Annotated in this window: 106 protein-coding genes and 1 tRNA gene; 71 read left to right on the forward strand and 36 right to left on the reverse strand. The window is 63.6% G+C overall.

Features of this window, described 5'->3' with window-relative positions:
* Positions 1-210: 210 nt before the first annotated feature.
* From AC0L3P_RS07490 to AC0L3P_RS07510, 5 genes are all read left to right on the forward strand, one after another.
* The gene (locus tag AC0L3P_RS07490; protein ID WP_473301460.1) at positions 211-2,109 is read left to right on the forward strand and encodes a potassium transporter Kup; all 1,899 of its coding nucleotides are present in this window, start codon (positions 211-213) and stop codon (positions 2,107-2,109) included.
* A 141-nt stretch (positions 2,110-2,250) separates the two neighbouring features.
* Positions 2,251-4,179: a potassium transporter Kup gene (locus tag AC0L3P_RS07495; protein WP_473301461.1), complete on the forward strand. Its 1,929-nt coding sequence runs from the start codon at positions 2,251-2,253 to the stop codon at positions 4,177-4,179.
* A gap of 303 nt (positions 4,180-4,482) precedes the next feature.
* The gene (locus AC0L3P_RS07500; RefSeq protein WP_063996571.1) at positions 4,483-4,809 is read left to right on the forward strand and encodes a rhodanese-like domain-containing protein; all 327 of its coding nucleotides are present in this window, start codon (positions 4,483-4,485) and stop codon (positions 4,807-4,809) included.
* A gap of 7 nt (positions 4,810-4,816) precedes the next feature.
* On the forward strand, positions 4,817-5,995 hold the full coding sequence (locus AC0L3P_RS07505) for an aminotransferase (protein WP_275167422.1): 1,179 nt from the start codon (positions 4,817-4,819) through the stop codon (positions 5,993-5,995).
* Positions 5,996-5,998: 3 nt separating this feature from the next.
* Positions 5,999-7,105, forward strand: coding sequence for a polyamine ABC transporter substrate-binding protein (locus AC0L3P_RS07510; RefSeq protein WP_473301462.1), 1,107 nt, complete (start codon positions 5,999-6,001; stop codon positions 7,103-7,105).
* 132 nt (positions 7,106-7,237) lie between these two features.
* Here the strand turns inward: AC0L3P_RS07510 and AC0L3P_RS07515 are convergent, their stop codons facing one another.
* From AC0L3P_RS07515 to AC0L3P_RS07540, 6 genes are all read right to left on the reverse strand, one after another.
* A complete protein-coding gene (locus AC0L3P_RS07515) occupies positions 7,238-8,170 on the reverse strand; it encodes a lipid A biosynthesis lauroyl acyltransferase (protein WP_473301463.1) in 933 nt (310 codons plus the stop codon).
* Positions 8,171-8,178: 8 nt separating this feature from the next.
* Positions 8,179-9,456: a beta-ketoacyl-ACP synthase gene (locus tag AC0L3P_RS07520; RefSeq protein ID WP_354055608.1), complete on the reverse strand. Its 1,278-nt coding sequence runs from the start codon at positions 9,454-9,456 to the stop codon at positions 8,179-8,181.
* A gap of 100 nt (positions 9,457-9,556) precedes the next feature.
* Positions 9,557-10,762 carry a beta-ketoacyl-ACP synthase gene (locus tag AC0L3P_RS07525; RefSeq protein WP_007592478.1) on the reverse strand — a complete coding sequence of 402 codons (1,206 nt, stop codon included), beginning with the start codon at positions 10,760-10,762 and terminating at the stop codon, positions 9,557-9,559.
* The gene (locus AC0L3P_RS07530) at positions 10,759-11,229 is read right to left on the reverse strand and encodes a 3-hydroxyacyl-ACP dehydratase FabZ family protein (protein WP_007608856.1); all 471 of its coding nucleotides are present in this window, start codon (positions 11,227-11,229) and stop codon (positions 10,759-10,761) included. The genes AC0L3P_RS07525 and AC0L3P_RS07530 overlap by 4 nt, the downstream gene beginning before the upstream one ends.
* Before the next feature lie 10 nt (positions 11,230-11,239).
* Entirely contained in the window at positions 11,240-11,527 is a 288-nt protein-coding gene (locus tag AC0L3P_RS07535) for an acyl carrier protein (RefSeq protein WP_007592476.1), read from the reverse strand.
* Positions 11,528-11,739: 212 nt separating this feature from the next.
* Complete coding sequence (locus AC0L3P_RS07540) at positions 11,740-12,081, reverse strand: hypothetical protein (RefSeq protein WP_354204287.1); 342 nt, start codon at positions 12,079-12,081, stop codon at positions 11,740-11,742.
* Positions 12,082-12,349: 268 nt separating this feature from the next.
* Between AC0L3P_RS07540 and AC0L3P_RS07545 the strand changes: the two genes are divergently transcribed.
* The 3 genes from AC0L3P_RS07545 to AC0L3P_RS07555 all read left to right on the forward strand — a co-directional run bounded on the left by AC0L3P_RS07545 (position 12,350) and on the right by AC0L3P_RS07555 (position 13,657).
* Entirely contained in the window at positions 12,350-12,973 is a 624-nt protein-coding gene (locus tag AC0L3P_RS07545) for a ParB-like protein (RefSeq protein ID WP_473301464.1), read from the forward strand.
* A 151-nt stretch (positions 12,974-13,124) separates the two neighbouring features.
* Positions 13,125-13,268: a hypothetical protein gene (locus AC0L3P_RS07550; RefSeq protein WP_007608861.1), complete on the forward strand. Its 144-nt coding sequence runs from the start codon at positions 13,125-13,127 to the stop codon at positions 13,266-13,268.
* A 149-nt stretch (positions 13,269-13,417) separates the two neighbouring features.
* The gene (locus tag AC0L3P_RS07555) at positions 13,418-13,657 is read left to right on the forward strand and encodes a hypothetical protein (protein WP_275167416.1); all 240 of its coding nucleotides are present in this window, start codon (positions 13,418-13,420) and stop codon (positions 13,655-13,657) included.
* Between the two features lie 9 nt (positions 13,658-13,666).
* Here AC0L3P_RS07555 and AC0L3P_RS07560 read toward each other — a convergent pair whose 3' ends face one another.
* From AC0L3P_RS07560 to AC0L3P_RS07570, 3 genes are all read right to left on the reverse strand, one after another.
* Positions 13,667-14,608 (reverse strand): hypothetical protein, encoded by a 942-nt coding sequence (locus tag AC0L3P_RS07560; RefSeq protein WP_473301465.1) that lies wholly within the window; start codon positions 14,606-14,608, stop codon positions 13,667-13,669.
* A 200-nt stretch (positions 14,609-14,808) separates the two neighbouring features.
* On the reverse strand, positions 14,809-15,387 hold the full coding sequence (locus AC0L3P_RS07565) for a peroxidase-related enzyme (protein WP_473301466.1): 579 nt from the start codon (positions 15,385-15,387) through the stop codon (positions 14,809-14,811).
* Between the two features lie 103 nt (positions 15,388-15,490).
* Positions 15,491-17,230 carry an ATP-binding protein gene (locus AC0L3P_RS07570; protein WP_007592463.1) on the reverse strand — a complete coding sequence of 580 codons (1,740 nt, stop codon included), beginning with the start codon at positions 17,228-17,230 and terminating at the stop codon, positions 15,491-15,493.
* A 437-nt stretch (positions 17,231-17,667) separates the two neighbouring features.
* On the opposite strand from AC0L3P_RS07570, the gene AC0L3P_RS07575 reads away from it, so the two are divergent.
* Positions 17,668-18,630 (forward strand): catechol 2,3-dioxygenase, encoded by a 963-nt coding sequence (locus AC0L3P_RS07575; protein WP_473301467.1) that lies wholly within the window; start codon positions 17,668-17,670, stop codon positions 18,628-18,630.
* A gap of 3 nt (positions 18,631-18,633) precedes the next feature.
* Here the strand turns inward: AC0L3P_RS07575 and AC0L3P_RS07580 are convergent, their stop codons facing one another.
* Both AC0L3P_RS07580 and AC0L3P_RS07585 read right to left on the reverse strand, forming a co-directional pair.
* Entirely contained in the window at positions 18,634-22,164 is a 3,531-nt protein-coding gene (locus tag AC0L3P_RS07580) for a molybdopterin cofactor-binding domain-containing protein (RefSeq protein ID WP_473301468.1), read from the reverse strand.
* Positions 22,164-22,646 carry a (2Fe-2S)-binding protein gene (locus AC0L3P_RS07585; RefSeq protein WP_473301469.1) on the reverse strand — a complete coding sequence of 161 codons (483 nt, stop codon included), beginning with the start codon at positions 22,644-22,646 and terminating at the stop codon, positions 22,164-22,166. Before AC0L3P_RS07585 ends, AC0L3P_RS07580 begins: the two co-directional genes overlap by 1 nt.
* 280 nt (positions 22,647-22,926) lie before the next feature.
* Here AC0L3P_RS07585 and AC0L3P_RS07590 point away from each other — a divergent pair, with 280 nt between their 5' ends.
* The 9 genes from AC0L3P_RS07590 to AC0L3P_RS07630 all read left to right on the forward strand — a co-directional run bounded on the left by AC0L3P_RS07590 (position 22,927) and on the right by AC0L3P_RS07630 (position 31,566).
* Positions 22,927-24,384 carry a 6-hydroxynicotinate reductase gene (locus AC0L3P_RS07590; protein ID WP_473301470.1) on the forward strand — a complete coding sequence of 486 codons (1,458 nt, stop codon included), beginning with the start codon at positions 22,927-22,929 and terminating at the stop codon, positions 24,382-24,384.
* Positions 24,381-25,277 carry a UPF0280 family protein gene (locus tag AC0L3P_RS07595; RefSeq protein WP_473301471.1) on the forward strand — a complete coding sequence of 299 codons (897 nt, stop codon included), beginning with the start codon at positions 24,381-24,383 and terminating at the stop codon, positions 25,275-25,277. The genes AC0L3P_RS07590 and AC0L3P_RS07595 overlap by 4 nt, the downstream gene beginning before the upstream one ends.
* A gap of 27 nt (positions 25,278-25,304) precedes the next feature.
* Positions 25,305-25,889 carry an amino acid synthesis family protein gene (locus AC0L3P_RS07600; RefSeq protein WP_211399699.1) on the forward strand — a complete coding sequence of 195 codons (585 nt, stop codon included), beginning with the start codon at positions 25,305-25,307 and terminating at the stop codon, positions 25,887-25,889.
* Between the two features lie 25 nt (positions 25,890-25,914).
* Positions 25,915-27,117: an ABC transporter substrate-binding protein gene (locus AC0L3P_RS07605; protein WP_473301472.1), complete on the forward strand. Its 1,203-nt coding sequence runs from the start codon at positions 25,915-25,917 to the stop codon at positions 27,115-27,117.
* Positions 27,118-27,274: 157 nt separating this feature from the next.
* A complete protein-coding gene (locus AC0L3P_RS07610; RefSeq protein ID WP_275167803.1) occupies positions 27,275-29,164 on the forward strand; it encodes an ABC transporter permease in 1,890 nt (629 codons plus the stop codon).
* Positions 29,161-29,952 carry an ABC transporter ATP-binding protein gene (locus AC0L3P_RS07615; protein WP_473301473.1) on the forward strand — a complete coding sequence of 264 codons (792 nt, stop codon included), beginning with the start codon at positions 29,161-29,163 and terminating at the stop codon, positions 29,950-29,952. Before AC0L3P_RS07610 ends, AC0L3P_RS07615 begins: the two co-directional genes overlap by 4 nt.
* Positions 29,949-30,653 carry an ABC transporter ATP-binding protein gene (locus AC0L3P_RS07620; protein WP_027569464.1) on the forward strand — a complete coding sequence of 235 codons (705 nt, stop codon included), beginning with the start codon at positions 29,949-29,951 and terminating at the stop codon, positions 30,651-30,653. The genes AC0L3P_RS07615 and AC0L3P_RS07620 overlap by 4 nt, the downstream gene beginning before the upstream one ends.
* Positions 30,654-30,679: 26 nt before the next feature.
* Positions 30,680-31,135: a MarR family winged helix-turn-helix transcriptional regulator gene (locus tag AC0L3P_RS07625; RefSeq protein ID WP_007592445.1), complete on the forward strand. Its 456-nt coding sequence runs from the start codon at positions 30,680-30,682 to the stop codon at positions 31,133-31,135.
* Positions 31,136-31,176: 41 nt separating this feature from the next.
* Positions 31,177-31,566, forward strand: a complete 390-nt coding sequence (locus tag AC0L3P_RS07630; RefSeq protein ID WP_473301474.1) for a hypothetical protein — start codon at positions 31,177-31,179, stop codon at positions 31,564-31,566.
* Between the two features lie 5 nt (positions 31,567-31,571).
* On the opposite strand, the gene AC0L3P_RS07635 is transcribed toward AC0L3P_RS07630, so the two are convergent.
* Both AC0L3P_RS07635 and AC0L3P_RS07640 read right to left on the reverse strand, forming a co-directional pair.
* Complete coding sequence (locus AC0L3P_RS07635) at positions 31,572-32,261, reverse strand: hypothetical protein (protein WP_473301475.1); 690 nt, start codon at positions 32,259-32,261, stop codon at positions 31,572-31,574.
* A 108-nt stretch (positions 32,262-32,369) separates the two neighbouring features.
* Entirely contained in the window at positions 32,370-33,566 is a 1,197-nt protein-coding gene (locus tag AC0L3P_RS07640; RefSeq protein WP_354204255.1) for an amidohydrolase family protein, read from the reverse strand.
* A 156-nt stretch (positions 33,567-33,722) separates the two neighbouring features.
* Here AC0L3P_RS07640 and AC0L3P_RS07645 point away from each other — a divergent pair, with 156 nt between their 5' ends.
* The 8 genes from AC0L3P_RS07645 to AC0L3P_RS07680 all read left to right on the forward strand — a co-directional run bounded on the left by AC0L3P_RS07645 (position 33,723) and on the right by AC0L3P_RS07680 (position 37,633).
* A complete protein-coding gene (locus tag AC0L3P_RS07645) occupies positions 33,723-34,496 on the forward strand; it encodes a ferredoxin--NADP reductase (RefSeq protein ID WP_473301476.1) in 774 nt (257 codons plus the stop codon).
* Positions 34,497-34,602: 106 nt separating this feature from the next.
* On the forward strand, positions 34,603-34,929 hold the full coding sequence (locus tag AC0L3P_RS07650; RefSeq protein ID WP_354055575.1) for a hypothetical protein: 327 nt from the start codon (positions 34,603-34,605) through the stop codon (positions 34,927-34,929).
* Positions 34,930-35,039: 110 nt separating this feature from the next.
* On the forward strand, positions 35,040-36,311 hold the full coding sequence (locus AC0L3P_RS07655) for a cytochrome P450 (protein ID WP_473301477.1): 1,272 nt from the start codon (positions 35,040-35,042) through the stop codon (positions 36,309-36,311).
* 138 nt (positions 36,312-36,449) lie between these two features.
* Positions 36,450-36,632, forward strand: a complete 183-nt coding sequence (locus AC0L3P_RS07660; RefSeq protein ID WP_275167399.1) for a hypothetical protein — start codon at positions 36,450-36,452, stop codon at positions 36,630-36,632.
* A gap of 13 nt (positions 36,633-36,645) precedes the next feature.
* The gene (locus tag AC0L3P_RS07665; protein ID WP_354055569.1) at positions 36,646-36,846 is read left to right on the forward strand and encodes a hypothetical protein; all 201 of its coding nucleotides are present in this window, start codon (positions 36,646-36,648) and stop codon (positions 36,844-36,846) included.
* A 3-nt stretch (positions 36,847-36,849) separates the two neighbouring features.
* On the forward strand, positions 36,850-37,077 hold the full coding sequence (locus AC0L3P_RS07670) for a hypothetical protein (RefSeq protein WP_473301478.1): 228 nt from the start codon (positions 36,850-36,852) through the stop codon (positions 37,075-37,077).
* A 15-nt stretch (positions 37,078-37,092) separates the two neighbouring features.
* On the forward strand, positions 37,093-37,356 hold the full coding sequence (locus tag AC0L3P_RS07675) for a hypothetical protein (RefSeq protein WP_275167396.1): 264 nt from the start codon (positions 37,093-37,095) through the stop codon (positions 37,354-37,356).
* 34 nt (positions 37,357-37,390) lie between these two features.
* Positions 37,391-37,633, forward strand: coding sequence for a hypothetical protein (locus AC0L3P_RS07680; RefSeq protein ID WP_275167395.1), 243 nt, complete (start codon positions 37,391-37,393; stop codon positions 37,631-37,633).
* Positions 37,634-37,670: 37 nt separating this feature from the next.
* Here the strand turns inward: AC0L3P_RS07680 and AC0L3P_RS07685 are convergent, their stop codons facing one another.
* Positions 37,671-38,921 (reverse strand): DUF763 domain-containing protein, encoded by a 1,251-nt coding sequence (locus tag AC0L3P_RS07685; protein WP_275167394.1) that lies wholly within the window; start codon positions 38,919-38,921, stop codon positions 37,671-37,673.
* A 125-nt stretch (positions 38,922-39,046) separates the two neighbouring features.
* Here AC0L3P_RS07685 and AC0L3P_RS07690 point away from each other — a divergent pair, with 125 nt between their 5' ends.
* The gene (locus AC0L3P_RS07690) at positions 39,047-40,195 is read left to right on the forward strand and encodes a mechanosensitive ion channel family protein (protein WP_473301479.1); all 1,149 of its coding nucleotides are present in this window, start codon (positions 39,047-39,049) and stop codon (positions 40,193-40,195) included.
* An 86-nt stretch (positions 40,196-40,281) separates the two neighbouring features.
* Here the strand turns inward: AC0L3P_RS07690 and AC0L3P_RS07695 are convergent, their stop codons facing one another.
* Entirely contained in the window at positions 40,282-41,262 is a 981-nt protein-coding gene (locus tag AC0L3P_RS07695) for a tripartite tricarboxylate transporter substrate binding protein (RefSeq protein WP_473301480.1), read from the reverse strand.
* Positions 41,263-41,373: 111 nt separating this feature from the next.
* On the opposite strand from AC0L3P_RS07695, the gene AC0L3P_RS07700 reads away from it, so the two are divergent.
* From AC0L3P_RS07700 to AC0L3P_RS07725, 6 genes are read left to right on the forward strand one after another with little or no spacing between them, the layout of a single operon-like run.
* Entirely contained in the window at positions 41,374-42,084 is a 711-nt protein-coding gene (locus AC0L3P_RS07700; protein ID WP_473301481.1) for a TetR/AcrR family transcriptional regulator, read from the forward strand.
* Positions 42,085-42,113: 29 nt separating this feature from the next.
* Entirely contained in the window at positions 42,114-42,998 is an 885-nt protein-coding gene (locus tag AC0L3P_RS07705) for an amidohydrolase family protein (protein ID WP_473301524.1), read from the forward strand.
* A 51-nt stretch (positions 42,999-43,049) separates the two neighbouring features.
* Positions 43,050-43,763 carry a PIG-L deacetylase family protein gene (locus tag AC0L3P_RS07710; protein WP_354204235.1) on the forward strand — a complete coding sequence of 238 codons (714 nt, stop codon included), beginning with the start codon at positions 43,050-43,052 and terminating at the stop codon, positions 43,761-43,763.
* Positions 43,760-44,443 (forward strand): 4-carboxy-4-hydroxy-2-oxoadipate aldolase/oxaloacetate decarboxylase, encoded by a 684-nt coding sequence (locus AC0L3P_RS07715; RefSeq protein WP_473301482.1) that lies wholly within the window; start codon positions 43,760-43,762, stop codon positions 44,441-44,443. The genes AC0L3P_RS07710 and AC0L3P_RS07715 overlap by 4 nt, the downstream gene beginning before the upstream one ends.
* Positions 44,444-44,462: 19 nt before the next feature.
* Positions 44,463-45,332, forward strand: coding sequence for a substrate-binding domain-containing protein (locus tag AC0L3P_RS07720; RefSeq protein ID WP_473301483.1), 870 nt, complete (start codon positions 44,463-44,465; stop codon positions 45,330-45,332).
* Positions 45,332-46,255 (forward strand): DUF1932 domain-containing protein, encoded by a 924-nt coding sequence (locus AC0L3P_RS07725; protein WP_354204229.1) that lies wholly within the window; start codon positions 45,332-45,334, stop codon positions 46,253-46,255. Before AC0L3P_RS07720 ends, AC0L3P_RS07725 begins: the two co-directional genes overlap by 1 nt.
* 12 nt (positions 46,256-46,267) lie before the next feature.
* Here the strand turns inward: AC0L3P_RS07725 and AC0L3P_RS07730 are convergent, their stop codons facing one another.
* Together AC0L3P_RS07730 and AC0L3P_RS07735 are read right to left on the reverse strand one after the other, a co-directional pair.
* Positions 46,268-46,579: a hypothetical protein gene (locus AC0L3P_RS07730; RefSeq protein WP_275167386.1), complete on the reverse strand. Its 312-nt coding sequence runs from the start codon at positions 46,577-46,579 to the stop codon at positions 46,268-46,270.
* A gap of 212 nt (positions 46,580-46,791) precedes the next feature.
* Entirely contained in the window at positions 46,792-48,033 is a 1,242-nt protein-coding gene (locus AC0L3P_RS07735; protein ID WP_275167385.1) for an amidohydrolase family protein, read from the reverse strand.
* 147 nt (positions 48,034-48,180) lie between these two features.
* Here AC0L3P_RS07735 and AC0L3P_RS07740 point away from each other — a divergent pair, with 147 nt between their 5' ends.
* Entirely contained in the window at positions 48,181-48,597 is a 417-nt protein-coding gene (locus tag AC0L3P_RS07740; protein ID WP_275167384.1) for a nuclear transport factor 2 family protein, read from the forward strand.
* Here AC0L3P_RS07740 and AC0L3P_RS07745 read toward each other — a convergent pair.
* Positions 48,594-49,352 (reverse strand): GntR family transcriptional regulator, encoded by a 759-nt coding sequence (locus AC0L3P_RS07745; RefSeq protein ID WP_275167383.1) that lies wholly within the window; start codon positions 49,350-49,352, stop codon positions 48,594-48,596. The two genes, AC0L3P_RS07740 and AC0L3P_RS07745, sit on opposite strands and share 4 nt — an antisense overlap.
* A 194-nt stretch (positions 49,353-49,546) precedes the next feature.
* On the opposite strand from AC0L3P_RS07745, the gene AC0L3P_RS07750 reads away from it, so the two are divergent.
* From AC0L3P_RS07750 to AC0L3P_RS07770, 5 genes are all read left to right on the forward strand, one after another.
* A complete protein-coding gene (locus AC0L3P_RS07750) occupies positions 49,547-50,404 on the forward strand; it encodes an ABC transporter ATP-binding protein (protein WP_275167382.1) in 858 nt (285 codons plus the stop codon).
* Between the two features lies 1 nt (position 50,405).
* Complete coding sequence (locus AC0L3P_RS07755) at positions 50,406-51,182, forward strand: ABC transporter permease (protein ID WP_275167381.1); 777 nt, start codon at positions 50,406-50,408, stop codon at positions 51,180-51,182.
* Positions 51,183-51,221: 39 nt separating this feature from the next.
* A complete protein-coding gene (locus AC0L3P_RS07760) occupies positions 51,222-52,247 on the forward strand; it encodes an ABC transporter substrate-binding protein (protein ID WP_275167380.1) in 1,026 nt (341 codons plus the stop codon).
* 15 nt (positions 52,248-52,262) lie between these two features.
* Positions 52,263-53,702, forward strand: a complete 1,440-nt coding sequence (locus AC0L3P_RS07765) for an amidohydrolase family protein (RefSeq protein ID WP_473301485.1) — start codon at positions 52,263-52,265, stop codon at positions 53,700-53,702.
* 145 nt (positions 53,703-53,847) lie between these two features.
* Positions 53,848-54,756 (forward strand): amino acid ABC transporter substrate-binding protein, encoded by a 909-nt coding sequence (locus tag AC0L3P_RS07770; RefSeq protein ID WP_275167378.1) that lies wholly within the window; start codon positions 53,848-53,850, stop codon positions 54,754-54,756.
* A 212-nt stretch (positions 54,757-54,968) separates the two neighbouring features.
* Here AC0L3P_RS07770 and AC0L3P_RS07775 read toward each other — a convergent pair whose 3' ends face one another.
* Positions 54,969-56,180, reverse strand: coding sequence for an acyl-CoA dehydrogenase family protein (locus AC0L3P_RS07775; protein ID WP_473301486.1), 1,212 nt, complete (start codon positions 56,178-56,180; stop codon positions 54,969-54,971).
* Positions 56,181-56,223: 43 nt separating this feature from the next.
* Complete coding sequence (locus AC0L3P_RS07780) at positions 56,224-57,849, reverse strand: long-chain fatty acid--CoA ligase (RefSeq protein ID WP_473301488.1); 1,626 nt, start codon at positions 57,847-57,849, stop codon at positions 56,224-56,226.
* Between the two features lie 178 nt (positions 57,850-58,027).
* On the opposite strand from AC0L3P_RS07780, the gene AC0L3P_RS07785 reads away from it, so the two are divergent.
* The 14 genes from AC0L3P_RS07785 to AC0L3P_RS07850 all read left to right on the forward strand — a co-directional run bounded on the left by AC0L3P_RS07785 (position 58,028) and on the right by AC0L3P_RS07850 (position 69,851).
* Positions 58,028-59,881 (forward strand): flavin-containing monooxygenase, encoded by a 1,854-nt coding sequence (locus AC0L3P_RS07785; RefSeq protein WP_473301489.1) that lies wholly within the window; start codon positions 58,028-58,030, stop codon positions 59,879-59,881.
* A 39-nt stretch (positions 59,882-59,920) separates the two neighbouring features.
* Positions 59,921-60,739, forward strand: a complete 819-nt coding sequence (locus AC0L3P_RS07790) for a lytic murein transglycosylase (RefSeq protein ID WP_354254202.1) — start codon at positions 59,921-59,923, stop codon at positions 60,737-60,739.
* A gap of 108 nt (positions 60,740-60,847) precedes the next feature.
* Complete coding sequence (locus tag AC0L3P_RS07795; RefSeq protein ID WP_106943097.1) at positions 60,848-61,069, forward strand: hypothetical protein; 222 nt, start codon at positions 60,848-60,850, stop codon at positions 61,067-61,069.
* A 12-nt stretch (positions 61,070-61,081) separates the two neighbouring features.
* Positions 61,082-61,504 carry a hypothetical protein gene (locus AC0L3P_RS07800; protein WP_354055523.1) on the forward strand — a complete coding sequence of 141 codons (423 nt, stop codon included), beginning with the start codon at positions 61,082-61,084 and terminating at the stop codon, positions 61,502-61,504.
* A 384-nt stretch (positions 61,505-61,888) separates the two neighbouring features.
* On the forward strand, positions 61,889-62,335 hold the full coding sequence (locus AC0L3P_RS07805) for a MaoC family dehydratase (protein WP_473301490.1): 447 nt from the start codon (positions 61,889-61,891) through the stop codon (positions 62,333-62,335).
* 94 nt (positions 62,336-62,429) lie between these two features.
* Entirely contained in the window at positions 62,430-62,942 is a 513-nt protein-coding gene (locus tag AC0L3P_RS07810; protein ID WP_473301491.1) for a hypothetical protein, read from the forward strand.
* Between the two features lie 320 nt (positions 62,943-63,262).
* Entirely contained in the window at positions 63,263-64,420 is a 1,158-nt protein-coding gene (locus AC0L3P_RS07815) for a helix-turn-helix transcriptional regulator (RefSeq protein WP_473301492.1), read from the forward strand.
* A 229-nt stretch (positions 64,421-64,649) separates the two neighbouring features.
* Positions 64,650-65,621, forward strand: a complete 972-nt coding sequence (locus tag AC0L3P_RS07820; RefSeq protein WP_354204209.1) for a helix-turn-helix transcriptional regulator — start codon at positions 64,650-64,652, stop codon at positions 65,619-65,621.
* A 77-nt stretch (positions 65,622-65,698) separates the two neighbouring features.
* Positions 65,699-65,947: a DUF6894 family protein gene (locus AC0L3P_RS07825; protein ID WP_007608973.1), complete on the forward strand. Its 249-nt coding sequence runs from the start codon at positions 65,699-65,701 to the stop codon at positions 65,945-65,947.
* Positions 65,948-66,098: 151 nt separating this feature from the next.
* Positions 66,099-67,217 (forward strand): helix-turn-helix transcriptional regulator, encoded by a 1,119-nt coding sequence (locus tag AC0L3P_RS07830; protein ID WP_473301493.1) that lies wholly within the window; start codon positions 66,099-66,101, stop codon positions 67,215-67,217.
* A 112-nt stretch (positions 67,218-67,329) separates the two neighbouring features.
* On the forward strand, positions 67,330-68,448 hold the full coding sequence (locus AC0L3P_RS07835) for a helix-turn-helix transcriptional regulator (RefSeq protein ID WP_473301494.1): 1,119 nt from the start codon (positions 67,330-67,332) through the stop codon (positions 68,446-68,448).
* Between the two features lie 230 nt (positions 68,449-68,678).
* The gene (locus AC0L3P_RS07840; protein ID WP_354204203.1) at positions 68,679-68,936 is read left to right on the forward strand and encodes a hypothetical protein; all 258 of its coding nucleotides are present in this window, start codon (positions 68,679-68,681) and stop codon (positions 68,934-68,936) included.
* Entirely contained in the window at positions 68,929-69,108 is a 180-nt protein-coding gene (locus AC0L3P_RS07845; RefSeq protein WP_473301495.1) for a hypothetical protein, read from the forward strand. The genes AC0L3P_RS07840 and AC0L3P_RS07845 overlap by 8 nt, the downstream gene beginning before the upstream one ends.
* 14 nt (positions 69,109-69,122) lie before the next feature.
* Positions 69,123-69,851: a sulfite exporter TauE/SafE family protein gene (locus AC0L3P_RS07850; protein ID WP_473301496.1), complete on the forward strand. Its 729-nt coding sequence runs from the start codon at positions 69,123-69,125 to the stop codon at positions 69,849-69,851.
* Here the strand turns inward: AC0L3P_RS07850 and AC0L3P_RS07855 are convergent.
* Together AC0L3P_RS07855 and AC0L3P_RS07860 are read right to left on the reverse strand one after the other, a co-directional pair.
* A complete protein-coding gene (locus tag AC0L3P_RS07855; protein ID WP_473301497.1) occupies positions 69,848-73,036 on the reverse strand; it encodes an efflux RND transporter permease subunit in 3,189 nt (1,062 codons plus the stop codon). The two genes, AC0L3P_RS07850 and AC0L3P_RS07855, sit on opposite strands and share 4 nt — an antisense overlap.
* A 150-nt stretch (positions 73,037-73,186) precedes the next feature.
* Positions 73,187-74,443 carry an efflux RND transporter periplasmic adaptor subunit gene (locus AC0L3P_RS07860; protein WP_473301498.1) on the reverse strand — a complete coding sequence of 419 codons (1,257 nt, stop codon included), beginning with the start codon at positions 74,441-74,443 and terminating at the stop codon, positions 73,187-73,189.
* Between the two features lie 201 nt (positions 74,444-74,644).
* On the opposite strand from AC0L3P_RS07860, the gene AC0L3P_RS07865 reads away from it, so the two are divergent.
* A complete protein-coding gene (locus AC0L3P_RS07865) occupies positions 74,645-75,250 on the forward strand; it encodes a TetR/AcrR family transcriptional regulator (protein WP_354204193.1) in 606 nt (201 codons plus the stop codon).
* A gap of 21 nt (positions 75,251-75,271) precedes the next feature.
* Here AC0L3P_RS07865 and AC0L3P_RS07870 read toward each other — a convergent pair whose 3' ends face one another.
* Positions 75,272-76,762, reverse strand: coding sequence for an amidase (locus tag AC0L3P_RS07870; RefSeq protein ID WP_473301499.1), 1,491 nt, complete (start codon positions 76,760-76,762; stop codon positions 75,272-75,274).
* Between the two features lie 265 nt (positions 76,763-77,027).
* Here AC0L3P_RS07870 and rnz point away from each other — a divergent pair, with 265 nt between their 5' ends.
* Positions 77,028-77,930: a ribonuclease Z gene (gene rnz / locus AC0L3P_RS07875; RefSeq protein WP_473301500.1), complete on the forward strand. Its 903-nt coding sequence runs from the start codon at positions 77,028-77,030 to the stop codon at positions 77,928-77,930.
* A 60-nt stretch (positions 77,931-77,990) separates the two neighbouring features.
* Here rnz and AC0L3P_RS07880 read toward each other — a convergent pair.
* Positions 77,991-78,064, reverse strand: a tRNA-Gln gene (locus tag AC0L3P_RS07880).
* A gap of 298 nt (positions 78,065-78,362) precedes the next feature.
* Here AC0L3P_RS07880 and AC0L3P_RS07885 point away from each other — a divergent pair.
* From AC0L3P_RS07885 to AC0L3P_RS07915, 7 genes are all read left to right on the forward strand, one after another.
* Complete coding sequence (locus AC0L3P_RS07885; protein WP_473301501.1) at positions 78,363-78,725, forward strand: DUF1428 domain-containing protein; 363 nt, start codon at positions 78,363-78,365, stop codon at positions 78,723-78,725.
* 146 nt (positions 78,726-78,871) lie between these two features.
* Positions 78,872-80,125 (forward strand): ABC transporter substrate-binding protein, encoded by a 1,254-nt coding sequence (locus AC0L3P_RS07890; RefSeq protein ID WP_473301502.1) that lies wholly within the window; start codon positions 78,872-78,874, stop codon positions 80,123-80,125.
* 65 nt (positions 80,126-80,190) lie between these two features.
* Positions 80,191-81,054 (forward strand): branched-chain amino acid ABC transporter permease, encoded by an 864-nt coding sequence (locus tag AC0L3P_RS07895; RefSeq protein ID WP_007608999.1) that lies wholly within the window; start codon positions 80,191-80,193, stop codon positions 81,052-81,054.
* 27 nt (positions 81,055-81,081) lie between these two features.
* Complete coding sequence (locus tag AC0L3P_RS07900) at positions 81,082-82,053, forward strand: branched-chain amino acid ABC transporter permease (RefSeq protein WP_063992810.1); 972 nt, start codon at positions 81,082-81,084, stop codon at positions 82,051-82,053.
* Positions 82,043-82,810: an ABC transporter ATP-binding protein gene (locus AC0L3P_RS07905; RefSeq protein WP_275167356.1), complete on the forward strand. Its 768-nt coding sequence runs from the start codon at positions 82,043-82,045 to the stop codon at positions 82,808-82,810. The genes AC0L3P_RS07900 and AC0L3P_RS07905 overlap by 11 nt, the downstream gene beginning before the upstream one ends.
* A complete protein-coding gene (locus tag AC0L3P_RS07910; RefSeq protein ID WP_473301503.1) occupies positions 82,807-83,526 on the forward strand; it encodes an ABC transporter ATP-binding protein in 720 nt (239 codons plus the stop codon). Before AC0L3P_RS07905 ends, AC0L3P_RS07910 begins: the two co-directional genes overlap by 4 nt.
* Positions 83,527-83,611: 85 nt before the next feature.
* Positions 83,612-84,097, forward strand: coding sequence for a hypothetical protein (locus AC0L3P_RS07915; RefSeq protein ID WP_473301504.1), 486 nt, complete (start codon positions 83,612-83,614; stop codon positions 84,095-84,097).
* Here the strand turns inward: AC0L3P_RS07915 and AC0L3P_RS07920 are convergent.
* Entirely contained in the window at positions 84,092-84,760 is a 669-nt protein-coding gene (locus AC0L3P_RS07920; RefSeq protein ID WP_473301505.1) for a TetR/AcrR family transcriptional regulator, read from the reverse strand. The genes AC0L3P_RS07915 and AC0L3P_RS07920 overlap by 6 nt on opposite strands.
* Positions 84,761-84,867: 107 nt before the next feature.
* Between AC0L3P_RS07920 and AC0L3P_RS07925 the strand changes: the two genes are divergently transcribed.
* Positions 84,868-87,150, forward strand: coding sequence for an arylsulfatase (locus AC0L3P_RS07925; protein ID WP_473301507.1), 2,283 nt, complete (start codon positions 84,868-84,870; stop codon positions 87,148-87,150).
* A gap of 13 nt (positions 87,151-87,163) precedes the next feature.
* Here the strand turns inward: AC0L3P_RS07925 and AC0L3P_RS07930 are convergent, their stop codons facing one another.
* From AC0L3P_RS07930 to AC0L3P_RS07940, 3 genes are all read right to left on the reverse strand, one after another.
* Positions 87,164-87,736: an invasion associated locus B family protein gene (locus AC0L3P_RS07930; protein ID WP_473301508.1), complete on the reverse strand. Its 573-nt coding sequence runs from the start codon at positions 87,734-87,736 to the stop codon at positions 87,164-87,166.
* Positions 87,737-87,802: 66 nt separating this feature from the next.
* A complete protein-coding gene (locus tag AC0L3P_RS07935; RefSeq protein WP_473301509.1) occupies positions 87,803-90,949 on the reverse strand; it encodes an efflux RND transporter permease subunit in 3,147 nt (1,048 codons plus the stop codon).
* Positions 90,946-92,118 carry an efflux RND transporter periplasmic adaptor subunit gene (locus AC0L3P_RS07940; RefSeq protein ID WP_473301510.1) on the reverse strand — a complete coding sequence of 391 codons (1,173 nt, stop codon included), beginning with the start codon at positions 92,116-92,118 and terminating at the stop codon, positions 90,946-90,948. Before AC0L3P_RS07940 ends, AC0L3P_RS07935 begins: the two co-directional genes overlap by 4 nt.
* Positions 92,119-92,494: 376 nt before the next feature.
* Here AC0L3P_RS07940 and AC0L3P_RS07945 point away from each other — a divergent pair, with 376 nt between their 5' ends.
* The 6 genes from AC0L3P_RS07945 to AC0L3P_RS07970 all read left to right on the forward strand — a co-directional run bounded on the left by AC0L3P_RS07945 (position 92,495) and on the right by AC0L3P_RS07970 (position 98,229).
* Complete coding sequence (locus AC0L3P_RS07945; RefSeq protein ID WP_275167347.1) at positions 92,495-92,734, forward strand: hypothetical protein; 240 nt, start codon at positions 92,495-92,497, stop codon at positions 92,732-92,734.
* A gap of 218 nt (positions 92,735-92,952) precedes the next feature.
* The gene (locus AC0L3P_RS07950; protein ID WP_473301511.1) at positions 92,953-95,343 is read left to right on the forward strand and encodes a TonB-dependent receptor; all 2,391 of its coding nucleotides are present in this window, start codon (positions 92,953-92,955) and stop codon (positions 95,341-95,343) included.
* A gap of 2 nt (positions 95,344-95,345) precedes the next feature.
* A complete protein-coding gene (locus AC0L3P_RS07955; RefSeq protein WP_473301512.1) occupies positions 95,346-96,035 on the forward strand; it encodes a Fe2+-dependent dioxygenase in 690 nt (229 codons plus the stop codon).
* A complete protein-coding gene (gene exbB, locus AC0L3P_RS07960; protein ID WP_473301513.1) occupies positions 96,032-96,946 on the forward strand; it encodes a tonB-system energizer ExbB in 915 nt (304 codons plus the stop codon). The genes AC0L3P_RS07955 and exbB overlap by 4 nt, the downstream gene beginning before the upstream one ends.
* Before the next feature lie 3 nt (positions 96,947-96,949).
* The gene (exbD, locus tag AC0L3P_RS07965; protein ID WP_018459254.1) at positions 96,950-97,405 is read left to right on the forward strand and encodes a TonB system transport protein ExbD; all 456 of its coding nucleotides are present in this window, start codon (positions 96,950-96,952) and stop codon (positions 97,403-97,405) included.
* Between the two features lie 8 nt (positions 97,406-97,413).
* The gene (locus AC0L3P_RS07970; protein ID WP_275167343.1) at positions 97,414-98,229 is read left to right on the forward strand and encodes a TonB family protein; all 816 of its coding nucleotides are present in this window, start codon (positions 97,414-97,416) and stop codon (positions 98,227-98,229) included.
* Here the strand turns inward: AC0L3P_RS07970 and AC0L3P_RS07975 are convergent.
* From AC0L3P_RS07975 to gntR, 8 genes are all read right to left on the reverse strand, one after another.
* A complete protein-coding gene (locus tag AC0L3P_RS07975; protein WP_275167801.1) occupies positions 98,217-98,639 on the reverse strand; it encodes a hypothetical protein in 423 nt (140 codons plus the stop codon). The two genes, AC0L3P_RS07970 and AC0L3P_RS07975, sit on opposite strands and share 13 nt — an antisense overlap.
* A gap of 65 nt (positions 98,640-98,704) precedes the next feature.
* Positions 98,705-99,385: a site-2 protease family protein gene (locus AC0L3P_RS07980; RefSeq protein ID WP_354204174.1), complete on the reverse strand. Its 681-nt coding sequence runs from the start codon at positions 99,383-99,385 to the stop codon at positions 98,705-98,707.
* Positions 99,386-99,546: 161 nt separating this feature from the next.
* On the reverse strand, positions 99,547-99,939 hold the full coding sequence (locus AC0L3P_RS07985; RefSeq protein WP_354204172.1) for a GFA family protein: 393 nt from the start codon (positions 99,937-99,939) through the stop codon (positions 99,547-99,549).
* Complete coding sequence (locus AC0L3P_RS07990; protein WP_473301514.1) at positions 99,936-100,919, reverse strand: serine hydrolase domain-containing protein; 984 nt, start codon at positions 100,917-100,919, stop codon at positions 99,936-99,938. The genes AC0L3P_RS07985 and AC0L3P_RS07990 overlap by 4 nt, the downstream gene beginning before the upstream one ends.
* A 196-nt stretch (positions 100,920-101,115) precedes the next feature.
* Positions 101,116-101,862 (reverse strand): SDR family NAD(P)-dependent oxidoreductase, encoded by a 747-nt coding sequence (locus AC0L3P_RS07995; protein WP_354204168.1) that lies wholly within the window; start codon positions 101,860-101,862, stop codon positions 101,116-101,118.
* 27 nt (positions 101,863-101,889) lie between these two features.
* The gene (locus tag AC0L3P_RS08000; RefSeq protein ID WP_354055461.1) at positions 101,890-102,621 is read right to left on the reverse strand and encodes an SDR family oxidoreductase; all 732 of its coding nucleotides are present in this window, start codon (positions 102,619-102,621) and stop codon (positions 101,890-101,892) included.
* Positions 102,622-102,745: 124 nt separating this feature from the next.
* Positions 102,746-104,575, reverse strand: coding sequence for an IlvD/Edd family dehydratase (locus AC0L3P_RS08005; protein ID WP_473301515.1), 1,830 nt, complete (start codon positions 104,573-104,575; stop codon positions 102,746-102,748).
* 122 nt (positions 104,576-104,697) lie between these two features.
* Positions 104,698-105,798: an HTH-type transcriptional regulator GntR gene (gntR, locus tag AC0L3P_RS08010; RefSeq protein WP_473301516.1), complete on the reverse strand. Its 1,101-nt coding sequence runs from the start codon at positions 105,796-105,798 to the stop codon at positions 104,698-104,700.
* Positions 105,799-106,000: 202 nt separating this feature from the next.
* Here gntR and AC0L3P_RS08015 point away from each other — a divergent pair, with 202 nt between their 5' ends.
* Both AC0L3P_RS08015 and AC0L3P_RS08020 read left to right on the forward strand, forming a co-directional pair.
* Positions 106,001-107,062, forward strand: coding sequence for an ABC transporter ATP-binding protein (locus AC0L3P_RS08015; protein ID WP_275167336.1), 1,062 nt, complete (start codon positions 106,001-106,003; stop codon positions 107,060-107,062).
* A gap of 78 nt (positions 107,063-107,140) precedes the next feature.
* The gene (locus tag AC0L3P_RS08020) at positions 107,141-108,454 is read left to right on the forward strand and encodes an ABC transporter substrate-binding protein (RefSeq protein ID WP_106943144.1); all 1,314 of its coding nucleotides are present in this window, start codon (positions 107,141-107,143) and stop codon (positions 108,452-108,454) included.
* The last annotated feature ends 75 nt before the right edge of the window (positions 108,455-108,529 follow it).

A 108,529-nucleotide genomic window follows, 5' to 3' on the forward strand; every position in this document is an offset into this window, starting at 1 on the left:
GAGCCCGTTACGCTTCAATCGGGACGGAAAGGCTCAGGGCTCTTGTGCCACCATCGTACCTGAGGCATGTCGTCGCGTGGGCGACGACCGTTGCTGCGGCGTCACAGCATCTGCCCCGGCGCCTGCTATGGTGATGTGCCGATTGACAGGGGCGCCGGAACCGTCAAAAGGCGCCGGATCAATTCTCGGGCAGAAGCGTTCCAGTTTCATATGACGGCGAGCATCACATCGACCGAAGCTCAGGACGGGCCGGTCACCTCTGGTTTCTGGGGCCTGACGCTCGGGAGCATCGGCGTCGTCTTCGGCGACATCGGCACGTCGCCACTCTACGCATTCCACGAGGCGGTCAGGGGCGCGGCCCATGGCCAGCCGGTCTCGCGGGTCATGGTGCTCGGCGTGCTCTCGCTGATCCTCTGGGCGCTGCTGATCGTCGTCACCGCCAAATACGTTCTGCTGCTGCTGCGCGCCGACAACAACGGGGAGGGCGGCACGCTTTCCCTCATGGCGCTCGGCCAGCGCGCGCTCGGGCGGCGGAGCTGGTTCCTGACAGCGCTCGGCGTCGTCGGCGCCTCCATGTTCATCGGCGATTCCATGATCACGCCGGCGATCTCGGTGCTGTCGGCGGTCGAGGGTCTAAAACTCGCAACTCCTGCCTTCGAGCACTATGTCGTTCCCCTGACCGTTCTCATCCTGGCGCTGCTGTTCGCGGTCCAGAGCAAGGGGACGGCGCTGGTGGCCTCGGCCTTCGGGCCGGTGATGGTCGTCTGGTTCACCGTTCTTGCCGTGCTGGGCGCCATTCACATCGCCGACGATCCGTCGGTACTCGCTGCGATCAATCCCTATTACGCGCTGCAATTCCTGCTGTCGCACGGCACGATCGGCCTGGTGACACTGGGCGCGGTGTTCCTGGCGGTGACCGGCGGCGAGGCGCTTTACGCAGATCTTGGCCATTTCGGCCGCAAGCCGATCCAGTCGGCCTGGATGTTCTTCGTGCTGCCCTCGCTCCTGATCAACTATTTCGGGCAGGGCGCGCTGGTGCTGTCCGATCCCAGCGCGATCGAACATTCCTTTTACCGCATGGTGCCCGAGCACTTCGTGCTGCCGCTGGTCGGGCTTGCGACCGCCGCGACCGTGATCGCGAGCCAGGCGGTGATCACGGGGGCCTATTCGCTGGTCTATCAGGCCGTGCAGCTCGGCCTCCTGCCACGCTTCGAGGTGCGCTTCACCTCGGAAACCCACGCCGGCCAGATCTATCTGCCGCGGGTAAACCGCCTGCTCCTGATCGGTGTGATGCTGCTGGTGCTGTTGTTCCACACCCCCAGCAACCTGGCATCTGCCTACGGCATCGCGGTCTCCACCACCATGGTTGCCGACGGCGTCATGGGCTTCATCGTGATCTGGAAATTGTGGAACTGGCGCGCCGCGACGGCCGCAGCCGTGATCCTGCCCTTCGTCGTGGTCGACATCAGCTTCTTCAGCGCGAATCTTCTGAAGCTGCTGGAAGGCGCCTGGGTGCCGCTGCTGTTCGGCGTGATCATGGCCGGGACAATCTGGACCTGGCGGCGAGGGTCCGGGATCTTGATTCAGAAAACGCGCCGCATCGAGGTGCCGCTGGACGATCTGATCCGGAGCCTGGAGAAGCGGCCGCCGCATATCGTCAAGGGCACCGCGGTGTTCCTGACCAGCGATCCTTCCTTCGTGCCGACCGCGCTGCTGCACAATCTCAAGCACAACAAGGTGCTGCACGAGCACAACGTGGTCCTGACCATCGAGACCGCGCATACGCCGCGGGTTGATCTGTCGGAGCGTTTCCGGATGGAGAAGATCAGCGACAAGTTCTTCAAGGTCCGCCTGCGCTTCGGTTACATGGAGCAGCCGAATGTGCCCAAGGCGCTTGCAATCGCGCGCAAGCAGGGCTGGCAGTTCGACATCATGTCGACGTCGTTCTTCGTGTCCCGGCGCTCACTGAAGGCGTCGGCGCAGTCCGGCATGCCGCTTTGGCAGGACCATTTGTTCATCGCACTGAGCCGGTCCGCCAACGACGCCACCGACTATTTCCAGATTCCCACCGGACGGGTGGTTGAAGTCGGAACCCAGGTCACCATCTAAGACGCGGTCGGCGAAGCTATGCAAAATTGCATGCCTAAGCCCCGAAATCGGGCTAGGCTATGCCGGTAGCGCAGGCCTATAAGCCCCGCGCCCTTCTGCCGTTGTGCAGTGAAGCATTTTTAGAGGCCATCAGGCTCTCCCATGACAAGTGATGTAGCGATTTCCGCCCCGGAAACGGCGGCGGCCAATGGGCATGGCGATGCCCACACCACCGCCCGTTTCGGTGCGCTGACACTCGGCAGCATCGGCGTCGTCTATGGCGATATCGGCACCAGCCCGCTCTACGCGTTCCGCGAAGCCGTCATGGCGGCCTCTGGCGCGGAGGGGGTGCCGACGCCGGCAGCCGTGCTCGGCGTGCTCTCCCTGATCCTGTGGGCGCTCATCGTCGTGGTGACGCTCAAATACGTCGTGATCCTGCTCCGTGCCGACAACAACGGCGAGGGCGGCACGTTGGCGCTGATGGCGCTGGCCCAGCGCGCAGTCGGCACCCGCGGAACAACCATCGTCATGCTCGGCATCATTTCCGGCGCCCTGTTCTACGGCGACGCCGTGATCACGCCGGCGCTCTCGGTGCTGTCGGCGATCGAAGGCATGAAGGACATCACGCTGCACTTCGAGCCCTACATCGTACCGCTGACCGTGATCATCCTGGTCGGTCTGTTTGCCGTGCAGTCCCGCGGCACCGCTCGCGTCGCTGCCTTCTTCGGGCCGATCATGTGCGTCTGGTTCGCTGTGATCGCGATTGCGGCGATCCATCCGATCATCGAGCAGCCGCAGGTGCTGTTCGCGCTGAACCCGCTCTACGCCGTGTCCTTCATGATCCACCACGGCATCATAGGCTTTGTGACGCTCGGCGCGGTGTTCCTGGCGGTCACCGGTGCCGAGGCGCTCTATGCCGACCTCGGCCATTTCGGTAAGCGGCCGATCCAGACCGCTTGGCTGTTCATCGTGGTGCCGTCGCTGGCATTGAACTATCTGGGGCAGGGCGCCCTCGTGCTCGGCGACCCCGGCGCGATCGTGAGCCCGTTCTTCCAGCTCTTTCCGCAAGGTTTTTTCCGCGGCTGCATGGTCGTGCTGGCGACCGCCGCAACCGTCATCGCGAGCCAAGCGGTCATCACCGGTGCCTATTCGCTGACGCGTCAGGCGATCCAGCTCGGTCTGTTGCCCCGCTTTGAAATTCGCCATACGTCTGAAGCCCATTCGGGTCAGATCTTCATCCCGCGCATCAACCAACTCCTGCTGGTCGCGGTGGTCCTGCTGGTGCTCTTGTTCCGCTCCTCCAGTGCGCTGGCCTCGGCCTACGGCATCTCCGTCACCGGGACCATGGTGGTCACGGCGATGATGGGCTTCGTGGTGATCTGGAAGGTCTGGCGGTGGTCGCCGTTCACGGCTGCCGCCCTGATCGCGCCGTTCTTGTTCCTTGACCTCACCTTCCTGGCCGCCAATCTGCTCAAGGTATTCGAGGGCGGCTGGGTGCCGCTGGCGCTCGGCGCGCTCATGATCATCCTGATGTACACGTGGCGGCGCGGCAGCCGGCTGCTGTTCGAGAAGTCGCGCAAGCTCGAATTCCCGCTCGCCGACCTCGTGGCGATGCTGGAAAAGCGGCCGCCGCAGCGCGTGCCCGGCACCGCCGTGTTCCTGACCAGCGATCCCCTCAGCGCCCCGACCGCGCTGATGCACAGTCTGAAGCACTACAAGGTGCTGCACGAGAAGAACGTCATTCTCACCATCGAGACCGCACAGACCCCGCGCATCGATCCGGCCGAGCGGGTGAAGCTGGAGCAGATCTCGCCGACCTTCTCCAAGGTGACGCTGAAGTTCGGCTTCATGGAATCGCCCAACGTGCCGAAGGCGCTGGCGATCGCCCGCAAGCTCGGCTGGCAGTTCGACATCATGTCGACCTCGTTCTTCCTATCGCGGAGGGCGCTCAAGCCGGCCGCCCATTCCGGCATGCCGCGCTGGCAGGACCGGCTGTTCATCTCGCTCAGCCGTTCCGCCAACGACGCCACCGACTATTTCCAGATCCCCTCCGGTCGCGTCGTCGAGGTCGGCACCCAGGTCACCATTTAGCTCCGCCGCTGTCATCGCCCGGCTTGACCGGGCGATCCAGTATCCAGAGACCGTGCGTAGATACGGGGAGGCCGCGGCGTACTGGATTCCCCGCTTTCGCGGGGAATGACACCGAGTTAGCGGTGAGGGTGTGAAGCAGGAGCTTCAGGCATCCTGAAGGTCGCGCTTCAAGTCGCTGCGATTTAGCTTTAACTTGCGCAAGGCAGCTCAAGCCTTTGTAGCGCTTGATTTTCACCGGCCGAGAGGCGAGGTTGCCGGCCGCCGGGATCGCCCCGGCAGCGGCCCGCGACGTTGGAGGATGATGTGGCAAATCAAGTACAGGATCTGACCCCGGACGAGGTCTCCAAGGGTGTCGCGGAAGGGCGCTATCTCCTCGTCGACGTGCGCGAGCCGAACGAGGTCGAGGCCGAGGCTTATCCCTACGGCGTGGTCGTGCCGCTCTCGACCTTCGATCCCAAAGCGATCCCCGATCCCGAGGGTAAGGAGGTCGTGTTCGCCTGCCGCTCGGGCAAGCGTTCGGTGACGGCCTCGCTGGCGGCGCAGGCCGCGGGCCTGCCTTACGACAAGCATCTGGCCGGCGGCATGCTTGGCTGGAAGGCGGCGGGTCTTCCCAGCAAGGTCGGCGGCTGACCCGCCGATGTCCAAGAGCTCGTCCCTCAACAAGGTCTTCGCGGACCTTCCCGTCACCATCTTCGAGGCGATGTCGCAGGCCGCGCGCGACAATGCCGCCATCAATCTTGGCCAGGGCTTTCCCGATGATCCCGGCCCCGAGGACATCCGCCGCGCCGCGGCCGATGCCTCCCTGAACGGCTACAACCAGTACCCGTCGATGATGGGCCTGCCGGAACTGCGCCAGGCGATCGCGACCCATTACGGCCACTGGCACGGCCTCAAGCTCGATCCGATGAGCGAGGTGATGGTGACCTCCGGCGGCACCGAGGCCCTGACCTCGGCCATCCTCGCCGTGGTCCAGCCCGGTGACGAAGTGGTCTGCTTCCAGCCGGTGTACGATTCCTATCTGCCGATCATTCGCCAGGCCGGCGGCATTCCGCGCCTGGTCCGGCTTGAGCCGCCGCATTGGCGGCTGAATGAGGACATGCTGAAAAGCGTCTTCAATTCAAAGACCAAGGCGGTGCTCTTCAACAACCCCCTGAATCCGTCCGCGGTGGTGTTTCCGCGCGAGGATCTCGAGCTGCTGGCGCGCTACTGCCAGGAGTTCGACGTCATCGCGATCTGCGACGAGGTCTGGGAGCACGTCACCTTCGACGAGCACAAGCACATCCCGCTGATCACCATCCCCGGCATGCGCGACCGCACCATCAAGGTCGGTTCGGCCGGCAAGATCTTTTCGCTGACGGGCTGGAAGATCGGCTTCGTCTGCGCCGCGCCGCCGCTGCTGCGCGTTGCCGCCAAGGTGCACCAGTTCCTGACCTTCACCACCGCGCCGAACCTCCAGGCCGCCGTCGCCTACGGCCTCGGCAAGCCGGACGAGTATTTCCTGTCGATGCGCAAGGACCTGGCGCGGAGCAGGGACCGTCTCGCCAAGGGACTGGAGAGCCTCGGCTTCCCGGTGCTGAAGTCGCAGGGCACCTACTTCCTCACCGTCGACCTGTCGCCGCTGGGGCTGAACGAGAGCGACACCGAGTTCTGCTGGCGGATCGTGAAGGACTACAAGGTCGCCGCAATCCCGGTGTCGGCCTTCTACGAGCAGGATCCTGTGACCTCGGTGGTGCGCTTCTGCTTTGCCAAGAAGGACGAGACGCTCGATACCGCGCTGGAGCGGCTGTCGGACGCGGTGCGCGGGCGCAAGAGGTAGGAGATGACGATCGTCAGCCGCTTTGGTTTTGGCCTCGCGATCGCCGCCGCGCTGACGTTGCTCTCCGCCCCCGCAGGGGCCGAGGAGCGGGTCGTCAACTTCTACAACTGGTCGAACTACGTGGCCCCCGACGTCCTCGAGGCCTTCACCAAGGAGACCGGCATCAAGGTGGTCTACGACACTTTTGACGCCAACGAGACCCTGGAGACGCGTTTGATGGCCGGCAAGTCCGGCTATGACGTCGTGGTGCCCACCGCCTATTTCCTCCAGCGCCAGATCAAGGCCAACATCTTCCAGAAGCTCGACAAGTCGAAGCTGCCGAACCTGGCCAATGCCTGGCCGGTAGTGACCGAACGTCTCGCGATCTACGACCCCGGCAATATCTACGCCGCCAATTACATGTGGGGCACGACGGGCATCGGCTACAACGTCGCCAAGCTGAAGCAGATTCTCGGAGCGGATGCGAAGATCGATAGCTGGGACATCGTGTTCAAGCCGGAGAACCTCGCGAGATTCAAAGACTGCGGCGTGCACATGCTTGACTCCGCCGACGACATCTTTCCGGCGGCTTTGAACTATCTCGGGCTCGATCCGAACTCGACCAAGCAGGCCGACCTCGACAAGGCCGCCGACGTCGTCGCCAAGGTGCGGCCCGCCGTGCGCAAATTCCACTCCTCCGAATATCTGAGTGCGCTCGCCACCGGCGAGATCTGCTTCGTGGTCGGCTGGTCCGGCGACATCATGCAGGCCCGCGCCCGCGCTGCCGAAGTCAAGAGCGGCATCGAGATCGGCTACGCCATCCCGAAGGAGGGCGCGCAGATGTTCTTCGACAATCTCGCGATCCCCGCGGACGCCAGGAACGTCAAGGAAGCCTACGAGCTGATCAACTATCTTTACCGTCCGGACGTGGCCGCCAAGAATACGGACTTCCTGTCCTACGCCAACGGCAACCTCGCCAGCCAGAAACTGGTCGATCCGAAAATCTTGAACGACAAGAATATCTATCCGGACGAGGCAACGCTCTCAAAGCTGTTCGTCATCACGGCCCGCGAGCCGGCGACCCAGCGGATCATCAATAGGCTCTGGACCAGGGTGAAGACGGGACGGTAATCGCGCGCGTCATTGCGAGGAGCGAAGCGACGAAGCAATCCAGAATCTTTCCGCAGAGGGTGTCTGGAGCTTCGCTTCCGCCTTCGCTCTTCGAGCTACGGCGGACAAGTCGCTCGCAATGACGAAACAAGATCACCGCCACCGTCGGTGTAGCCACAGCCACTGCTCGGGATGCTCGCGGACCCAGCCTTCCACCACGCTGGTGATCGCCTGGGTGGTGCCCTGGATGTCGATCCTGCCGTCGGCGTCGCGCACCGGCTGGACTTCTTCGGTGATCTCGGCGGTGAAGCGGCCGCCGGGAAGGCGGATGACGCGGACGCCGTGGATCGGGCATTCGACCTGGCGCAACAGGCGCGCCAGCATCGGATTGGCGCGAGTCTTGCGGTCGAAGAAGGTGACCTCGACGCCGCCGGTCAGATACTGGTCGATCAGCATCGCGACGTGCTTGCCGTCCTTGAGCGCCTGCGCAAGCCGCAGCGGCGCGTCGCGCCCCGCCGGGATCAGCGTGCCCATGTTGACCTGGCGCATCTCCTGGATGATGCGGTCGGCGGAGGCGATATTCGGGCGGCGGTAGAGGATTGCCGCATCGAGCCCGTGTGCGACCGCGGCGAGCGCCGGCAATTCCCAATTGGCCAGATGCGCGGCGAAGATCAGCGCCGGCTTGCCGTCGTCGCGGATTTGATCGAACAGCTCGATGCTGCGGCTGGGCAGTTCGATCCGACTGTTTTCCGGATGATCGCGGTCATAATCCCAGACGTGGTCCATATGGGCGAATTCGGCGCCGACGCGACCGAGATTGTCCCAGACGCCCATCAGGATGGATTCGATTTCCTCGGGCGACTTGTCCGGAAACGCCGCGGTGAGATTGGCGCGGCCGATGCGGTGCTCGCGCAGGCGCGGCCCGATCAGCTTGGTGACGCGTGCGAAAAAGTCCGAGGTCTTGGCCGGATCGAAATAACGCGTGGTGCGGAGCATGCCGACGGTGGCAGCGCCGATCAGGCCTCCACCGATCGATTTGGCCGTCTCCCGCGCGCGGGCCTTCGTCCTCGCAGGAAGCCGCGCCATGCGTCCGGTCAGGCCGGTTCGCGGGTCAGGATCAGCGAGGCGTTCTGGCCGCCGAAGCCAAACGAGTTCGACATCACAGCGGTGACGCGGGCATCGCGTGCCTTGTTGCCGACGACGTCGAACAGGATCGTGGGATCCGGATTGTCGTAGTTGATCGTCGGCGGGATGCGCTGATGCTCCAGCGTCAGCAGCGAGAAGATCGCCTCGACCGCGCCGGCGGCCGAGATGGTGTGGCCGACCATCGACTTGTTGGAGGTGACCGGAATCTTCGAGACGAGATCGCCGAACACGGCCGATGTCGTATTGTACTCCATCTTGTCGTTCTCGGGCGTCGCGGTGCCGTGCGCGTTGATGTGGTCGATCTGGTCCGGCGTCATGCCGGCGTCGGCCAGCGTCTTGTTCATGCAGCCGATGATCGGCTTGCCGTCGGGCGACGAGCGGGTGCGATGGAAGGAATCGGTGAGTTCGCCGCAGCCGGCGATCACGCCGAGGATTTTTGCGCCGCGCGCGGTGGCCGCTTCATAGCTTTCGAGCACCAGCGCACCGGCGCCTTCGGCCATGACAAAACCGTCGCGGTTCTTGGAGAAGGGACGGGAGGCCGCCTGCGGCGGATCGTTCTGGGTCGACAGCGCCGAGAGCAGCGAGAAGCGCACCAGCGCCTCCGGATTCACGGTGCCGTCGGTCGCCACGCACAGGGCGGCATCGGTTTCGCCGCGGCGGATCGCCTCGACACCGAGCTGGATCGAGGTCGCGCCCGAAGCGCACGCCGTCGACAACGAGATCGGCGAGCCCTTGGTGCCGAAGGTCTCCGCGAGGTAGGCCGCGACCGAGCCGAACATGAAGCGGTGGTGATAGGCGCTGTACTTGCCGCCGCCAGAGATGCGCAGCAGATCGTCATAATTGAAGTCGAGCTTACCGACGGCGCGGCCGAGTTCGCGGCGCTGCGGCCATTCGACTTCGACAGGTGCGACCGCAAGGAAGAGAGGACCCGGGAAATCCGCCTTGGCGCCGATGCCGGCCTGCTCCAGCGCCTCCTGCGTCACCAGTTCGGCCATCCGTTCGGACAGCCCGGTGGAGGAGAACGGATCGACGCTGACGAAATCCACCGTGCCGGCCATCGTGGTTTTCAGGCCGTCGACCGGAAAGCGCGTGATGGTGCGGATGCCGGATTCGCCGGCGACGAGCTTCGCCCAATTGTCGGTCTTGCCGTTGCCCAGCGAGGTCATGATGCCCATGCCGGTGACGACGACGACGGGGCGCCCGAGTTTGTCGCGTGGTGCAGTCATGTCGATCCCCGCTTGAGCTGGAGCATGATCCGAAAAAGCGTGACGTGGTTTTCCGAGAAGATCATGCCCAAACAATAACCTGCCAAAAGCGCAACGCGCTTTAGCTTACTGCCTCGACCAGCGCCATGCCTTCGCCGCGCCAGTGTCCGGCCCCCACCACCACAATCTGGGTGGGCGCTCCCTGCATTTCAATCTCGGTGCCCGTGGAATCGTTCGGCGGAAACAGCGCGCCGCGAGAGATCGAGAGCGCAGCGAGCGCGATGCCGAGCGGGAATTGCGTCTCCATGGTGTGGCCGAACATCGTGCCGGTCGAGCGCACCGGGAACTCGGCGTGGCCCTTCAGGAAGCCGCGCTCTTCTGATGTCGCCGGCTCAGCGCCGGTCGCACCGGATATGATCGCGCCCTTGCCGTCGCGCTTCGGCAACTTTGCCCAAAGCTTCTCCAGCGTCGCGGCCATGTCGCCGGGAGTCTTGCGCCGGGCAAGGTCGGCAACGACGCTCGACAGTTTCGCGAATGGCTTTGCGCCGCGCGCTTCCGCATGCGCCTTCGATTCCAGCACCAGAAACGCGCCAGCCGAGCCGAGCGCGAAGCCGGCGTGGTCCTTGCGCGCCCACACGGGTGCGAACTTGTCCTTGAGATTGAAGTCGCCGAATTCGTAGAGGACCATCAGGTCCTTGCGCTCGCCATTGTGCGAGCCGCCGATCAGCGCGATGTCGCTCTCGCCGGAGGCGATGCGCGACAATGCAATACGGGCGGCATCGGCGCCGGCAACCTCTTCACCCATGAAGGTGCGCGAGGTGCCGCCAATGCCGTGCACGATGGCGATGTTGCCGGCGAGCAGGTTGGAGAGCTGGGCCAGGAACAGCGTCGGCCTGAGATCGCTCATCAGCCGCTCGTTGAGGAAGCCGGGCGCATTGGCGCCCTTGGCCTCGGCCGTGAGCACGCCGGTGTCGACGTTGAGATCGCGCTCGCCGCCGCCGGCGGCGACCACCATGTCGATCTTCGACAGGATGTCCTTGTTGCCCTTGATTCCGGCGGAGTCGAGCGCAAGCCCGGCCGCATAGGTGCCGATGCGCTGCCAGGCTTCCATCTGGCGCTGGTCGCCCTTCTTCGGGATCTGGCTGTCGAAGGTCACAGGCATCAGGGGGTGCACGATATAGGGTGCAAAGCCCTTCTCATCGACATTGATGCGCTTCTCCTGAAGCGCGGCCCAGTTGGCGTCCAGGCCCTCGCCGAGCGAGGTGGCCAGGCCAATGCCGGTGATCCAGACTTCCGTCTGGGCGGGCTTCGAAGCAGTCTCGGTCATGGCGATACGGCCTGTTGCGGAAAGCCGACGCGTTTGGCGACCGCGTCCATGTGGGCGCGCATATCCGCATGGGGAAAGGGAATCTGCGTGAAGGTCAGCGTCGAATTCGCGCGCAGCTTGCCGCCGACCTTGATCTTGGCTTCGGTCACGGCGTAGCCCGAGCCCTGATGGGCAAGGCTCGCCTCGATGCTCATGAGATCGCCGGGGAAGACCGAGCCGCGCACCTTGGCCTCCTTGACGGCGGCCAGGATCGGCATGCGCTCGAATTTGAGCACGCCAAGCTGAAGCCAGCCCGAGGCCTGCGCCATCGATTCGATCAGGAGCACGCCGGGCATCAGGGGATAGCCCGGGAAGTGCCCCTCGAAGATGGTGCTCTCCATCGGGACCTGAGCCTCGACGACAATCGTCTTCGCGTCGACGTTGAGGTCGACGACGCGATCTATCATGTGGAAGTATTCGAGTTGCATGACCGCGCGCTTAGGCGCTCGCGCCCTTGGCCGCAACCAGTTCGTCGATGCGGGCGCACAGGTTTTTCAGCACGAAATACTGCTCGGTGGTCGCTTTGCCGTCGTTGACCTCCTGGGTCCACTTTTCCAGCGGCAGCTTGATACCGAACTGCTTGTCGATCGCGAACGCGATGTCCAGGAAATCGAGGCTGTCGATGCCGAGGTCATCGATGGCGTGGCTATCCGGCGTGATCGTGTCGCGCGGGATGTCGCAGGTTTCAGCGATGATCGTAGCGACCTGATCGAATGTGGAGGACATCACTAAGCCTTTGATATATTGCAGATATTTGTCAGATTGTCCAGAGTGGAACGGTGGGTGGGCATCGCGCCCCGATGACGCCCTCAACCCCCCTCTGGCCGGGTCGAAAGCCCGTATATCGGAGCGCCGCCCTGAGTTCAATGGAGCCGGACGGGTGTGGGGACTGGACTGGGGACGCCCCGGCTGAGCCGCTCCGGCCTAAGGACCGTCGCCTAGATGTGCGGCGTCGTGATCTTGACGCAGTCGCGGCGGCCCATCAGCACGCAATCCTGAGTCCGGCGCAGGTCGGCGATGCTGACCGCAAGCCAGATCCCGATCGCGGTCAGTGCGATGGTGAAAGCCAGCGCCGCGATGTTGGCGAGCATGCGATGGCGGAAATCGTCCGGTCCAGGGCGGGGCTGCTCGTAGCGCGACAGGTCGAGCGGCTCGGGCGCGACGCGCAATTTCTGCACGGTAGCATTGCCGCGGTAGCCCGTCGGGGAAGGCGAGGTGCGCGGCCTGAACTGGAGCACCCGGTGCTCGTCATCCGAGCTTATGGGCCGCTGGGTTGTCATGGTGCAGGGATCACTCCGAAGCAGCGATTTTTAGATAGCATAGGTGGTGAACGCGTTGCAGAAAATCTTCTCAACGCGCACGTGCATTGCGCGTTCGCACTATCCTGCGGGGCTGCGAACGAATGACCGCGGAACCGTCGTCCCCGACATGCAGAGGGTGCGATGCAAAAACCTCCACCCAGCCGAATGCATTTGCCGGCGCGAGGGCCATGCCATAGTTCAGGGAACCTGATCACGCAGCTGCAACCATGTTAAGGGCCTTTCGACCATGAGCAATACGCGCGAACCGAGAGTACATCCGGTGTCGATCCTGTCGCTGCGGCCGACGCAGATGACGGTCGGGATGCGCGAGGTCAAGGAGAAGCGCAAGCGCTGGCGCGAGCACGACAAGAAGAAGCAGGCCGATCTGCTCGGCAAGCATATGATCCCCGTCGTGCACGGCCCCGACGAGCGCTATTACGTGATCGACCATCATCATCTCGGTCGCGCGCTGCACGATGAGGGCGTCAAGGAGGTGCTGGTTACCATCATCGGCGACCTCAGGATGGTCGAGCGCGAAGCGTTCTGGGGCGTGATGGACAATAAGCGCTGGGTCTATCCCTACGACGCCAAGGGCGAACGGCGGCCGTTCCGCGATTTGCCGAAATCCGTCGTCGATCTCAAGGACGATCCCTTCCGGAGCCTTGCCGGCGAGCTGCGCCGCATGGGCGGCTTCGCCAAGGACACCACGCCGTTCTCCGAATTCCTGTGGGCCGATTATCTGCGCAGAAAGCTGTCGCGCAAGGCTGTGGACGCCAATTTTGACAAGGCGCTCGAGAAGGCGATGTCCTCAGCCAAGAGCAAGGATGCGATCTATCTGCCCGGCTGGTGCGGACCGGCGGAGGATGATTAGGCGCAACGCTCACATCGGTACGGCATGCGGCGCCACAGACCGGATCCGATCACAGTCTCTTGAGCGAAACCATCCCTCTGTCCGCGCGAAGCGGTGCTGAAACAAAGCCGTGTCATCTGTTGGTGTCGTCGAGGTCATACAGGAGGCCGAAATGCGCCGTCTGGTTTTCGCCGTTGCCCTGCTCGTGGTCGCTTCAGCCGGGATCTCGGCATCGTTTGCCGCAGTACACCATGCCAAGACGTTGACATTTTCCGAGCGCTTTGCCCCGGCGCTCGAGTTGATGGCGAAGCGCTAGTCCAGCGCCCAGTGCTGCGCAGCCGCAGGCAGCGCAGTTGCGATGCCGCCACAGCGTGCGAGGGGCGGTCCGAGCCCGCTTGCGTAGCGGCGAAGCGCGCTTGACGTATCGCAAACAGGCTTTGATGCCGGCCGGTAAGGTCCGCCGGCATGACCGCCGAACCAGCCTTGCGCATCCGCGTCGCCGGGTGGCTCCGGATCATGCCGTCTGGAGACATGATGATGAGTCTGATTCTTCGCATTCTGTTTGTGTTTGCCGGAGCCGTCACCGCGCTGTTCGTCGCGCGTGACGCCCTGAACTTCACGATCATCCAAACCTTCGTCGCCATCCTGCTCATGACCGCCGTCGTGGCTCTCGGGAGCCTTTGGAGCCTGCGGCGAAAGGCCTGAGCGAGGCCTTCAACCAGCAGCGTCGCGATCGATTTTGCGCAAGCGGACAAAGGCGGCCCAGGCCCGCGGATAATCCTTGTCCGTGGGATCAATCGCAAGTAGCGCGCGGCATGCTTCCTTGATCTCCTCAGTCGAAGGACGCTTGGCCAGAACCCCGGAGGATTTGGCTTCCTCCCAGCGAGCCTCGATATCTTTCGCGAAAGCCAGGACCTCGGCGCCCGTCCGCTTCTGCACCGATTTCGCCAGCGGATGGTCCGAGGGGAAGGTCGGCCATGCGGCCGGCGGCCGATCGACACGCCACGTCAATTCATCTGCTTGTCGCCCCTCCACGCCCGAACTTGAATGCTGTGCTACTGGCGCCCGTCCTGCCCCTGCAAACGCTGCCGAACCCGATGAGCCGGCCGATCTCTGCGGGGCCGCCAAACCTGGCGCGACCGCCGCTGTCTGTCCGGCCAGCTGGCCAAGCTGTTGTTCCATCGTTCCGCCGTTGGACTTGGGGATGATTTTTTCGACGGTCTTGATCATCGACAGCGCGCCTGGCGATATCAGCGTGTTCTGGTCGGCAATTTTGTCATCGGCCGCGGCTGGGCAGGGCTTGTAAGCAGAGCGCTGCGACGTCATCCGCCCGTCGTCGTCGATACGGGCAAAATCGATCGCGACGGTGTAAACGAACGCGACCTCGACATACTGCCTCTCTTTATCCATCGCCTTTACGGAGCCGCATACGTATCTTCCCCTGTCTGCATCGATCGTTCGCAGGCCGTTGAAGTGAGCTGAATTCGGCGCAATGAGGACGCGTAAGACGGCAGCCCGCGCCCTGCCATGCTCCGATTCGAACATGCTCCATATCTCGCTCGCGTCGATGAAGTCGGGCTGATAGTTCCATGCGTATCCGGCCGCGAAGAATGCCGTGCCAATACAGGTCGCGATAACAAATGCCCGCACGTTCATGAGAAGCCCCTCAACAGGCACGACTCATCCGCGTCTCCGGTGACGGAAACTGCGCAAGTTGTGCCAAAGCGTTTGTGCTAGTTGAGGGTGAGATTCTTAATTAAACGTGTGCGATTGCGAAAACGCAGAGTTCCCGTCACACGGGAACTCATCCGCTGCATTTGTCGTCGACGCGTTCCTTCCGCGCTCGTGGCGGGCGCTCATCTCTTCGGCAGCCGTCCCATCAAATAGAATTCGTCATTCGGCCGCATGCCGGTGAAATTCGCCAGCCGGTTCGATAACGCAAAGAAGGCGGAGATTGCGGCGATATCCCAGATGTCGTCGTCGCTAAAGCCATGCGGCGCGAGCGCGGTGAAATCATCCTCGGAAATCCGCTGCGCATCGGCCGAGACCTTCATCGCGAAGTCGAGCATCGCCTTTTGCCGCGGCGTGATGTCGGCCTTGCGGTAGTTCGTGGCGATCTGGTCGGCGATCAGCGGGTTCTTGGCGCGGATACGCAGGATCGCGCCATGGGCGATCACACAATATTGGCACTGATTCGCCGCCGAGGTCGCGACCACGATCATCTCGCGTTCGGCTTTGGTGACGCCGCCGTCCTTCTCCATCAGTGCGTCGTGGTAGGCGAAGAAGGCGCGGAACTCGTCCGGGCGGTAGGCCAGCGTCAAGAACACGTTCGGCACGAAGCCGCTCTTCTCCTGCACGCCGAGGAGACGCGTGCGGATGTCGTCAGGCAGCGCATCGAGGGCGGGAGCGGAGAAGCGTTGCGCGGGCTTTGTCATGGGCATGGATTCCGGCTTGGGGCCGGCAACCATAGTCGATGCCGGCGCTATGCTCAACGTGACGCCAGGCTCGCAATGCCGGAGCTGGAAAACGAGCGTTGCTTTACCGCAGCGGCTTCTTCAGCAGCGAGAAGCGGTCCGGATCCAGCCCCATCGACGGTTGCAGCATCGGGGCTTCGACGTTGGAGAGCGTCTTCGCGGGCGGCGCCGAGAACACCGGATCGTTCGGCACGTCGCGCTGCGAGGTGGCACCGCGCCAGCGCTCGAGCACGGCGCCGACGAAATGCATGTCGTGACCGGAGGTGACGGATGGTACGCTGCTGATGGTGGCTTCGCCGCGCGGCAATTGATGCGGCGGCACCTCCTTGAAGCGCAGCCGCGTCGGCAGCGCGACACCTTCGCCGAATGCCAGCACTTCGCGGGTGCCGAGCGACGGCACGAACGAAAGCAGGTTGGCGGCGGCATCCGACACCGCGGCGCGCAGCAGCGCCTGGTCGCGCTCGTTGGCAAGACGCATCGTGAACAGCGTGTTGCACTGGGAGATGATAGTGGCGTCGAGCTCGGCCGGACGCTGGGTGATGAGGCCGAGATAAACGCCGTATTTGCGGCCTTCCTTGGCGATGCGCGACACCGCCTTGCGGGTCGGCCCGAAGCCCACATTACGATCGGCGGAGGCGTAGCGGTGAGCCTCTTCGCAGACGAACAGCATCGGCGAAACGCCGTCGCTCCACAGGCCGAAGTCGAAGGCCATGCGGCAAAGCACCGAGACGACGGAATCGATGACTTCGGCCGGGAAGCCGGCGAGCTGCATCACGGTCATCGGCTTGCCGTTCGCCGGCAGGCGAAACAGATGACTGATCACCTCGGCCATGGTGTCACCGCCGACGTTGGCGTTGTCGAACATGAAGGCGTAGCGCGGGTCGTTGCGGACCGCCTCGATGCGGGAGATCAGCTTGTGATAGATGATGCGCGAGGAGCGGTTCTCGAGTTTGCCCATGCGCTCATCGATCAGCGACATCAGATCGACCAGGCGATAGGGCACCGGCGTATCGACGGTGTAGCCGATCTGCTTGGGATCGATGCGCTTCAGGCCAATGCGATCGGCGTTCTGGTACTGGGTATAGACGCCCTTGGCGAGCGGAATGACTTCTGCGAGGACGTCGAGCTCCTCGGGCACGCCGGCGCGGCCGCCGAACAGCACGTCGACGATTTCCTCGAAATTGAACAGCCAGAATGGCAGTTTCAAATTGCGCGGATTGAGCACCAGCGCGCGGTCCCCGAAGCAGCGGCCATATTCGTTGTGCACATCGAGCAGGAAGATGCGCAGGTTCGGGCGCGCCTTAAGGATCTCGTTGAGCAACAGCGACACACCGGTCGATTTGCCGACGCCGGTCGATCCCAGCACTGCAAAGTGCTTGGAGAGCATTTCCTCGATGTCGACATAGGCGACGACGGAGCTGTCCTGCTGGAGGAAGCCGACATTGATCTGGTCGGAGCCGGTCGGCGCGTAGATCGTGCGCAGCTCCTGGCTCGTGATCAGATCGACGGAATCGCCGATTGTCGGATAGTTGGTGACGCCGCGCTGGAATTTGGCCTTGCCGGTCGCGTTGAGGATTTCGCCCAGCAGGTCGACCGAGGCGATGGCGATCAAATTGTCGTTGCTCGACAGGTTTTCGCAGGACACCTCGGTGATCATCGCGACGATGACCGAGCTGGCGCAGCGGATACTGACGAACCGGCCGACAGTGGCCCGCACTTCCGAGACCGGCATGCGGCTTTCGGCCAGCAGCCCGACCCGGGCGAGCGATCCGCGAACCGAAATCACGCGTCCAAAAGATGTCACAATGAATGAACCTGGCAAGAGCAACGGGTTGACCCGGACTATGCACGGCCGTCGCTGGACAAACGGTTAAGCGGCAGGGGCCGGCGCTTCGTTAAATCCGCGACAATTCGGGTGCGAGGTTTGTTCCCAATGCATACTTCCTGGCAGAAGCGGCCGAGAAATGCTGCTTTTTCCCGGCCGTCGACACCGACAGGGTTTAAGGAAGATTTTACCATTCGGGCAGTCGGTCGCCTTGGGGGACGGGTCGTCATCTTGGATGGGCCGTCATTCGCTCGCAGTGACGACTTTTGATTTGTTGACGGGACCTAATCATTTGTACATTGGTGCAAATGAACCGGCAGCCTCAGTGCCGCCCACCGGCGCATGAGCGGATTGCCGCCGGCGCCAGCTCGAGGGATCCGATCCAGCGGATCGCAAGCCACGCCTTGGAGGACATCATGCAGCCCGAACCGATCCTCGATCTCGCTCATCTCGGCCACATGGAGCTGCTGACACCGAAGCCGGACGAGAGCCTGAAATTCTTCGTCGACGTGATGGGCATGACCGTCAGCGGGCAAAAGGGCGAGTCGGTCTATTTGCGCGGCTGGGACGACTATGAGCGCTATTCGCTCAAACTGACGGCGTCGAAGACATCGGGCATGGAGCACATGGCGTTACGCGCGCGCAGCCAGCAGGCGCTGGAGCGCCGAGTCGCGGCGCTGAAAGGGTCCGGGTTCGACATCGGCTGGATCGACGGCGACATGGGGCAGGGGCCGACCTTCCGCTGCCGCGATCCCGATGGACACATCGTCGAGCTGTATTACGAGACCGAATGGTATCAAGCGCCGCCCGAGCTGAAACCCGCACTGAAGAACCAGGCGCAGCGCTTTCCCGCTCGCGGCGTCAACGTCCGGCGCCTCGACCATCTGAATTGCCTCGCCACCGACATCAAGGCGAACCGCGAGTTCTTCGAGAATTATCTCGGCTGCCGCCTCACCGAGCAGATCGTGCTGAACGACGGCCGCGAAGCGGCGATGTGGCTGACGATGTCGAACAAGAGCTACGATTTCGCCTATTCGCTCGACCACTCCGGCACGCCCGGCCGCTTCCACCACGTCACCTACGCGCTCGACAGCCGCGAAGAGATCTTGCGCGCCGCCGACATCTTCCTGGAGAACGGCGTCCACATCGAGACCGGCCCGCACAAGCACGCGATCCAGCAGACCTTCTTCCTCTACGTCTACGAGCCCGGCGGCAATCGCGTCGAAGTCGCCAATGCCGGCGCGCGCCTCATCCTCGCGCCCGACTGGAGGCCAATCGTGTGGACGGAGGAGGAGCGCAAGAAGGGGCAGGCGTGGGGCCTGAAGACGATCGAGTCGTTCCATACGCACGGCACGCCGCCTGTGGAGCACAAGGAGTAGCGCTTAGTTCGCGGCGGCTCTCACACGCGCAATCGTCTCCTTCACGCCGGTCCACGCCGGCCTGTCCGGTGCAAACTGCTTGCGCAGAAAGGTGACCAGTTCCTCGACCTGCGTATCGCTCATGCTGTTCTTGAATGCCGGCATGTAGCCGAGATCGCTCGACACCGGCTCGGCGATGCCGTGCAGGATGATTTGCACGAGATTGTCCGATGCGGCGCTGTACAGATTGCTGTTGAGTGCCAGCGAGGGCCGGCTGCCGAACAGCGGCAGGCCGCCGACCTCATGACAGACGGCGCAGGCGCCCTGATAGAGCCGCGCGCCTGTGGAGGGAGCAACCGTGACTTCCGTTGACGCTTCAAGCCTGGTTGCGAGTGCGTCCTGCGTCGGCGTCCCGGTCGCGGTGTCATTGAACGAGTTCAGATAGACGGCCATGGCGCGGATGTCATGGTCGGGCAGGGCTTTGAGGTCCCTGACAACAGGCGCCATCGGTCCGGCGGCGACGCCATGATATCGCGATTGGCCCGTGCGCAAATAAGCGAAAAGCTCGTCCTCGCTCCATGGGATCGGCGCGTGCGAGAGCGAGGTCAGCGGCGGCGCCTCCCAGCCCTCGGCAAAGCCGCCGGCGAGATAGGCGCCACGCTGCTCGGCGCCGAGCGCGTTGCGCGGCGAATGGCAGGCGCTGCAATGGCCGAGACCTTCAACGAGATAAGCGCCGCGATTCCAGACCTCGGATTTGGCAGGATCGGGCTTGAACTCGCGGGTCTGGTGGAACAGCGCATTCCATCCGGCAAGTAGCGGGCGGAGATTGAACGGGAAGGCGAGCGTATTCGCAGGCTGCGTCGCGCGCACCGCCGGCTGCGCCATCAGGTAGGCGTAGAGCGCCTGCATGTCGGCATCGCCGGTCTTCGAAAAGTGCGTATAGGGGAAGGCGGGATAGAGCTGCCGTCCGTCGCGATGCAGCCCGTCGCGCATCGCGCGCTCGAACGCGGGATAGGACCAAGCGCCGATTCCGGTCTCGACATCTGGCGTGATGTTGGTCGCGTAGATCGTGCCGAACGGCGTCTCCAGGGCGCGGCCGCCGGCGTTGAGCGCACCGCCGATCGTGGTGTGGCACTCCGCGCAATTGCCGAGTGCGGCCAGTTGTTGCCCGCGCGCGATCGTCGCTGCGGAATAGACCGATGGGTCGGGCCGCGCGATCGGCGCGATGGCGCGGCCGGGCAAAACAGCCGCACCGATGCCGATCGCCGCGGTGCAGACCGCCGCGATCGTCGCGAAGATGCCGGCGCGTTTGGCGAACGGATTCTCCCAGATACGGGATGGCTGTGGCGTAGCGGGAGCTGGCAGCGCCTGCGGCGTGGCTGGGGCGCCGCCGTGCAGCCCGTTGAGGATACGTTCAGGCGTGAACGGCGGCTCGCGAAAGCGCACGCCGGTGGCATCGAAGATCGCGTTCGCAATCGCGGCCGCACTCGGGACCGAGGCGGATTCGCCGACGCCGAGCGGCGGCTGGTCCGGCCGCGGCAGCAGCAACACGTCGATCTTGGGCACGTCAGGGAAGGGGATGATCGGATAGGCGCCCCATTCCCGCGCCGCGACTGCGCCGCGCTCGAACGAGACCTCCTCCATCAGCGCGCGGCTGGTGGACTGGATGACGTTGCCATGGATCTGGTGGCGCACACCGTCCGGGTTGATCATCAATCCGGAGTCCTGCCCCGCGACGACTCGCGTGACGCTGACCTCGCCGGTCGACTTGTTGACGGCAACGTCGGTGACCCAGGCCGACCACGCCGCGCCATAGCCGGGAAATTTGCTGTGGACGTAGAGCGCATAGGCAAAGCCGCGCCCATGCACGATCTCGCCGTCTTTCTCTTCGCGCACCGGCCGCGGCGTCCAGCCCGCGCGCTCGGCGACCGCATGGACGAGATCGACGGCGCGCTGGTCCTTCAGGTAACGCAGGCGATATTCGATCGGGTCGACGCCGGCCTCGGTCGCGGCTTCGTCGATATAGGATTCATGCGCAAAGGTGTTCGGCAGGGCCGAGACGCCGCGAAACCAGGACGCGCGCACAATCGGCGCCATGTCGTGGGCGACGACGCGCATATTGTCGTAATCGTAAGGCGGGATCGCGGTGCGGTCGCCCATCTGGAGAACGTCCGGCTTTGGCGATATCCGCCCCGTCAGCAACAGCGCCAACGTCGGCGCGGCATTCGAGGGATAGCGCGTGGCGAGATCGTAAGCAGCGACGTCACCCTCCGCGTTCAGGCCGCCATTGACGTCGATGAGCTGCGCGGCGCCTTTGGGCTCCCAGGCGTGTTCCTGCTCGCGCGTCAGCTGCACGCGCACGGGCCGGCCGACCGCGCGCGAGAGCAACAGCGCGTCCGCGGTGACGTCGTCGGCGCAGTTGCGGCCGTAGCAGCCGGCGGCCTCCAACCTGATGACCTCGATCTCGCTCTCGGGACGCTCGATCAGCAGCGACAGGTCGCCGCGCAGCACGTGCGGGTTCTGCGTGCCCGACCAGACGCGGATGTTGCCGTCCTGGAAGTCGGCGACCGCGCAGGACGGGCCGATCGAGGCATGCATCTGATATGGCCAGACGTAAGTGCGCCGTATCGGCTTGGCCGCGCCGGCAATGGCAGCATCGACGTCGCCCTTGTCGATCAGCGTGCGCGGCGTCGATGGATTGGCGCGCAGCGCGGTCTCGACGTCGGCGAGATCGGTCAGTTCAGGCGTCGGTCGCCAGCTCACCGCAAGCTGCTCGGCCGCACGGATCGCGTTCTCCTCGCGCTCCGTGACGACGCCGACGAAATCGCCGATCCGCACGACGGCTATGATGCCGGGAATGTCGCGCACCGAGGATTCGTCGACCGAAATCAGGCTGGTGCCGACGAACGGGCCGGCGTCGACGCCGGCATAGGGCGGGCGCACCACGCGGCCGTGCAGCATGCCTGATACACGGATGTCGTGCACGAAGGTCAGCTCGCCCGTGGCCTTGGCCGGCAGGTCGACGCGGGGCATCGATTGGCCGACAATGGCGTAATCGCCGACCGGCTTGACCGCGACGTCGTCGGCAAGCTCGAGACGAATGGTCTCTCCGCCGATCAACTCGCCATAGCTGACGCTGCGATTGTCGTGCCCGCGCACAAGGCCGTCTTCGATCCTGAGATCGGCTGCCGGCAGCTCCAGGCGCTCGGCCGCACGTGCGATCAGAAAGTGTCGCGCCTGCGCGGCGGCCTTGCGCAGGGGAACCGCGGTGATCTGGATGGTCTCGCTCGCGATCGTGGCGCCCTGGTTCGGCACCATAGCGGTGTCGCCGAGCACCACGACGACGCGGGCAACGGAGACGTCGAGCTCTTCAGCCACGATCTGGCCAAGCGCCGTGCGGATGCCGGTACCGAGATCGACATGACCATTGTAGGCTGTGACCGAACCGTCCGCTGTGATGCGGACGAAGGTCTCGGAGGTGCACTCGTCCACGGTGCGGACGACGACGAGCGAGCCGGATTGCAGCTCAGCTCCGTTCGGATGCGGGGAGGCCATCAATCACCGGCCTCGGCGAACTGGCCGGACGCACGCATCACTGCGCGAAGGATCTCGATATGCGTTCCGCAGCGACAGAGATTGTAGCGCAGCGCCGCCAGCGCCTCCTGCTCGGTAGGCCTCGGGTTGATCGCAAGCAGCGCCTTGGTGGTCATGATCATGCCGTTGAGACAGTAGCCGCATTGCGCGGCCTGTTCGTCGATGAAGGCCTGCTGCACCACATCCGGCTTGTCGCGCGTACCGAGCCCTTCGAGCGTCACGATGTCGCGGCCGGCGCAGCCACTGATCGGAATCACGCAGGAGCGCGCCGCCGCGCCATCGATCAGGACAGTGCAGGTGCCGCATTCACCGAGGCCGCAACCGTATTTCGGACCGTTGAGCGCGAGATCGTTGCGCAGCACGTAGAGCAGCGGCGTGTCTCGCGCCGCAGTGATCTCGTGGATTCTGCCGTTCACGGTGATGCGGATCGATGTCTGCGTCATCCTCGTTCCCAAGTCGACTCGTTGAGCGCCGCGGCCAAAGCTTCGCGATTCCAAGTCCGCTCAAAATCTACGTTGCGACGATACCGTTTGTACACAAACGTGCAAGCCGTGCATGCCGCAGTGCAGCGCGAGTGCCTTCTTTGTGGACAGGGCGGATAGGCAAATGAGGTTTTATGCGGCAGGCGTATGTTTTGCGCCGCTCCGCCGCTTGACAGCCATCGGGAGGGCGCGCAACATCGTTCGTGTACAAATGATAACTGCACTGTCGGCTGGCTTTGACATGGTGACTGAACCTACGAGCGCCGCCATCGACAAGATCCGCTGCGATGCGTGTCCGGTGATGTGCTATATCAAGCCGGGCGCGGCGGGCGCCTGCGACCGCTATGCCAATCACGAGGGCAAGCTCGTCCGCGTCGATCCGCATGTGATCCTGGAGCGCACCGTGTCGCATGGCGGCAAGCTCGTTCCGTTCAGCCGCACCGAAGATTGGGACGGCAAGATCGTCCACGAGCCGTCCACCTTTGTAACGGCGATCGGCGCGGGTACGACCTATCCCGACTACAAGCCGGCGCCGTTCATCGTCTCGGCGGAGGTCGACGGCGTCGATATGGTGACTGTCGTCACCGAGGGCATCTTCTCCTATTGCGGCATCAAGGTGAAGATCGACACCGACCGCTATCTCGGGCCGGAGACCGCGACCGTCCGTGCCCAAGGCGAGGCGGTCGGTCATGTCACCACCAGCGAATACGGTTCGCAGATGCTGTCGCTCGGCGGCGTGCATCATCTGACCGGCGGCTCCAAGAAGGAAGGTCGCGTCACCTGCGACACACTGATGGATCTGGCGAATTGCAAGGCGGTCGAGCTCACCATCGACGGCGGCGCGAGCGTGGTGGTGCAGGCCGGCCAGCCGCCGATCGTCAACGGCATGAAAGAAGAGCGCATGCGCGTCGGCTGCGGCTCGGCGACGATCGGCATGTTCGCCAAGCAATGGCACGGCAAGGTCGACGAGGTCGTCGTGGTCGACGACCATATCACCGGCGTGCTTAGCGAGCACCAGGCCGGCAAGCTGCTCGACATCGCCGACACCGGCATCAAGATGAGAGGGCGCCGCTCGACGCCCGGCCGCTATTTCCAGGTCGCCGATCCCGGCACGGGTTGGGGTGGCACCAATATCTCCGATCCTCTCGCAATCCTGGGACCGTTTGATGCGAAGGAGGCCAAGCCTGGCCTCTCCATGCTGATGGTCTCCACGACGGGCGAACATTCCTCTTATTATGTGCTCGACGAGGCCCTGAAGCCGGTCGAGACCGAGATGCCTGATAATTTGAAGTTCTCGGTCGAGCGCATTCAGGAGAATTGCGAACCGGCGTTGTGTACGGTGCTGTTCATGGCGGGCGCCGGTGGTTCCTTGCGAGCGGGCGTGACCGACAATCCGGTGCGGCTGACGCGCTCGGTGAAGGACGCGCTGACGCGCGTGACCAGTGGCGGCGCGCCTGTTTACGTTTGGCCGGGCGGCGGCATCACCTACATGGTCGACGTGACGCAGATGCCCACGGGGGCATTCGGTTACGTGCCGACGCCCGCGCTGGTCGCGCCGATCGAATTCACGATGAAGCTGTCGGACTATGCAGCGCTCGGCGGGCACATGGATTATGTGAAACCGCTCGCCGAAGTTCAGGGCGGCGACGATGTCCGCCAATTGCCCTGGCAAAACCCGATTCCGGGACCTCGGGCATGACAAGGCTCCCGCAAATCGCGTTGCTGTCTGATGGCCGGCGGCTGCATTTGCAGGATGGACCGATTGATCTGATCCTCGAGGCGAGGGGGGCCGCCGACGCAGTGCATGCGGCCTATGAGGCGGCCGCGCAGCGCTTCACGGGTTTGCTCGACGAGCTCTGCGCGGAACTGCCGGAGTTGCGGGCTGCCGTCGAGGGGCGGACCTCGTTGGTAGGCGTTGTGGCGCGTCGCATGCACGCCGCGGTGGCGCCCTATGCGGCTGACAGCTTCATCACGCCGATGGCCGCTGTGGCCGGCAGCGTGGCGGAGGAGGTGTTGGGCGCGATGCTGAACGCTGCGGCGCTCGATCGGGCCTATGTCAACAATGGCGGCGACATCGCCCTGCATCTCGGCGAGGGCGAGCATTTTTCGGTCGGCCTGATGGACCGGCCCGATCGCGACGGGGTGATGCGGACAATCAGGGTGGACGCCGATGATCCCGTCCGCGGCATTGCCACCAGTGGACGGCACGGCCGCAGCTTTTCGCTCGGAATTGCCGATGCGGTGACCGTGTTGGCCGGAACGGCATCGCAAGCCGATGCCGCCGCGACGATCATTGCGAACGCTGTCGATCTGCCCGGGCATCCCGCTGTCATCCGAAAACCTGCGAACGAACTTCAGCCGGACAGCGATCTCGGCGGGCGGCTCGTGACCCGTGACGTCAGTGAATTGTCGCAGAACGAGATCACGACCGCGCTCGAATCTGGCGCGGAATGTGCACGGCAATTATTCGATCGCGGATGGATCGAGGGTGCCGTGTTGCAGCTTTGTGGTGATATGCTTGTCATCGGGACCAAGGATATTGAACGGCAACGACCGCGCCCGCTTGTACAAGAGAACGCGGTTCATGCCTGAACAGGGAAGCGGCTTGAGGAAACAATCATGAGCGCGATCATCCGCAAGATCGTCACCGTCGTCGAAGAGACCCAGATGGAAATGGGCCGCCAGGTCTCGCCGCCGACGCGGCGTGCGGCGGCAATCGCCGTGATCGAGAACCCGTTTGCTGGAAAGTATGTCGAGGATCTCTCCCCGCTGATCGCGATTGGCGAAGAGCTCGGCGAGCTGCTGTCGAAGCGCGCGGTGGCGGCGCTCGGCATCGACGGGTCCAAGGCGCAGAGCTATGGCAAGGCCGCGGCCGTCGGCGAGAACGGCGAGTTGGAGCATGCAGCCGCCATCCTTCACCCGAAAATGGGCGCGCCGGTGCGCAAAGTGCTGAGCAAGGGCGCTGCGCTGATCCCGTCGTCGAAGAAGCGCAGTGGACCCGGCACGACGCTGGACATTCCGCTGGGCCACAAGGATGCAGCCTTTGTGCGCAGTCATTTCGACGGCATGGAAGTGCAGATCAACGATGCGCCGCGCGCCAATGAGATCATGGTCGCGGTCGCCGTCACCGACAGTGGTCGTCCTTTGCCGCGCGTCGGCGGGCTGACGGCTGCGGAGATCAAGGGCGAAGACGGACTGCGTTAATCTTCTTAGAAAAGTGGAGGTTGGGATGCGAGCAAAGAACTATTTTGTCGGCGCGGCGTTCGCGCTGTTGGCAAGCGGCATGGCTCATTCGGCCCTGGCGCAGGACATCAAGATCGGTGAGATCAACAGTTACTCGTTGCTGCCGGCGTTTACCGAGCCCTATCGCAAGGGCTGGCAGCTCGCGGTCGAAGAGATCAACGCGGCCGGCGGCATCAACGGCAAGAAGCTTGTCGTCGTCTCCAAGGACGACGGCGGCAAGCCGGCGGATGCGCAGACAGCGGCCAACGAGCTGGTGTCGAGCGAGGGCGTGGCGATGTTGACGGGTACGTTCCTGTCGAACATCGGACTTGCGGTCAGCGACTTCGCCAACCAGAAGAAGGTATTCTTCCTGGCGGCCGAGCCGCTGACGGACGCCATCACTTGGTCCAAGGGCAACAAGTACACTTTCCGACTGCGTCCTTCCAACTACATGCAGGCGGCGATGCTGGTGGAGGCAGCCAGCAAGCTGCCGGCAAAGCGCTGGGCGACGATTGCGCCGAACTATGAATACGGCCAGTCCGCGGTCGCGGTGTTCAAGAAACTGATGTCGGAGAAGCGGCCCGACATCCAGTGGGTCGACGAGCAGTGGCCGCCGCAGGGCAAGATCGACGCGGGTCCGGTGGTGCAGGCGGTTGCCGCGGCCAATCCGGAAGCGATCCTCAACGTCACGTTCGGAGCCGATCTCGTCAAGCTCGTGCGTGAAGGCAACACCCGCGGGCTGTTCAAGGGCCGCGAAGTTGTGTCCTTCCTGACCGGCGAGCCCGAATATCTCGACCCGCTCAAGGAGGAGACGCCCGAGGGCTGGATCGTCACCGGCTATCCTTGGTACTCGATCAAGACGCCCGAGCACGACGCGTTCCTGAAGGCGTATCAGGCCAAGTACAACGACTATCCGCGTCTCGGCTCCATCGTCGGCTACCAGACCATCAAGTCTGCGGCGGCGATCCTGGCGAAGGCCAATTCGACCGATCCGGAGAAGCTGATCACTGCGGCGGAAGGATTGTCGATGCCGTCGCCGCTGGGCGAGATCACCTTCCGCAAGATCGATCACCAGTCGACGCTCGGTGCCTATGTCGGCAAGACCGCGCTGAAGGACGGCAAGGGCGTGATGGTGGACTCGGCTTACAAGAAGGGCGCGGACTATCTGCCAAGTGATGCCGAAGTCGAGAAGCTGCGTCCGAAGGATTGATCTCCGCTGCCGTAGGGTGGGTTAGCCGCAGGCATAACCCACCACGGTCTGTACCCGCAGGACCACAAGAGGTGGGTTACGCTGCGCTAACCCACCCTACGAAGCTCTCTCTCCCCGCAAGCGGGGAGAGGTGATGCAACACCAACCCGGACCGCCGATGGCCTTTTACGTCGTACAGTTTCTGACCGGTCTCGCCAGCGCAGCGTCGCTGTTTCTGGTGGCGTCGGGCCTGTCGATCATCTTTGGCGTAACGCGGATCGTGAATTTCGCGCACGGTGCCTTCTACATGATCGGCGCCTATATCGCCTTCACACTGACGGAGCGCCTATCGGGGACGTTCGGATTCTGGGGCGGGATCGTCATCGCAGCGCTTGCCGTGGCGGTGATCGGCGTCATTGTCGAGATGGTGCTGCTCCGGCGCATTTATCACGCGCCCGAGCTGTTCCAACTGCTCGCGACCTTCGGCCTGACCTTGATGGTTGAGGACCTCGTCGTCCTGATCTGGGGCCCAGACGATCTCGTGGGACGCCGTGCACCCGGCTTCAAGGGGGCGATCGACTTCTTCGGCCAAAACATCCCGAGCTATGATTTATTCTTGATCGTGCTCAGCCCGGTCGTGCTCGGCATTCTCTGGCTTTTGTTTCAGCGCACGCGCTGGGGCGTTCTGGTGCGCGCAGCGACGCAGGACCGCGACATGGTCGCAGCGCTCGGCGTCAACCAGAAATGGCTGTTTACATCCGTGTTTGCGGTCGGCGTTTTCCTGGCCGCGCTCGGCGGCGCGCTCCAGATTCCGCGCGATGCCGTGCATCATGCGATGGATTTGCGTATCATCGTCGAGGTTTTCGTCGTCGTGGTGATCGGCGGCCTCGGCAGCATCATCGGCGCTTTCGTCGCGGCGGTGCTGGTCTCCGAGCTCAACGCCTTCGGCATCCTGATCTTTCCAAAAATCTCCATCATCCTGGTCTTCCTGGTGATGGCGGCGGTGCTGATCGTGCGGCCCTGGGGCCTGTTCGGCAGGCCCGAGGCCCCCGCGCGCAAGACGCCGGGTCTCACCGTCAATCCCTGGCGACCGCTGACGTCGAACGAGCGGCTGGCTGCGCTTGCAACGCTCGTCATCGCGGCGACGCTGCCGCTGTTTGCCGGCAATTATGCACTGACCGTCGGCTCGGAGATCGCGATCTCGGTGATCTTCGCCGTCAGCCTGCACTTCCTGATGTCGGTCGGAGGACTCGCCTCCTTTGGCCACGCCGCCTATTTCGGCCTCGGCGCTTACGGCGTTGCTTTCCTCGCCAAGATGGCGGGACTGCCGATGATCGTCTGCCTGTTGCTCGGTCCGCTGCTCGGCTGCATGGGGGCTGCCGTGTTCGGCTTCTTCGCGGTGCAGCTCTCCGGCGTCTATTTTGCGATGCTGACGCTCGCCTTCGCGCAGATCGTCTGGTCGATCGCGTTCCAATGGGTGAGCGTCACCGGCGGCGATAACGGCATCCTGGGCGTCTGGCCGGCGAGCTGGGCGGCGAGCCCATCGCATTTCTACTGGCTGTCGCTCGGCATTGCGGCACTCGTGACGATCGCGTTGCGGGCGATGGTGTTCTCGCCGTTCGGCTATGCGCTGAGGGCGACGCGCGACTCGGTGCTGCGCAGCGAAGCGGTCGGCATCAACGCCAAGCGGATCCAATGGACGGCCTTCGTGATCGCGGGCACGACCGCCGGCATCGGCGGCGCGCTGTTCGCCTACCTCAAGGGCAGCGTCTTCCCGGACAATCTCGGCATCTCGCTCTCGGTCGATGCGCTTGTGATGGTGCTGCTCGGTGGCGTCGAGACGGTGTCGGGCGCGGTGATCGGCGCCATCGTCTACAAGGCCTTGAACATCTGGCTGGTCAGTCAGACCGATCTGTCAAAACTCGTGCTCGGCGGATTCATCGTTCTGATCGTCGTCGTCTTCCCCAAGGGTATCGTCGGCATGCTGGAGATGCTGGCGCAGCGCCGCAGGAAGGCATCGCCGCCGGGGTCACCCTTGCTTGCCAAGCCGATCGAGTCCGCCGAATGAGCGTCGCCCCCCCACTTCTCGCGGTCGAAGGACTGACCAAATCCTATGGCGGCGTCCACGCCGTGCGCGGCGTCTCGTTCTTGCTACGCGCCGGCGAAATCCTGGCGCTGATCGGACCGAACGGCGCGGGCAAGAGCACCTGCTTCGACATGCTCAACGGACAGAACAAGCCTGATAGCGGCCACGTCCGCCTGCTCGGCGAAGACACGACCGGCAGGAAGCCGCGCGAGATCTGGCGGATGGGCGTGGGCCGCACCTTCCAGATCACCGCGACCTTCGCGACCATGACGGTGCGCGAGAACGTGCAGGTCGCGCTGGTTTCGCACGGCAAGCAGCTGTTCAATCTCTGGGGCTCGGCGCCGAACTTCGACCGCGGCGAAGCCGGGCGGCTACTCGAGCTGGTCGGCATGGGCGGCTATGCGGATCGTCCCTGCGGCGAGCTTGCCTATGGCGATCTCAAGCGGCTCGAGCTCGCCGTCGCGCTCGCCAACCAGCCAAAGCTGCTGCTGATGGACGAGCCGACCGCCGGCATGGCGCCACGCGAGCGAGTCGATTTGATGCGGCTGACCGCGCAGATCGCCCGTGAAAAATCGATCGGCGTCCTCTTCACCGAGCACGACATGGACGTGGTGTTCGAGCACGCCGATCGCATCATCGTGCTCAACCGCGGCACGCTGATCGCCGAGGGCTCGCCGGCCGAGGTCCGCGGCAATCCGCAGGTGCAGGCGGTCTATCTCGGCGAGGGCCTCCTTTACGAGGCCGGGCATCGCGAGGGAGCAGCGGTATGAAGCTCACGGTGCAGGACCTCAATAGTCATTACGGCCCAGCCCATATCCTGTTCGACATCGGCTTCGAGGTCGGCGAGGGGGAAGTGGTGGCGTTGCTCGGCCGCAATGGCGCCGGCAAGTCGACGACGTTCCGCTCGATCGTCGGGCTCGTCGCGCAGCGCTCGGGACGGATCATGTTCGAAGGCAAGGATGTCTCGGCGCGTCCGACACATGAGATCGTGCGGGACGGGCTTGGCTACGTGCCGGAGGAGCGGCGTATCTTCACCGACCTGACGGTAGAAGAAAATCTCGAAGTCGGCCGCCAGCCGAAGCGCCCGAACGCGCCGCACTGGACCCGCGACAAGCTGTTTTCGCTGTTCCCTAACCTCGGCGAGATGAAAAATCGCCCGGGCGGCCGCATGAGCGGCGGTGAGCAGCAGATGCTCACCATCGCACGCACGTTGATGGGCAATCCGTCGCTGGTGCTGCTGGACGAGCCCTCAGAAGGCCTGTCGCCAAAGATCGTGGAGCAGATGGTTGATGCCATCCTGACCATGAAGAAGGAGGGCGTCAGCATCGTCGTCTCCGAGCAGAATCTGCACTTTGCGCGGCTGATCTCCGATCGCGCCTATATCATCGAGCGCGGCCGCATCTGTTTCGGCGGCACCATGGCCGAGCTCGACGCGCGTCCGGATATCCGCGACGCGCATCTGTCGTTGTGAAGGCAAAGGGCAAGGGCATCGAGCGGATGGCGAGAAGCGTCGCGGCGAAAAAAAGCGTCAAACCGGCGAAGCCGCCTTACGTGCTCGATGAGCAGGTTGGCTTTATCCTTCGCCAGGTCTGGCAGCGCCACAGCGCGATCTTCTCTCGCGAGATAGGCACCAATATTACGCCGACGCAATGGGCGGCACTGTCGAAGCTCGCCGAGGCCGGGCCATGCTCGCAGAACCAGCTCGGGCGCCTCACGGCGATGGATGTGGCGACGATCAAGGGCGTGATCGATCGTTTAACGGCGCGCGGCCTCACCGAGACCAGCCAGGATCCCGAGGACGGACGGCGGCTTTTGGTCAGCCTGACGCGCGCCGGGCAGCAGCTGGCGGAAAAGGTGGCGCCGAATGCGCTCGCGATCACACGGGAGACACTGGCGCCGCTCGAGGCAAAGGAGCGCGAGATGCTGATGGCCCTGTTGAACAAGCTGCGCTGAGGCGCGACTAACCTCGGTGAAGGTCTTGTCGAGGTTTTGATATGAGAGCGGCGACCCGCTTTGCGATGGCTCTGAGTACGAGTGCGGTGCTGGCAAGCCAGTGTGCTCCCGCCCTGGCGGCGCAAGCCTATGAGGGGTTCTGGGCGTCAACCAAAAAGGATTGCCGCGACCAGGACAGCGCCAACCGCATGAGCATCGAGGGCGGCAACCGCCTCTATTGGTACGAGACCCGGTGCCGCGCCAGTGAGATCACTGCCGACGGGAAGCTCGCCTGGAAAATGAAGCTCGCCTGCGAAGGCGAGGGCGAGAAGTATCGCTCCAGTCCCCGGGTCTCCATTGCCGCGGATGGCAAGCTGGTGATGGACAACAGCCCGGTCGGGCCAGGCAAGCGCCAGACCTACGTGCGTTGTGAAATCGCAAAACCGCGGTGAGGCCCTTACGTCTTCCCTGGCCATTTGGCGCGATAGCGGATTTCGCTGCCGTCGGCGAGCCGTCGCCACGTTCCGAACTCCGGCGTATGCGGAGCCCAGGCCGTCAGTCCGATCGGGTACACTCGGCTGGGCTGTCCCTGGATGTTGACGGCGAGCTGCCGGTGCAAGGTTCGGAACGCCAGTTCGACTTCGCCTGCGATAACGGGCTGATCGCCGTCACGATGGAAGCCGGCCGGGTTCAATTCGCCCGGCATGGTGTTGAGGTCGGTCTGCAATTCGATAGTGATGTCTTGCGGTGATTTCGGCACCGTTGCGCCGGCCGGAAGGCGAACCTCGAACACGAGCAGGGGAGTGGCGCCGTTCCGGTTGAGCCAAGGTGTGGCCGCCATGTACGCGACGCCCATGTAAGTGGCCGCAGCGGCAACGCAGAGCAGGGCGACGACGCCGAGCGACTTCAGGCTGTTGCGCGCGAGACCGCTATTGCTTGCATCCGCGCCGGAACGCGTCACCAGCCAGCTGGCAAGCACCACGCCAGCGATCGCGCCGACGGGTGAGTAGACGAACAGTGCCAACAGACCAGACGTGATCGGGTCCGCCCGGTTGCCTAGATCGAGCACTGAAAACAGCACAAAGGTCGCGACATAACCTCCGACCGCACCGGCAACGCCGGCAGCAATCCGCGACGAATTCTTCATGTCTGCCTCGACGTCCAGCAATGAACTGCCTGCGTTAGACGCAGCAGGCTGGCGACTTGTTCAATGCTTTCAGGGGCCCACGCGGAGCGGCGAGCCGCTCCGGCTGCGTCACTTCGCCACCACCTCGGGCACCCTGCCGGCCGGTGGGGTGTTGCGGCTGCGCTGGGTGCGCACGATACCGTCGATAATGGTCATGCCGATGCCCGGGAGGTCGCCGAGCTGCACGCTCTCCAAAATGTTCTTGCCGGCCGAATGCTGCGCCTTGTCCATGATGACGAAGTCGGCGGAACGGCCGACTTCGATCAGGCCGCAATCCAATTCGCGCATCCGCGCCGTGTTGCCGGTGGCAAGGCAAAACGCGACCTCGGCCGGCAGGTCGCCAAGCGAGGACAGCATCGAGACCATCCGGAGAATGCCGAGCGGCTGTACGCCGGAGCCGGCCGGCGCGTCGGTGCCGAGGATGACGCGATGCAGATCGCCCATCTCGCGCGCGATGCGCAACGTGAACAGCGCCGAGCGCTCATTGCCGTTGTGCACGAGTTCGAGGCCGCGCTTGCAGCCCTCGCAGATGCAGCGGATCTGGTCGTCGGGAAGGGCCGTGTGGCCGCCATTGATGTGGCCAACCACATCGGTGTCGGCCTCCAGCACCACGTCCTTGTCGATCAGGCCGGAGCCGGGAATCGAGGGACCGCCGGTGTGGATCGTGCTCTGGATGCCGTATTTGCGGGCCCAACCGACCATTTTTCGCGCGGTGGGGCCGTCCTTGACGCCGCCCAGGCCCACTTCGCCGAGCAGCTTGACGCCGGCTGCGGCCAACTCCTTGAAGTCCTCCTCGACCATCTCGCATTCGATCACAGGCGCTCCGGCGTGAACCTTCACGCCGCCAGGCCGCAGATTCCAGAATGCGCGTTGTGCGAAGATTGCCATCGCCTTCAACCCGACGACGTCGCGCGGGCGGCCGGGCATATGCACCTCGCCGGCGGAAATCATCGTGGTGACGCCGCCATGCAAATTGCTGTCGATCCAGCCGATCTGGTTCTGGCGAGGCGTCCAGTCGCCTGCAACGGGGTGGACATGGCTGTCGATCAGGCCGGGCGCCACAGTGGTGCCGTTGGCCTCGACGATGGCGGTCGCGCCTTCGGTGTTGAGGTCCTTGAAGCGGCCGATCGCGGTGATCTTGCCGTTCTCGGCGACGATGGTGTCGCCGTCCAGGATCGGCTTTTCCAGCGCGCCGGACAGGATCAGGCCGATATTGCGGATCACGAGCTTCGAGGGTCCGGTGGCCTGGGGTGCGTCATGCGCCATGGAATGGGTCCTTGTCCTTAACTGCAACGCTTCCGATCTTGGGCAGCCTTGACCGCGGGATCAAGCCGGATTATTCATTAGTATACAAATGATCGTGTACAAACGACGCATAGCTGCCGCCTTGAGAACCGCCACGATGCGCCACGGAAGGGTGAGATGAGCAATTTCAATCAGGAAGCCGTTCTGAGCGTCCACCACTGGACCGACACGCTGTTCTCCTTCAAGACCACCCGCAGCCCGACCTTCCGCTTTCGCAACGGCGAATTCACCATGATCGGCCTCAAGGTCGGCGAGAAGCCGCTACTGCGGGCCTACAGCGTGGCCAGCGCCAATTACGAGGACACGCTGGAGTTCTTCTCGATCAAGGTGCCGGACGGCCCGCTCACCTCACGGCTCCAGCATCTGAAGGAAGGCGACGAGATCATCGTCAGCCGCAAGGCCACCGGCACGCTGGTCATCGACAATCTGGAGGACGGCCGCAACCTCTACCTCATCGGCACCGGTACGGGCCTTGCGCCGTTCCTGAGCGTGATCAAGGACCCGGAAACCTACGAGCGCTTTGAGAAAGTCGTGCTGCTGCACGGTTGCCGGCACGTGAAGGAGCTCGCCTATGGCGAGATGATCACAGAGACGCTGCCGAAGGACGAGCTGATCGGCGAGTACATCCGCAAGCAGTTGATCTACTATCCGACCGTGACGCGCGATCCCTTCCGCAATCGCGGCCGCATCACCGACCTCATCACCTCGGGCAAGCTGTTTTCCGATATCGGCCTGCCGGCCCTGGAAGCCGCCCACGACCGCGTCATGATCTGCGGCAGCCCGGCGCTGGTGGCGGATACCCGCGTGCTCCTTGGCGAGCGGGGGCTGATCGAGGGCAATCACGGCGAGCCGGCCCAATTCGTGGTCGAAAAGGCGTTCGCCGAGCGCTAGGCTCGGAGCTCCCGCGCAATAAGACCGTATTTTCGCCGCCGGGCGCCCGTTGCGGCGCCGATTCGGCACGCGATACACTGCGGGAGCGAATCAGCGGAGTTCCCCCATGGTTGCGGACAGCGACAGCAACATCGCCTGGCACCGGGTTCAGTTGAAGAAGAACCGCGCCGAGTTGAAGGCGCTTGAGACCGCGCGCTTCACGATGGGCGAGATCGCGTCTTCGAAGCGGAACGGCCAGACCCAGAAGGCGGTCGGAGAACTCAAGCGCAAGATCTTGCAATCCGAGCGCGTGATCGCCGATCACGACAAGCGCACGCGCCGTCCGCTCACCACCGACCTGCAAAGCCTCAGCAATGGCAGCTGGAGCAATTGGGACGCCTACACCAATCAGCAGCAGCGCAAGATCGGCCCGCGTTCGCCCGGGCGGGGGTGAGACTCGACTCTTACGCCTGCAGGGATGCCGAAGCGGAGGTTCCGCACCCCTTGCGTGGGCAATGACACGCACCATCTCGCTGAGACGCCATCAACCGCTCCGGTGATCACATGGCACCACGCCTCGATTTCACCAGCGAAGCCTTCTTTCGCGATCCGCCCAAGGCGATCGCAACGTTGCGCATGTCCGGTCCTGTAGTCGCGGCGCGATTTCCTTTCGTCGGCGACGTCTGGATCACCACGACCCATGAGGCCACGGCGCAAGTCCTGAAAGACGGCACCGATTTCACGCTGCGCAAGGAGGATGGCGACGTCGCAGGTTTGCGCTGGTGGATGCCGAACTACGTCAGAACCATCGCCAGCAACATGCTGACGATGGACGAACCGGACCACACGAGGCTGCGCAGCATCGTGGACGAGGCCTTCCGCCGCCGCGCGATCGTCGCGATGGAGCCGCGTATCCGCGCCGTCGCGGATGGTCTCGCCGACGAGCTTTTCATGGCAGGAAGCCCGGCCGATCTCGTCCAGCGCTATGCCCGCATCCTGCCGCTCGCGGTGATCTCCGAGCTGCTTGGATTGCCATTGGCCGATCGCTCTCGCTTCATCGCCTGGGCCAATACAATGTCCTCGCTCACGAACGTCGCCAGCTTCTTCCGCATGCTGTTCGCGTTCCGCAAGATGCGAGCCTATCTCGAACGGCAGTTGCAGATTGCCCGCGTGCGGGGCGGCGAGGGCCTGATCGCGGAGCTGGTCCAGGTCGAGCGTGAGGGCGGCCAGATCACGCCAGACGAAATGGTGTCGATGGTGTTCCTGCTGCTCGCGGCGGGCTCGGAGACCACCACGCATCTCATCAGCGGTTCGGTCTACGAGCTCCTAAGAAATCCTGGCGTCCGCGACTGGCTGGCACAGGACTGGAGCCGCGTCGGACTTGCGGTGGAGGAATTCCTGCGCTTCGTGTCGCCGGTGCAGTTCTCGAAGCCGCGCTATGTGAGGCGGGATATCGAGCTTGCGGGCGTGCGTCTGAAGAAGGGCGATCGCGTCATGGTGATGCTCGCCGCCGCGAACGTGGACCCGGCGATGCATGATCGTCCCGAGAGCCTCGATCTCGCGCGCAAGCCGAACCGTCACATCTCCTTCGGAACGGGAATCCATTTCTGCCTTGGCCATCAGCTGGCCAGGATCGAGGCAGCTTGTGCCCTGGAAGCGCTGTTCGTGCGATGGCCGAAACTTGGCTTTGCTGTGGACGTGTCTCAGATCCACTGGCGCAAGCGACCGGGCATGCGTGCGATCGCGAACCTCCCTGTCGTGCCGGACGGCTACAGAGCACAGGCGACAGCGTCAGCTGAATCGATGATGGTTCGTTCCCAGCCAGCGGCGTGCTGAGACTTACACGCCCTCGGAAATTTTTCTGTACCCGGTCGCTAGGAACGGCATGTCGCTGCTTTAGTTGTTTTTGGGACATCGGAAGCCGGATGAGTTCCTCCGGTCGATGTCGCAGAACCAACAACAGGAGACAGCATCATGACTGGCAAGATGCCACCTGTTCCCGCCGAGAACCAAAGCCCGAAGGGAACCGGCGACGCCAAGCAAGTGTCCTCGACTGCCCCGCGCGGCCAGCAGCGTGCGCAAAATCCGGATCAGCAAGGGCAGCAGGGCAACATCAAGCAGAACACCACCAACCAAGGCTATCAGCAAGATCGCTGAGGAGCGGACCTTCATGTCGACATCCACCAAGACACCGAACAGCATCCGTCAGGGCGGACCTGGCGCATCGCACGAGAATGCGAAGACACCGCTCGAAGTGAAGAAGCCACCGGCGGACGACCCGCAGCGCAAGCACAGCCGCGTCTCCGGCGGAGGTGGCGAGCACGATTCACACCACAGGCATGACGAGGCCGGAAAAGGCGGAGGCAGGTGAGACATGACCAATAAGCAACCCAAACTCTATGCACCGACCGAAAAGGATCTGCACGACAACCCCATGATCGGCGGATCGAAGGGCGCAACAATGGCCGGTATCTCGCCTGAGGACCTCGAGGACGCCCTGGGCGAGAACACGATCGAAGGCGACGTCGAGAACGACGTGAACGGCGCTGGCGGTATCGACAAGGACGTCGCACGCAGTGGCGCCCACCGAAGAGGCCGCTAGCTCTGGAGGACAAGCATGCAAGGCAAGAAGACCCACGAGCAACAGGTTCGCATCCTCGAGCGCAAGCCGGATGTTCCAGACGCGCGAGAGCTTGAACAGGCCCTTGGCCACAATCCCGAGGACACGGCGGTTCACCGAGCGCGACCTGAGGCGCGGCAGAGTGAATTTCCGGTGAGCCGGGGCGGCCTCAACCAGGAAAGCGACCACAACAAGCACAACGATACCGGCCAGAGCGGCCACAAGCCGCCGAAACCAACGCCGGCACAGCAGAAGCACTGAGCCTCACGGGCGATCAAAGCAAGAGGAGAAAAAGATGCCAGGTGGTCATGGCAGCAAGACGCATTTCAGATCGGGCATGCACGGCAAGGGCGACGGCACCGGCGCCATGACCGACGTGCCCAAGGAGAAGATCGGCGACAATATGGTCCTGTCGAACCGCGACAAGAAGCAGCATTCGGACATTCGCGGCATGGACGGCAAGGCGATCCAGACGGATCAATACCAGGATCACTCGGCTAACCGGCTCGATGAGGAATCCAAGGACGACGATACCTGAGAGAGGCGCTCCTCCCGCTAAACTTGCGGACCGGTCTTCAGCCGGTCCGCTTTTTTGTCGGCCCGAGATCACGCTCCCAGCCGAACACGGAACGGCCGTCGAGATCGGGCGAGGCCGCACGCTCTCCGGCGATATAGGATTCGACCGACGGCCCGCGCGCGGTGCGCTCCAGCCGCCGCGCCTGGTCATCGAGGCGCTTGATGGCCTGCATCTCTTCCTCGCGTCCAAGTTTTGCGTTTTGGATCGCACCTTTCAGCACGCGGATGGTTTCGTCATAGACCTTGATTGGAACGGGGTAGGGATGCCGGTCCTTGCCGCCGTGGGCGAGCGAGAACCGGGCGGGATCGTTGAAGCGATAGGGCGCGCCGTGCACCACTTCGGCCACCATTGCCAGCGAGCGCACGGTACGCGCGCCAACGCCGGGCGTCAGCAGCAGCTCCGGAAAATCGATCGGGCCGCGCTCGGCCGCGGCCGCGAGTGTGCCGTGCAGGCGGCGCGCGAACACATCTTTCGGCCGGACGTCGTGATGCGCGGGCATGATCAGGTGCGGCAGCATCGCCTGAGCCGGCTCGGGCGCAGTCCCGGTGAGCCGCTCGAATTCGGAAAGAATGCCATCCGGGCCGAGATCGCTCAGCAGCTCGAGCTGTGCGGTGCGCGAGATATCGGCGCGATGGTCGGTGAGGTTGACGATCTCGCCCTGCAGCGGCCCGTCGATCGCGCTGTGCGGCGTATCGACAAAACTCTTCAGCGCCTCGGAATGCCAGTGATAGCGGCGAGCCTGTCGCTTGTCGCCGTTCATGCCCTGCTGCACCACAGTCCATTTGGCGTCGGCGGTGACGAAGAAGCCGTGCAGATAAAGGTCGAAACCGTCCTGGACCGCGGCGCTGTCCACCTTCGCCACGAGGCGACTCGCACGCGTGAGCTTTGCGCCGTCGAAGCCGACGCGGTCGCCGAGCTGCATCAGTTCGTCGGGGGTCTTGCGCGAGTGCTGGCCACGCCCGCCGCAGACATAGATTCCGAGCTCATCCTGGAGGGGGCCTAGACCTCGCTTCAGCGCGCCTATCACTGAGGTCGTGATGCCCGAGGAGTGCCAGTCCATCCCCATCACGGCGCCGAACGACTGGAACCAGAACGGGTGCGAGAGCCGCTGGAGGAATGCATCGCGTCCGTAGTGATGCACGATCGCCTGCGTGACGATCGCGCCGAGCGAAGACATGCGGGTCGCCAGCCAGGGTGGAACCCGGCCGGTGTGAAGAGGAAGGTCGGCGCTGCCGGTCCGTCGAGTCATGATTGCTCAGAAATAGCGCAATTCGACGACGGATGCACCAAGGGGATGCTGCATTGCACCGAGTGCGGGAGCGAAGCCGCTCTAAATGCGTTGAGCGCGGACGCTAATGCAACGCGGGGACACGCATGAATCTGCAAGCAGTTATGGCCGACCTCGACGAGATGCTTGGCTGGGTGCCTTCCTGGTTCGTCGGTCTCAGCTTGATCGTCATCGCGATCCTGCTTGCCTTGTTCCTGTATCGGGTCGCGGTATGGCTCCTCAATCGTGCCTTCGGAACCCGCCTCCCTTTGCTGGCTGTGTTCATCGAGCGTACTGCCGGTCCGACCAGGTTAGCCCTGTGTCTTGCTGCGGTTGCGCTGGTTCTGCCGCTTGCGCCGCTCGACGACATCATCCGCACGCCGCTGATGCGCGTGTTCGTCGTGGCTTTCATCGCCCTGATCGGCTGGATATCGATCCGGATCGTCGACATGAGCGCGGCGCGCTATCTCCAGAACTTTCGTGACGTCACCGAGAATCTCGTTGCGCGCAAGCACGTCACGCAGGTGCGGGTGTTCAAGCGGGTCACAGACACCATCATCGTCGTCATCACGGTGTCGACTGCGCTGATGACGTTCGATTCGGTGAAGCAATACGGCGTCAGCCTGTTCGCCTCGGCCGGCGCAGCCGGTATCATCGTTGGTCTTGCCGCCCGTCCGCTGCTGAGCAACCTGATCGCGGGCTTGCAGATTGCGATCACCCAGCCGATCCGCATCGAGGACGCCGTGATCATCGAAAACGAGTGGGGCTGGGTGGAGGACATCGCCTCGACCTATGTGGTGATCCGGCTGTGGGATTGGCGCCGCATGGTGGTGCCGCTGTCCTATTTCATCGAAAAGCCATTCCAGAACTGGACCCGCGACACCGCGTCCCTGATCGGCGTGATCGCGCTCCACGTCGATTATCGCGCCGACGTGCCGCGGATCCGGCGCTGGCTGGAAGAAGCTGTGAAGGAGTCCAAGCTCTGGGACGGCGAGGTGGTCAATCTGCAGGTGATCGACGCGGATTCTCGCACCATCGAACTTCGCGCCCTCGTCAGCGCCAGGAACGCGCCGCAGTCCTGGGATTTGCGCTGCGAAATGAGAGAGAAGCTCATCGCCTTCATCCGCGACGAGATGCCGGAAGCGCTGCCGCGCGAGCGCGCAATCCTGATCCCGTCGGGAGGAGGCGATGACGATGCCGATTTCGCGCGGCGTCCCGCGCCGCCGGAGAAGAGGCGGGCGAGCGCACGCAATTGACCTGCTCGCGCGTCGCCTTCGTGGCGCCGCGCAAGGCTGCCCGCTACTGGATCGTGTCGAGCGCGCCGGTGCTCATGTGAAGTGTCTCATTGCGCTCGGATGTCGGCGGCCTTCAGCACTGGCTCCCATTTGATCGCCTCGGCGTGCATGTAGGCGTCGAATTCCTTGGACGAAGAACCGACAGGGGCTGCGCCGATCTTGCCGAGCGTCGACAGAACGTTCGGGTCCTGCAGCGCCGCCTTCAGATCGGCTTCGAGCTTCGCCACGATCTCCGGCGGCATTTTCGCCGGGCCGAGAACGCCCCACCAGACGGAGACGTCGTAACCCGCCACGCCCGACTCGGCGATGGTCGGAACATTGGGCAGCGCCTTGGAGCGTTCGGCCGAGGTCACCGCGAGTGCGCGCACCGGGCCGCCTTCGATCTGGCCGATGGCCTCCGCAAGCGGATTGATGCTGAGCGGGATGTCACCGGCGATTACGGCGGTCAGCGCGGGCGCGCCGCCCTTGTAAGGGATCGCGACGATCTTGGTGCCGGACATGTATTTCAACAGCTCACCGGCGAGGTGGGCCGAGGTGCCGTTGCCGGACATGCCGTAGGAGAGCTTGTCCGGCTCCTTTTTCGCCGCAGCGAGGAGATCGCCCAGCGTCTTGTAGGGGCTGTCTTTGGCGACGACGATCGCGAGCGGCGAGGAGGCGACTTCGGTGATCGCGGTAAAATCCCTAAACGTGTCGTAGGGCACGCTCGGATAAATGAACTGATTGAGGGGATGACCGCTCGCGACCAGAATCAGCGTGTAGCCGTCGGGGGCGGCCTGCGTCAGTGCCTGCGAGGCGACGATGCCGCCGGCGCCGGGGCGATTGTCGACCACCGGCTGCTGCCCCCAGGTCTTCGCCAATGCCTGTCCGAGCGTGCGCGCGAGCACGTCGACCGCGCCGCCGGCGGCGTAGGGCACCAGGATGTGAACCGGTTTGCTCGGATAATTGTCGGCGGCCTGTGCGGCGCCGCCCGCCAGCAGCAGACCGGCACCTAGCATTAAGCTGCCGATCTTCTTGTTCAAATCCAGCATTTTCAGCACTCCTTGCGGGCGTTGTGCGCGGACCGCCGGCTCGAGCCGTCCGGACGTCGCCCATGGTTTTTGTTGACGAGACCTGATTTTTTGTACGATAGTACAAATCACATGATACGCAACGCCGCCAGCAAGGAAACGGCCCGCAAGCCGAACATGCGCGAGGCAATTCTCGCCGCGGCCGAGGAGCTGTTCGCCACCAACGGCTTCAACGCCGTGTCGGTGCGCGATATCGCGCAGGCAGCCGGCGCCAATCCCGGCAGCGTCACCTATCATTTCAAGACCAAGGACGGCCTGCTGCTGGAAATCTACCGGCGCCATTGCGGGCCAATGAATTTGCGTCGTTCCGAGTTGCTCGCGGCCGCCAAACGCGTGCGCGATCTCCAGGACCGGCTCGAAGCGATGGTGCGGGCCTATGTCGCGCCGGCCTTCACCTCAGGCAGTGATCTAGCCGGGGGCGGGGCGCGGTTCACGCGCCTGCGCGCGGTGATGTCCGCGGAGGGCAACGAGGTCGCGCGAAAGATCATCGCGCAGACGTTTGATGACACCAGCCACGCCTTCATCGACGCGATTCACGACAGCCTGCCGCACGTTCCCCGCACCGACATCGTCTGGCGCAGCCACTTCCTGCTTGGCGCGCTCTATTATTCGCTGGTGACGCCGGATCGCGTCTCGCGCCTGTCGCGCGGCGAGGCCGACGGCAGCGATGCCGCAAGCGCCATCGAGCAATTGGTGCAAGCCACCGTGGCCGCGTTCCAGGCGCCGGCGCTCGATCAGGCTGCGCCCGCGCGGCGACGACCGGTCGTCAGCAGCAAGACTTGAAGACGCGGTCTCGTTCGGCGGTTTATCTGATGGCAGACATGTACACGCCGACCATTCCGCCGCCCGACCCGAACACGCGCACGCCGCAGTTCAAGCTGCTGAAGCTGTCTTGCGACGCGCATTGCCACATCTTCGGGCCCGGCGCGGAATACCCTTACGCGCCGGACCGTTCCTACACGCCGCCGGATGCGCCGCTCGCCGATTTCCGCGCGCTGCATGCCAAGCTCGGGGTCGAACGTGCCGTCATCGTCAATGCCAGCGTGCATGGCACCGACAACACGGTGGCGTTTGACGCCATCGCGCAGAGCAACGGGGCCTACCGTGCGGTCGCCAATATCGACGACACCATCACCGAGCGCGGGCTTCGCGTGCTGCATGAGGGTGGTTTCCGCGGCTGCCGCTTCAATTTCGTTCGCCATCTCGGCGGCGTTCCCGACAAGCGGGTGTTCGACCGTATCGTCGCGATGGTTGCGCCGCTCGGCTGGCACATCGACCTGCATTTCGACGCGATCGACCTGCCTGAATATGCCGACATGCTGACAAGGCTGCCGCTTAGCTACACGATCGACCATATGGGACGGGTGAAGGCGTCCGAAGGGCTCGATCAGCTTCCGTTCAAGATCCTGATCGAGCTGATGCAGCGCGACGAGAAATGTTGGGTCAAGATCTGCGGTTCGGAGCGGGTGTCGTCGGCCGGTCTGCCGTTCACCGACGCGGTGCCGTTCGCGCGAAAGATCGTCGAGACCGCGCCCGACCGGATCACCTGGGGCACCGATTGGCCACATCCCAACGTCAAGGCGATGCCGAACGACGGCGATCTCGTCGACCTGATCCCGCTGTTCGCGCCGGAGCCGGAGTATCAGCAGAAGATCCTCGTCGATAATCCAGCCCGCCTGTTCGAGTTCGAGGAATGACGGTGTCCGTGATCGATAAATTGCTCATCAAGGAAAGAGGGGAATAAGCCCATGAAAGCAGGTCTCGTGATCACGGCCCATCCGGGCGATTTCGTCTGGCGCGCCGGCGGCGCCATCGCTCTGCATGCGAAGAAGGGCTATCGCATGAAGATCGTCTGCTTGTCCTTCGGCGAGCGCGGCGAGAGCCAGTTCGCCTGGAAGGAGAAGGGCGCGACGCTGGAATCGGTCAAAGGCGGCCGCAAGGATGAGGCGGAGCGCGCTGCCAAGCTGCTCGGCGCCGAGATCGAGTTCTTCGACTGCGGCGACTATCCGCTGAAGCTGACGGAAGCGCATTTCGACCGCATGGTCGACATCTACCGCGAGCTCAATCCAAGCTTCGTGCTGACGCACGCGCTGGAAGACCCCTATAATTTCGATCATCCGAACGCGGCGCATTTCGCGCAGGAAACCCGCGTGGTCGCGCAGGCCATGGGCCACAAGCCAGGCGCGCAGTACAAATATTCGGCGCCGCCGGTGTTCCTGTTCGAGCCGCACCAGCCGGAGCAATGCAATTACAAGCCGGACCTGCTCCTCAAGATCGACGAGGTCTGGAAGGAAAAGTACGAGGCGTTCCAGATTCTCGCCGCGCAAAAACATCTCTGGGGCTATTACGAGCGCGTTGCGCTCAATCGCGGCATCCAGGGCAGCCGCAACACCGGTGTGCCCATGACGTATGGCGAGGCCTATCAGCGCTTGTTCCCGACGGTAGCGGAGGAGCTGGCATGAGGCCCGTCGTCGTTCGCAACATTGAGCGTGCCGATCCCGCCGCCATGGCGGAGTACGGCGTCTCGACCGTGCACGAGGCCTATGGCCGCATGGGCCTGATGAAGCCATATCTGCGGCCGGTCTGGCCGGGCGCAGCGATCGCCGGTCCCGCCGTCACTGTGCTGGCGCAGCCGGGCGACAACTGGATGATCCATGTCGCGGTCGAGCGGTGCAGAAAGGGCGACATTCTCGTCGTCGGTTGCACCACCGACAACACCGACGGCATGTTCGGCGAGCTGCTCGCGACTTCGCTGCAGGCCCGCGGCGTGCAGGGGCTGATCATCGATGCCGGCTGCCGCGACGTCAGGGCACTGCACGAGATGAACTTTCCGGTGTGGTCCCGCGCGGTCTCGGCCAAGGGGACGGTGAAGGCGACGCTCGGCGCGGTCAATGTCCCCGTGGTCTGCGCCGGCGTCAACGTCGACCCCGGCGACATCATCGTGGCCGATGACGACGGCGTCGTGGTGGTGCCGAAGCGCTATGCGGCCGAGGTCGCCGAGAAGGCGAAGAAGCGCAACGCGGACGAAGGCGGCAAGCGCAAGCGGCTGGCTTCGGGCGAGCTGGGCCTCGACATGTACAGCATGCGCGAGGCCTTGGCGAAAGCCGGGCTCGTCTATGTCGACAATCCCAGGGATGTCTGAAGAGAAGCGGAGCGGGCCGATGGATCGTCTCAAGCTGACGGCCGTGCTCGGCAGTCACCCCCATATCCAAGCGGTGAAAAGCGGCGAACTCCGCTCCGACCTGTTCGATCTCGACTTCGTCGCGTACACGCCGACCAACACCGCGTTCAAACCGATGGTGCGCGAGCAGGCCTTCGACGTCTGCGAGATGGCGATCGTCACCTATCTGATGGCAAAGGCGCATGGCAAGCCGCTGGTGCTGCTGCCTGCCACCATGCTCGGCCGCTTCCAGCATTCTTATGCGCTCTATAATCCCGCGCACGGAACCCTCGGGCCGTCCGATCTCGAAGGCAAGCGCGTCGGTATCCGCTCGTTCACGACCACCACCGGCGCCTGGATCAGGGGCATCCTCGCCAATGACTGCGGCGTCAATCTCGGCAAGCTCCGCTGGGTCACGTTCGAAGACCCGCACGTCGCCGAATATGTCGACACCACCGAGCGCGCGTCGAAAGGCAAGAAGATCTTGCAGATGCTGCTCGACGGCGAGCTCGACGCCGTCCTCGGTGAGGCCTCAAGCGATCCGAAACTGAGGCCGCTGTTCCCCGATCCGGCCGCGGAAGCCGCCATATGGTACGCGCGCCGCGGCGTCGTGCCGGTCAACCATCTCGTGGTCGTGACCGAGCAGCTGACGAAATCGCGTCCTGACGTGGTTTCGGGCGTCTATGATCTGCTCAAGCGGAACAAGACCCAGATGGGGCCTGCGGCGACGCCCGATCTCGTTCCGTTCGGAATCGAGGCGAACAGGAAGCCGCTGGAGCTGATCATCGACTATGCATTTCAGCAGGCGCTGATCCCGCGCCGCTATGCGGTCGAAGAGCTGTTCGACGAGACCACGCGAGGACTGAACTGATGGCGGGCGATCCCAAGCGATGGCAGATCGGGCTGATCGGTTATGGCGAAGTCGGCAGGATCCTGGCCGAGGATTTGCGCCAGCAGGACATCAGGGTCACAGCCTATGACATCAAGCTCGGAGGCGAGCAGGGCGGCTCACTGAAGGAGCATGCGGAGAAATTCGGTGTCGGGCTCGCAGTCTCGCACGCTGAGCTGGCCGCGAAGTCCGATTTCATCATCTCCGCGGTCACCGCGAGCCAGGCCGTGCCGGTGGCAAAGGCCTGTGCGGCCGCGATCAATCAGAGCACATGGTTCCTGGATTTCAATTCGGCGTCTCCCGGCGCCAAGCAGCGCGCGGCCGCGCTGATCGATGGCGCCGCCGGACGTTATGTCGAGGGCGCCGTTATGACGTCGGTGCCGCCTTATCGGATCAAGGTGCCGCTGTTGCTCGGCGGTCCCGGCGCAAGGGAGCTGCAGCCGCTTTTGAACGCGATCGGTTTTGCGGCCAAGGTTGCAAGCGACAAGCTCGGTGTGTCATCGGCGGTGAAGATGTGCCGCAGCATCATGATCAAGGGCCTGGAGGCCATGGTGATCGAAAGCTTCACCACCGCGCGCGCCTATGGCATCGAGGATGCGGTGTTGGCTTCGCTGGCGGAAACCTTCCCCACGATCGATTGGGAGAAGCAGGGTGCTTATTGCTTCCAGCGCGTGATCGAGCATGGCCGCCGCCGCGCCGAGGAAGTACGCGAAGTCGCCGAAACCGTGCGTGAAGCCGGACTGACGCCGTGGTCCGCGCAGGGCACCGCCGAGCGGCAGGCCTGGGTGGCGGACCTCGCCGATGAGGGCCTGTTCGGAACGAAGGCCACCAAGGAGTTCGCCCGCAGCGCTGACTGGCGCACCGAGGCGGACCGAATCCTGGCGAAGATCAATCGCGAGAAATAGGGCGGCTCTTGCTCAGGACTTTACCGCGCAACAGCCCGTGAGCTCGTCCCGGACGCGTTCGATCAACGCCATCAGGTCTTCGGTCTTGCGGGCCAGCCGATCGTTCGCGACTTGGGTCCGGAATTCCGCGCGGATCACCCGAATGCACTTGTCGGCGGTGTCGAGCGTCAGGAGCATGCGCGTCAAGTCATCCTGGGTCCGGATGCTCGCCAGATCGAGGTTTGACAGGACATGCCCGATGCCGTCGAGCCGTTTTATCGCGGCATCGCCGGGCGTTCTCGCTCGAATGGCGTGATGGTCGATGCTGCTGAATGCGCTGAACATGTCGATGCTTCCCCGATGAATGCAGACATCAGTGCAGGTTCTGCTTTGAACGGCACCGCGGGACTGGCAATACGCTCAGCTATCGGCAATCAGCGCGGATCGACTATCCGGTATTCTACCGGATTCGGAATATGAGAACGATCGGCGGTAACATCGAACGGAAATAACGCGGCATCCGCCTCGCTTCAATGCAGATATGCGTCCAGAGCGGCTCAGGAGCCGGGGCGAAACAGAATGGGTCGTTGCCGCGCAAAAGTCTGCCGGCCGTTCTTGAAGCCCATCACGATATCCGGCAGCTCGGCGATCGCGAAGCGGCTGTCTTGCGTATCGAGCACGACGAGATCGGCGGGGTTTCCGACCCTGATGCCGTAATTCCGTAGGTTCATCAGCCGCGCCGGCAGCTCGGTCACGAGATCGAGGCACGCATCGAAGTCGTTCACCGAGGCATGCGCGACGTTGGCGTAGAAGTTCGCCATTCGGAGCAGGGAGGCATCGCCGAACGGCGTGAAGGGATTGAGCACGTTGTTGGTCGCGATCGAGCACACCACGCCGTCGCCGGAGAGCTTGTGGGCGAGCGTCAGCCCGCGTGGCGCGTTGTGGGTCGCTTCGCGCCCCATCAAATAGAGATCGGTTGCCGGCAGCACGGTGACGGCAACGCCGGCCTTCGCCAGTTGCGCTGTGGCGGCCTTCAGCCGCTCCGGTGGCAGTGCGGAGAGTTTCGTCGCATGGCCGATCGCCACGCGGCCCCCGTAGTTGCGCCGCTCGGTCTGCCGGCAGACCTCGTCGAGGTGCCACCAGGAGGGATCGAGATCGAAATCGAGATGGAGGTCGACATCCACGTCGAACGCCTCGGCGAGGTCGAAGATGCGTGCGAGATGGGCGTTCGGGTCGGTGTCCGTGTAGGGACAGCCGCCGATCACCTCGCCGCCGTCGCGCAGCGCCTGGATCAGAAGCTCCTCGCTGCCGGGATCGTTGGTGAGGCCTTCCTGCGGAAAGACACAGAGCGACAGGTCGATCGCCCAGGCATAGTCACGCTTCAGCGCCTTCACCGCCTCGAAGCCGCGCAAGCCGATGCGCGGATCGATTTCGACGTGGGTTCGCATGCGCGTGGTGCCGTGGGCGATGGCGCGTTCGAGCACCCGGGCGCCGCGCGCGTAGACGTCCTCGACCGAGAAATCCTTCTTCATCCCGGCGACGGCGCGTATCGCTTCCGAGACGCTGCCGTGATCATGCCCGCAGCGGCCAAGCAGGCAGGCCTTGTCGAGATGGATGTGGCTGTCGACGAAGCCGGGCAGGGCGAGGCGCCCGCCGACATCGACTTCGACGGCTTCGCAGGCGAGCTTCGGCTCGATCGCGGCGATGCGGCCGGCCTTCACGCCGATATCGACCGGTGCGGCGGATGATCGCAACAGCGTGTTGCGGAAGATCAGGTCGAGGGCGGTTTGGCTGGTCATGGCGTCTGATTCAGGTGGATAGCCTAACGGAAGCGGAGGAGGTGGGCAGCTCTAGATTGTGTGCAGTTCCGCAGGCGAATTGTTCAAAAAACGTGCATGCAATTCGAGGAGTGAATTGTAGAATGTGTCGGCCCCGGAGAACCCGTCATGTCCGCTCCTGCAACAGCCCAACGTCCGACAACCGACGCTGAGATCGTCGAAGCTTATCTCACGGCCTCGATGATACCCGATCCCGATGCAGCCGCAGCCTATATGAAGCCGGGGACGGTGATCACGTTTACAGGCGGGCGCGAATTCGGTCACCCGCGCGGGCCGACCGGCTTCAACGCAAAGCGCTATCGCTGGGTCAAGAAGAAGATGGATCGGTTCGACGTCTGCCCGGGCGCGGACGAGACCGTCGTCTACAGCGTAGGCACGCTCTATGGCGAGTGGATCGACGGCACGCCGTTCGAGGGTAATCGTTATGTCGATCGTTTCGTCGTCAGAGGCGGCCAGATCGTGAAAATGGATGTCTGGAACGACAGCGCGGAGCGCATTTTGGTTCAACGCGGGATCGAAGCCTAACCGCGCCGAGCGACTTTAGGCAGTTTGACGACGCGGTCACTCGTGACCTCATCGGCGTAGGGCGCGAGAACATCGAGCAGATCGCGGCCGCGCTGCGGAGTCGGGGCGACCAATGCGCGATTGGCCACAGAATCCAGATGATGGTGCATCAATTCCATCACCTTGGCCTCGTCGCCCTTGGCGAGCGCGGCGATGATGGCGCGATGCTCGTTGATCGCGCATTCGGTCGAGTGCGGTCGGCTGTACAGCGACAGCGTCAGGCAGCAACGGTAGGCAACCTCGCTGACATAGCGCACCAGGATCGGGCTATTCGTCATCTGGGCGAGCAGGATATGGAATTCGGTGGCCAGCCGGATCGAGGCTGCGTCCGTGCCGCCACGCGCACGGTCTTCCGCATCGACGTGGTCGGTCAGCTCGCTGATCTGGCTCTTGGTTAGTTTGCCCGCGAGCTGGCGCACCACGAGCCGCTCGAGCTCGATGCGGATATCGAAGGCGTCGCGCGCCTCCTGCCAGCTCGGCGTCGCCACCACTGCGATCCGGTTGCGGCGGAGCTCGACCAGGCCTTCCGCCGCCAGTTGCCCTAGCGCGTGGCGGGCAATGGTGCGGCTGACGCCGAAGCGCTCGCCGAGTGAATCCTCGGGCAGCTTTGCGCCGGGCTCCAGCGCCTGCTCAATGATCGCGCGCCTGAGCGCGCGGCAGATCATGCTGACCTTGTCTGACGATTCGGAAGTCTTCCTGGTGGCGCGCGCCGGCATCGGCGATTCCTTGGGTGGGTGTCACCTCTGTTTAGCACGGCGTTCCGGCAATTTAGCGCCCCAATTGCATGCAGTTTGACGGTCCGATTGCCTAAATCGAATCCGCTTCGCAGGCACGGAATTCTCTCAGGACATTGATTTTACGAGCTTTGCCCGCTGGCATCCACCTTGCATGCACTTTGGCTGTGATGCGCATGCAACCCAACGCTCAATTTGACGGTCAGCCCGTTTCCGAAGAGGCCGCCGCGACAGCGATAGAGCTGTCCGAGGCGTCAGTGACCTTCGGACGCGGCGACCGCGCCGTGCCCGCTCTGTCCAAGACCAGCCTGAAGATCGCCGACGGCGAGTTTGTTGCATTGGTCGGCCCGTCCGGATGCGGCAAATCGACCATTCTGCGTCTCGTCAGCGGCCTGGTGCAGCCCACCAGCGGGGTCGTCATCGTCGGCGGCCGGGAGGTCGCGGCGCGCGCGCTGCGGGTCGGCATGGCCTTCCAGAACCCGACCATGCTGCCGTGGATGACGATCGAGCGGAACATCATGCTGCCGCTCAAGATCGTCGAGCCGTTCCGCTCCAATTTCCGCAAGCTGCGCAAGACAGCGTTCCGCGACAAGGCCAACGCGCTGCTGGAGCAGGTCGGCCTCAAGGGCTTTGGCAGCCACTTTCCCTGGCAGCTCTCCGGCGGCATGCTCCAGCGCGCCAACCTCTGCCGCGCGCTGATCCACGAGCCGCGCATGCTGCTGCTGGATGAGCCATTCGGCGCTCTCGACCAGTTCACCCGAGAGGAGCTGTGGACGATCCTCCAGAACCTCTGGATGACGCATAAGCCGACGGTGCTGCTCGTCACCCATGACCTGCGCGAAGCCGGCTTCCTTGCCAGCCGCATTTGCGTAATGAGCGCGCGTCCCGGCCGCATTCTCGACGACAGTCGTGTGGAGTTCGCGCGGCCGCGCACCGTTGCCATGACCTTCGAGCCGGAATTTGTCGCGCTGAACCAGAAGCTGCGCGCCTTCATCGAGGATGCGCGCGGCGCGGCCCAACAGAGGGCAGGCTGAGATGTCCGCAATCTATATCAGGCAGAAGGCGTGGTCGGCGGGACTGATCGTGCTGTTCTTCGTCGCGTGGGAACTGTTTTGTCTCGCGACCGGAATGTCGGATCTCGTGCTACCGCGGCCGTCGCAAGTATTCGTGACCTTGTACCAGCGCTTTCCGGTGTTGTGGCCCCACATCGTGCAGACGCTTGCCACCACAATGTTCGGCTTCGTGCTCGGCGTCGCGCTCGGTGTCGCGCTCGGCGCCACCATCGGCGTCTCCAAGACGGCCTATGACACCTGCTATCCTCTCTTGATCGGCTTCTCCTCGATCCCCAAGGTCGCGGTGGTTCCGATCTTCGTGCTGTGGTTCGGCTCCGGCACGGTGCCCGCGGTCCTGACGGCGCTCTCGATCTGTTTTTTCCCGATCGTCGTGAATATCGCGACGGGACTTGCGACCACCGAGCCCGAACTCGAAGACGTGCTGAAGGCGCTCGGCGCCAGCAAGTTCGACATCCTCTGGAATGTCGGCCTGCCCAGGACGATGCCGTTCTTCTTCGCCTCTCTGAAGGTCGCGATCTCCTACGCCTTCGTCGGCGCGGTGTTGTCGGAGACGGTCGCCTCCAACCGCGGCCTCGGTAACGTCATGATGACCGCGTCATCGAATTTCAACGTGCCGCTGGTGTTCGCCAGCCTGTTCGTGCTCGCCGCCCTCGGCGTCGCGCTTTACGTCGTGTTCTCGCTGATCGAGGGGCGTGTCACCGGTTGGGCCACGCGCAAGAACGACGTCATCGCCACCTGATTTTTTCAAACGTCACGCAACGAAGCTGAGGAGGTCTCGATGTTGAGAAAAGTAACTGCCGCAGTGCTGGGATTGGCCCTGTCCACGGGCGTCGCCGCGGCCGAGGACACCACGATCAAGTTCACGCTGGGCTGGAAGACGCAGGGTAGCGATGCCGCGTTCTTCTATGCCAAGGACAACGGTTTCTTCAAAGAGGAAGGCCTTAACGTTGTCATCGACCAGGGCGAGGGATCAGGTGCCACCGTCACGCGCGTCATGTCAGGCGCCTATGACGCAGGGTTCGGCGACGTCAACGCCATCATCCAGAACGCCTCGACCAAACCGCAGGACGCCCCCGTCATGGTCTACATGATGTGGAACCAGCCGCCGTTCGCGATTGTTGCCAAGAAGACCAGCGGCATCAACACGATCAAGGATTTTGAAGGGCACACGCTCGGGGGCGCGCAGGGCACGCCGACGACGCGGCTGCTGCCGGTGTTCACGCGCAAGAACGGCCTCGACGGCGACAAGATCAAGATCTCCAACATGGCGCCGAACCTGCAGGAGCCGATGCTGATCAAGGGCGACATCGATGCTGCTCTCGTGTTCAATATCACCAGCTACTTCAATCTCGTGCTCAACCGCCAGGATCCCGACAAGGATTTCAAATGGTTCTCTTTCGGTGAATACGGCCTCGATCTCTATTCCAACGGCGTGATGGTCTCCAAGAAGCTGATCGCGTCGAACCCGAAGGCGGTAGCGGGCTTGGTGCGTGCCATCAACAAGGGCGCGATTGCCGTCGCCAAGGACCAGAACGCCGGCATGAAAGCCGCGCTGAACTACGACAATCTGATCGACGTCGCAGTCGAGAAGCGTCGGCTGCAATATTCCTTCGACAAGCTGATCGTCTCGGCTGAGATGAAAGAAATCGGGATCGGTGACATCAAGGACGACCGCATGACGCGGGCTATCGGCATCGTGGTTGAGGGCTATCAGCTCGCCCGGGCGCCGACCCCGGCGGAAGTCTTCTCGCGCGAATTCCTGCCGCCGCGCGCGGAGCGGGAGTTGGTGTATACGGCCAACTGATTGGGAGGGGTGGTCATGGTCACGGAGATTGCGGCGACCAGCCTGTTCCGTGGCATCGATCGTGGTGTCTTCGACAATGTCGTGCTGCGGCACGACGGCGGTGTCATCACCGATGTTTTTGAAGGAGCGGGGCCAACCAGCGGTCCTCGCTCCTTTGTCATTCCAGCGTTCGTCAACGCCCATGACCATGCCCGCGCGACCGCGTCGTCCTTTGGTGCGGTCGGCATGCCCCTGGAGAGCTGGATCCTGCGGACCGCACTGGGTACGCCGGTCGATCCCTATCTGACCGCGGCCTCCGCGCTGGCGCGCTCGGCCAAGACCGGCTGCGCGGCGATGATGGTTCACTACACGCGGCCGAGCGGGACGATGCCCATGCTCGATGAAGCCAAGGCGATCGCGAGGGCTGCATCCGACGTCGGCATCCGCATCGCCTTCGCGCTGGCCGTGCGAGACCAGAATCCAATCGTCTATGGTGATGCCGAACCGGTCCTCACTGGGCTCTCCCGCGATGATCGCAAGACCATCGAGGACCTCTTTGTGCGCGTACCGATGTCGCCCAACGCCTATATCGAAATGACCGACGCCATTGCCGCGGCGATCACTGGCCCCATGGTCGATGTGCAGCTTGGGCCCGCCGGCGTGCAATGGTGCTCGAAGCCGCTCCTTGAAGCCGTTGCCGAGAACTCGGTGCGGACCGGCCGCCGCATCCACATGCACCTGCTGGAGACCGTGTATCAGCGCGCCTGGGCGGACCAGAACTTTCCCGACATGGTGCGATGGCTGCGCGACATCGGCTTCCTCTCCGAGCGGCTGACGCTCGCGCATTGCATCCACGCCCGCCCGGATGAGCTCGAGATGATCGCGGCCTCTGGCACGCGCATCGTTACCAACTTCAGCTCTAACATGCATCTGCGCTCAGGGCTCGCCCCGATCGCCGCCGCGCACAAATGCGGTTGTGCCATCGCCGTCGGCGTCGACGGGCTGGCGCTCGACGAGGATGACGACGTCCTGCGCGAGATGCGGCTGGTTCAGATGGTCCATGGCGGCCTCGGCTTCAGGCAGACATGGACGCCGGCCGAACTGTTCGCGCTCGCCGTCCACAACGGCCGGCGCGCTACCGGCGCGCCGGGGACGGGCGAGCTCGCGCCCGGCAATCCCGCGGACTTCGCCGTGATTGATCTCGACCGGCTCGACCGTGACAAGATCATGCCGGTTGATTCCATGGCGTTACTGTTCGCCCGCGGCAATGCGTCCATGGTCAAGGAAGTCGTCGTTGCGGGGAAAACGATTGCCAAGGACGGGGCTTGTATTGGCGTTGACCTGCCGGCCATCGAGCAGGAGTTACGCGCGATGTATCGCGCCAATGTCGGCAAGTTCGCGAGCTTCCAGCGGATGTGGCCGCCGCTGTCAAATTTGCTATCTGGCTGGTTCGAGCAGCAGCTCACTTGCGAATAGACGGGCACGAATACACCTTGGCTGGCGTCGATATAAAACCGCGATAGCTGATAGGTACAACCTCGTCTGGCGGTTGGTCCTGCCATGGGTTACACCATCCGCGGCTGCGCGCCGGCGCAAGCCGCTGATCCCTGAGGAGCTCCCGATGCGTCTTCCCACTGTTGTCCTGGCCCTCACATGCCTTGCAACTGCCGCCTCAGCCGAAGACCTGTCGGGTACGCTTCAGAAGGTCAAAGAGACCAAGAAGATCACGCTGGGCTATCAGGAGGCCTCGGTCCCGTTCAGCTATCTCGACGGCAACCAGAAGCCGGTCGGCTTTGCCATGGATATCTGCCTCAAGATCGTGGATGCCGTGAAGAAGCAGCTCGGCATGGCCGATATCGCCGTCGACACCCTCGCCGTGACGTCGTCGAACCGGATTCCGCTGATGGTCAACGGGACGCTCGACCTGCATTGCTCGGCGACCACCAACAATGCCGATCGCCAGAAGCAGGTCGCATTCACCAACACGCACTTCCTCAGCGCAACGCGATTTGCGGCCAAGAAAGCCGCAAAGATCAACACCATCGACGATCTCAAGGGCAAGGCGGTGACGGCGGTGGCCGGCTCGGTCAACCTGACGCAGCTCGCCAAGGTCAACACCGAGCGCAATCTCGGCATCAATGTGATGCCCGCCAAGGACCAGGCCGAAGCCTTCCTGCTGCTGGAAACTGACCGCGCCCAGGCCTACGCGCTTGACGACGTGCAGCTCGCGGTCGCGATCGCGCGCTCGAAGGAACCACAGCTCTTCATGATCAGCGAGGAGACGTTCTCGAAGCCTGAGCCTTACGGGATCATGCTGCGGCGGGAGGACGCGCCGTTCAAAGCGCTCGCCGATCGCGCGACCGCGGAGCTATACGCGAGCCAGGAGATCGAGGTCCTCTACAAGAGGTGGCTGCAATCGCCGACGCCGCCGAACGGCCTCAACTACAACGTCCCCATGTCGGGCGCCTTGCGCAACGCCTTCAAGAAGCCGAGCTCCAGCTTCGATCCGGATGTGTACGTCGTGAATTGAGGCGAGGGCGCCAAGGCGCTGGTTGCAATCGGGTTGCGTGTCATTGTGCCCTCGCCCCTTGCGGGAGAGGGCAGCTCCGCTGGTTGATGCAGACACCCTCGGATGAGGGGGTTGTCTTCGCTGAGAGAGACCCTTCATCCGGCGCTTCGCGCCACCTTCTCCCGCAAGGGGAGAAGGAACAGGGCACTGTGCTCATCGGCCAGTGTGGGACGCTAGGCGTTCGAATATTTCTTCAGCTCGAACCGCGCGATCTGGTTCCTGTGCACTTCGTCTGGGCCGTCGGCTAGACGCAGCAAACGCGCGGTCGCATAGGCTTGCGTCAATCCGAAATCGTTCGACGTGCCGCCGCCGCCATGGGCCTGGATCGCCCAGTCGATGATCTGGCAGGCCATGTTGGGCACAGCGACCTTGATCATCGCGATCTCGGCTTTCGCCACCTTGTTGCCGACGGTATCCATCGCGTAGGCGGCGTTGAGCGTCAGCAGCCGGGCCTGTTCGATCATGATGCGGGCTTCTGCGATGCGCTCCTGCGTCACCGTCTGCTCGGAAACCGGCTTGCCGAAGGCGACGCGGCTGCGCACCCGGCGGCACATCTTCTCCAGCGTGCGTTCGGAGAGCCCGATCAGCCGCATGCAGTGGTGGATACGGCCGGGACCGAGGCGTCCCTGCGCGATCTCGAAACCGCGGCCCTCGCCGAGCAGCATGTTCTCCTTGGGGACCCGCACATTGGTGAAGACGACCTCGGAGGCACGGTCGGGCACGCCGTAGAAGCCGAACACGGGCAGGGGACGCTTGACCTCGACGCCCGCTGTGTCCATCGGCACCAGGATCATGGATTGCTGCTTGTGGCGGTCCGCATTGTCGGGATCGGTCTTGCCCATGAAGATGCAGATCTTGCAGCGCGGGTCGGTTGCGTTCGTCGTGTACCATTTGCGGCCGTTGATGACGTAATGGTCGCCGTCGCGGACGATCGAGCTTTCGATGTTGGTCGCATCGGATGAGGCGACGGCAGGCTCGGTCATGGCAAAGCAGGAGCGGATTTCGCCCGCGAGCAGCGGATTCAGCCAGCGCTCCTTGTCCTTGTCCGTGCCATAGCGCTCCAGCACCTCCATGTTACCGGTGTCGGGCGCCGAACAGTTGAACACTTCGGGCGCGAGGTGCGAGCGGCCCATGACCTCGCAGAGCGGGGCATATTCGAGATTGGTCAGGCCTGCACCGTGGCTGGAGTCCGGGAGGAACAGATTCCAGAGGCCTTCGGCGCGCGCCAGCGGCTTCAGCTCCTCGACGACCGGATAGATCTTCCAAGGCCCCAGCTCCTCCGCCTCGCGATAAAAGCGCACCTCGTTCGGATAGATGTGCCGGTCCATGAAACTTTCGAGCCTGCGCTTGAGCTCGACGACTTTGGAGGACATCGGATAGAGCATTTTTGGTCTCCTTGATCGATGGACAGGCCGGCGCCCGATCGGCTCAAGGGGCGCGATACTCTTTGAATTTCTCGCGCAGCGCCGATTTGAGCACCTTGCCGGTGCCGGTCATCGGGAACTCGTCCATGAACTCGACGGCGTCAGGCATCCACCAACTCGCGATCTTCGGGCGCATGTGGTCGAGCAGCGTCTTGCCATCGACGGTCGCGCCTTTCTTGCGGACGACGAGGAGCAGAGGCCGCTCCTGCCATTTCTCATGGTTGATCGCGACCACGGCAGCTTGCAGCACATCGGGGTGAGACAAGGCGACGTCCTCGAGCTGGATCGAGGAGATCCATTCGCCGCCGGACTTGATCACGTCCTTGGAGCGGTCGGTCAGTGTGACGTGGCCCTGAGGGTCGATCACGGCCATGTCGCCGGTGATCAGCCAGCCGTCGCGGTCGAGGCCTTCATCGAGTTTCATGTAGCCGGACGCTACCCACGGTCCCCGCGCGCGCAGATGGCCAACGCTCTTGCCGTCGCGCGGCAGCTCGTTGCCGCCGTCGTCGACGATGCGCAAGGCGGTGCCGAAACAGGCGCGGCCCGAAACCTGGCGGCGGTCGAACTTCTCCTTGTCGTCGAGATGTTCGGAGCCCGGCCGCAGGCCCGGCATCGAGCAGCCCAGGGCTTCGGTCATGCCCCAGGCCTGGATGTAGTCGATGTCATACTCGCGCTTGAGCTTCTCGACCATGGCGCGCGGCGGCGCCGAGCCTGACGACAATGTTGCACGGAGTGTCGAGAACCTGTTGCCGGTTCGTCCGAGCCAGTCGAGCAGGATCAACCAGAAGCTCGGCACGCCCGCCGACAGCGTCACCTTCTCGCCTTCGAGCAACTCGTAGAGCTTGTCGGGCTCGTAATTGCGGCCGGGCAGCACCAGCTTCGAGCCGGTATAGGGCGCGGTGAACGGCATGTTCCAGCCGTTGCCGTGGAACAGCGGCGCCATCGGCATCATCACCTCGCGCACGCCTTCCAGGTGCCCGGGCAGGAAGTCGAAATTGCAGGAGACCATGGTCTGCAGGATCGCGGCACGGTGCGAATAGATCACGCCCTTCGGATTGCCCGTGGTGCCGGAGGTGTAGCAGATCGTGGACGCCGATTTTTCGTCGAACTCCGGCCATGCGAAGCCGGCGTCGTTCTCCCGTTCCAGAAGCTCCTCGTAGCAATGGACGTTGGCAACCTTGGTCTCCGGCATCCGCTCGCGCGAGCACATCACGACATAGGCTTCGATCGATTTGAGCTGCGGCGCGATCGCTTCCACGATCGGCAGCGTGGCGCGGTCGATGAACAGCAGCCGGTCCTCGGCATGATTGACGATGTAGACGAGCTGTTCAGGGAACAGCCGCGGGTTGATGGTGTGCAGCACATAGCCCATGCCCGGCGCGGCGTAGAACATCTCGAAATGCCGGTGCGTATTCCAGGCCAGCGTGCCGACGCGGTCACCGGGCATCATGCCGAGCCTCTTGAGCGCCAATGCCATGCGCTTGATGCGCGGATGGGCGTCGGCATAGGTGTAGCGATGGATGTCGCCTTCGATCTCGCGGGCGACAACCTCGGCCTCGCCGTGATAATCGGCGGCATACTGGATCAGGCCGCTGATCAGGAGCGGCATGTCCATCATCAATCCCTGCATCGTGTCCTCCGGACCGCCATGTCGTTGCATGGCGTACGCTTTGTGATGTGAGCTTGAGGTTAGCGGAACGCCACGCGACGTTCACGCAAAAAGCGAGGGACGTGATTGCGCGCGTCTTTTTTTCAGGGCTAAGTGATGCGAGCTGCCGGCGAAGCAGTGTCCGCCGGGGAGGAAACGGATGTCAGCGCAAAGACACAAGACCGGTGCAGCCGGCGAATCTACAATCGACATTGTGGCACTCCGTGCGCGCTATCGCGAAGAGCGCGATCGTCGCCTGCGCACCGAGGGCAAGGCGCAATATGTCGAGGTGACCGGCGAGTTCGGGCGCTATCTCGACGATCCCTGGGCGAATTCCGGATTTGCGCGCGAGGCTGTCAGCGAACAGACCGAGGTGCTCATCGTCGGCGGCGGCTTCGGCGGCCTTCTGTGCGGCGCGCGACTGCGCGAAGCCGGCATCGATGATTTCCGGGTCGTGGAAAAGGCCGCCGATTTCGGCGGCACCTGGTACTGGAATCGGTACCCTGGCGCGGCCTGCGATACCGAGAGCTACATCTACCTGCCGTTGCTGGAAGAGACCGGCTACATGCCGGTGCGCAAATATGCGCGAGCACCCGAGATCTACGAACATTCGCGCCGCATCGGCCGTCACTTCGGTCTCTATGAGCGCGCGCTGTTTCAGACCGTCATCACGCGCATGGAATGGCAGGAGCAGGAGGCAATTTGGCTGGTCGAGACCGATCGCGGTGATTGCATCCGCGCGCGCTTCGTCATCCTTGCCGGAGGCCCGCTGAGCCGTCCGAAGCTGCCGGGCATTCCCGGAATCGAAAGCTTCAAGGGACACAGCTTCCATACCAGCCGCTGGGATTACGCCTACACCGGAGGCACGGCCGAAGGTGGTCTGACCGGTCTTGGCGACAAACGCGTCGGCATCATCGGCACCGGCGCCACCGCCGTGCAATGCGTGCCGCATCTCGGCCGCTCGGCCAAGGAGCTCTACGTCTTCCAGCGTACGCCGTCGGCGATCGGCGTGCGCGACGACCGCCCCACGGATCAGAGCTGGGCGCAGGGGCTCAGGCCTGGTTGGCAGCGCGAACGCATGGATAATTTCACCGCGGTGATCTCGGGCGAGCCCTTCGAACAGGATCTGGTGCAGGACGGCTGGACCGGCCTGCTCGGCGAGATCCTGCTGGCGCCGCGCCGCCAGCCCCAGCCGGTGACCTCGATCGAGGAGGCGCTCAAGGTTATCGAGCAGGCTGATTATCGCAAGATGCAAGAGATCCGGGCGCGCGTTGATGCGATCGTCAAGGACGAGGCGACGGCTTCGGCGTTAAAGCCCTGGTACAAGGCCTTCTGCAAGCGGCCGTGTTTCCACGACGAATATCTCGACACCTTCAATCGGCCCAACGTGCAACTCGTCGACACCAGGGGACAGGGCGTCGAGCGCATCACCGAGAACGCGGTCGTGGTCGACGGCAAGGCTTATGAGCTCGACTGCCTGATCTATGCCAGCGGCTTCGAGGTCGGCACCGACTATGCCCGCCGCATGGGCTTTGAGGTCTATGGTCGCGACGGCATCAGCTTGTCCGCGCGCTGGCGCGCTGGCGTCAAGACATTGCACGGCTTCTACAGTCGCGGCTTCCCGAATTGTTTCCAGATCGTCACGGTGCAGGCCGGCCAGAGCGCCAACTTCCCACACATCATCGACGCGCAGTCCCAGCACATCGCCTATGTGATCGCCGAGGCGCGTAAGCGCAAAGCCCGGATGCTGGAGCCGACGCTCGAGGCCGAGGACGCCTGGGTCGAGGAGGTGGTCAAAGCCGCGCTCGGCCGCCAGACCTATCTCGCTGAATGCACGCCCGGCTACTACAACAATGAAGGCGTGTTCGATCCGATCGCGGCGAGAAACAGCCAGTATTGGCGCGGGCCGGTGGCATTCCTGCGGCTGCTCGACAAGTGGCGCAAGGAAGGCAATTTGGATGGACTGGAACTGTCGTATGATCACGCCATGGAGTCGGCGCCTTCGTCCGGGTAAGCTCGGGCATTGGATCGCGCCAGAGAGAGGACATCGTACATGATCAGGGGCAGAACTGTAGCTGGGGCGGTTTTTGGGGCGATGACGCTGCTCGGCTGCCTGGCGCCCGCCGCTCACGCCGCGCAATGCGGCAGTTCGTCGGCCGGCTTCGAGGCCTGGAAGCGCGAATTCAGCGCGGAGGCGCAGGGCAAGGGCGTCGGCCAGACTGCGCTCTCGGCGCTGATGCAGACCAATTACGCCAGTGCCACCATCGCGGCCGACCGCGGCCAGCGCAGTTTCTCGCTGACGCTCGACCAGTTCCTCGCCAAGCGCGGCGCCACCACCATCGTCGCCAAGGGCCGCCAGCTCAAGCAGTCGCAGGCCGCCTTGTTCGCCTCGATCCAGCAGCGCTATGGCGTCCCGCCGGGGCCGCTGATCGCGATCTGGGGCATGGAGACCGGGTTCGGCAGCCAGCGCGGCAACCAGAACATGCTCTCCTCGATTGCGACGCTCGCCTATGACTGCCGCCGTCCCGAATTCTTCACCGAGCAGCTCTATGCGGCGCTGAAGCTGGTCGATCGCGGCACGCTGTCGGGTGCAACCCGCGGCTCGATGCACGGCGAAGTCGGCCAGACCCAGTTCATGCCCAAGAACATCCTGGCCTATGGCACCGGCAATCTCGAAGTTGCCGCCAATGCGCTGAACTCGACGGCGAATTTCCTCAAGGCCCATGGCTGGCGTGCAGGAGCCGGTTACCAGCCGGGCGAGCCGAATTTCGTCGCCATCGAGGCCTGGAATGCCGCCGGGGTTTATCAGAAGGCGATCGCCCTGATGGGACGGCAGATCGACGAGGGCGGAGGAACGGCCGCTTCGCGTTGAGCAGCTCAGCAAGGCGTGATGCGCCGACAAGAGAAAGTTGTTGCCATCAGGAACCGACGGCACGAGGTTTGCTTAGATCGAACAGGGCTGGGCATGAGGAGACTCAACATGGCAACCCAGATCGTGATGGACCAGACTGGCGACACGCGCCACGAGTTTGATCCTGGCAATGCCGAAGCGCTGGCGCGGGCCGAACGGCGCTTTCGGGAGCTGACCGGAGCGGGCTTCACCGCCGCGCTGCGAACCGGACCTGGCGAAGTCACCCGGATCCGATCGTTCGATCCGACCGTGCAGGAAACGCTGTTCTATCCCCGCCTGGTCGGCGGTTGATCTGAGCTGCTCATGATCGCGGCAGTCTGGCTCCGCGCGCCGGCGCGTGCGCGTCTGCATGCGCTACGCGAACTCTATCGGCGCTTCTTCGGCGAGAACACGCCGGATGCCCGCGGCCGCCGGCTTCTGGCCGATTGGCTGTCGCCGGCGCAGCGCGCGCAATTCGAGCAGCACCGGCATTTCGATGTCGTCGGCTGCGATACCGGCAAGACCTATCGCATCCATTATGGCACTGCGGCCAATGTCCATGAGATCGATGCGGCCGGAAATGCGACGATGGGGTGGTGCTTCGTCCCGTCAGGCTTTCTCGTTCCCGGCGACGTGATGCTCGCACAGAAGATCGCGCTCGAGACGGATGAAAGGGGAGCTCTCGCGCTCGCCAACAGGTTTCCGCCGGCAACCCATTCGGAGCATTTCTACCGGCGGCCGTTCTAGGGCAAGGCTATCAGTGCACGGCTATCAGTGATGTGTGGTGCGATAGGCATCCACCGCGTGCGCTGCAAAAACGCCGACGCTGCAAAGCGCGAGCAAGGCCGAGATCAGCTCGATCATAGCTCATCCTCCTGCGGTGGCAGGGCAACGAGGTGCTGACAGCAGGAGTAATCCCAGATCAGGTCGAGGAAGAATTGCATGGTGGCCGTCCCTGTATGATTTTGACAACCACATAACCGGCCATCTGTTTCAGGCGTGTTTCGTCGCATCTGGAAACGGGTTTCTTGGGGAACCCCCGGGCTGGTTTGTGCGCTGCGGAGCCGCTACATCCCGCTCTTGCTCAATTCTGTTAGCGCGAGGCGGCGCATCACATTGCGAGGCGAAATCATGGCGCAGGTCGAGTGGTTCGACGATCTCACCATTGGAATGCAGTTCAAATCCCCTGAAGTTCACGTCACCGAGGCCGACATCAAGCGGTTCGCGGCAGAGTTCGACCCACAGCCGATGCATCTCGACCACGAAGCCGCCAAGCAGACGCTGTTCAGGGGTCTCGCTGCCTCGGGATGGCACACCGCCGCGATTGCCATGAGCCTCGCGATCCAGACCCGCCCCTTCGGCACGCATCCGCTGATCGGCGCCGGCGTCGACGGGCTGCGCTGGACCATCCCGGTACGGCCCGATGACCGCCTGCATCTGGTCGGGGAGGTCATGAGCCTGACGCCGTCGAAGTCGAAGCCGCAGGGCATCGCGCTGGTGAAATGGACGATGTTCAACCAGAACGGCGAGGAGGTTTACACCTTCACCCCGATCGCGATCGTGCCGCGGCGGGAGTAGGGCGAGGTCGGCGTCCTACGCAAACCGGGGGAAGCCCTTGCGAGCCGCCGGCAGAGGTGGTCATCTCGGTCCGGGGAACACGCTGGAGGCTGACATGAAACGATCTCTTCTCGCTGTCGGGTTGCTGGCCGGCGCCTTGAGCGCAGCCGCTTTGACCGCAAGACCGGTGCAGGCGCAACAATCCAAGGTCGGCGACTGGACCATCGAGAAGCGCACGCAGGACGCACATTGCAATGCGAGCCGCGGCTACAAGGACAAGCAAGACGAGAACCGGGACTACGTCATCGTCATCACCTATTCCGAGAAGGCGATCGTGATCGTGATGATCTATGACGGTTGGGAGTGGGACAAGGTGGGCGAGATCCTCCGGGCCGATGTCGGCACCGATGACGCCGATATCATGAAGAAGGCGAAGTGGGAGGTCATGGACAAGACCACCGTTCGCGGCATCTTCGAATACGATCAGTCCATGATGGACCGGCTGTCCAAGGCCAAGCGTCTCTCTCTCGATTTCGAGGACGATGATGATGACAGCATCGAGATGCAGGTGCCGCGTGCCGGCGAAGCGCTGGCGGCGCTGAAATTCTGCGAAGAGAATCGCAAGTAAATTGCCGGAGCCGGATGCGACGCCGGCGGGATCGGTGGCGGCAGGATTTTGCAGCGCGCGCGGCGTCTGACGCATCGCTCGCGTGACTGATCGCACACAGTCCGCGCGCTGTTCGCATTTATCCTAGTCTTTGGCGAAAACGTCCAAGCCGCATCCTGCGGTTGACGTTACGCAAGGACGATGTTCGATATTCCAGCATTTCGTTGCAACGTTTTCTCCGCGTCGAAGGCGGCGATCGACCGGTCCGTCTCCTTCGCCAGTCCCCGGATCGCCATCTATCTCGCGCGGGCGAGCCATACGCAGATTGCGTCGTCCGGCCGATGACAATCCTCCACGCAAATCGATTCTCGTCCCTGGTCGGCGAGATCTACGACGCGGCGGTCGATCCCGCGCTGCGCAACGGGGTGCTGGAACAGGTTTCGCATTTCGTCGGCGGATGCGCCGCGACCATCCTGTCCAGGGACAGAGCCAAGCTCTCGATCGAGATCCACGAGCATTTCGGCACCGAATCCCGCTTCCGCCAGCTTTATCGCGACCGATATGTGGAGCTGGACCCTCTGCTCGATCGTCATCTCACGCTCGCGGCGGAGCAGACGATCGGCGTAGCCGACATCATGCCTCAGGCCGATTTCCTGGCAACGAGCTTCTATCGCGAGTGGGTGGAACCGCAAGGAGCGATAGACCTTGCAACCGTTGCGCTCGAGAAGTCGGACACGCGCGCCACGATCCTGCAGGTGTTGCGCCACCGCTCGCGCGGTATCGTTGACGAGCCGATGCGTGAGCGCATGCGGCTGCTTGCTCCGCACCTCCAGCGCTCCAGGATCATGGGCCGGCAAATCAGGGCACGCTCGCATACCGTGGACGACCTTGCCGAAGTCCTGGATGGACTGAGCACGGCGATCTGTGTGCTCGACGCAGACGGCCGGGTCGTGCATGCAAACGCAGCATGCCGCGAGCTGTTCGCCGACGCGAGCCTGCTCGCCATGGTCGGCGACCGGATCGTGGCCCGCAACACCCCGACCGACAAAATATTCCGCGGTCTGTGCGAAACAGATTCAGGCAGCGAAACTCGTTCCACTGCCCGCCGTCAGATCGAGCTTGCGACATCAGTTGATGGGCAGCACTATCTGCTCCACGCTTTTCCCCTGAAGCGCGATCGCACTCCATCGCGAGATGCTGCAGCCACGGTGCTCTTCGTTCAGAAGGCATCGGCGGCGACATGGCTCGCAGCCGATGCGATCGCTGCGGCATTCAAACTGACACCGTCCGAATTGCGCGTTTTGATGGCCATTATCGAGATTGGCGGCGTTCCAGACATTGCGGCAAAGCTCGGCATCGCCGAAACGACAGTGAAGACGCATCTCGGCCGCCTGTTCGAGAAGACCGGCGCTGGCAGGCAGGCCGACCTGGTCAAGATCGCCGCCGGCTTTGCCGTTCCATTCGCGCGTCGAACGAACGGTAGTGACGACGTCGTGTGATCCATTTCACCTGGTTTGCCGGTATCTGCCGTGATCTCAATCCATTGTGATGAGCCGAGCTCCCGTGTCCTCCGAATGCAGGACGCGAGTCGTTTCATACTTTCGTATATCGCGTTGCAGAAAAGTGAAGAGCAGCGAGCGCCGTGAGGAGATGCCGCGATGGCATCGAACGCGAGTGTGAGGAAACGACAGCGCGTGGCCGGACCTGCTCGTCGGTTGGAGGATTGCAGTGAGCCAGTTTGATTTTTCCGTTCTCAATGTTTCAACGAATGAAATTCCCGAAAACGAGCGTATCCCGCTGCTTCGCGATTTCTACTGCCGCGGGGTGTTGAAGGCGGAGGTCGAGGCCAAGGAAGGAAAGCCGGCTGCGGCGAGCTTCACGTCCCACGTCCTGCCGGAAGCTCAATTGCTGATCGGAGGATTGTGCGGAGCGCGCGTCATTCGCACCAAGCACCTGGTTGCCGATGGCGACGACAGCCTGGCCCTGATCGTGAATCGATCGGGCGTGCTTGGGATATCCGAAAGGGGACACGATCTGAGCCTTCGTGCAGGAGAGGCGGTCTTGACGAGCGCGGAGGACGTCACGACGTTCGAGCGATTGTCGCTCGGCAGCTGCTTCTCGCTGCGCGTGCCGAGACGCGTGCTGGCGCCGATGATCGTGGATGTCGATGACGCCGTGATGCGTGTCATGCCGGAGAGCTCAACGGGACTTCGATTGCTGGTCGACTACGCGGTGACGCTGGTGCGGGAGAAGGCGTTCGCGATGCCCAATTTGCGGCAGCTCGGGGTCGGGCATCTGCACGATCTTCTGGCGATCGTCCTCGGTGCCACCAATGAGCCGCGGGAGCTGGCCGGGCGGCGCGGCGTCAAGGCGGCACGGTTGCAGAAGGCCAAAGTTTCCATCGCCAACAATTGCTGGCGGCAGGATCTGTCGGTGGCCACGGTCGCCCAGGAGCTCGGCGTGACGCCACGTTATCTCCAGCGCCTGTTCGAGGCCGACGGCAAGACGTTCTCGTCGTTCCTGATCGAACAACGCGTCAAGCGGGCCCATCGCATGTTGCGTGAACCCGGGTACGCCGAGCGGACGGTCAGCTCGATCGCCTACGATGTCGGCTTCGGCGATCTGTCATACTTCAACCGCTGCTTCCGGCGGACTTATGGCGCCACGCCCAGTGACGTCAGGAGCCGCGAGATGTCGTGACCCCGCGCGATTGAATTTCAGGTCAAATGCCGATTGGAGACGGCACGGGCGTGCACCGCCCGCAGTTGGAGTGTTGCATGCGCCGTTTTTTCTTTGATCTTATGCTCGGCAATATCGTGAAGATCGATCCGGGTGGCATGGTGTTCGAATGCCCCGAAGCGACATTCGTGGTGGCCAACGAGATGGCAAGCCACCTGTTCGTCTGGCGCGACGATTTGCGCGGCCGCGATGCCTGCATCCGGGTCAGAGACACCGACGGGCGCGAGATCTATCGCGCCGCGGTCTGGTCTGAGAATGTGGAGAAGGTCGGCTGGGACGAGATGTGAGCCTCCAGGTGCGGTATCGCGACTCTGCATCAGTAGCCCCCGAAGCGGATATCCGTTCGTTGCCTGGCCGGCGCCTCCTCCGATCGGAGGATGCCGCATGCTGTGGTTGTGGTATGCTCGGTGATATTGATCACCCAGGCCATTTATAGCCATGCACGGACCGCGGAAACTGCCCGACCTGGTCGAGGCCATCTACGATGCCGGGCTCGATCCCTCGCTGTGGAATAACGTCGTCACCGGCATCCGCGACTTCGTCGACGGCCAAGCCTGCGGGCTGTTTTCCAAGGACTCGATCAGCAAATTCGGCGTCACGCACTATTATTGCGGGGCGGACCCGCACTACATCCAGCTCTATTCCGAGACGCATTCGAAATTCGATCCCCTGACGGTCCTGCCGCCGCACGGCCAGATCGTCAGCATTCCGGATCTCGTCAATTTCGATGAATATCGGCGAGGACGCTTTTACCAGGAATGGATGCGGCCGCAGGGTTGCAGCGATGCGGCCAACGTCGTGCTCGAGAATTCGAATGCGAGCTGCCCCGTGATGATGACGGTGCTGTCGGGCCGCCGGATGGTGGATCCGGTGATGAAGCACCGTCTCTCGCTGATCGTCCCGCACGCCAGCCGCGCATTGCTGATCAACCGCGCCATGACCTCGCAACTGACGCTCGCGACGGCACTGGCGGAGGTCCTGGACAATCTTGCCTGCGGCATCTTCCTGCTCGATGGCTTCTGCCGGGTGGTGCACGCGAATTCCGCGGGGCACGACCTGCTTGCAGCAGACGATCTGGTTCGGTCCGTTGCGGGGCAATTGGTGACCAGCAGCGCGGAGGCCAATCAGACGCTGCGGGAAGCGTTCGCGACCCGCAATGAAATTGCCCTGCTTGCCGCAAAGGGGCAGGCGTTTTCGCTGCTTTCGCCCTCGGGCGAGCGCTACGTCGCGCATATCCTGCCGCTGTCGTCCGTCCTGCGGGGCGGCGGCGAGCGGGTGGTTGACGCCATCGGTGCGCTGCTCCTGCGCAAGGTATCGCTCGGCGGACAGTCCTACGGCGAATTGATCGCGCGGACCTTCGACCTTACACCGGCCGAGCTGCGCGTGTTCCTGTCGATCGTCGAGGTTGGCGGCGTCCCGGAGACGGCGGTCGCGCTCGGTATCGCAGAAACGACGGCGAAGACGCATCTGCATCGCGTGTTCGCCAAGACGGGCGTTTCGCGTCAGGCCGATCTCGTCAAGCTCGCGGCAGGATTCTCCAATCCGCTGGTCAACTAGGCGGCTGATTGTGCCCTCGGGATTGAACCTTTCGCTCCCTCGCCAGACTCACAGGAGCCGCCGGGCATGAAGAACATGTCGCCACCTCCATGTGTCACTACTGGCTCTTCCGATGCCCCGACTTCCAAAACCGTCCGAGTTGATCGAGACTATCTATGACGCGGGTCTCCATCCCGAGTTGTGGAGCGAGGTCGTCGTCAAGCTCAATGCCTTCATCGGCAGCAAAGCCTGTGGTCTGATTTCGAAGGACCCGGTCAGCAAATCAGGCGCGACGCATTATTATTGCGGGGTCGATCCGCACTACATTCAGCTCTATGCGGAGACCTACTCCCGGTACGATCCGCTTGCTCGGCTTCCGCGCTATGGCGAGGTGCGCAACATCCCCGATCTCGTGGATTTCGACGAATATCGCCGCGGCCGGTTCTACCAGGAATGGCTGCGCCCCCAGGGTTGCGTCGACGTCGCCAATGTGGTGCTGGAGCAGTCGAAGTCGCCCTGTCCGATGCTGCTGACCGTGATCCCGGGCAGGGAGATGCTCGACGCCGAGCAGCGGGCGCGGATGCAGTTTCTGGCTCCGCATGCGAGCCGGGCGCTGTTGATCAACCGGGCGATCGAGCGGAAGCAGCAGCGAGCGATCGCGCTCGCCGACGTCGTGGACCGACTGAATGCCGGTGTCATCCTGCTCGATTCGACCTGTCATATCGTCCACAGCAATCCGGCCGCGGAGACGATCCTGGCCGTCGATGATGTCCTGCGGTCCGTCTCGGGCCGGTTGGTGGCAAGATCCTCCGCTGCTAATTCGGCCCTGCGCGATATTTTCCGTGACGCAGGCGAGGTCGCGTTGGCTGCATCTTCGGGGCGGAAAATTCCGCTGATGTCACGTGACGGTTCCTACTACGTCGCGCACGTAATCGCTCTGCCATCATTGCTGCGCGAGGGTACGGCCGAGCGCAGTTCGGCCGTCGGAGCCTTGTTCATCTGGAAAGCGGAACTCGACGGTCGCTCCAGTGCCGGTCTCATTGACCGCACCTTCGAACTCACGCCTGCGGAACTAAGGGTCTTGCAATCGATCGTCGATGTCGGCGGTGTGCCGGAGACGGCGGTGGCGCTCGGCATCGCGGAGACGACGGTGAAGACGCATCTGCATCGCGTGTTCGCCAAGACCGGCGTTTCTCGTCAAGCGGATCTCGTCAAGCTCGCAGCTGGATTCTCCAATCCGCTTGTGCACTGAGACGCGTTCAAAAACGCACGCGAGTCGCTGCAGCTCGCAATAGGTTCAATCAGAAGCATCATTAGAAAGTTATCGCACGTCGTTCGATCGAATGACGCGATTCTCCGCGTTGTCTTCTACTAGACGTCACACGATCTGTTGTTCGACCTATCAGACATTTGTGTGAAGCAACTCACTGCGAGCGGAAGTGAATTCCGTCAATCTCTCGTACAGGTTGAGAGGAGATTGTCATGCGAACGGCGTCACCGGTTTCGGCAGGCAGGTTCCGCGACATCGTGGCCCGCATTGGCGCGGCACTCCGCGCGCAGCGGGAAATCGACTCGCAGCGTGTGTTGCGGCGCTATCGCCACCTGCTGGACCAGCCGCACGACGCGCCGTGTTTGAATGAAATTATTCCCGTCTCCGGTGAAGAGGATACTTTAGAAAATGCCAACGGAGTTGATCCGCGGGAGCGCACGACCGGCCACCCCAAATTCGAGCGTGCGTAATGTCAGCATCGTCGCAATCGCGGTGACCGCAGCGCTCGTCGTGCTCCAACTGGTCGGCCTCACGATGCTGGAACGATCTCACGCTTACGCAATGCATCCGTCGGTTCCGCTCGGGCCGGCGCTTTGCACCGAGAGCGCCGTGGTCCCTGTCTCGCAAATTCCCTACGATTGACCGGAGGGCGGATTGTGCCTGATGTCACGACCCTGATGCTGCTCAGCGTTGCCGTGTTCGCCGGCGCCTTCGTCTCCGGGCTCTCGGGATTTGCCTTCTCGGCAGTGGCGGGCGCCATTCTGCTCCGGGTGTTTCAGCCGCTGGAAGCCGTGCCGCTGATGATGGCGTGCAGCATCGGCGTACAGGCCACCAATCTTTGGGCGCTTCGGCGCAGTATCCGCTGGGAAGGCAGTCTGCTGTTGATTGTCGGTGGCTTGATCGGAGTTCCCATCGCGGTGTCGCTGCTCCAGAGCACCGATACGCATCTGCTCCGGCGCGGCTTCGGCATCATCGTTGCCCTCTATGCGGCCTACATGCTGCTGCGGCCGACGCTGGTGACGGCCGGCGAGGCGGTCGGGCGGCACTGGGTCGCGTTGATCGGGTTCGGGGGAGGGCTGGTCGGCGGGCTGACGGCGATGCCCGGCGCGATCCCCACGATCTGGTGCGACATGCGCGGCATGCCGAAGAACGAGCAGCGCGGCCTGGTGCAGCCGTTCATCGCCGCGATGCAGCTGTTCGCGATCGCGCTGCTGGTCGGACATCAGGATCTGTCGTCAAAAGTCTTCATCGATCTCGCAGTCAGCCTGCCGGCGTTGTTCGCAGGCTCCGCGCTCGGCGTGATCGCCTTCCACAGGGTCAACGAGACGGTCTTTCGCAAGACCGTGCTCGTTCTGCTGTTGCTGTCGGGGATTTCCCTGATCTAATTCCCGACGGTTTGCACCGGCGCCGCGCTGGTGTCGCTGCCGTGATGCGTCAGCGGCTTCATGCCGGTGATGGTCCGCAGCAGCACATAGAACACTGGCGTCAGGAACAGGCCGAATATGGTGACGCCGATCATGCCGGAGAACACGGCGACGCCCATCGCGCGCCGCATCTCCGAGCCGGCGCCGGTGGACAGCACCAGCGGCAACACGCCCATGATGAACGCCATCGACGTCATCAGGATCGGGCGCAACCGCAGCCGGCTCGCCTCGATCGCGGCCCGGATCGGCGTGCGGCCTGCGAATTCGAGCTCGCGCGCGAATTCGACGATCAGGATCGCGTTCTTGGCCGAGAGTCCCACCAGCACGATCAAGCCGATCTGGGTGAAGACGTTGTTGTCGCCCTTGGAGATCCAGACGCCGAACATCGCAGCCAGCAGACCCATCGGCACGATCATGAGGATCGAGAGCGGCAAGGTCAGGCTTTCATAGAGTGCGGCCAGCACCAAAAACACCAGCAGGATCGCCAGCGGGAACACCCAGAGGCCGGAATTGCCAGCGATGAACTCCTGATAGGTCAGGTCGGTCCATTCGAAGGCAAAGCCGGGCGGCAATGTTTCCGCCGCGATCCGCGTCGCCACCTCCTGTGCCTGGCCGGAAGAAAAGCCGGGCGCAGCCGCCGCGTTGATGTCGGAGGACAGGAAGCCGTTGTAGCGGATCGCGCGCTCGGGGCCCGCGCTCTGGCGGATCGTGAGCAACGCCGAGAGCGGCACCATGTCGCCGGAGGACGATCGCACCTTCAACTGCCTGATGTCGTCGGCGCGCGCGCGGAACGGCGCGTCGGCCTGCACGTAGACGGAGTAGGTGCGGCCAAACTTGTTGAAGTCGTTGACGTAGTAGGAGCCGAGGTAGATCTGGAGCGTGTTGAACACCTCCGTCACGGGCACGCCGAGCTGAAGCGCCTTGGTGCGGTCGATGTCGGCAAAGAGCTGGGGCACGTTGACCTGGAAGCTCGAGAACACGCCGGCGATCTCCGGTGCCTTCTGCATCGCCGCCATGAACGCATTCGTCGCCTCGTTCAGCGCTTCATAACCGAGACCGGCGCGATCCTCGATCTGCAGCTTGAAGCCGCCGATGGTGCCGAGACCGTTGACCGGCGGCGGCGGGAACATGGCGATGAAGGCCTCCTGAATCCCGGAGTATTTCTTGTTGAGGTCGGCCGCGATGGCATTCCCGCTCAGTGCGGGGCCCTTGCGCTCGTCGAACGGCTTCAGCGTCGAGAACACGATGCCGGCGTTGGAGGAGTTGGTGAAGCCCGAGATCGACAGGCCCGGAAATGCTACCGAGCTCTCGACGCCAGGCTGGGTTAGCGCGATGTCGCTCATCTTGCGGATCACGTCTTCGGTGCGGTCCAGCGTTGCTCCATCAGGCAGTCGCGAGAAGCCGACCAGATATTGCTTGTCCTGACCCGGCACGAAGCCGCTCGGGACCTGCTGGAACAGGAAGGCGGTGAGGCCGACCAGGACCACATAGAGGCCCATCACGGCCGCCTTGCCCGAGATCACCTTGGTGACGGTGCCGCTGTAATTCTCCGACGAACGTGTGAACACCTTGTTGAAGCCGCGGAAGAACCAGCCGAGGCCCTTTTCCATGATGATCGTCAGCCGGTCCTTCGGCTCGTTGTGTCCCTTGAGCAGCAGGGCCGACAACGCCGGCGACAGCGTCAGCGAGTTGACGGCCGAGATCACGGTCGAGATCGCGATCGTCAGCGCGAACTGCTTGTAGAATTGCCCGGTAAGGCCGGAGATGAAGGCGAGTGGCACGAACACCGCGATCAGCACCATCGCAATCGCGATGATCGGCCCCGACACCTCGCGCATCGCCTGGTAGGTGGCGTCGCGCGGCGACAGCCCGCCCTCGATGTTGCGTTCGACATTCTCGACCACGACGATGGCGTCGTCGACCACGATGCCGATCGCAAGCACCAGGCCGAACAGGCTGAGCGCGTTGATGGAGAAGCCGAAGACGTGCATCACCGCGAAGGTGCCGACGATCGACACGGGCACCGCGAGCAACGGAATGATCGAGGCGCGCCAGGTCTGGAGGAACAGGATCACCACCAGCACCACCAGCGCGATCGCCTCCAGCAGCGTATGGATCACAGCCTCGATCGACGAGCGGACGAATTGGGTCGGGTCGTAGACGATCTGGTAGGACACGCCTTCCGGCATGTTCTTCTTGATCTCGGCCATGGTGGCGCGAACGTGGTCGGAAATCTCGAGCGCATTGGAGCCGGGCGCCTGGAAAATCGGGATCGCCACCGCCTGCTTGTTGTCGAGCAGCGAACGCAGGCCGTATTGGGAGGCGCCGAGCTCGATGCGTGCGACATCGCGTAGCCGCACCACCTCGCCACGCGTGCCGGTCTTGACCACGATGTCGCCGAACTGCTCCTCGTTCGCAAGCCGTCCCTCGGCGTTGACGGACAGCTGCAGGTCGATGCCCTTGACGTTCGGGGAGGAGCCGACCACGCCGGCGGCGGCCTCGACGTTCTGCGCCTGGATCGACTTGACGATGTCGCTTGCGGTGAGGCCGTGCTCGGCGGCCTTCTGCGGATCGACCCACACCCGCATCGAATAGTCGCCGGCGCCATAGAGTTGGACGTCGCCGACGCCGTCGATCCGCGCCAGCCGGTCCTTGACGTTGAGCACGGCGTAGTTGCGCAAATACGTCATGTCGTAGCGGTTGTTCGGCGACAGCAGATGCACGACCATGGTGAGGTCGGGCGAGGACTTCTTGGTGATGATGCCGAGCTGACGCACCACCGCGGGCAGGCGCGGCTCGGCCTGCTGCACACGGTTCTGCACCAGCTGCGTCGCCTTGTCAGGATCGGTGCCGAGCCTGAATGTCACCGTCAGCGTCATCGCACCGTCGGTGGTCGCCTGGCTCGACATGTAGAGCATGTTCTCGACGCCGTTGATCTGCTCCTCGATCGGCGTCGCCACCGTTTCCGCGATCACCTTGGGATTGGCGCCGGGATAGGTCGCGCGCACCACCACCGAGGGCGGCACGACGTCGGGATATTCCGAGATCGGCATCGCGAACAGCGAGATCAGGCCGGCGAGAAAGATCAGGACCGACAGCACGCCGGCGAAAATCGGACGATCGATAAAGAATTTCGAGAGATTCATGGCCTTGCCCCTGCGCGAGAGACGACTCTCCCATCATTCCGGGGCACGGACAAAGCCCGCGAACCCGGAATCCAGAAGTGATGTCTAGGTAGTCCAACGATTTCCACATTCCGGCTCGTGCTGCCCGCGCGGTCCGGCATGGCGGAGACGCTAACGCTGCACGACGTCCTGATTGCTGTGGTTGGATGCCTGCTGCGGCCCGCGCGCGCCCATTGCCGCGATCTCCGTCTTGAGCAGGGCACCCGGGCGCACGCGCTGGAGGCCGTTGACGATGATGCGGTCGCCGGTCTTCAGCCCCGCCGTCACGATACGCAACCCGTCGACCGAACCGCCGAGCGTGATCGGCCGATAGACCGCACGGCTGTCGTCGCCGACTGCCATCACGTACTTCTTGTCCTGATCGGTTCCGATCGCGCGCTCGTCGATCATGACCAGCGACTGCTGCTTGGGCTGGCCCATGCGCACACGGGCGAACTGGCCGGGAATGAGACGCCCGTCCTCGTTATCGAACACCGCGCGGACACGGATGGTGCCGCTCTGGCCGTTGACCTGGTTGTCGATGAGCTGGATGTGGCCCTTTGCCGAGAGGCCGCCGGAGGTCGCCATCGCGACCGGAATCTGATCGAGATTGCCGCGCTTGCCGGAGACCTCGGAAATCGAGTTCAACGCCCGCACCACCAGCTCTTCATCCGCATCGAATGACGCATAGATCGGGTTGACCGAGACCAGCGAAGTCAGCACCGGAGAGGCGGTGCCGGCGGCGACGAGATTGCCGACGGTGATTTCGATCTTGCCAACGCGGCCGTCCACGGGCGCACGCACCTCGGTGTAATCGAGATTGAGCTTTGCGGTCTGGAGCGTCGCCTCGGCCGCCTTCACGTTGGCGATGGCCTCGCGGTTGGCGTTGTCGCGCTGGTCGTAGTCGCGCCGTGTGACCACGGCGTTGCCGACCAGTTGCGCGCCGCGCTCGAGCTCATTCTGCGTGAACACGACGCGCGCTTTCGCAGCTTCGAGCTGGGCCGCGGCCTTGTCGACCTCGGCCACGTAGGGCGCCGGGTCGATCTTGAACAGGACGTCGCCGGCCTTCACCAGCGCGCCTTCGGTGAAGTTGGTCGCAAGGATCGCACCCGCGACGCGCGGACGAAGCTCGACGCGGTTGATGGCTTCCAGCCGGCCGGAGAAGTCGTCCCACAGCACGGTCTGCTTTGGTTCGATCAGCGCGACCGTGACAGGGACGGCTTGCTCGGCCGCGGCGGCCGTCGCGGTCGCCTGGGCGGCTCGAAAGTAGTGGCCGGTCGCGACTGTGCCGACCACGGCGAGGGCGCCCACGATGGCCACGCCGCCAAGGAGGCGGCGGAAACGGCCGGTGCGGCGAGCATTTTGGGCAGTATTTTGGGAGGGATGCATTTGCGCGTTCCATATATGTAGTGTTCACTACAGATGTGGAGCTGGATACCGCAGCGCAAGATACTTATGTACCATTCACTAAGAAAATTGTAGCCCCTTACCGCAAGAGTTGGCAAGCGGAAGAGAAAATAAAGCGAGAACAAATAGATAGGATCAGGCGTTAGGCTGAGGGACGACGTCGGTTTCGAGGAGAACAGGTACATGGGCATGGGACGCCCCCGCGAATTCGACGCCGAAGCGGCGTTGGACCAGGCGATGGAAGTGTTTTGGCGCCATGGCTATGAGGGTGCCACGATCGCTCAGTTGACCGAGGCCATGGGGATCAATCCGCCCAGCCTCTATGCCTGTTTCGGCAACAAGGAAGGGCTACTGAAGGCCGCGCTCGACCGCTATACCAAACTGCGCAACGTCTGGATGGACGAGGTGGTGGCCGCGCCCACGGCCCGCGACGTCGCCGAGCGGATGCTGATGGGCATCGCCGACAAGCAAACCGATCCGGCCAACCCGCCCGGCTGCCTGCTCGTGCAGGGCGGCATTGCGTGCGGCACCGGATCAGAGAGCGTCCCTTTTGAACTCGCCGCCCGCCGCGCCGAGAACGAAGATCAGCTCCGCGATCGCTTCATTCGCGCAAAGGCCGAAGGCGATCTCAAGGAGAGCGCCGATCCCGCGTCACTCGCACGCTATGTCTCAGCGGTATCCGTCGGTATGGGCGTGATGGCGTCTTCGGGCTCCGACCGCGAAGCGTTGCAGCAGGTCGCGAGTGTCGCCGTGCAGGCGGTCGAAGCGCAGTCGGCCAACAGAACTTAATCGCCCTCGATCAGCTCGCCATTACTTGGCAGCCAGCGACGGCGGCGGGACGAAGCCGCCGAACTCGCGTTCCATCAGTCCGGCGAGCGCAATCGTGGTGCGGTCCTCGAGATAAGGCCCGATGATCTGGACGCCAATTGGCAGGCCCGATGGCGTGCGCTCGATCGGAACGGCGGTCGCAGGCAATCCGCAGGTCGAAGCGGGGTCTGCCCAGATGAAGCACGCATCGGCATAGGGATAGAGCTGTCCATCAATATCCAGTTGCCGCGCGTCGAACGGCTCGGACTGGTCCTGTGGAAAGGCCGGCACGGCGGCGGCCGGGTAGATCACTGCGTCGAAGTTGCGGAATAGCTCCTGCCATCGTTGCTGCAGCTGCAGGCGCGCCGCATCGGTCGCCAGCCATTCACGATGGACCATCGCCCAGCCCCGCGCGCGCTCGGCCTGCAGGCTGCGGTCGTCGGACGAGAGTGCGGCGGCAACTCCTTGCGCCTCTGCGAGCGCGGCCGGTGTCAGGCGTGGACTTCGCGCCGCGTTCAGCAGCTTCATGTAGAGCCGCGCGGATTCGGCGAGATCGGGCAGCGCCGCACTCGAGCGTGCGACCCGCGCACCTGATCGTTCGAGCCGTTCCGCCAACCGCCCGATGGCGGAACGCACGGCATTGCCTGTCGGCATCAACGGATGCGTATCGATCACGAGGATCCTGAAATCCCTGAGCTGGTCGTGTCGCGGGGCCGGCAACGCGAGACGATAGCCGACCCCGTCGCGTGTCTCGTCTGGGCCGGCGATCACGTCCAGGGCGAGTGCAAGATCCGAGGCGGTGCGCGTCATCGGCCCGACGACGGCCAGATCGCCCTGGCCAGGCACGGGCGGCGCCGGCGGCAGGCTGTATCCGCGCAGCGGGACCAGGCCGAGGCTCGGCTTGTGTCCGAACACACCGCAGAAATGCGCGGGCACCCGGATCGAGCCCCCGATATCCGAGCCGATCGAGAGCGGACCGAACCCCGCGGCCAGCGCCGCGCCCGATCCGCCTGAGGAGCCGCCGGGCGATCGGCCGAGATCCCACGGATTGTTTGTCGTTCCGTAGATCTCATTGTAGCTCTGAAAATCCCGCAGACCGATCGGGATGTTGGTCTTGCCGATGATGACAGCGCCCGCCGCCTTCAACCGCGAGACGACAAGGGCGTCCTCCGCCGGTTGGAAATCCCTGAAATGCGGAAAGCCCCATGTCGTCGGCAGGCCGGCGACGTTGAACGGTTCTTTCAACGTCACGGGGATGCCGAGCAATGGCTGCCGCTCGTCGCGGCCAAGCGCGGCATCGGCGGCGCGCGCGGCGTCTCTTGCGCGATCGAAATCGCGAACGATGACGGCATTGATCCGCCCGTCCAGCGCCTCGATGCGCGCGATCGTATGCTCGATCAACTCCGACGCAGAAAGCTTGCGCGCGTGCAGGGCGCTCAGCAATGTGCTGATCGAGCCGTAGTCCCAGTCAGTGGCGGTCAATCCGGGCGGCATCACGATCTCCATTGTCTTGCATCGCCGCGTCGATGTCGCTCGGCTGCAAATCGATCCGAGTATCGAGCATGCAATTTGGCAGATGGGATGAGGAGGTCGCGCAACGGGAACCAGATCTGTCCGCCGGTCGGGGGCCGAAGGCGGCGGCTGGCCGCCAGATCGCGGGATACGCACTTCTTGCCGCACTCTATGCGGGATCGATGGGCTCTGTACGCGCTGCTGCTCACGTGGCATTGGGGGCGGTGAAGCTTGGACACTGACGAGCATGTTCGCCCTGACATTCCTTGGGACTTCGGCCAGCGTTCCATCGGCGGAGCGCAACCATCCGGCTCTCCTGGTTGTGGCAGCGGGCAAGCGCGTCCTCATCGATTGCGGCGAGGGCACGCAGCGCCAGTTGCTGCGCAGCGGCGCGGGCTTTCGGCGGCTTGACCGCATTCTGCTGACGCATGCCCATCTCGATCATGTGCTCGGCATCCCCGGTCTCTTCTCGACGCTGGGGTTGCGCCAGCAATCGGACGTGATGACCATCCATGGAGGGCAGGGTACGCTCGACATCGTCATCCGCATGCTTGCCGGCCTGTGGGGCGCAGGCAGGGCGCCGATCCCTGTGGAGTTCGCGCCGCTGATCGAAGGACTGGTTATCGACGCCGGCGACTTCACCGTCGATTGCTTTCCGGTCCGCCACCGCGACACCGACAGCTTTGGTTTTTGCTTCCAGAGTCCCGCACGTCGCCATCTTGAGCGGGAGCGTCTCGCCGAACTCGGCGTTCCCGATGGGCCGCTGCGCGGAGAATTGGCTGCGGGGCGACCAGTCGTGATCGCCGGCCGCACGATCGATCCGGAAGACGTGCTGGGGCCGCCGAGCGGCGGCAGGAAGCTCGTGGTGATCGGCGACACCGAAACCACGGACGGGCTGTGCAAACGTGTGGCAGACGCCGATCTGCTGGTGATCGAGGCGACCTTCCTCGATCGCGACGCCGCGACGGCACGGGACTATGGCCATTTCACCGCGTGCGAGGCGGCTTCATTTGCCGCCGCGAACAACGTCGGGCAACTTGTGCTAAATCACATGTCGGGGCGCTATCGGGACGAAGAGATTCTGGCCGAAGCGACGATGATTTTTCCAAACACGCGAATTGCCGCCGACTTCGATCGCATCCTGATTTAGCGGTACCGCTCAACGAGAGCGCAACCTCTGACGGTCTGATTGTGAGCTGGTTACCCGGAGTGGCTGGGGAACTAGGATTCGAACCTAGACAAACAGAGTCAGAGTCTGTTGTGCTACCGTTACACCATTCCCCAACGGAATAGCCGAACAAATTCAATGACTTGTTGATTTGTCCGGCTGTGGCCGATGGCGCTGTCGCGCAAATCACGGCTCAGGCGTGGAGGGTTTCTACCCGCTCGGCTGTGGGCTGGCAAGCGCTGCGACGCAGGGGTGTTTTGCGGTCCACTTGGGACGTGCGGGCCGTGGGATCGCAGGCTCCGGCGGCGGGCCACGGCGGCGCGCGACCGTTTGCCTCATCCGAAAATCACGTTTCCTGGTCGGATCGTCAGGCGCCGCATCGTCCTTCGGACACACAACCCAAGGAGATCCGTGATGCCCTATGTCGATGGTTTCGTGCTGGCCGTGCCGAAGGACCAAATCGAGGCCTACAAGGCGCTGGCGCAATCGGCCTGCGCGATCTGGATGGAGCACGGCGCGCTCGACTATGTCGAATGCATCGGCGACGACGTGCCCTATGGCGAGCTCACCTCGTTTCCGCGCGCGGTGATGGCGAAGGAGGACGAGATCGTGGTGTTCTCCTGGATCGTCTATCGCGACCGGGAGACCCGCGATACCGTCAACAAGAAGGTGATGTCGGACCCGCGGCTGAAGTTGGACGGCATGCCGTTCGACGGCAAGCGCATGATCTATGGCGGCTTCACGACGCTGCTGAGGGCGAGCGATCCCGTGGGGTGAGGGCGCTGAGTGGCAAGCCGTTTCACTTGCCGGTACAGGGCCAGCATGCCATCCTCTCATCGCCAGGCATAAACAAACGGAAGCGGGCGCTTAGCCGAGCTTCCAAAAAATCCTGGTTGGGGAAACCCCTTGGGAGGTCTGATTTCATGAGATTGAAGCACGTCACCGGGCTGCTTTGCGCGGCTGCGATGTCCCTTGCGCTCGCTTCAGCCGCGCAGGCCCAGGACAAGGTCGTCAAGATCGGCGCGATCCTGCCGATGTCCGGCGGCACCGCCTCGATCGGCGCTCACGCCAAGGCGGCGCTCGAGGTCGCCATGGACATCATCAACAACGCTCATCCCGAGCTCGGGACTCTGCCGCTGGCCAAGAACGCAGGCCTTGCGGGCCTCGGCGGTGCCAAGATCGAGATCGTGTTCGCCGACAACCAGGGCAACCCCGCGACAGGCCAGAACCAGGCGCTGCGCCTGATCACGGAAGAAAAGGTGGCCGCCGTGTTCGGCTCCTATCAGTCCGGTGTCACGCTGACCTCGAGCGCGATCGCCGAGAAATACGGCATTCCCTTCCTGAACTCCGAGTCGGTCGCCGCCAATCTCACCGAGCGCGGCTTCAAATGGTTCTTCCGCACCACGCCGATCGCCACCGACTTCGCCAAGGCCTATGTCGATTTCCTCGCCGACATCAAGGCGCAAGGCGCCAAGACCGATGCAATCGCGCTGGTTCACGACAACACCGAATACGGCACCTCGGTCGCCAACACGATCAGCGCCGCCTTCAAGGAGAAGGGCCAGGCCATCGCAGTTGACGTTGCCTATCCCGTCAACGCGACCGATGTGCAGGGCCAGGTGCTCCAGCTCAAGGACAAAAAGCCCGACGTGATCATCATGATCAGCTACACGTCGGATGCAATCCTGTTCGCCAAGACCATGCAGTCGCTCGACTACAAGCCGGCCGTGCTGCTCGCCGACGACGCCGGCTATTCCGATCCCTCCTTCATCAAGGCGGTCGGCAAGATATCGCAAGGCGTCTTCAACCGTTCGTCATGGTCGGTGGGGCCGGCCGGCTCACCGTCGGCCATCATCGCCGACATGTACAAGAAGAAGAGCGGCGAGGAGATGGACGACACCGTCGGCCGTCAGATGCAGGGCTTCTTCGTGCTGGCTGACGCGATCGACCGCGCCGGCTCGACCGACCCGGCAAAGATCCAGGCCGCGCTGAAGGCGACCGACCTGAAGCCCGAGCAATTGATGATGGGCTACAAGGGCGTGAAGTTCGACGACAAGGGCCAGAATATTCTCGCCTCCGGGCTCATCATCCAGCTTCAGGACGGCGAGAACTACACCGCGGTGTGGCCGAAGGCCAATGCCGCGAAGGCGCCGGTGCTGCCCTACAAGGGCTGGTGAGATTTGAAGGCGGGGCTGCGCGCCCCGCCATTCCCGAAATGATTTGATCAGAGCAACGCTGGCTCATGTCCTTTGTACTGGTGCAGGTGATCGTCGGCGGGCTTCTGCTTGGCGCTGTCTATGCCCTGTTTTCATCTGGCCTCACGCTGGTGTGGGGCATGATGAACATCGTCAATTTCGCGCATGGCGATTTCGTCATGCTCGGCATGTACGTGGCCTACGTCGTCTACACGCTCATGGGGGGAGGGCCGATCCTCGGCGCGCCGCTGGCGACGCTGGTGCTCGCGACCGTCGGCGTCGTGGTCTATTTCACCCTGATCCGCGACATCATGAAGGGACCCATGCTGGCGCAGATTCTCGGTACATTCGGGCTTGCGCTATTGCTGCGCTATTCCGTGTTCTGGTGGTTCGGCGCCAACTTCCTGTCGATGCCTCCGAACATCGTGGGTGGCACTTACGCGTTTGCCGGTCTGCGCATCGAGGCCTCGCGGCTGCTTGCCGGGGTGGTCGCGCTGCTCGTCACGCTCGGGCTGCATCTGCTGCTGACGCGGACTTCGCTCGGCTCGAAGATGCTGGCGGTGGCGGAGGATCAAACAGCGGCGCAACTGATGGGCATCCGTCCCGACACCATGCAGGCGATCGCCTGGGCGATTGCGGCCGGCGCCACCGGGCTCGCCGGCGCGCTGATTGCAAACTTCTTCTACATCGTGCCGACCGTCGGCGAGACGCTCGGCATCGTCGCCTTCGTCACGGTGTCGCTCGGCGGTTTTGGCAGTGTGCCGGGCGCCCTTGTCGCAGGCCTGCTGATCGGCGTGATCGAGTCCCTGTCGGGCTATCTGATCGGAGCGATCTACAAGGACATCGTCGTCTATGTCCTGTTCCTGCTCTTCCTCTGGTTCCGGCCACAGGGCTTGATGGGGAAGATGTGATGAGCAAGACCTGATGAGAAAGATGTGATGCGGCGCTTGATCTGGCTCTCGGTCGTCGCAGCGATTGCGATCGCCTATCCGCTGCTGCTGTCCTCGCCGTTCCAGCAGCGCCTGGGCGCGCTGGTGCTGCTTTATGCGATTGCGGCGTCCGCGTGGAATATCGTCGGCGGCTATGCCGGCCAGGTCTCGGTCGGCCACGTCGTGTTCTTCGGCTGCGGTGCTTATGCCGCGATGGGATCCTACGCAAAGTTCGGCCTGTCGCCCCTGTTCGGCATCCCTGGCGGGATCGTGCTCGCCGTGGGCCTGGCCGCGATCATCGGCGTGCCGACGCTGCGGCTGTCCGGTCATTATTTCAGCATGGCGACCATCGCGGTCGCCGAGACGATGCGGCTGATCGTGACCAACACCGATTGGCTCGGTGCCGCGGTCGGGCTCTCCGGGCCGACCGTGCCGCGCAACATCTTCGATCTCTCGTTTCTGTCGTCGCTGCCGTATTATTATCTCTTCCTCGCAATCCTCGCGATCACGCTGTTGATCACCTGGTGGATGACCAACAGCCGCATGGGATTTTACCTGCGTGCGATCAAGGATTCCGAGCGCGCGGCGCGCTCGCTCGGCGCCCCCGCCAGCCGCACCAAGCTCTACGCCTACATGCTGAGCGCAGCGCTGACGAGCGTCGCCGGCGCGCTCTATGCCATGATGTTCGGCTTCGTCGATCCCGAGTCCGGATTCGGCATCCTGATTTCGGTGAAGATCCTGATCATGGCGGCGCTGGGCGGGGCAGGGCTGCTGTTCGGGCCACTCGTCGGTGCCGCGATCCTGGTGCCGCTGGAAGAGATTTCCAACAGCTGGCTCGGCGGCAAGGGCGCCGGGCTCACCTTCGTGCTCTATGGCGCGATCATCGTCGTGATCGCGCGTTTCCAACCGGGTGGCTTGCTCAGCCTGTTCACGCGGCGCAGTAAGCCGACCAAGGACACCGGAGCTGGCCATGCTCCTTGAGGCACGCGAAATTACGAAGGCGTTCGGCAGCTTCAAGGCGGTGGACGACGCCTCCGTGACTTTGGAGCAGGGCGACATCCTCGGCCTGATCGGCCCGAACGGCGCGGGCAAGTCTACGTTCTTCAATTGCCTGACTGGCGATCTCAAGACCACTTCAGGCCGCGTCCTGTTCGAGGGCCGTGACATCACCGACTTCACGCCGGAGCTGCGCGCTGGGCTTGGGCTCGCCCGTACCTTCCAGGTGCCGCAGACCTTTGAGGGCATGACGGTGCTGGAGAACGTCATGATCGGCGCGTTCCTGCGCACCTCGCATCGCAAGGACGCCGAGACCAGGGCGCGGGCGGTGCTCGAGCGCGTCGGCATGATCAGGCTTGCGGATGCGCCGGCGCGTTCCCTCGGCACGCCCGGTCGCAAGCGGCTGGAGATCGCGCGGGCGCTGGCGACCGAGCCGAAGGTGCTTCTGCTCGACGAAGCCATGGCCGGCCTCAACGCCCATGAGGTGAGGCTCGCCATCGACCTCGTGCGCGACATTCATCGTTCCGGCATCACGCTCGTGATCGTCGAGCACATCATGGAAGTGATCATGTCGCTCGCCAGCCGCGTGATGGTGTTCCACCAAGGCAAGGAGATCGCCCGCGGCTCGCCGCGCGAGGTCACCTCCAACCCGGCGGTGATCGAGGCCTATCTCGGCAAGCGCGCAGCCAAGGCGGCCGCCGGCCACACGCCGGTCGAGCTGATGGGCGGGCCGGACCTATGAGCGGGCCGTTGCTGCGGATCGAGCACCTCGAGGTGCGCTACGGCGATCTCATCGGCGTGTCCGACGTCTCGCTGGAGGTTCCCGAAGGCAGCGTCGTCGCTCTGCTCGGCTCCAATGGCGGCGGCAAGACTACGACGCTGAACGCGATCGCCGGCCTCATTCCCGTGCATTCCGGATCGATCCACTTTCGCGGCGAGGACATCGCCGGCGAAAGGGCGTTTGCGATCGTGCGCAATGGGCTGGCGCTGTCGCCGGAAGGCTGGCGGCTGTTCGTGCAGCAGAGCGTCGAGAACAATTTGATGCTCGGCGCAACGCCCCTGCACGACAAGTCGCGCCAGGCCACGCTGCTCGAACGCGTCTATGAGATCTTTCCGCGTCTGAAGGAGCGCCGCAACCAGCGCGCCGGCACCATGTCCGGCGGCGAGCGGCAGATGCTCGCGGTCGGTCGCGCGCTGATGAGCGATCCGAAGCTGTTGATGCTGGATGAACCCTCGCTCGGTCTCGCGCCAGCGGTGGTCGAATCCATGTACGAGACCTTCGGCCGCCTGCATCGCGAGGGTCTGACCATCCTGCTTGCCGAACAGTCGATCGAGCTCGCACTCGAGGTCTCGGATTTCGCCACGGTGCTCCAGGTCGGCAAGAGCGTGTTGTCAGGCACGGCGGCGGCGCTCGCGGAGGACCCGCAGGTCCAGAAGGCTTATCTCGGCGTGGACTGATCGACGTCCGCTCGCGGTAACCGCGGCGATGTCAGCGCATGATGTTATGCTTTCGCTGTTTGCGAGACTGCCGGGAGATTGGATCGTGTTCTCAGACGGGCTTGGATTCGATGTTGGGGTCGCCCGACAACTTTTGAAAGAAGGCGGGGACGGCGAAGGCGCCGCCTATCTGGAGGCGTTCATCGCGAAAGGCTCTGTCATGGCCATGATCGAGATGGCTGAATATCTGGATGATAAGGGCGATCAGCCTGCCAGCCTGGCGTTGATGGCGCGAGCCGAGGCATCGATCGCCGACGACGATTGCGAGTCTTGGCTCTATCTCGCCGGGGCCTTGCGACGGGGGCTAGGGGCAGGGACGGCCCAGGAGCGGTACTTCAGGTCCTTCAATCTGAAGGAGCGGGTGGCCGAGTCCGGCCATTTGCTGGCCATTCAAGAAATGATCGCCAACTATTTTCACGGCCTTAACGGCGCCCCGAAAGACAGCGAGCGGGCTATCTACTGGGTAAGAAAGGCCGAGGCGATCCGGGTCGAGAAGGCGAAACAGATCCTTCGCGACGAAGGATTGTCATAGCTCCGCCTGAAGCAGCAGCAACAGGCAGCCGGCCAGCCGGGTCTCCATCTCTTTCGACGAAAGCGACAGCGGGCCGGGATCGTTGAGGATGGCGTTCACCAGCGTACCAAGGACGATTTGGAAGCCGAAGGCGATGGTGCGGGTCTTGGCGGCCTTGCGTCCCTTGCCCATGGCCGGCAGCAGGAGAGGGGTGGCGCCCATCATGGTGGCTTTCGCCAGCGCCTTGAACGCTGTCCATTTGTCCGGGCGGCTGTCGTCATGCTGGAGCGCGGCGCGCAGCACGCCCTCGTGGTTGCGCATCCAGGCGATGATGCCTTTGACAACGATTTGGCAGAGCTCGCCGAGGCCCGTCTCGGGCGACGGCTGCCTGATCTCGCCCAGCCGGTGCTCGCCGTCGCGCGCGGCCAGCGCCATCAACGCGTTGAAATAGGCCTCCTTGCTCTCGAAGCGGCTGTAGAAGGCGCCAACGGTGGCGCCGACCTCGGTGCAGAGTGCTTCGATCGAGAGCTCGGCGAGGCTGCGCGTCCGCAGCATCTCGGCGCCCGCGCGCAGCAGCGCCAGCGTCGTCTCCCGGCTGCGCTTCTGGCGCGACGGGGCGACGCCGGGCAGGTCGAAATCGCGAACCCCGGGGTCTTCCGAACGTGGCTGCTTCCGTGCTTGCATCGCGGCTAAATGATAATCATAATTATCGTTATAATTAGGTGGGGACGAGCTGCGGGTCAACCGTGGCCGTCGGCGGCCACCCAGGCCGGCCGAACAGGGAGGATCAGATGAGCGCAGGCAGCGACACGCCGTTTCGCGGCACCGTCGGCGAGACGGTTGCGGACTCAAAACCCTGGTGGCCGGATTCACCAAGGCCGCCCGAGGGCGCGCCGAACATCCTGGTGGTGCTATTCGACGACGTCGGCTTCTCCGATTTCGGCTGCTACGGCTCGGCGATCAGGACGCCGACCATCGACCGGCTCGCCGCCGAAGGCTTGCGCTATTCCGGCTTCCATACCACAGCGATGTGCTCGACGACGCGGGCTGCGCTGGGGCGCAACCATCACTCGGTCGGCGTCGGGTGCCTTGCCAATTTCGATTCCGGGTATCCAGGCTACCGCGGCAAGATCGCGCGCGAGGCGGGGACGCTCGCCGAGATGCTGCGCACCCACGGCTATCGCAACTACATGGTCGGCAAATGGCATGTGACGCCGCTCACCGAGAGCGGCGCCACCGGCCCGTTCGACGGCTGGCCGCTCGGCCGCGGCTTCGATCGCTTCTACGGCTTTCTCGACGCCGAGACCGACCAGTACGCGCCGGAGCTCGTCTCCGACAACACGCATATCGATCCTCCGGGCACCTATGCCGACGGCTATCATCTGACCGAGGATCTGATCGACCAGTCGATCCGCTTCATCGGAGATCACGTCGCCGATCGTCCTGACGTCCCGTGGCTGACCTGGGTCGCGCTGGGGGCCTGCCACGCGCCGCACCAGGCACCGATGGATATCATCAGGAGCTACGACGCCTCGTTCGCGCACGGCTGGGACGTCGAACGCGAGCAGCGGCTCTCGCGTCAGAAGGCGATGGGATTGGTGCCTGAGGGCACGCGGATACCGGCGCGCAACGACGGCGTGAAGGCCTGGGAAGATCATTCGGCCGACGAGCGTCGCGTCTTCACGCGCCTGCAGGCGGCTTTTGCCGGAATGCTCGACCATTCCGATCGTCATCTCGCACGCCTCGTCTCATTTCAGGATAAGGCCGACATCCGCGACAACACCATGATCATCGTGATGTCCGACAATGGCGCGAGCCAGGAGGGCGGGCCGCTCGGCTTCGTCAACGCGATGGGCCCATTCAATTTCAAGCCGGAGCCGATCGCGGAGAAGCTGAGCCGTATCGACGACATCGGCGGGCCGGACACCCACAGCAATTTTCCGCATGGCTGGGCGATGGCTTCGAACACGCCGCTGCGCCGCTACAAGCAGAATACCCATGGCGGTGGCATCCGTGATCCCTTCGTCATCAACTGGCCGAAGAAGATCGCGGGCACGGGCGAGCTGCGGCACCAGTTCGTGCACGCCTGCGACCTCACGCCGACGCTGCTGGAGCTGATCGGCATCGAGGCGCCCACGACGATCGCTGGCTGCCGGCAGATGCCGCTGGAAGGCGAGAGCTTCGCGCGCTCGATCATGGATGCGTCTGCTCCTTCAAAGATCTCGCCGCAATATTTCGAGATGTTCGGCCATCGCGGCCTCTGGCAGGCGGGGTGGAAGGCGGTCGCCTTCCATCCATCGGGCACGCCCTTCGAGAGCGACAAATGGGAGCTGTTCCATCTCGATGAGGATTTCTCTGAGACCGACGATCTCGCGGCGAAAGAGCCGGAGCGGCTTGGCCGGATGATCGCGACATGGTGGGACGAAGCCGAGAAGCACAAGGTGTTGCCGCTCGATGACCGGTTCGGCCCGCGCTTTGCGGAGAATGCCGCGCGCTTCCATGGTGCTCGCCATCATTTCGTCTTCCATGCCGGCATGGGCCATGTGCCGACCGACGTTGCGCCCGACGTACGCAGCCGCAGCTATACGATTGAGGCGCACGTCGAGGTCGACGGGCAGGGCGCGAACGGTGTGCTGATCTCGCATGGCGATGCGACATCCGGCTACAGCCTTTACGTCAAGGACGGTCATCTCGTGCACGACCTCAACATCGGCGGCAGTCACCAGATCATCCGCTCGGACCGCAAGGTGCCGTCGGGCGCGCGGCGGCTGGGCGTGCATGTCGAGCGTCTCGTGCGCAAGGAGCCGCCGGCGAAGGGCTCGCGCACTGGCATCACCGACTACACGCTACTGATTGATGGTGAGAAGGCGGGGTCGCTGCAGACCCAGCTTGGCTTCCACACGCTGATCTCGTGGTCCGGCCTCGACATCGGCCGCGACCGCGGCAGTCCGGTCTCGCATTACGAGGCGCCGTTCCAATTCACCGGACGGCTCTCGCACGTCAGCGTCACCATGCACAACGACCAGAAGCTCGACGGCGATGCCGTCGGCAACGCGCAGATGGCGCGACAGTGAACGCGGGAAAGAGCTACTTGATCTTGTCGTAGGCTGCCGCGAAATCGCCGAGCGGCATCGGGATCGCGATCGTTTCCTTGGCCATGTTCTGGAAGGAGACCTTGAGCTGCTTGCCCGACCGCAAGGTCGCAAGCAGGTCCGGTGCGATCGGCGTCGAAGCGTAGCAGCCGCGGTTCTCGCAGGTCTGGATCTGGAGATCGACCGTCTTGCCGTCGTCGACCTGGAGCTTGGCGCCGATGGGAAGGTTGAGGCCGAGCGGCAATTGCAGCAGCGCCACCGGTGTGCGGGTGTCGGGCGCGATGCGGATGTTGATCAGGACGATGGTCTGCCCGGTCTTGGTCAGCACCGCGTTCTGCTCCATCGCGCATTCGAGCGGTGCGTCACGGCTGACGCTGGTGCAGCGCACGATCCAGCCGGGCGGCTGCGCCGGAGCGCCGTCAGCCTGCGGCTGCGTCGGAGCCGGTGCGGGCTGTGCCGCCGGGGCAGAGGGAGCCGCGTTCTTCTTGGCGCTTTGCTGGCCATGCGCGGCACCCGCCGACAACAGGACGGCGGCGACAAGGGCGACAAGTCTGGATTGCATGGGCATGGCAAAACCGCGTTGACGTGAACCGAGGGCCTCGCTGTAACGTCGTGAGGCGCGCGGTGCAAGCTGCTACTCGGCAGCTTCCTTAACGGTGCCGTGCTCGACCGTCTCGTCACCTTCGCCGTCACCCTTACGGCCCCAGCCCGAGAACCAGTTGTTGAGCTCGTCGAGATAGAGATAGACGACCGGAGTGGTGAAAAGCGTCAGCGCCTGGCTGACGATCAGACCGCCGACCATGGCGTAGCCGAGCGGCTGGCGAATTTCGGCGCCCGTGCCGTGGCCGAGCATCAGCGGCACGCCGCCGAGCAGGGCAGCCATCGTCGTCATCATGATCGGACGGAAGCGCAATAGCGCTGCCTGCCGGATCGATTCCGCCGGCGTCTTGTGCTCATCGCGCTCCGCGGCGATGGCGAAGTCCACCATCATGATGCCGTTCTTCTTCACGATGCCGATCAGCAGAATGACTCCGATCAAAGCAATCAGGCTGAACTCGAAGCCGGCCGCCATCAGGATTGCGAGTGCGCCGACGCCGGCCGAGGGCAGGGTCGACAGAATCGTGATCGGATGGATGTAGCTCTCGTAGAGGATGCCGAGGATCAGATAGACCACGACCAGCGCGGCGAGAATGAGGAGCGGCACAGTGCCGAGCGACTGCTGGAACGCCTGTGCCGTGCCCTGGAAACTCGAATTGAGCGTCGGCGGCGCGCCGAGATCGGCCATCGCCTTTTGCACGGCCTCGGTGGCCTGGCCGAGCGCGACGCCCTGGGCGAGGTTGAAGCTGATCGTGATCGCCGGGAACTGGCCCTGGTGGCTGATCGAGAGCGGGCGGACCGGATCGGTGCTCCAGGTCGCGAAGGTCGACAGCGGCACCTGGTCACCGGTCAGCGGAGATTTCAGGTAGAGCTTGTTCAGGCTCTCGAGGCTGCCCTGCATCTCCGGCAGGATCTCGAGGATCACCTTGTAGGTGTTGAGCTGGGTGAAATACTGCGTGACCTGGCGCTGGCCGAAGGCGTCGTACAACGTGTCGTCGATCAGCTGCGGCTGGATTCCGTAACGCGCTGCGGTATCGCGATTGATTTTGAGCTGAACCGTGGTGCCCTGGGTCTGCTGGTCGGTCGCGACGTCGCGCAGTTGCGGCAACGTCTGCATCCTGGCGAGGATCTTCGGCGCCCAGTCGTTGAGCTCGGCGAGATCGGCGTCCTGCAGGGTGAACTCGAACTGCGTGCGCGTTGGCCTGCCGCCGAGCCGGACGTCCTGCGCCGCCTGCATGTAGAGGCGGGCGCCGGACACCTTCTCGAGCTTGGGACGCAGCCGCGCGATGATCTGCTGCGCGGAGGCATTGCGGACGCTGCGCGGCTTCAGCGTGATGAACATGTTGCCGTTGTTGCCGGCGCGGCCGCTGCCGCCGATGTTCATCGCGATCGTTGCGACGTCGGGATCGTCCATCACGATCTTGCCGAGCTCGACCTGGCGGCGCTGCATCTCCGCGAACGAGATGTCCTGGGAGGCTTCGGAGGTCGCGGTGATCAGGCCGACGTCCTGCTGCGGGAAGAACCCTTTCGGGATCAGGACGAACAGATAGATCGACAGGGCAAGGGTCGCGAAGAAGATCGCGAGCGTCGTTCGGCGCCAGGCCAGGGCATGGTCGAGCACCCATTCGTAGCCGCGCAGCATCGCATCAAAACCGCGCTCGCTCCATTGATAGAACTTGCCGTGGGTGACTTCGCCATGCGCGCGCAGGAAGCGCGAGGCCATCATCGGCGTCAGGGTCAGCGACACGAACATCGAGACGAAGATCGTCATCGCCAGCACGACGGCGAATTCGCGGAACAGGCGTCCGATGATGCCGCCCATCAGCAGCAGCGGAATTAGCACTGCGACCAGCGAGATGCTGATCGAGACGATGGTGAAGCCGATTTCCTTGGAGCCCTTGAAGGCGGCCGCCATCGGCGATTCGCCTTCCTCGATGTAGCGCGTGATGTTCTCGAGCATCACGATGGCGTCGTCGACGACGAATCCGACCGCGATGGTGAGAGCCATCAGGGACAGATTGTCGAGCGAATAGCCGACGACCCACATCAAGGCGCAAGCGCCCAGCAGCGCCAGCGGCACCGTGATGGTGGGTATGACGGTCGCCCAGAAACTGCGCAGGAAAATGAAGATGACCATGACCACCAGCGCAATGGTCAGCAGCAGCGTGAACTGGACGTCCTCGACCGCGGCGCGGATCGTCGTGGTGCGGTCGCTGATGAGCTCGATCTTGATCGCGGGCGGGATCGCTGCGACGAGGCGAGGCAGGGTGGCCTTGATCCGGTCGACGGTCTCGATGACGTTGGCGCCCGGCTGCTTGAATATCACCAGGAACACGCCGCGCTTGCCGTTGGCCCAGGCCGCCTGCTTGGCGTCCTCGGCGCCGCTGACCGCTTGGCCGACATCGCGGATTCGCAAGGGACCGCCATTGCGGTAAGCGATGATGACGTCGTTCCAGTCCTTGGCCTGGGTCAGCTGGTCGTTGGCGTAGATCGTGTAGGCGCGTTTCGGGCCGTCGATGTTGCCCTTGGGGCTGTCGACCGTGGTGATCGCGATCTGGCTGCGCACGTCCTCCATCGACAGGCCCTTGGCGACGAGTTTCGCCGGGTCGATCTGGATGCGGATAGACGGTTTCTGCTGGCCGCCGATGAAGACCTGGGCGACGCCGGAGAGCTGGCTGATCTGCTGGGCGAGCTGGGCGTCGACCGCGTCGCTGACGCTGGTCAGCGGCAACGTGTCGGAGGTCGCCGACAACAGCAGGATCGGAGCGTCGGCCGGGTTGACCTTGCGGTAGGTCGGTGGCGAGGGCAGGTTCTTCGGTAGCTGACCGCTCGCGGCGTTGATGGCGCCCTGCACGTCGTTGGCGGCGCCGTCGATGCTGCGGTTGAGGTCGAACTGGATGGTGATCGACGCGGTGCCCAGATAGCTCGTCGAAGTCATCTGGGCGATGCCCGGGATCTGGGCGAATTGCCGTTCGAGCGGCTGGGCCACCGACGAGGCCATGGTCTCCGGGCTGCCGCCCGGCAGATTGGCGGTGATCTGGATGGTCGGGAAGTCCACCTGCGGCAGCGGCGCGACCGGCAGCAGGGGATAGGCGACGAGACCGACGAAGAGAATGCCGGCCATCAGCAGCGATGTGCCGATGGGATAACGGATGAAAGGTGCCGAAATCCCGCCCGCGTTCATTCCTGTCGAACCTTGTTCTGGGCCGGATCCGTACTCGCCACGGCCGTCGAGACGAGGCTTCCCGGCTGAACCTTGAATTGGCCGCCGGTGATCACCTGCTGCCCGGGCGTCAGCCCTTCGTCGACGACCGAACGTCCGTCGATGGCGTAGCTGACCTTGATCTTGTGCAGTTCGGCCTTGTTGTCCTGATTGACCGTATAGGCGTAGAGGCCGTTGGTGGAATGCTGGACCGCGTCATCCGGGACAACGGTCGCATCCTTGAGGGTGCGCACCAGCAGGCGTGTCGACACCGACTGCCCAGGCCACAGCGCGTGGTCCTTGTTGTCGAACACCGCCTTGAGTCGGATCGTGCCGCTGCTGGCGTCGACCTGGTTGTTGATGACCGCGAGCTTGCCCTCGGCCAGCGTCTTCTTGCCGTCGGTGGTGAAGGCGATCACCCTGAGCGCGCCAGCCTTCTGGCCCTCGCTGATATAGGGCAGCTGATCTTCGGGCGCGGTAAAGATCACCGAGATCGGCTCGACCTGCGAGATTGTAACGATGCCGGTCTGCGTCGAGGAATTGACGATGTTGCCGATGTCGACCTGGCGCAGGCCCGCGACGCCAGTGATCGGCGCCTTGACCTGGGTGTAGTCGAGCTGGGTCTGCGCGTTGGAGATCGCGGCATCGTCGGCGGCGATCTGCGCGGTGAGCTGGGCGACCGTCGAGCGCTGGGTATCGACCCGCTGGGCGGTGGCGAATTCGCCGAGCTTCATGGCGCGCTGGAGCTCGAGATTGGCATTGGCCAGATTTGCCTCGTCCTGCGCCTTCTTGGCCTTGGCCTGGTCGAGCGTGGCCCGATAGGGGCGGGGATCGATCGAGGCGAGGAGCTCGCCCTCCTTGACGATCTGGCCTTCGGTGAAGGCGATCTTGTCGATCTGGCCATCCACCCTGGTCCGGACTTGGACGGTGTTGAAGCCCGCAACCGTGCCGAGACCGGTCAGGTAAACCGGAAAGTCCACCTTCTGGACCGGCGAAACGCTCACGGGGACGGCGGGCGGGCGCGGCGGCCCCTTCTGTGCGGTCTGGATTTTTCCGGCCTCGGGCGCGCCGAATTTCTGCCAACCATAGTAACCTGCGGAGGCCACGGCCGCGATGATCAGAATCCAGAGGATCGGCCGGGACTTTTTCATATCGTCTCGTGTCGGCTCTTGTGCCCTAAACTACGAATTATGAGGCAATCATAGGGTTCCAGCGCGCTTGTATAATACACGCCAAGTTCCTGTGTAAACAGCACTATCCGTTGAGAATCCTAAACAATTGGAAAGCTTTGCACCGCTTGAGCAGCTCCGTGTCACTACGGTGTGCAGTGCTGGATTGTCCCGTTAGGAACGATCAGCGTGCAAACTTTGTGCAATGCTCGAAAGCGGTGTGCTCCGCACCGAGCGGCGCCGCGCATGGGCCGCAAGGCGAGGGCTCGCAAGAACGGTTCTAAATCGTGCGGAGGCCGTTTCGGTTGTCAGGAAAACTGGCATCGGTCATATCGGCGCGCCACAACGGGAGCGCAGCATGGACGAACTGAACGGCAAGCTGATCGCGTGTCAGATCCTGATCACGGGATTGATCGCACGCGTCGCCAACGAGCAGCGCGATCCCTTGCGCTTTCTCACCGACTTCCGCGACGAGATCAGAGCCGTCGTCAACGGCGTCAACATCGCCGGCATGGACAACAGCGATCGCGTGCGCGCGGTGGCGCAGAAGACCGTCGATGAATTGTTCTCGCTGATGAAGCCGCCAAGCAGCGATTGACGATGCGCGCGCGACCGCCGAAACTCGCGCTCTCTTTAGAACGACTCCAATCTTGTTTTAGAACGATTTCAAACTGTAGTTTAGAATCGTTTTGATCTGGACTTATTCAAGCGTTCTCGCGGCTTGCTCGCATTGACCCGCTATTTTGCCGCCGATACCAACACACCAATCGTTCATCGAAGTGAATGGGCGAACAGGAATATGGGGCGTGTTTGGTAATGGGGCAGGTGGTCGCACCGAAGTCGTTGCGTTCGGTCGCAGCATTCGATGAAAAGTTCACGAGCGTTTCCGGCAAGAAGGTCTCCGCTGTCGCGGGCCTGATCGCGGCAGCATCGGTGTCGAGCGGCGCGGAAGCGCAGCAGTCGAATCTGCCGCCGGTGACGGTCGATGCTCCGGTCGCGCGTCCGCGCCCGGTGGCTTCGAAGCCGACGGCGGACCAGGTCCGCGCGCGCAATGCGCTTCGCCGCGCCGCGCAGCGGCAGCAGCCCGCGCAGCAGACGGCTCCTACCGTTCCGGCCGGCGAAGCCGACCGTAATCCGTATTCCGATCCGGCAGCGCCCTACAAGGTCGACCACGTCCAGGCCTCCGGCAAGTTTCCCGAAAAGATGCTGAACACGCCGAAGAGCATCACCGTGCTCAGCAAGGAAGTGCTCGAGGACAAGAACGCCACGACGCTGAAGGAGATCGGACGCTCCACCGCCGGCGTGACGCTGGGGTCGGGCGAGGGCGGCAACGCCTTCGGTGACCGCTTCTTCATCCGCGGCTTCGACGCGCGCAACGACGTCTTCATCGACGGTATCCGCGATCCCGCGGTCTCGATCCGCGAGAACTTCTTCACCGAGCAGATCGAGATTCTGCGCGGCCCGGCCTCGTCCTACGCCGGCCGCGGCACCGCTGGCGGCGCCATCAACATCGTCACCAAGCAGGCGGGCGACGTCAATTTCAAGCGGATGGATACCGAGTTCGGCACCGACCGGACCAAGCGGGTTACGCTCGACGTCAACCAGGTTATCGATCCCACCTTCTCGGTGCGCGTTGGCGGCCTGTTCCAGGACGCCAACGTCGCCGGCCGCAACTACATCACCGACGATCGCTGGGGTTCGTTCATCTCGACCAAGTACACCCCGACCAACGACATCAAGATCACGACGAACTACGTCCACACCGACCTCAGCGGCTACCCGGATTTCGGCGTGCCCTTTTACAGGCAGGGCAACGTGCCGGTGACGTCGGCGGGCATTCCGCGCGGAAGCTGGTACGGCTTCCTCAACCGCGACTTCCAGACGGCGCGGCAGGATTTCGGCACCGGCACGATCGAGTACAAGGTCAACGACGCCATTACGCTGACCAGCAAGGTGCGCGGCGAGCACTCGGTGCTGAACTATATCGGCACGCTGCCGCAGAACCCGAACACGACCAGCCCCAATCCGCTACTCTGGACCACGACGGCGAGCGCGCAGAGCCGCTTGCAGAACGTGGACGTGTGGGCCAACCAGAACGAAGCCACGTTCAAGCTCGACACCGGCGGGGTCAAGCACACCACGGTGTTCGGCGTTGAGTATGCGAACGAGAACATCTCGATCGACCGCTATGCGGGCCTCGCGTCGGAGCTGTCCGGTTCCGCCTTCACGAGCAACGGCGCGGTGACGGGGGTCAATCTCTATTCTCCGCAATTCACCAACATCCCCTTCAGCATTCCGGGGATCGTCGGAAATCCGACGCGATATGGCGTCAACACCACCAGCGTGTATGCCATGGACACCGCGAACTGGCAGGACACGATCATCGTCAACGGCGGCGTGCGCTACGACGGCTACAGCCAGAGCTCGTCGACCAACGCGGCCTATCTGAAGCAGAACGCCGATCTTGTGAATTACAACGCCGGCCTGGTTTACAAGCCGATGTCGATCGGCAGCGTCTATGCGGCCTACGCCACCTCGGCCAATCCGTTCGGGTCGGAGCTTGATGCGACCGCGACCGACTACGGTGGTGTTCCGCCCAACACGGCCGTTTTGCTCGGACCCGAGCGTAACAAGGCGATCGAACTCGGCACCAAATGGGAGCTCGCCGACCGTCACCTGCTGGTGACCGGTGCGCTGTTTCAGACGACCAAGGACAATGCGCGCGAGACCGTCAACAGCGTGCTGACTTCGGGGGCCGCCTACAGGATCCAGGGCATCGACATCGAGGCCGAGGGCAAGCTCACCGACCGCTGGAGCATTTTTGGCGGCCTGGTGCTGATGCAGTCGAAGGTCACGCAGAGCGGCGTTGCGTCGAATCTGGGTCTGCAGCTTGCCAACATTGCCCACCAGTCGTTCAGCATGCTGACCAAGTACAAGTTCGACGGAGGCTGGGAACTCGGCGGGCAGGCGGTGTACCGCTCGAAGGTCTATGGCGGCACGTTCGCGGCCAACACCAACGAGCTGCCGAGCTATTGGCGTTTCGACGCGTTCATCGAGAAGAAGATCGACCAGAACTGGACCATGAAGTTCTACGCTCAGAACCTGACGAACAAGCTCTATTACGACTCGTTCTATCGCAGTGCCGTGCCCTTCGTAGCGGTCGCGCCGGGGCGGGCGTTCTACCTCGTGACGACGGCGAAGTTCTGATCATGTTGACGTGCCTGCCTGGCGTTCTGAGCAAGGATGATGTGGCGGATTTCCGCCGCATCATGGACGCCAGCGAATGGGAAGACGGGCGCTCCACCGCCGGCGCGCAGTCGGCCATGGTCAAGCGCAACGAGCAACTGCCGCCGGACAGCGAGGTCGCGCGAAAACTCGGCAACCGCATCATTTTGGCGCTGACGTCGAACCCGCGCTTCATCGCGGCGGCGATCCCGCTCCAGATCTTCCCGCCGCTGTTCAACCGCTATGCAGCCAGCAGCGGCCACCATTTTGGCCTGCATGTCGACAATGCCATCCGCGGCGACCGCCTGACCGGCCTTCGCATCCGCACAGACCTGTCGGTGACGCTGTTCCTGGCCGAGCCGGAGGAGTACGACGGTGGCGAACTTGTGATCGAGGACAGCTACGGTTCGCACGAAGTCAAGTTGCAAGCCGGGGACTGCGTGCTCTATCCCTCGACCAGCCTCCATCTGGTGACCCCGGTGACCAGGGGAACGCGGGTTGCGTCTTTCTTCTGGCTTCAGAGCATGATACGGGACGATCAAGCCCGGAGCATGATCTTTGACCTCGACACCGCGATACAGGCGCTGGTGGAACGGCTCGGGCGTGACGATCCCGAAACGGTCAAATTGACGGGTATCTATCACAACCTCATTCGCTACTGGGCCGAAGTATGAAGATCATGTCCTTCCAAGCAAGCCTCGCCACAGCTCTGGTGCTGGCGGCCGCCTGGCTTGCGTCCCCTGTTTCTGCCCAGACACAAGCCGCGCCCGCGGCTCCGGCTCAGTCGATGGCTCAGCCGTCCGCGGTCAGTCCGGCCCCGGTTGTCGCTCCGCCTGCGGCGCCTCAAGCTGCCGCGCCCGCGGCGGCAAAGTCCGATGCCGGCATCGCGCCCGCCATGAAGGAATTGTCGCCCTGGGTGATGTTCCAGTCGGCGGATATCATCGTGAAAGCGGTGATGATCGGGCTCGCCTTCGCATCGCTGATGACCTGGACGGTGCTGATCGCCAAGTCGATCGAATTGTCGATCGCCGCAACCAAGCTTCGTTCGGCGCTGAAGAAGATCGCGGAGGCACGCTCGCTCGCCGAAGCGCAGATGGCGCTCGGCGCCAAGGAGGGCATCCTGCCGTCCTTCCTGGCGGCGGCGCTGCGGGAGGCGCGGATGTCGGCCGGCCTCTCCAGCGACACCGGCATCAAGGAGCGCGCGGCTTCGAGCTTCTCCGAGATCATGCGCGCGGAGGCGCGGCGCATCCGCGTCGGCATGGGCGTGCTCGCGACCATCGGCTCGACCTCGCCCTTCGTCGGCCTGTTCGGCACGGTGTGGGGCATCATGAACAGCTTCATCGGCATCTCGAAGTCGCAGACCACGAACCTCGCCGTCGTCGCGCCCGGCATCGCCGAGGCGCTGCTCGCCACCGCGATCGGTCTGGTCGCCGCCATTCCCGCCGTCATCATCTACAACTACTTCTCGCGCGTGACGAAGAGCTATCTCGAGCTCGTCAGCCGTGCCTCGGGCGCGGCGGGGCGGTTGCTCTCGCGCGATCTCGACCGCAGCCACGGCAGCGTGCATTCGCGCGCGGCGGAGTGATCCATGGGCGTTTCGCTCGCAGACAATGATGACGACGACGATTTCGGCGAAACGCATGAAATCAACGTCACGCCGTTCATCGATGTCATCCTGGTGCTGCTGATCATCTTCATGGTCGCAGCGCCGCTCTCGACCGTCGACCTGCCGATCGATCTGCCGACGTCGAGCGCGACGCCGCAGAAGAAGCCGGACAAGCCGACCTATCTCAGCATCAAGCCCGATTTGACGCTTGCCATCGGAGAGAACCCGGTCCACCGCGCCGAGTTGATCGGCACCCTCGACGGCCTCTCCGACATGAGCAAGGACAAGTATGTCTTTCTGCGCGCCGATCGCTCGGTGCCGTATGGCGAGTTGATGGGGGTCATGGAGCTGTTGCGCTCAGGCGGCTATTCGCGGGTGAAGCTGGTTGCGCTGGAAGGCGCTCCGGGGGCGCCTGCGGCAGGCGCCGCTCAGCCTTAGAGGCCGCGATGTCGGACGAGTCCAAACCAGCCCGGACGCTTTGGATTTTGGCAGCGGTGGCGGCGCTCGCGCTGCATCTGGGTGGTGCCGCGCTCGCGCTGGCGCACCTGCGCGCCGATGACGGCGATGACGGCCTCGGCGCGGCCGGCGCGGAGTTCGCTGTCGAGATGGCCTCGCCGAAGGCGCCTGACACCGACCTTCCGCCGGGACCGGATAGCGAAGCGATGCAGGAGCAGCAGGCGCTTCCCGAGCAAAAAGCCGAGACCAAGGAAACCGAGCTTCCAAAGGATCAGTCGCAACAGGTCGACGATCCCGATCGGGTCGTCACCGAGAACATCTCGAAGAAGCCGCAGGACGAGGATCCGAAGATCGCGGCGGTCGAGACGCCCGCTGCGGAGGCCTCGCCGAAGTCCGTTGCGACGGCGCGGCAGACGCTTGATGAGGACGCGCGCGAGGCCGAGAAGGCGCTGGCGCCTGTGCTGGGCATCGGCAAGGATATTCTGAAGCTGACGGCGGACTGGAACCGCAAGATCAGCGCGCATCTTACCGCCCACAAGGTCAACCCGGAGGGCAAGGAGCCCAACAATCAGAAGGTCAAGGTCTCCTTCGCGATCAATCGGCGGGGCAACGTGCTTTCAGTCGACGTTGCCGAGTCATCCGGGGATGCAGCTTACGATGCGGCGGCGATCTCGATTGTGCGCAAGTCCGATCCCATCCCGCAGCCGCCTGCCAGCCTGACCGACGACCGGTTCGAGCGCACCGTCGACATCATCTTCACGCCGCCGGACGCAAAGAAAAAGAAGAAGTCGGCTCAGCGCCAGTAGAGCCTGATCCCGACATAGACCACGACCAGGCAGGCGAAGATCAGGGCCACCGGGAGTGGCCGTTTCTGGGTCGCGCCCGCGGTCGCTGCCCCGAAGAAATTGGCCTTCTTCGGCTTCGGTTCGGGGCGGCGGAAAGCGGTAACATTGTCCGCCGCCGGTTCGGCCGCCCTGGGGCGGACGTCAGGCGGGGTTCCCGCGCCGCCCATCTCGGCATAGTAGGCCTTGTAGATGGCGCCGATGGTGGCCTCGGTAGCCTCACCCTCGTTCATCTGTGCCTGCAGGTTCTTGTAGCTCGCGAGGAATTCCTGCGCCCCCGGCGGCAGCGCGGACGACCCGTTGAGCTTGGCCATCATCTTCCAGGTGGCGAAATCGGCGCGGGCGCGGGTATCGGCGCGTCGCGCGATCAGCATATCGGCAGCTTTGACCAAGTCGGCCTCGAGCCCTTCGGCTTGTGTTCGGGTGTGTCGCTGTTCAACTACGCATTGCCGGTCAGAATGAGAACAGCCTGAATCACATAACCGGTCAACGTTCGCAGTATTGCTGAAATAACATCAAGATTTAGACCGAACTGGGAGCCTGCCAGCGGTAGCAGGATCAGCAAGCCGATCAGGATCAGCATCCCGAACGGCTCGAGCCGCGCCAGCGGCAGGGCGAGCGGCCGGGGCAGCAGCCCAACCGCGACGCGCCCGCCGTCGAGCGGCGGGATCGGCATCATGTTGAACACCGCCAGCACCGCGTTGATCAGCAGCGCGTTCTTGAGATTGTCGAAGATCCATTGCGCCGAGTTGGCCGGAGCCCAAGGCAGGGCGTGCAGGGCAAGAGCTGCGGCCAGCGCCAGCAGGATGTTGGTGGCAGGCCCGGCCAGCGCCACCCACACCATGCCGAGCCTGGGGTCGTTGAGCTTGCGGAAATTCACCGGCACTGGCTTTGCGTAGCCGAACAGGAACGGCGAATGCGCGAACAGCAGCATCGCCGGCAGGATCACGGTGCCGAACGGGTCGATGTGGCGGAGCGGATTGAAGCTGACACGGCCGAGCTGCGAGGCCGTATCGTCACCGAGACGATGTGCCACGAAGGCGTGCGCAGCCTCGTGGAAGGTGATGGCGAGCACCAGCGGCAGCACCCACACCGAGAGGTCATACAAAGAAATGTTCACGGCTCGTCCGTCCCGGTTTACCTGCGGTCTTGCAGCCGACCCAGCCAACCGGTGGTGCAGCAACGCTTCACCTCAACATAGGGTGACCGGTTCCGAAATGCCACGCTGCAAATGATCGGCGAGACCGGTGGCCATGACGTCGAGCCTTGGCGCCGGATGAGCTACGTCGGGATCGTCCCCTCATATCGGATCATGCCGTCCTCGATCGTCACCCAGCCCATCTTTTCGCTGACCCAGATATGCTCGGTCGGCACAAAGGCGTTGCGATCGTCGAAAGTCGCCAGCGCGACGCCCGCCAGCGTGCCGTTGCGCCGCCAGGCGAACAGGCGCGTGCCGCAGCGTTTGCAGAACACGCGGTCGATGTTCTCGGACGACGCATAGCGCTCGGTGTCGCCCTCGACCGACAGTGCGCGCTGGTCGAACTGCGCGCGGGCGAAGTAGGGCGAGCCCATTGCCTTCTGACAGATGCGACAATGGCAGATGCGGACGTTGAGCGGCTCGCCCTCCGCCTTGAACCGCACCGCGCCGCACAGACATCCGCCTTCGCGGATCATGCGAGCCGCCACTCGGCGACCTGGCGCGCCATGCTCCAGTTCAGCTTGTCCAGATCGCCATCCATGCTCGAGTTCCCCCGTCTGGTGTTGGTGAAGGCGGCCCAGCAGAAGCCGCCATGAGTTCTGACTGCAATGGTACAGGTCCCCGGCAGGCTGCCATTGTGCCACCAATTGTCTGACTTGTTGACGCAAAAGCCCTTGGCGTAGTTGGGGCTGTCAGCGGGTGCGGTTGTCATGATCTCTATGGTGCGCGGCCGCAGGATGTTCGCGGGTTTCGTATAGCCGTCGACATGCATCAGGAACTGCACGAGATTCGACGGCGTCGCGATCCAGCCGCCATGGGAATCCATCCGCCGGACATTCATGCCGTAGGGACTTTCTCCCTGACCGTAATAGACGACCTCGCCGGCCTGACGCTGGTCGCGCGTGTCGCCCGCGATGGTCATGTCGGTGACGCCACAGCGTGCGAGCACCTCACTGCGGACATGCTCGGCATAGGCTTGGCCAGTGAGCTTCTCGATGACGCGCCCCAGCACGCAATAGCCGAAATTCGAGTAGGCGTAGCGTTGGCCCGGCAAGAGGTCCAGCGGCCGGTTGGCGAGCGTCCAGGTGATCAGCCCGGCATGATCCATCCGGGTATGCGTGAACATGGGATCGCGGTTGTCGTTGCTCCAGCCGCCGGCGGTGTGCGTCAGGAGATGCTCGAGCGTGATCTGGTTGATACCGGCAGAGTAGGGCGGCGGCCCGTATTCGGTGCCGAGCAGCCCGCCGGGCCCGAACACCCGGTCCGTCAGCTTGAGGCGGCCCTCCTCGATCAGGCGGAAGAGCGCGACCGAGGTGATCATCTTGCTGACGCTGGCGATCCGGAACAGATGCCGCGGCGTCACGGCCTCGTTCCGCTCGACATCGGCAACACCGAAGGCTTCCTCGTGAACAACAGTGCCGGCATAGCCGAGCAAAGGATAACGCCGGCACGCCATATCTGTCCATGAAGCTGCGCGCGAGCCGTGCCATGGCGTCGCGCTCGGCCGGCGAGGGCGGACGGATGCCCGGCGGGTTGGGGGCGAGTTGCGCGAGCGTGGGCGATGACAGCAGCGGCAGCGCGCCTGCGCTCGCTGCGAGCTTCACGAAATCCCGACGTCCCAGCATGGTCCGCCCCCGCGGGCGGCCAATGTCTCAGTACGTCGCCCGTCCACCGGAGATATCAAACACCGCGCCGGTGGAGAAGGCACAATCTTCGGATGCGAGCCAGCTCACCATCGCGGCTAGCTCTTCCACCAGCACGAAGCGGCCTTTTGGAATCTTCGACAGCATGAAGTCGATATGCTGCTGCGTCATTTGGTCGAAGATCGCGGTCTTTGCAGCCGCGGGCGTCACCGCATTGACGAGGATGTCATGTGCCGCCAATTCCTTGCCTAGCGACTTGGTCAGCGCGATCAGGCCGGCCTTGGACGCCGAATAATGCGACGCGTTCGGATTGCCTTCCTTACCGGCGATCGAGGCGATGTTGACGATGCGCCCGTATTTCTGCTTGAGCATCGCGGGCACGACCGCCTTGCAGCAGATGAAGGGGCCGTCGAGGTTGATGCGCAGAACTTTCCGCCATTCCTCGAGATCGGTCTCCCAGACCGGCTTGTTGACCCCGGCAATGCCCGCATTGTTGACGAGGATGTCGATCTTGCCGAAGGCGGCAAGCGTCGCGTCGCGAGCCTGCTCGACGGCCGCGGTATCGGTGACGTCGACCTTGAAGACGCGGGCGTTGTCGCCGATCTCCTTCGCCGTCTTCTCGGCCAGCGCGGCGTCGAAATCCCAGATCGCGACCTTGGCGCCGGAGGCGACGAAGCGCTGAACGATGGCGCGGCCGAAGCCCTGCGCGCCGCCGGTGACGATGGCGACACGGTCGTTGAGATCGATCTTGTTCATGCTGGATGCCTTCTGGATGCCTTGGCGTCAGAGCATGTAGCCGCCGTCGACGACGAGGTCGACGCCGGTGGTGAAGGCGCTCTCGTCACTGCCGAGATAGACCGCCATGGACGCGATCTCGTCGGCGGTGCCGAGCCGGCCCATCTTCTGGCGGGAGACGAACATCTCCTTGCCCTGCGGGCCTTGCGCGGCGGCGCGGTCGAGCATCGAAGGCGTCTCGACGGTGCCCGGGCAGATGCTGTTGCAGCGGATGCCCTTGGTGATGAAGTCGAGCGCGACCGCGCGCGTCAGCAGCGACACCGCCGCCTTTGAGGCGCTGTAGACGTAGCGGTTGGCCGGCGGCCGCAGCGCCGCGCAGGAGGAGATGTTGACGATGCTGCCGCCGCCGCCCGCGAGCATGTCCGGCAGGAAGGCCCTGATGGTCCGGTGCATCGACTTGACGTTGAGGTCGAACGAGAAATCAAAATCCTCTTCCGAACACTCAAGGATGGTACCGTGGTGCACGAAGCCGGCGGCGTTGAGCAGGATGTCGACCTTGCCGACGCGCTTGGCGAAGGCGTTGACGTCGGCGGTGCTGCGCACGTCGAGCTTCGCGGTTTCGGCGACGCCTTCCTTGGTCAGGCTCGCGATGCCGCTCTCGTTGATGTCGGTGGCGATGACGGTTGCGCCTTCACGCGCGAATGCGATGGCGCATGCGCGTCCGATGCCTGCCGCTGCAGCCGTGATGACGGCGCGCTTTCCCTTGAGGCGGTCTGCCATTTTCTTCTCCCTTGCCTGAAAGTTCTATCGGATCGTCATTGCGAGCGAAGCGAAGCAATCCAGAGTCCCGCCGCGGAGGCAGCCTGGATTGCTTCGTCGCTTCGCTCGTCGCAATGACGAGTAGTCAGTGATTATCCCGCGCCACACCAAAGGTGCCGGCGACGTTCTGATAGCGCGTGGCGAGCTCCATGCAGGCGCCGGTCGACTGCTGGCCGACGGTGTTGCGATAAAGCTCCTGCCACGGCGTCTGGTTCGGCGGATGCTTGAAGCCGCCACTGGCCTTCAGCTCGGCGTGGCGCTTCTTCACCTCGTCGTCGGAGATGAGAATGTTGGCGCTGCCCTTGTTCAGATCGACGCGCACCTTGTCGCCGTTCCTGAGGACCGCGAGGCCGCCATTGGCAGCGGCTTCCGGCGAAGCATTGAGGATCGAAGGCGAACCCGAGGTGCCCGACTGCCGGCCGTCGCCGATGCAGGGCAGGGACATGATGCCACGTTTGATCAGCGCCGCGGGCGGTTGCATGTTTACGACCTCGGCGCCGCCGGGATAGCCGATCGGACCGGTGCCGCGGATGAACAGCACGCAGCGCTCGTCGATCTCGAGCGAGGCATCGTCGATCCGCTCGTGATAGTCCTCCGGACCCTCGAACACGACGGCGCGGCCCTCGAAGGCATTGAGATCGGTCGGGTTGCTGAGATAGCGATCGCGGAATTCCTTGGAGATCACGCTGGTCTTCATGATCGCGGAATCGAACAGATTGCCGCGCAGCACCAGGAACCCGGCGTCCTTCACCAGCGGCTTGTCGTAAGCCCAGATCACGTCGTTGTCGGGTTTTGGAGCATTGGCGCAGTTCTCGCCGATGCCGCGGCCGTTGACCGTGACCGCATCCTCGTGGATGCGCTTGTGCTTCATCAGTTCGCGCACGACCGCCGGCACGCCGCCGGCGCGGTGGAATTCCTCGCCGAGATAGAAGCCGGCCGGCTGCATGTTGACCAGGAGCGGCACGTCGTGGCCGACCTTCTGCCAATCGTCGATGGAGAGCTCGACGCCGATGTGGCGCGCCAGCGCGTTGATGTGGATCGGCGCGTTGGTCGAGCCGCCGATTGCCGAGTTGATCACGATGCAGTTCTCGAACGCCTCGCGGGTGAGGATGTCCGAGGGCTTTAGATCCTCCCAGACCATCTCGACGGCGCGCTTGCCTGTCTCATAGGCGATCTGGCCGCGCTCGCGATAGGGAGCGGGGATCGCCGCACAGCCCGGCAGCGAGAAGCCGAGCGCTTCAGCAAGCCCGTTCATGGTCGAGGCGGTGCCCATGGTGTTGCAATGGCCGACCGAGGGCGCCGAGGACGCCACGATCTCCATGAATTCTTCATAGTCGATCTCGCCGGCGGCGAGCCGCTCGCGCGATTTCCAGACGATGGTGCCGGAGCCGGTGCGCTCGCCATTGTGCCAGCCGTTCAGCATCGGCCCACCCGACAGCACGATCGCGGGCAGGTTGACGGTTGCCGCCGCCATCATGCAGGCCGGCGTGGTCTTGTCGCAGCCGGTGGTCAGCACCACGCCGTCGAGCGGATAGCCGTAGAGGATCTCGACGAGACCGAGATAAGCGAGGTTGCGGTCAAGCGCCGCTGTCGGCCGCTTGCCGGTCTCCTGGATCGGATGGGTCGGGAATTCCATCGCAATGCCGCCCGCCTCGCGGATGCCTTCGCGGACGCGATGAGCAAGCTCGATATGGTGGCGGTTGCAGGGGGAGAGGTCGTTGCCGGTCTGCGCGATGCCGATGATCGGCTTGCCGGACTGGAGCTCGGCGCGGGTGAGACCGTAGTTCAGATAGCGCTCCATATAGAGCGCGGTCATGCCCGGATTATGCGGATTGTTGAACCATTCCTGCGAGCGGAGGTGGCGGCGAGCGCCGTTGCCGGCGGGCGCATGCCCATTGGTTGGTTTTTTTGTCATTGGTTTCTCCTGCAATGCAAACGCACTGGCGTCCGTTTTAGGGTGTCGGCTTGTGCGATGCCCAACGGCGCGAGCGACGATTTGCCTGCCCGCTGGCGGGTCGTTTCCTCACAAATCCGATACTAGTCATGGCCACTTGGTAACGCTACCATTTTGTTCGCAGCGCCTGCGCCTGAAACGGCTGACCGGTTGTCGGAACGCCGGGCCGACGAGCTTTGCCGCTCGATCACCTTGAAGCCGAGATCGAGCACCGGATGCTCCGGACGCCGTCCGTCGATCGCGTCGATCAGCATGGTGGCTGCCGTGTTCCCCATCTCGTAGCGGTTGGTGCGTACGCTCGTGAGAGTCGGGACGGCGGAGGCCATGAATTCGAGATCGTTGAAGCCGACGATCGCGATCTGTTCGGGGATCGCGATCTCGCGGCGCCTGCATTCGAACAGCACTCCCAGCGCGAGGTCGTCATTGGCGCAGAACACCGCGTCCATGCCGGGCTCCCGCGTCAGGAGATCGGTGAACAGGGCGCCTCCGAGCGTCACCGACGTCGGTGTCGCCGTCGTGACGACGAGGCGTTGCTCGAACAGTCCGGCGTCCTTCATGGCCGAGACGTATCCGTCGAGCCGCCGCTGCACCCGCGGATCCATCCGCGCGCCGACGAAGCCGATCTTGCGGTGACCTTGCGCGAACAGATGCGCAACCGCCGCACGGGCTGCGTCATAGTGCGAAAAGCCGATCATCATGTCGATCGGATCGGGTCCGATCTCCATGATTTGCACGATCGGGCAGTCGGCAGCATCGAGCATCGCGCGGGATTCAGTGGTCTGGTCGATGCCGGTGACGATCAGCCCGGCCGGCTTCTGCGCAAGAAACAGCCGCAGCAGCTTCTCCTCCTGGAGAATACTGTAGCGTGTGTTGGACAACTGGATCGAGTAACGGCTGTTTTCGGAGGCGTCGTAGATGCCGCGCAGCACGTCGGAGAACACGTTATTGGTCAGTGACGGAATCAAGACACCGATCACCTCGGTGCGCTGCGAGGCCAACGCGCGCGCCGCCAGATTCGGCACATAGCCGAGCTCCCTTGCCGCGCTCTCGACCCGGGTCCGTTTGGCGAGCGACAGCGCCTCGGGATTGCGGAAGAAGCGGGACGCCGTGATCGGGCTGACGCCGGCAAGCTCGGCGACTTCCGCCAGCCGGATTTTGCCTGACTTGGTGCGGTTTCGACCCATTTGCTGCTCATAACACACTCACTGTCGCAAACAAAGGAACGTTGACAGCGCTACCAGCACAGACTAACCAAAGACAAATTGCCAAAACCGCACAAACTGCCGACAATGTCGCCCGCTAAGGTTGGGCTTCGTTCGGTGAAGTCTGAAAAAACAAGACGGTCGCGGCGCAAGATGCGTCGTGGACTTTCGAGGAGGGAGCTAGATGTCGTCTGTGCAAATCCGCGACGTGCGGAAATCGTTCGGCAATTTTGAAGTCCTGCACGGCGTTTCGATTCCGATCGAGGACGGCCAGTTCGTCGTCCTGGTTGGCCCCTCCGGCTGCGGCAAGTCGACGCTTCTGCGCATGCTCGCCGGTCTCGAGAACATCACCTCCGGCACGATCTCGATCGGCGACCGCGTCGTCAACAATGTCCAGCCCAAGGAGCGGGACATTGCGATGGTGTTCCAGAACTACGCGCTTTATCCGCACATGACGGTCGGCGAGAACATGGGCTTCTCGATGAAGCTGCGGGGCGAGAGCACCGAAGAGATCAACAAGCGCGTCAAGCGCGCCGCCGAAATCCTGGCGCTGTCGCCGCTGCTCGAACGCTATCCGCGCCAGCTCTCCGGCGGCCAGCGCCAGCGCGTCGCCATGGGCCGCGCCATCGTGCGCGATCCGCAGGTGTTCCTGTTCGACGAGCCCTTGTCGAACCTCGATGCCAAGCTGCGCGTCGCGATGCGCACCGAGATCAAGGAGCTGCACCAGCGGCTGAAGACCACGACCGTCTACGTCACCCACGATCAGATCGAGGCCATGACCATGGCCGACAAGATCGTCGTCATGCATGACGGCATCGTCGAGCAGATGGGGACGCCGCTCGAGCTCTACGACAAGCCCGACAACCAGTTCGTCGCCGGCTTCATCGGCTCTCCATCCATGAACTTCCTGAAGGGTCATGTGCGCGTCAACGGCGTTGCAACCTTCGAGGGCCCGAACGGCGTCAAGCTGCCGCTCCAGAACGCGCCGGCGGCGTCCGACGGCCGTCCTGTCGTTTATGGTGTACGTCCCGAGCATTTCACCATCGCTGACGACGGCGCCGATGCCGAGATCGTCGTGGTCGAGCCGACCGGCTCGGAAACGCAGGTGTTTGCGAAGCTCGGTGGTGAGCAGGTCGTCGCGGTCTTCCGCGAACGTCACCAGTTCAACCCGGGTGACAAGGTCAAGCTGAAGCCTGATCCTTCCGTGATTCATCTGTTCGACGAGGCGACGGGCAAGCGAGTGTAGGGAGGCCGAAGAACGGCCAAAGCAGAACTGCTCAATACAAGACGACCCAATACAAATATAAAATTTAGGGAGAGAACGATGAGCGATTTCGACAGGCGAAGTGTGCTTAAGGTCGGTCTGGGCGGCGCGGCGCTGCTGGCCGGCCCGGGCATTGTCCCGGTGCGCGCGGCGGAGTGGACCAACACGCCCGAGCCGAACGCCTCCATCCGCGTGCTGCGCTGGAAGCAATTCATTCAGGCCGAGTTCGACAAATTCGCCGAACAGACCAAGGCGTTCTCCGAGAAGACCGGCGTCAAGGTCAAGCTCGAGGCCGAGAGCTGGGAAGACATCCGCCCGAAAGCCGCAGTCGCCGCCAATGTCGGCGCCGGTCCCGACCTGATCATCGGCACGCTTGATGATCCCCATAAATTCCCGGAAAAGCTGATCGACATGACTGACGTCGCCGACTATCTCGGCGCGCAGTATGGCGGCTGGTACCCGGTTGCCGAACGCTACGGCAAGAAGGGCAACAGCTGGATCGCCATTCCGCAGGGCGCGACCGGCGGCTGCCTGAACTACCGCGTCAGCCACGTGAAGGCCGCCGGCTTCGATGAATTTCCGAAGGACACCGCCGGCTTCCTCAAGCTCTGCCAGGCGCTGAAGAAGAACAACACGCCGGCCGGTTTCGCGCTCGGCCACGCCACGGGCGACGCCAACGGCTGGTGCCAGTGGGCGCTGTGGGCCTTCGGCGGCAAGGTCGTCAACGACAAGAACGAGGTCGTGATCGACTCGCCGGAGACGATCGCCGCGCTCGAATACGTCAAGCAGCTCTACGAGACCTTCATCCCCGGCGTGCTGTCGTGGAACGACTCGAACAACAACAAGGCGTTCCTCAACGGCGAGCTCAGCCTGACGCTGAACGGCATCTCGATCTGGACCGTCGGCAAGAACTCCACCGATCCGAAGCAGCAGGAAATTGCCAAGGACATGAACCACGCGCCGATGCCGATCGGTCCCGTGGGCGTGTCGACCGAGCAGCAGAACGTGCTCGTCTATTACGGCTACAAGCACTCGAAGTACCCGAAGGCGGTCAAGGAATACATCAAGTTCATGATGGACAAGGCGAACTACGACGCCTGGGAGGTCTCCTCCAACGGCTACGTGTCGCCGCCGCTGCCGGCCTACAACGACAACCCGGTGTGGACGTCGGATCCGAAGATCACGCCGTATCGCGACTGCCTGAAGCGCTGCCGCGACAACGGCTTTGCCGGCGATCTCGGCTATGCCTCTGCTGCGGTGATGGGCGACTTCGTCGTCGTCGACATGTTCGCCGAGGCGGCGTCGGGCTCCGTGACGCCGAAGGCGGCTGCCGCACGCGCAGCCGAGCGCGCCAAGCGCTACTACCAGGTCTGATCAGCGCCAGATTGCCGTCGAACAGGCCGAGCTGAAACACGATCGCCGCCAGCGGAATGAACAGGATCGAGGGCG

It is taken from the genome of Bradyrhizobium sp. WSM4874, from assembly GCF_055811835.1.

Bases quoted from the DNA above. Each gene is read 5' to 3' on its own strand.
- AC0L3P_RS07490 (WP_473301460.1), top strand. From the start codon at position 211: ATGACGGCGAGCATCACATCGACCGAAGCTCAGGACGGGCCGGTCACC.
- AC0L3P_RS07495 (WP_473301461.1), top strand. From the start codon at position 2,251: ATGACAAGTGATGTAGCGATTTCCGCCCCGGAAACGGCGGCGGCCAAT.
- AC0L3P_RS07505 (WP_275167422.1), top strand. From the start codon at position 4,817: ATGTCCAAGAGCTCGTCCCTCAACAAGGTCTTCGCGGACCTTCCCGTC.
- AC0L3P_RS07510 (WP_473301462.1), top strand. From the start codon at position 5,999: ATGACGATCGTCAGCCGCTTTGGTTTTGGCCTCGCGATCGCCGCCGCG.
- AC0L3P_RS07515 (WP_473301463.1), bottom strand. From the start codon at position 8,170: ATGGCGCGGCTTCCTGCGAGGACGAAGGCCCGCGCGCGGGAGACGGCC.
- AC0L3P_RS07520 (WP_354055608.1), bottom strand. From the start codon at position 9,456: ATGACTGCACCACGCGACAAACTCGGGCGCCCCGTCGTCGTCGTCACC.
- AC0L3P_RS07525 (WP_007592478.1), bottom strand. From the start codon at position 10,762: ATGACCGAGACTGCTTCGAAGCCCGCCCAGACGGAAGTCTGGATCACC.
- AC0L3P_RS07530 (WP_007608856.1), bottom strand. From the start codon at position 11,229: ATGCAACTCGAATACTTCCACATGATAGATCGCGTCGTCGACCTCAAC.
- AC0L3P_RS07535 (WP_007592476.1), bottom strand. From the start codon at position 11,527: ATGTCCTCCACATTCGATCAGGTCGCTACGATCATCGCTGAAACCTGC.
- AC0L3P_RS07540 (WP_354204287.1), bottom strand. From the start codon at position 12,081: ATGACAACCCAGCGGCCCATAAGCTCGGATGACGAGCACCGGGTGCTC.
- AC0L3P_RS07545 (WP_473301464.1), top strand. From the start codon at position 12,350: ATGAGCAATACGCGCGAACCGAGAGTACATCCGGTGTCGATCCTGTCG.
- AC0L3P_RS07550 (WP_007608861.1), top strand. From the start codon at position 13,125: ATGCGCCGTCTGGTTTTCGCCGTTGCCCTGCTCGTGGTCGCTTCAGCC.
- AC0L3P_RS07555 (WP_275167416.1), top strand. From the start codon at position 13,418: ATGACCGCCGAACCAGCCTTGCGCATCCGCGTCGCCGGGTGGCTCCGG.
- AC0L3P_RS07560 (WP_473301465.1), bottom strand. From the start codon at position 14,608: ATGAACGTGCGGGCATTTGTTATCGCGACCTGTATTGGCACGGCATTC.
- AC0L3P_RS07565 (WP_473301466.1), bottom strand. From the start codon at position 15,387: ATGACAAAGCCCGCGCAACGCTTCTCCGCTCCCGCCCTCGATGCGCTG.
- AC0L3P_RS07575 (WP_473301467.1), top strand. From the start codon at position 17,668: ATGCAGCCCGAACCGATCCTCGATCTCGCTCATCTCGGCCACATGGAG.
- AC0L3P_RS07580 (WP_473301468.1), bottom strand. From the start codon at position 22,164: ATGGCCTCCCCGCATCCGAACGGAGCTGAGCTGCAATCCGGCTCGCTC.
- AC0L3P_RS07585 (WP_473301469.1), bottom strand. From the start codon at position 22,646: ATGACGCAGACATCGATCCGCATCACCGTGAACGGCAGAATCCACGAG.
- AC0L3P_RS07590 (WP_473301470.1), top strand. From the start codon at position 22,927: ATGGTGACTGAACCTACGAGCGCCGCCATCGACAAGATCCGCTGCGAT.
- AC0L3P_RS07595 (WP_473301471.1), top strand. From the start codon at position 24,381: ATGACAAGGCTCCCGCAAATCGCGTTGCTGTCTGATGGCCGGCGGCTG.
- AC0L3P_RS07600 (WP_211399699.1), top strand. From the start codon at position 25,305: ATGAGCGCGATCATCCGCAAGATCGTCACCGTCGTCGAAGAGACCCAG.
- AC0L3P_RS07605 (WP_473301472.1), top strand. From the start codon at position 25,915: ATGCGAGCAAAGAACTATTTTGTCGGCGCGGCGTTCGCGCTGTTGGCA.
- AC0L3P_RS07610 (WP_275167803.1), top strand. From the start codon at position 27,275: ATGGCCTTTTACGTCGTACAGTTTCTGACCGGTCTCGCCAGCGCAGCG.
- AC0L3P_RS07615 (WP_473301473.1), top strand. From the start codon at position 29,161: ATGAGCGTCGCCCCCCCACTTCTCGCGGTCGAAGGACTGACCAAATCC.
- AC0L3P_RS07620 (WP_027569464.1), top strand. From the start codon at position 29,949: ATGAAGCTCACGGTGCAGGACCTCAATAGTCATTACGGCCCAGCCCAT.
- AC0L3P_RS07625 (WP_007592445.1), top strand. From the start codon at position 30,680: ATGGCGAGAAGCGTCGCGGCGAAAAAAAGCGTCAAACCGGCGAAGCCG.
- AC0L3P_RS07630 (WP_473301474.1), top strand. From the start codon at position 31,177: ATGAGAGCGGCGACCCGCTTTGCGATGGCTCTGAGTACGAGTGCGGTG.
- AC0L3P_RS07635 (WP_473301475.1), bottom strand. From the start codon at position 32,261: ATGAAGAATTCGTCGCGGATTGCTGCCGGCGTTGCCGGTGCGGTCGGA.
- AC0L3P_RS07640 (WP_354204255.1), bottom strand. From the start codon at position 33,566: ATGGCGCATGACGCACCCCAGGCCACCGGACCCTCGAAGCTCGTGATC.
- AC0L3P_RS07645 (WP_473301476.1), top strand. From the start codon at position 33,723: ATGAGCAATTTCAATCAGGAAGCCGTTCTGAGCGTCCACCACTGGACC.
- AC0L3P_RS07650 (WP_354055575.1), top strand. From the start codon at position 34,603: ATGGTTGCGGACAGCGACAGCAACATCGCCTGGCACCGGGTTCAGTTG.
- AC0L3P_RS07655 (WP_473301477.1), top strand. From the start codon at position 35,040: ATGGCACCACGCCTCGATTTCACCAGCGAAGCCTTCTTTCGCGATCCG.
- AC0L3P_RS07660 (WP_275167399.1), top strand. From the start codon at position 36,450: ATGACTGGCAAGATGCCACCTGTTCCCGCCGAGAACCAAAGCCCGAAG.
- AC0L3P_RS07665 (WP_354055569.1), top strand. From the start codon at position 36,646: ATGTCGACATCCACCAAGACACCGAACAGCATCCGTCAGGGCGGACCT.
- AC0L3P_RS07670 (WP_473301478.1), top strand. From the start codon at position 36,850: ATGACCAATAAGCAACCCAAACTCTATGCACCGACCGAAAAGGATCTG.
- AC0L3P_RS07675 (WP_275167396.1), top strand. From the start codon at position 37,093: ATGCAAGGCAAGAAGACCCACGAGCAACAGGTTCGCATCCTCGAGCGC.
- AC0L3P_RS07680 (WP_275167395.1), top strand. From the start codon at position 37,391: ATGCCAGGTGGTCATGGCAGCAAGACGCATTTCAGATCGGGCATGCAC.
- AC0L3P_RS07685 (WP_275167394.1), bottom strand. From the start codon at position 38,921: ATGACTCGACGGACCGGCAGCGCCGACCTTCCTCTTCACACCGGCCGG.
- AC0L3P_RS07690 (WP_473301479.1), top strand. From the start codon at position 39,047: ATGAATCTGCAAGCAGTTATGGCCGACCTCGACGAGATGCTTGGCTGG.
- AC0L3P_RS07695 (WP_473301480.1), bottom strand. From the start codon at position 41,262: ATGCTGGATTTGAACAAGAAGATCGGCAGCTTAATGCTAGGTGCCGGT.
- AC0L3P_RS07700 (WP_473301481.1), top strand. From the start codon at position 41,374: ATGATACGCAACGCCGCCAGCAAGGAAACGGCCCGCAAGCCGAACATG.
- AC0L3P_RS07705 (WP_473301524.1), top strand. From the start codon at position 42,114: ATGGCAGACATGTACACGCCGACCATTCCGCCGCCCGACCCGAACACG.
- AC0L3P_RS07710 (WP_354204235.1), top strand. From the start codon at position 43,050: ATGAAAGCAGGTCTCGTGATCACGGCCCATCCGGGCGATTTCGTCTGG.
- AC0L3P_RS07715 (WP_473301482.1), top strand. From the start codon at position 43,760: ATGAGGCCCGTCGTCGTTCGCAACATTGAGCGTGCCGATCCCGCCGCC.
- AC0L3P_RS07720 (WP_473301483.1), top strand. From the start codon at position 44,463: ATGGATCGTCTCAAGCTGACGGCCGTGCTCGGCAGTCACCCCCATATC.
- AC0L3P_RS07725 (WP_354204229.1), top strand. From the start codon at position 45,332: ATGGCGGGCGATCCCAAGCGATGGCAGATCGGGCTGATCGGTTATGGC.
- AC0L3P_RS07730 (WP_275167386.1), bottom strand. From the start codon at position 46,579: ATGTTCAGCGCATTCAGCAGCATCGACCATCACGCCATTCGAGCGAGA.
- AC0L3P_RS07735 (WP_275167385.1), bottom strand. From the start codon at position 48,033: ATGACCAGCCAAACCGCCCTCGACCTGATCTTCCGCAACACGCTGTTG.
- AC0L3P_RS07740 (WP_275167384.1), top strand. From the start codon at position 48,181: ATGTCCGCTCCTGCAACAGCCCAACGTCCGACAACCGACGCTGAGATC.
- AC0L3P_RS07745 (WP_275167383.1), bottom strand. From the start codon at position 49,352: ATGCCGGCGCGCGCCACCAGGAAGACTTCCGAATCGTCAGACAAGGTC.
- AC0L3P_RS07750 (WP_275167382.1), top strand. From the start codon at position 49,547: ATGCAACCCAACGCTCAATTTGACGGTCAGCCCGTTTCCGAAGAGGCC.
- AC0L3P_RS07755 (WP_275167381.1), top strand. From the start codon at position 50,406: ATGTCCGCAATCTATATCAGGCAGAAGGCGTGGTCGGCGGGACTGATC.
- AC0L3P_RS07760 (WP_275167380.1), top strand. From the start codon at position 51,222: ATGTTGAGAAAAGTAACTGCCGCAGTGCTGGGATTGGCCCTGTCCACG.
- AC0L3P_RS07765 (WP_473301485.1), top strand. From the start codon at position 52,263: ATGGTCACGGAGATTGCGGCGACCAGCCTGTTCCGTGGCATCGATCGT.
- AC0L3P_RS07770 (WP_275167378.1), top strand. From the start codon at position 53,848: ATGCGTCTTCCCACTGTTGTCCTGGCCCTCACATGCCTTGCAACTGCC.
- AC0L3P_RS07775 (WP_473301486.1), bottom strand. From the start codon at position 56,180: ATGCTCTATCCGATGTCCTCCAAAGTCGTCGAGCTCAAGCGCAGGCTC.
- AC0L3P_RS07780 (WP_473301488.1), bottom strand. From the start codon at position 57,849: ATGCAGGGATTGATGATGGACATGCCGCTCCTGATCAGCGGCCTGATC.
- AC0L3P_RS07785 (WP_473301489.1), top strand. From the start codon at position 58,028: ATGTCAGCGCAAAGACACAAGACCGGTGCAGCCGGCGAATCTACAATC.
- AC0L3P_RS07790 (WP_354254202.1), top strand. From the start codon at position 59,921: ATGATCAGGGGCAGAACTGTAGCTGGGGCGGTTTTTGGGGCGATGACG.
- AC0L3P_RS07795 (WP_106943097.1), top strand. From the start codon at position 60,848: ATGGCAACCCAGATCGTGATGGACCAGACTGGCGACACGCGCCACGAG.
- AC0L3P_RS07800 (WP_354055523.1), top strand. From the start codon at position 61,082: ATGATCGCGGCAGTCTGGCTCCGCGCGCCGGCGCGTGCGCGTCTGCAT.
- AC0L3P_RS07805 (WP_473301490.1), top strand. From the start codon at position 61,889: ATGGCGCAGGTCGAGTGGTTCGACGATCTCACCATTGGAATGCAGTTC.
- AC0L3P_RS07810 (WP_473301491.1), top strand. From the start codon at position 62,430: ATGAAACGATCTCTTCTCGCTGTCGGGTTGCTGGCCGGCGCCTTGAGC.
- AC0L3P_RS07815 (WP_473301492.1), top strand. From the start codon at position 63,263: ATGACAATCCTCCACGCAAATCGATTCTCGTCCCTGGTCGGCGAGATC.
- AC0L3P_RS07825 (WP_007608973.1), top strand. From the start codon at position 65,699: ATGCGCCGTTTTTTCTTTGATCTTATGCTCGGCAATATCGTGAAGATC.
- AC0L3P_RS07830 (WP_473301493.1), top strand. From the start codon at position 66,099: ATGCACGGACCGCGGAAACTGCCCGACCTGGTCGAGGCCATCTACGAT.
- AC0L3P_RS07835 (WP_473301494.1), top strand. From the start codon at position 67,330: ATGCCCCGACTTCCAAAACCGTCCGAGTTGATCGAGACTATCTATGAC.
- AC0L3P_RS07840 (WP_354204203.1), top strand. From the start codon at position 68,679: ATGCGAACGGCGTCACCGGTTTCGGCAGGCAGGTTCCGCGACATCGTG.
- AC0L3P_RS07855 (WP_473301497.1), bottom strand. From the start codon at position 73,036: ATGAATCTCTCGAAATTCTTTATCGATCGTCCGATTTTCGCCGGCGTG.
- AC0L3P_RS07860 (WP_473301498.1), bottom strand. From the start codon at position 74,443: ATGCATCCCTCCCAAAATACTGCCCAAAATGCTCGCCGCACCGGCCGT.
- AC0L3P_RS07865 (WP_354204193.1), top strand. From the start codon at position 74,645: ATGGGCATGGGACGCCCCCGCGAATTCGACGCCGAAGCGGCGTTGGAC.
- AC0L3P_RS07870 (WP_473301499.1), bottom strand. From the start codon at position 76,762: ATGCCGCCCGGATTGACCGCCACTGACTGGGACTACGGCTCGATCAGC.
- rnz (WP_473301500.1), top strand. From the start codon at position 77,028: ATGTTCGCCCTGACATTCCTTGGGACTTCGGCCAGCGTTCCATCGGCG.
- AC0L3P_RS07885 (WP_473301501.1), top strand. From the start codon at position 78,363: ATGCCCTATGTCGATGGTTTCGTGCTGGCCGTGCCGAAGGACCAAATC.
- AC0L3P_RS07890 (WP_473301502.1), top strand. From the start codon at position 78,872: ATGAGATTGAAGCACGTCACCGGGCTGCTTTGCGCGGCTGCGATGTCC.
- AC0L3P_RS07895 (WP_007608999.1), top strand. From the start codon at position 80,191: ATGTCCTTTGTACTGGTGCAGGTGATCGTCGGCGGGCTTCTGCTTGGC.
- AC0L3P_RS07900 (WP_063992810.1), top strand. From the start codon at position 81,082: ATGCGGCGCTTGATCTGGCTCTCGGTCGTCGCAGCGATTGCGATCGCC.
- AC0L3P_RS07905 (WP_275167356.1), top strand. From the start codon at position 82,043: ATGCTCCTTGAGGCACGCGAAATTACGAAGGCGTTCGGCAGCTTCAAG.
- AC0L3P_RS07910 (WP_473301503.1), top strand. From the start codon at position 82,807: ATGAGCGGGCCGTTGCTGCGGATCGAGCACCTCGAGGTGCGCTACGGC.
- AC0L3P_RS07920 (WP_473301505.1), bottom strand. From the start codon at position 84,760: ATGCAAGCACGGAAGCAGCCACGTTCGGAAGACCCCGGGGTTCGCGAT.
- AC0L3P_RS07925 (WP_473301507.1), top strand. From the start codon at position 84,868: ATGAGCGCAGGCAGCGACACGCCGTTTCGCGGCACCGTCGGCGAGACG.
- AC0L3P_RS07930 (WP_473301508.1), bottom strand. From the start codon at position 87,736: ATGCCCATGCAATCCAGACTTGTCGCCCTTGTCGCCGCCGTCCTGTTG.
- AC0L3P_RS07935 (WP_473301509.1), bottom strand. From the start codon at position 90,949: ATGAACGCGGGCGGGATTTCGGCACCTTTCATCCGTTATCCCATCGGC.
- AC0L3P_RS07940 (WP_473301510.1), bottom strand. From the start codon at position 92,118: ATGAAAAAGTCCCGGCCGATCCTCTGGATTCTGATCATCGCGGCCGTG.
- AC0L3P_RS07945 (WP_275167347.1), top strand. From the start codon at position 92,495: ATGGACGAACTGAACGGCAAGCTGATCGCGTGTCAGATCCTGATCACG.
- AC0L3P_RS07950 (WP_473301511.1), top strand. From the start codon at position 92,953: ATGGGGCAGGTGGTCGCACCGAAGTCGTTGCGTTCGGTCGCAGCATTC.
- AC0L3P_RS07955 (WP_473301512.1), top strand. From the start codon at position 95,346: ATGTTGACGTGCCTGCCTGGCGTTCTGAGCAAGGATGATGTGGCGGAT.
- exbB (WP_473301513.1), top strand. From the start codon at position 96,032: ATGAAGATCATGTCCTTCCAAGCAAGCCTCGCCACAGCTCTGGTGCTG.
- exbD (WP_018459254.1), top strand. From the start codon at position 96,950: ATGGGCGTTTCGCTCGCAGACAATGATGACGACGACGATTTCGGCGAA.
- AC0L3P_RS07970 (WP_275167343.1), top strand. From the start codon at position 97,414: ATGTCGGACGAGTCCAAACCAGCCCGGACGCTTTGGATTTTGGCAGCG.
- AC0L3P_RS07975 (WP_275167801.1), bottom strand. From the start codon at position 98,639: ATGCTGATCGCGCGACGCGCCGATACCCGCGCCCGCGCCGATTTCGCC.
- AC0L3P_RS07985 (WP_354204172.1), bottom strand. From the start codon at position 99,939: ATGATCCGCGAAGGCGGATGTCTGTGCGGCGCGGTGCGGTTCAAGGCG.
- AC0L3P_RS07990 (WP_473301514.1), bottom strand. From the start codon at position 100,919: ATGGCGTGCCGGCGTTATCCTTTGCTCGGCTATGCCGGCACTGTTGTT.
- AC0L3P_RS07995 (WP_354204168.1), bottom strand. From the start codon at position 101,862: ATGAACAAGATCGATCTCAACGACCGTGTCGCCATCGTCACCGGCGGC.
- AC0L3P_RS08000 (WP_354055461.1), bottom strand. From the start codon at position 102,621: ATGGCAGACCGCCTCAAGGGAAAGCGCGCCGTCATCACGGCTGCAGCG.
- AC0L3P_RS08005 (WP_473301515.1), bottom strand. From the start codon at position 104,575: ATGACAAAAAAACCAACCAATGGGCATGCGCCCGCCGGCAACGGCGCT.
- gntR (WP_473301516.1), bottom strand. From the start codon at position 105,798: ATGGGTCGAAACCGCACCAAGTCAGGCAAAATCCGGCTGGCGGAAGTC.
- AC0L3P_RS08015 (WP_275167336.1), top strand. From the start codon at position 106,001: ATGTCGTCTGTGCAAATCCGCGACGTGCGGAAATCGTTCGGCAATTTT.
- AC0L3P_RS08020 (WP_106943144.1), top strand. From the start codon at position 107,141: ATGAGCGATTTCGACAGGCGAAGTGTGCTTAAGGTCGGTCTGGGCGGC.